General features: G+C 69.4%; 106 protein-coding genes and 4 tRNA genes (2 of these 110 cut by a window edge). 48 read left to right on the top strand and 62 right to left on the bottom strand.

All coding sequences use genetic code 11. The features are described 5' to 3' along the window. The 10 genes from ACEN9J_RS26325 to ACEN9J_RS26280 all read left to right on the top strand — a co-directional run. Nucleotides 1-518, top strand: the 3' portion of a protein-coding gene (locus tag ACEN9J_RS26325) for a polyprenyl synthetase family protein (protein WP_057592098.1). It extends 475 nt beyond the left edge of the window; the window shows 518 of its 993 coding nt (coding positions 476-993); the start codon falls outside the window, past its left edge; its stop codon occupies nt 516-518. 44 nt (nt 519-562) lie between these two features. Then, a tRNA-Pro gene (locus tag ACEN9J_RS26320) sits at nt 563-639 on the top strand. Between the two features lie 121 nt (nt 640-760). Continuing rightward, complete coding sequence (gene pilB / locus ACEN9J_RS26315) at nt 761-2494, top strand: type IV-A pilus assembly ATPase PilB (RefSeq protein WP_057592120.1); 1734 nt, start codon at nt 761-763, stop codon at nt 2492-2494. A gap of 30 nt (nt 2495-2524) precedes the next feature. After that, on the top strand, nt 2525-3760 hold the full coding sequence (locus ACEN9J_RS26310; protein WP_057592099.1) for a type II secretion system F family protein: 1236 nt from the start codon (nt 2525-2527) through the stop codon (nt 3758-3760). Beyond that, nucleotides 3760-4725: a prepilin peptidase gene (locus ACEN9J_RS26305; RefSeq protein WP_296729628.1), complete on the top strand. Its 966-nt coding sequence runs from the start codon at nt 3760-3762 to the stop codon at nt 4723-4725. Before ACEN9J_RS26310 ends, ACEN9J_RS26305 begins: the two co-directional genes overlap by 1 nt. Nucleotides 4726-4741: 16 nt before the next feature. Then, complete coding sequence (gene coaE, locus ACEN9J_RS26300; protein ID WP_172705374.1) at nt 4742-5350, top strand: dephospho-CoA kinase; 609 nt, start codon at nt 4742-4744, stop codon at nt 5348-5350. 74 nt (nt 5351-5424) lie between these two features. Further along, the gene (locus ACEN9J_RS26295) at nt 5425-6915 is read left to right on the top strand and encodes an MBOAT family O-acyltransferase (protein ID WP_057592102.1); all 1491 of its coding nucleotides are present in this window, start codon (nt 5425-5427) and stop codon (nt 6913-6915) included. A 1-nt stretch (nt 6916) separates the two neighbouring features. Continuing rightward, nucleotides 6917-7930: a hypothetical protein gene (locus tag ACEN9J_RS26290; protein WP_057592103.1), complete on the top strand. Its 1014-nt coding sequence runs from the start codon at nt 6917-6919 to the stop codon at nt 7928-7930. Between the two features lie 34 nt (nt 7931-7964). Further along, complete coding sequence (gene zapD, locus ACEN9J_RS26285) at nt 7965-8720, top strand: cell division protein ZapD (protein ID WP_057592104.1); 756 nt, start codon at nt 7965-7967, stop codon at nt 8718-8720. Beyond that, nucleotides 8717-8941 carry a DNA gyrase inhibitor YacG gene (locus tag ACEN9J_RS26280; protein WP_057592105.1) on the top strand — a complete coding sequence of 75 codons (225 nt, stop codon included), beginning with the start codon at nt 8717-8719 and terminating at the stop codon, nt 8939-8941. The genes zapD and ACEN9J_RS26280 overlap by 4 nt, the downstream gene beginning before the upstream one ends. A gap of 28 nt (nt 8942-8969) precedes the next feature. Here ACEN9J_RS26280 and ACEN9J_RS26275 read toward each other — a convergent pair whose 3' ends face one another. The 6 genes from ACEN9J_RS26275 to secA all read right to left on the bottom strand — a co-directional run bounded on the left by ACEN9J_RS26275 (nt 8970) and on the right by secA (nt 18391). After that, nucleotides 8970-10937 (bottom strand): acyltransferase family protein, encoded by a 1968-nt coding sequence (locus tag ACEN9J_RS26275; RefSeq protein ID WP_413762467.1) that lies wholly within the window; start codon nt 10935-10937, stop codon nt 8970-8972. 23 nt (nt 10938-10960) lie between these two features. Further along, complete coding sequence (locus ACEN9J_RS26270; RefSeq protein ID WP_413762466.1) at nt 10961-12925, bottom strand: acyltransferase family protein; 1965 nt, start codon at nt 12923-12925, stop codon at nt 10961-10963. A gap of 86 nt (nt 12926-13011) precedes the next feature. Further along, nucleotides 13012-13470 carry an NUDIX domain-containing protein gene (locus ACEN9J_RS26265; protein WP_261214030.1) on the bottom strand — a complete coding sequence of 153 codons (459 nt, stop codon included), beginning with the start codon at nt 13468-13470 and terminating at the stop codon, nt 13012-13014. Then, nucleotides 13467-14342 (bottom strand): ATP-binding protein, encoded by an 876-nt coding sequence (locus tag ACEN9J_RS26260; protein ID WP_413762465.1) that lies wholly within the window; start codon nt 14340-14342, stop codon nt 13467-13469. The genes ACEN9J_RS26265 and ACEN9J_RS26260 overlap by 4 nt, the downstream gene beginning before the upstream one ends. 7 nt (nt 14343-14349) lie before the next feature. Continuing rightward, nucleotides 14350-15579 (bottom strand): bifunctional glutamate N-acetyltransferase/amino-acid acetyltransferase ArgJ, encoded by a 1230-nt coding sequence (gene argJ / locus ACEN9J_RS26255; protein ID WP_413762464.1) that lies wholly within the window; start codon nt 15577-15579, stop codon nt 14350-14352. Between the two features lie 25 nt (nt 15580-15604). Then, nucleotides 15605-18391 (bottom strand): preprotein translocase subunit SecA, encoded by a 2787-nt coding sequence (gene secA / locus ACEN9J_RS26250; RefSeq protein WP_261214034.1) that lies wholly within the window; start codon nt 18389-18391, stop codon nt 15605-15607. Between the two features lie 221 nt (nt 18392-18612). On the opposite strand from secA, the gene ACEN9J_RS26245 reads away from it, so the two are divergent. The 3 genes from ACEN9J_RS26245 (at nt 18613) to ACEN9J_RS26235 (ending at nt 21143) form a co-directional block, all read left to right on the top strand. Then, nucleotides 18613-18921: a hypothetical protein gene (locus tag ACEN9J_RS26245; RefSeq protein WP_057592112.1), complete on the top strand. Its 309-nt coding sequence runs from the start codon at nt 18613-18615 to the stop codon at nt 18919-18921. A gap of 66 nt (nt 18922-18987) precedes the next feature. Then, nucleotides 18988-19977: an ornithine cyclodeaminase family protein gene (locus tag ACEN9J_RS26240; protein WP_413762463.1), complete on the top strand. Its 990-nt coding sequence runs from the start codon at nt 18988-18990 to the stop codon at nt 19975-19977. Between the two features lie 23 nt (nt 19978-20000). After that, nucleotides 20001-21143 carry a DSD1 family PLP-dependent enzyme gene (locus ACEN9J_RS26235; RefSeq protein WP_413762462.1) on the top strand — a complete coding sequence of 381 codons (1143 nt, stop codon included), beginning with the start codon at nt 20001-20003 and terminating at the stop codon, nt 21141-21143. 36 nt (nt 21144-21179) lie between these two features. Here ACEN9J_RS26235 and ACEN9J_RS26230 read toward each other — a convergent pair whose 3' ends face one another. Beyond that, nucleotides 21180-22322 (bottom strand): threonine synthase, encoded by a 1143-nt coding sequence (locus tag ACEN9J_RS26230; RefSeq protein ID WP_413762461.1) that lies wholly within the window; start codon nt 22320-22322, stop codon nt 21180-21182. 32 nt (nt 22323-22354) lie between these two features. Beyond that, nucleotides 22355-23263: an amino acid ABC transporter substrate-binding protein gene (locus tag ACEN9J_RS26225; protein WP_057591409.1), complete on the bottom strand. Its 909-nt coding sequence runs from the start codon at nt 23261-23263 to the stop codon at nt 22355-22357. Between the two features lie 165 nt (nt 23264-23428). On the opposite strand from ACEN9J_RS26225, the gene ACEN9J_RS26220 reads away from it, so the two are divergent. Further along, the gene (locus ACEN9J_RS26220; protein ID WP_057591408.1) at nt 23429-24055 is read left to right on the top strand and encodes a transcriptional regulator; all 627 of its coding nucleotides are present in this window, start codon (nt 23429-23431) and stop codon (nt 24053-24055) included. 13 nt (nt 24056-24068) lie between these two features. Here the strand turns inward: ACEN9J_RS26220 and ACEN9J_RS26215 are convergent, their stop codons facing one another. Next, the gene (locus ACEN9J_RS26215; RefSeq protein ID WP_413762460.1) at nt 24069-25046 is read right to left on the bottom strand and encodes a Bug family tripartite tricarboxylate transporter substrate binding protein; all 978 of its coding nucleotides are present in this window, start codon (nt 25044-25046) and stop codon (nt 24069-24071) included. 43 nt (nt 25047-25089) lie between these two features. Then, nucleotides 25090-26295 (bottom strand): pyridoxal-phosphate dependent enzyme, encoded by a 1206-nt coding sequence (locus ACEN9J_RS26210; protein WP_413762459.1) that lies wholly within the window; start codon nt 26293-26295, stop codon nt 25090-25092. A gap of 74 nt (nt 26296-26369) precedes the next feature. On the opposite strand from ACEN9J_RS26210, the gene ACEN9J_RS26205 reads away from it, so the two are divergent. Then, nucleotides 26370-27290: a LysR substrate-binding domain-containing protein gene (locus tag ACEN9J_RS26205; protein WP_057591406.1), complete on the top strand. Its 921-nt coding sequence runs from the start codon at nt 26370-26372 to the stop codon at nt 27288-27290. Between the two features lie 4 nt (nt 27291-27294). Here ACEN9J_RS26205 and ACEN9J_RS26200 read toward each other — a convergent pair whose 3' ends face one another. Further along, nucleotides 27295-28161 (bottom strand): alpha/beta fold hydrolase, encoded by an 867-nt coding sequence (locus ACEN9J_RS26200; RefSeq protein ID WP_413762458.1) that lies wholly within the window; start codon nt 28159-28161, stop codon nt 27295-27297. A 143-nt stretch (nt 28162-28304) separates the two neighbouring features. Between ACEN9J_RS26200 and ACEN9J_RS26195 the strand changes: the two genes are divergently transcribed. Continuing rightward, on the top strand, nt 28305-28937 hold the full coding sequence (locus ACEN9J_RS26195; protein ID WP_296729758.1) for a CGNR zinc finger domain-containing protein: 633 nt from the start codon (nt 28305-28307) through the stop codon (nt 28935-28937). Here ACEN9J_RS26195 and ACEN9J_RS26190 read toward each other — a convergent pair. The 3 genes from ACEN9J_RS26190 to ACEN9J_RS26180 all read right to left on the bottom strand — a co-directional run bounded on the left by ACEN9J_RS26190 (nt 28924) and on the right by ACEN9J_RS26180 (nt 34350). Next, nucleotides 28924-29625, bottom strand: coding sequence for a hypothetical protein (locus ACEN9J_RS26190; protein WP_261214050.1), 702 nt, complete (start codon nt 29623-29625; stop codon nt 28924-28926). The two genes, ACEN9J_RS26195 and ACEN9J_RS26190, sit on opposite strands and share 14 nt — an antisense overlap. 83 nt (nt 29626-29708) lie before the next feature. After that, nucleotides 29709-30734: a response regulator gene (locus ACEN9J_RS26185; RefSeq protein WP_413762457.1), complete on the bottom strand. Its 1026-nt coding sequence runs from the start codon at nt 30732-30734 to the stop codon at nt 29709-29711. 7 nt (nt 30735-30741) lie between these two features. Further along, nucleotides 30742-34350, bottom strand: coding sequence for an ATP-binding protein (locus tag ACEN9J_RS26180; RefSeq protein ID WP_413762456.1), 3609 nt, complete (start codon nt 34348-34350; stop codon nt 30742-30744). A gap of 126 nt (nt 34351-34476) precedes the next feature. Here ACEN9J_RS26180 and ACEN9J_RS26175 point away from each other — a divergent pair, with 126 nt between their 5' ends. From ACEN9J_RS26175 to ureG, 8 genes are all read left to right on the top strand, one after another. Continuing rightward, nucleotides 34477-34779, top strand: a complete 303-nt coding sequence (locus ACEN9J_RS26175; protein WP_057591402.1) for an urease subunit gamma — start codon at nt 34477-34479, stop codon at nt 34777-34779. 37 nt (nt 34780-34816) lie between these two features. Further along, on the top strand, nt 34817-35422 hold the full coding sequence (locus ACEN9J_RS26170) for a HupE/UreJ family protein (RefSeq protein WP_057591401.1): 606 nt from the start codon (nt 34817-34819) through the stop codon (nt 35420-35422). A gap of 16 nt (nt 35423-35438) precedes the next feature. After that, nucleotides 35439-35744: an urease subunit beta gene (locus tag ACEN9J_RS26165; RefSeq protein ID WP_057591400.1), complete on the top strand. Its 306-nt coding sequence runs from the start codon at nt 35439-35441 to the stop codon at nt 35742-35744. Between the two features lie 12 nt (nt 35745-35756). After that, nucleotides 35757-36440 carry a LysE family transporter gene (locus ACEN9J_RS26160; RefSeq protein WP_413762455.1) on the top strand — a complete coding sequence of 228 codons (684 nt, stop codon included), beginning with the start codon at nt 35757-35759 and terminating at the stop codon, nt 36438-36440. Further along, on the top strand, nt 36428-38146 hold the full coding sequence (gene ureC / locus ACEN9J_RS26155; protein ID WP_413762454.1) for an urease subunit alpha: 1719 nt from the start codon (nt 36428-36430) through the stop codon (nt 38144-38146). The genes ACEN9J_RS26160 and ureC overlap by 13 nt, the downstream gene beginning before the upstream one ends. 101 nt (nt 38147-38247) lie before the next feature. After that, nucleotides 38248-38850, top strand: coding sequence for an urease accessory protein UreE (gene ureE / locus ACEN9J_RS26150; RefSeq protein ID WP_413762453.1), 603 nt, complete (start codon nt 38248-38250; stop codon nt 38848-38850). A 332-nt stretch (nt 38851-39182) separates the two neighbouring features. Further along, nucleotides 39183-39863 (top strand): urease accessory protein UreF, encoded by a 681-nt coding sequence (locus ACEN9J_RS26145; protein WP_413762452.1) that lies wholly within the window; start codon nt 39183-39185, stop codon nt 39861-39863. A gap of 23 nt (nt 39864-39886) precedes the next feature. Then, nucleotides 39887-40537, top strand: a complete 651-nt coding sequence (gene ureG, locus ACEN9J_RS26140) for an urease accessory protein UreG (RefSeq protein ID WP_057591369.1) — start codon at nt 39887-39889, stop codon at nt 40535-40537. An 18-nt stretch (nt 40538-40555) separates the two neighbouring features. Here ureG and ACEN9J_RS26135 read toward each other — a convergent pair whose 3' ends face one another. Next, nucleotides 40556-41077 carry a hypothetical protein gene (locus ACEN9J_RS26135; protein ID WP_413762451.1) on the bottom strand — a complete coding sequence of 174 codons (522 nt, stop codon included), beginning with the start codon at nt 41075-41077 and terminating at the stop codon, nt 40556-40558. 115 nt (nt 41078-41192) lie between these two features. On the opposite strand from ACEN9J_RS26135, the gene ACEN9J_RS26130 reads away from it, so the two are divergent. After that, nucleotides 41193-41990: a 2-keto-4-pentenoate hydratase gene (locus ACEN9J_RS26130; RefSeq protein WP_413762450.1), complete on the top strand. Its 798-nt coding sequence runs from the start codon at nt 41193-41195 to the stop codon at nt 41988-41990. A gap of 9 nt (nt 41991-41999) precedes the next feature. On the opposite strand, the gene alkB is transcribed toward ACEN9J_RS26130, so the two are convergent. The 13 genes from alkB to ACEN9J_RS26065 all read right to left on the bottom strand — a co-directional run bounded on the left by alkB (nt 42000) and on the right by ACEN9J_RS26065 (nt 54882). Then, the gene (gene alkB, locus ACEN9J_RS26125) at nt 42000-42653 is read right to left on the bottom strand and encodes a DNA oxidative demethylase AlkB (RefSeq protein WP_413762449.1); all 654 of its coding nucleotides are present in this window, start codon (nt 42651-42653) and stop codon (nt 42000-42002) included. An 83-nt stretch (nt 42654-42736) separates the two neighbouring features. Beyond that, nucleotides 42737-43717, bottom strand: coding sequence for an NAD(P)H-dependent flavin oxidoreductase (locus ACEN9J_RS26120; protein WP_261214069.1), 981 nt, complete (start codon nt 43715-43717; stop codon nt 42737-42739). Nucleotides 43718-43763: 46 nt separating this feature from the next. Continuing rightward, nucleotides 43764-44504, bottom strand: coding sequence for an SDR family oxidoreductase (locus ACEN9J_RS26115; RefSeq protein ID WP_261214070.1), 741 nt, complete (start codon nt 44502-44504; stop codon nt 43764-43766). A gap of 118 nt (nt 44505-44622) precedes the next feature. After that, nucleotides 44623-45183, bottom strand: a complete 561-nt coding sequence (locus tag ACEN9J_RS26110; protein WP_057591375.1) for a TetR/AcrR family transcriptional regulator — start codon at nt 45181-45183, stop codon at nt 44623-44625. 145 nt (nt 45184-45328) lie between these two features. Beyond that, nucleotides 45329-46141: a shikimate dehydrogenase family protein gene (locus ACEN9J_RS26105; protein ID WP_413762448.1), complete on the bottom strand. Its 813-nt coding sequence runs from the start codon at nt 46139-46141 to the stop codon at nt 45329-45331. A gap of 8 nt (nt 46142-46149) precedes the next feature. After that, nucleotides 46150-48399 (bottom strand): N,N-dimethylformamidase beta subunit family domain-containing protein, encoded by a 2250-nt coding sequence (locus tag ACEN9J_RS26100; protein ID WP_413762447.1) that lies wholly within the window; start codon nt 48397-48399, stop codon nt 46150-46152. A 22-nt stretch (nt 48400-48421) separates the two neighbouring features. After that, entirely contained in the window at nt 48422-48760 is a 339-nt protein-coding gene (locus tag ACEN9J_RS26095; RefSeq protein ID WP_057591377.1) for a hypothetical protein, read from the bottom strand. Beyond that, nucleotides 48757-49506: a GntR family transcriptional regulator gene (locus ACEN9J_RS26090; RefSeq protein ID WP_057591378.1), complete on the bottom strand. Its 750-nt coding sequence runs from the start codon at nt 49504-49506 to the stop codon at nt 48757-48759. The genes ACEN9J_RS26095 and ACEN9J_RS26090 overlap by 4 nt, the downstream gene beginning before the upstream one ends. Nucleotides 49507-49603: 97 nt before the next feature. Beyond that, a complete protein-coding gene (locus ACEN9J_RS26085; protein WP_209541788.1) occupies nt 49604-50674 on the bottom strand; it encodes an extracellular solute-binding protein in 1071 nt (356 codons plus the stop codon). A gap of 43 nt (nt 50675-50717) precedes the next feature. Further along, nucleotides 50718-51548, bottom strand: a complete 831-nt coding sequence (locus tag ACEN9J_RS26080; RefSeq protein ID WP_203202689.1) for an ABC transporter permease — start codon at nt 51546-51548, stop codon at nt 50718-50720. Then, on the bottom strand, nt 51545-52450 hold the full coding sequence (locus tag ACEN9J_RS26075) for an ABC transporter permease (RefSeq protein WP_413762446.1): 906 nt from the start codon (nt 52448-52450) through the stop codon (nt 51545-51547). The genes ACEN9J_RS26080 and ACEN9J_RS26075 overlap by 4 nt, the downstream gene beginning before the upstream one ends. Then, nucleotides 52447-53589 carry an ABC transporter ATP-binding protein gene (locus ACEN9J_RS26070; RefSeq protein ID WP_057591381.1) on the bottom strand — a complete coding sequence of 381 codons (1143 nt, stop codon included), beginning with the start codon at nt 53587-53589 and terminating at the stop codon, nt 52447-52449. The genes ACEN9J_RS26075 and ACEN9J_RS26070 overlap by 4 nt, the downstream gene beginning before the upstream one ends. Nucleotides 53590-53628: 39 nt before the next feature. Further along, complete coding sequence (locus ACEN9J_RS26065; RefSeq protein WP_413762445.1) at nt 53629-54882, bottom strand: aminotransferase class III-fold pyridoxal phosphate-dependent enzyme; 1254 nt, start codon at nt 54880-54882, stop codon at nt 53629-53631. A gap of 111 nt (nt 54883-54993) precedes the next feature. Between ACEN9J_RS26065 and otnK the strand changes: the two genes are divergently transcribed. Both otnK and ACEN9J_RS26055 read left to right on the top strand, forming a co-directional pair. Further along, a complete protein-coding gene (gene otnK, locus ACEN9J_RS26060; RefSeq protein ID WP_413762444.1) occupies nt 54994-56274 on the top strand; it encodes a 3-oxo-tetronate kinase in 1281 nt (426 codons plus the stop codon). Nucleotides 56275-56329: 55 nt separating this feature from the next. Continuing rightward, nucleotides 56330-57010, top strand: a complete 681-nt coding sequence (locus tag ACEN9J_RS26055; protein ID WP_413762443.1) for a class II aldolase/adducin family protein — start codon at nt 56330-56332, stop codon at nt 57008-57010. 1 nt (nt 57011) lies between these two features. Here the strand turns inward: ACEN9J_RS26055 and ACEN9J_RS26050 are convergent, their stop codons facing one another. Together ACEN9J_RS26050 and ACEN9J_RS26045 are read right to left on the bottom strand one after the other, a co-directional pair. Then, the gene (locus ACEN9J_RS26050) at nt 57012-58559 is read right to left on the bottom strand and encodes a hypothetical protein (protein WP_413762442.1); all 1548 of its coding nucleotides are present in this window, start codon (nt 58557-58559) and stop codon (nt 57012-57014) included. After that, entirely contained in the window at nt 58556-59140 is a 585-nt protein-coding gene (locus ACEN9J_RS26045) for an SCO family protein (protein WP_082321935.1), read from the bottom strand. The genes ACEN9J_RS26050 and ACEN9J_RS26045 overlap by 4 nt, the downstream gene beginning before the upstream one ends. 108 nt (nt 59141-59248) lie before the next feature. Here ACEN9J_RS26045 and ACEN9J_RS26040 point away from each other — a divergent pair, with 108 nt between their 5' ends. From ACEN9J_RS26040 to ACEN9J_RS26025, 4 genes are all read left to right on the top strand, one after another. Next, on the top strand, nt 59249-59929 hold the full coding sequence (locus ACEN9J_RS26040; RefSeq protein WP_413762441.1) for a TetR/AcrR family transcriptional regulator: 681 nt from the start codon (nt 59249-59251) through the stop codon (nt 59927-59929). A 79-nt stretch (nt 59930-60008) separates the two neighbouring features. After that, nucleotides 60009-62180, top strand: a complete 2172-nt coding sequence (locus ACEN9J_RS26035; protein WP_413762440.1) for a PAS domain S-box protein — start codon at nt 60009-60011, stop codon at nt 62178-62180. Beyond that, nucleotides 62177-62791, top strand: a complete 615-nt coding sequence (locus ACEN9J_RS26030; protein WP_057591387.1) for a response regulator transcription factor — start codon at nt 62177-62179, stop codon at nt 62789-62791. Before ACEN9J_RS26035 ends, ACEN9J_RS26030 begins: the two co-directional genes overlap by 4 nt. A 167-nt stretch (nt 62792-62958) precedes the next feature. Next, the gene (locus ACEN9J_RS26025) at nt 62959-64296 is read left to right on the top strand and encodes an MFS family transporter (RefSeq protein WP_057591388.1); all 1338 of its coding nucleotides are present in this window, start codon (nt 62959-62961) and stop codon (nt 64294-64296) included. Between the two features lie 72 nt (nt 64297-64368). Here the strand turns inward: ACEN9J_RS26025 and ACEN9J_RS26020 are convergent, their stop codons facing one another. Continuing rightward, complete coding sequence (locus ACEN9J_RS26020; RefSeq protein ID WP_413762439.1) at nt 64369-65001, bottom strand: TetR family transcriptional regulator; 633 nt, start codon at nt 64999-65001, stop codon at nt 64369-64371. Nucleotides 65002-65084: 83 nt separating this feature from the next. On the opposite strand from ACEN9J_RS26020, the gene ACEN9J_RS26015 reads away from it, so the two are divergent. From ACEN9J_RS26015 to ACEN9J_RS26005, 3 genes are all read left to right on the top strand, one after another. Continuing rightward, on the top strand, nt 65085-65750 hold the full coding sequence (locus ACEN9J_RS26015) for an O-methyltransferase (RefSeq protein WP_057591416.1): 666 nt from the start codon (nt 65085-65087) through the stop codon (nt 65748-65750). Nucleotides 65751-65883: 133 nt separating this feature from the next. Further along, the gene (locus ACEN9J_RS26010) at nt 65884-67080 is read left to right on the top strand and encodes an MFS transporter (protein WP_413762438.1); all 1197 of its coding nucleotides are present in this window, start codon (nt 65884-65886) and stop codon (nt 67078-67080) included. 130 nt (nt 67081-67210) lie between these two features. Further along, nucleotides 67211-67612 carry an HU family DNA-binding protein gene (locus ACEN9J_RS26005; RefSeq protein ID WP_093341107.1) on the top strand — a complete coding sequence of 134 codons (402 nt, stop codon included), beginning with the start codon at nt 67211-67213 and terminating at the stop codon, nt 67610-67612. Nucleotides 67613-67690: 78 nt separating this feature from the next. On the opposite strand, the gene ACEN9J_RS26000 is transcribed toward ACEN9J_RS26005, so the two are convergent. The 5 genes from ACEN9J_RS26000 to ACEN9J_RS25980 all read right to left on the bottom strand — a co-directional run bounded on the left by ACEN9J_RS26000 (nt 67691) and on the right by ACEN9J_RS25980 (nt 73823). Beyond that, nucleotides 67691-68623 (bottom strand): LysR family transcriptional regulator, encoded by a 933-nt coding sequence (locus ACEN9J_RS26000; protein ID WP_057591417.1) that lies wholly within the window; start codon nt 68621-68623, stop codon nt 67691-67693. Nucleotides 68624-68683: 60 nt separating this feature from the next. Further along, nucleotides 68684-69655 carry a Bug family tripartite tricarboxylate transporter substrate binding protein gene (locus ACEN9J_RS25995; protein ID WP_413762437.1) on the bottom strand — a complete coding sequence of 324 codons (972 nt, stop codon included), beginning with the start codon at nt 69653-69655 and terminating at the stop codon, nt 68684-68686. A gap of 86 nt (nt 69656-69741) precedes the next feature. Beyond that, nucleotides 69742-71223: an FAD-dependent oxidoreductase gene (locus tag ACEN9J_RS25990; protein WP_057591393.1), complete on the bottom strand. Its 1482-nt coding sequence runs from the start codon at nt 71221-71223 to the stop codon at nt 69742-69744. Nucleotides 71224-71264: 41 nt separating this feature from the next. Beyond that, nucleotides 71265-72743, bottom strand: coding sequence for an aldehyde dehydrogenase (locus ACEN9J_RS25985; protein WP_057591394.1), 1479 nt, complete (start codon nt 72741-72743; stop codon nt 71265-71267). Nucleotides 72744-72875: 132 nt separating this feature from the next. Further along, nucleotides 72876-73823: a LysR family transcriptional regulator gene (locus tag ACEN9J_RS25980; protein ID WP_261216966.1), complete on the bottom strand. Its 948-nt coding sequence runs from the start codon at nt 73821-73823 to the stop codon at nt 72876-72878. A gap of 132 nt (nt 73824-73955) precedes the next feature. Here ACEN9J_RS25980 and ACEN9J_RS25975 point away from each other — a divergent pair, with 132 nt between their 5' ends. The 6 genes from ACEN9J_RS25975 (at nt 73956) to ACEN9J_RS25950 (ending at nt 82193) form a co-directional block, all read left to right on the top strand. Further along, complete coding sequence (locus ACEN9J_RS25975; RefSeq protein ID WP_413762436.1) at nt 73956-74792, top strand: amidohydrolase family protein; 837 nt, start codon at nt 73956-73958, stop codon at nt 74790-74792. Nucleotides 74793-74814: 22 nt separating this feature from the next. Continuing rightward, nucleotides 74815-75807, top strand: coding sequence for a tripartite tricarboxylate transporter substrate binding protein (locus ACEN9J_RS25970; protein WP_057591396.1), 993 nt, complete (start codon nt 74815-74817; stop codon nt 75805-75807). Nucleotides 75808-75826: 19 nt separating this feature from the next. Continuing rightward, nucleotides 75827-78898: an FAD-binding and (Fe-S)-binding domain-containing protein gene (locus tag ACEN9J_RS25965; RefSeq protein WP_413762435.1), complete on the top strand. Its 3072-nt coding sequence runs from the start codon at nt 75827-75829 to the stop codon at nt 78896-78898. 53 nt (nt 78899-78951) lie between these two features. After that, complete coding sequence (locus ACEN9J_RS25960) at nt 78952-79836, top strand: LysR family transcriptional regulator (protein ID WP_413762434.1); 885 nt, start codon at nt 78952-78954, stop codon at nt 79834-79836. Nucleotides 79837-79912: 76 nt separating this feature from the next. Next, nucleotides 79913-81073 (top strand): agmatine deiminase family protein, encoded by a 1161-nt coding sequence (locus tag ACEN9J_RS25955; RefSeq protein WP_314733667.1) that lies wholly within the window; start codon nt 79913-79915, stop codon nt 81071-81073. Between the two features lie 28 nt (nt 81074-81101). Continuing rightward, nucleotides 81102-82193 carry an agmatine deiminase family protein gene (locus tag ACEN9J_RS25950; protein WP_413762433.1) on the top strand — a complete coding sequence of 364 codons (1092 nt, stop codon included), beginning with the start codon at nt 81102-81104 and terminating at the stop codon, nt 82191-82193. A gap of 6 nt (nt 82194-82199) precedes the next feature. On the opposite strand, the gene paoC is transcribed toward ACEN9J_RS25950, so the two are convergent. The 9 genes from paoC to ACEN9J_RS25905 all read right to left on the bottom strand — a co-directional run bounded on the left by paoC (nt 82200) and on the right by ACEN9J_RS25905 (nt 91199). Then, nucleotides 82200-84410 (bottom strand): aldehyde oxidoreductase molybdenum-binding subunit PaoC, encoded by a 2211-nt coding sequence (gene paoC, locus ACEN9J_RS25945; protein WP_413762432.1) that lies wholly within the window; start codon nt 84408-84410, stop codon nt 82200-82202. A 5-nt stretch (nt 84411-84415) separates the two neighbouring features. After that, a complete protein-coding gene (locus ACEN9J_RS25940; RefSeq protein WP_413762431.1) occupies nt 84416-85366 on the bottom strand; it encodes an FAD binding domain-containing protein in 951 nt (316 codons plus the stop codon). Then, nucleotides 85363-86007: an aldehyde dehydrogenase iron-sulfur subunit PaoA gene (gene paoA / locus ACEN9J_RS25935; RefSeq protein ID WP_413762430.1), complete on the bottom strand. Its 645-nt coding sequence runs from the start codon at nt 86005-86007 to the stop codon at nt 85363-85365. The genes ACEN9J_RS25940 and paoA overlap by 4 nt, the downstream gene beginning before the upstream one ends. Before the next feature lie 385 nt (nt 86008-86392). Next, nucleotides 86393-86480, bottom strand: a tRNA-Ser gene (locus ACEN9J_RS25930). Between the two features lie 35 nt (nt 86481-86515). Further along, complete coding sequence (gene hemW / locus ACEN9J_RS25925) at nt 86516-87790, bottom strand: radical SAM family heme chaperone HemW (protein ID WP_413762429.1); 1275 nt, start codon at nt 87788-87790, stop codon at nt 86516-86518. Beyond that, the gene (gene rdgB, locus ACEN9J_RS25920) at nt 87781-88380 is read right to left on the bottom strand and encodes an RdgB/HAM1 family non-canonical purine NTP pyrophosphatase (protein WP_057595164.1); all 600 of its coding nucleotides are present in this window, start codon (nt 88378-88380) and stop codon (nt 87781-87783) included. Before rdgB ends, hemW begins: the two co-directional genes overlap by 10 nt. A 52-nt stretch (nt 88381-88432) precedes the next feature. Next, nucleotides 88433-89164: a ribonuclease PH gene (gene rph / locus ACEN9J_RS25915; protein WP_413762428.1), complete on the bottom strand. Its 732-nt coding sequence runs from the start codon at nt 89162-89164 to the stop codon at nt 88433-88435. A 66-nt stretch (nt 89165-89230) separates the two neighbouring features. Next, nucleotides 89231-90142, bottom strand: coding sequence for a PP2C family protein-serine/threonine phosphatase (locus ACEN9J_RS25910; RefSeq protein WP_057595161.1), 912 nt, complete (start codon nt 90140-90142; stop codon nt 89231-89233). Nucleotides 90143-90191: 49 nt separating this feature from the next. Further along, a complete protein-coding gene (locus tag ACEN9J_RS25905; RefSeq protein ID WP_057595160.1) occupies nt 90192-91199 on the bottom strand; it encodes a serine/threonine protein kinase in 1008 nt (335 codons plus the stop codon). Between the two features lie 91 nt (nt 91200-91290). Here ACEN9J_RS25905 and ACEN9J_RS25900 point away from each other — a divergent pair, with 91 nt between their 5' ends. From ACEN9J_RS25900 to ACEN9J_RS25885, 4 genes are all read left to right on the top strand, one after another. Then, a complete protein-coding gene (locus ACEN9J_RS25900) occupies nt 91291-92214 on the top strand; it encodes a YicC/YloC family endoribonuclease (protein ID WP_261216980.1) in 924 nt (307 codons plus the stop codon). 20 nt (nt 92215-92234) lie between these two features. Next, nucleotides 92235-92855, top strand: coding sequence for a guanylate kinase (gene gmk, locus ACEN9J_RS25895; protein ID WP_057595158.1), 621 nt, complete (start codon nt 92235-92237; stop codon nt 92853-92855). Nucleotides 92856-92885: 30 nt separating this feature from the next. Next, nucleotides 92886-93089 carry a DNA-directed RNA polymerase subunit omega gene (rpoZ, locus tag ACEN9J_RS25890; protein WP_057595157.1) on the top strand — a complete coding sequence of 68 codons (204 nt, stop codon included), beginning with the start codon at nt 92886-92888 and terminating at the stop codon, nt 93087-93089. Between the two features lie 95 nt (nt 93090-93184). After that, nucleotides 93185-95440 carry a RelA/SpoT family protein gene (locus ACEN9J_RS25885; protein WP_057595156.1) on the top strand — a complete coding sequence of 752 codons (2256 nt, stop codon included), beginning with the start codon at nt 93185-93187 and terminating at the stop codon, nt 95438-95440. Between the two features lie 22 nt (nt 95441-95462). On the opposite strand, the gene greB is transcribed toward ACEN9J_RS25885, so the two are convergent. The 15 genes from greB to ACEN9J_RS25810 all read right to left on the bottom strand — a co-directional run bounded on the left by greB (nt 95463) and on the right by ACEN9J_RS25810 (nt 104789). Next, complete coding sequence (gene greB / locus ACEN9J_RS25880) at nt 95463-96032, bottom strand: transcription elongation factor GreB (RefSeq protein WP_413762427.1); 570 nt, start codon at nt 96030-96032, stop codon at nt 95463-95465. 108 nt (nt 96033-96140) lie between these two features. Beyond that, nucleotides 96141-96217: transfer RNA gene (locus tag ACEN9J_RS25875), tRNA-Arg, on the bottom strand. Between the two features lie 70 nt (nt 96218-96287). Continuing rightward, a tRNA-Ile gene (locus tag ACEN9J_RS25870) sits at nt 96288-96364 on the bottom strand. Between the two features lie 39 nt (nt 96365-96403). Next, on the bottom strand, nt 96404-97411 hold the full coding sequence (gene hrcA / locus ACEN9J_RS25865; RefSeq protein ID WP_057595154.1) for a heat-inducible transcriptional repressor HrcA: 1008 nt from the start codon (nt 97409-97411) through the stop codon (nt 96404-96406). A gap of 23 nt (nt 97412-97434) precedes the next feature. Next, complete coding sequence (locus ACEN9J_RS25860; RefSeq protein ID WP_413762426.1) at nt 97435-98013, bottom strand: recombinase family protein; 579 nt, start codon at nt 98011-98013, stop codon at nt 97435-97437. Nucleotides 98014-98565: 552 nt separating this feature from the next. Continuing rightward, nucleotides 98566-99879 (bottom strand): zonular occludens toxin domain-containing protein, encoded by a 1314-nt coding sequence (locus ACEN9J_RS25855; protein WP_413762425.1) that lies wholly within the window; start codon nt 99877-99879, stop codon nt 98566-98568. Then, nucleotides 99876-100211: a DUF2523 family protein gene (locus ACEN9J_RS25850; RefSeq protein WP_413762424.1), complete on the bottom strand. Its 336-nt coding sequence runs from the start codon at nt 100209-100211 to the stop codon at nt 99876-99878. Before ACEN9J_RS25850 ends, ACEN9J_RS25855 begins: the two co-directional genes overlap by 4 nt. Before the next feature lies 1 nt (nt 100212). Further along, the gene (locus ACEN9J_RS25845; RefSeq protein WP_413762423.1) at nt 100213-101598 is read right to left on the bottom strand and encodes a hypothetical protein; all 1386 of its coding nucleotides are present in this window, start codon (nt 101596-101598) and stop codon (nt 100213-100215) included. Between the two features lie 101 nt (nt 101599-101699). After that, complete coding sequence (locus ACEN9J_RS25840) at nt 101700-101945, bottom strand: hypothetical protein (RefSeq protein ID WP_413762422.1); 246 nt, start codon at nt 101943-101945, stop codon at nt 101700-101702. Nucleotides 101946-102025: 80 nt separating this feature from the next. Next, nucleotides 102026-102238 (bottom strand): hypothetical protein, encoded by a 213-nt coding sequence (locus tag ACEN9J_RS25835; RefSeq protein WP_413762421.1) that lies wholly within the window; start codon nt 102236-102238, stop codon nt 102026-102028. Between the two features lie 416 nt (nt 102239-102654). After that, nucleotides 102655-103434, bottom strand: coding sequence for a hypothetical protein (locus ACEN9J_RS25830; RefSeq protein ID WP_413762420.1), 780 nt, complete (start codon nt 103432-103434; stop codon nt 102655-102657). Nucleotides 103435-103773: 339 nt separating this feature from the next. Beyond that, nucleotides 103774-103920 (bottom strand): hypothetical protein, encoded by a 147-nt coding sequence (locus ACEN9J_RS25825; RefSeq protein ID WP_413762419.1) that lies wholly within the window; start codon nt 103918-103920, stop codon nt 103774-103776. A gap of 118 nt (nt 103921-104038) precedes the next feature. Further along, the gene (locus tag ACEN9J_RS25820) at nt 104039-104269 is read right to left on the bottom strand and encodes a hypothetical protein (protein WP_413762418.1); all 231 of its coding nucleotides are present in this window, start codon (nt 104267-104269) and stop codon (nt 104039-104041) included. After that, nucleotides 104266-104466: a hypothetical protein gene (locus ACEN9J_RS25815; RefSeq protein ID WP_413762417.1), complete on the bottom strand. Its 201-nt coding sequence runs from the start codon at nt 104464-104466 to the stop codon at nt 104266-104268. Before ACEN9J_RS25815 ends, ACEN9J_RS25820 begins: the two co-directional genes overlap by 4 nt. 11 nt (nt 104467-104477) lie before the next feature. Further along, entirely contained in the window at nt 104478-104789 is a 312-nt protein-coding gene (locus ACEN9J_RS25810; RefSeq protein WP_413762416.1) for a single-stranded DNA-binding protein, read from the bottom strand. A gap of 133 nt (nt 104790-104922) precedes the next feature. Here ACEN9J_RS25810 and ACEN9J_RS25805 point away from each other — a divergent pair, with 133 nt between their 5' ends. The 4 genes from ACEN9J_RS25805 to rapZ are packed head-to-tail and all read left to right on the top strand — an operon-like array spanning nt 104923 to nt 108698. After that, entirely contained in the window at nt 104923-105186 is a 264-nt protein-coding gene (locus ACEN9J_RS25805; protein ID WP_413762415.1) for a hypothetical protein, read from the top strand. A gap of 9 nt (nt 105187-105195) precedes the next feature. Further along, entirely contained in the window at nt 105196-106104 is a 909-nt protein-coding gene (locus ACEN9J_RS25800; protein ID WP_057595153.1) for an NAD kinase, read from the top strand. 1 nt (nt 106105) lies between these two features. Then, nucleotides 106106-107791: a DNA repair protein RecN gene (gene recN / locus ACEN9J_RS25795; protein ID WP_413762414.1), complete on the top strand. Its 1686-nt coding sequence runs from the start codon at nt 106106-106108 to the stop codon at nt 107789-107791. A gap of 31 nt (nt 107792-107822) precedes the next feature. After that, a complete protein-coding gene (gene rapZ, locus ACEN9J_RS25790; RefSeq protein ID WP_057595151.1) occupies nt 107823-108698 on the top strand; it encodes an RNase adapter RapZ in 876 nt (291 codons plus the stop codon). A 22-nt stretch (nt 108699-108720) separates the two neighbouring features. On the opposite strand, the gene mutY is transcribed toward rapZ, so the two are convergent. Together mutY and ACEN9J_RS25780 are read right to left on the bottom strand one after the other, a co-directional pair. Continuing rightward, entirely contained in the window at nt 108721-109761 is a 1041-nt protein-coding gene (mutY, locus tag ACEN9J_RS25785) for an A/G-specific adenine glycosylase (RefSeq protein ID WP_413764618.1), read from the bottom strand. A 70-nt stretch (nt 109762-109831) separates the two neighbouring features. Then, on the bottom strand, nt 109832-110128 hold the 3' portion of the coding sequence (locus ACEN9J_RS25780; RefSeq protein ID WP_413762413.1) for a dynamin family protein. The gene runs 1671 nt beyond the window's last position; 297 of the gene's 1968 nt are visible here — the last part of the coding sequence; its start codon lies off the right edge, out of view — the gene reads right to left on this strand; it ends in the stop codon at nt 109832-109834.

Here is a 110128-nt window from a genome sequence, read left to right as displayed (position 1 = left end):
TGAACATGCACGACGCCTCGCTCGACGAGTCGGCCTACCTGCGCGTCATCCGCTCCAAGACCGCCAAGCTGTTCGAGGCCAGCACGCGCCTGGCCGCCGTGCTGGCGGGCGTGACGCCCGAGGTCGAGGAAGCCTGCGCCACCTACGGGCAGGCGCTGGGCACGGCCTTCCAGGTGATCGACGACGTGCTCGACTACGCGGGCGATGCCAGCGAGACCGGCAAGAATCTCGGCGACGACCTGCGCGAAGGCAAGACCACGCTGCCGCTGATCTTCGCGATGCAGCGCGGCAGCGCGGCGCAGAGCGCGCTGGTGCGTGCCGCCATCGAGGCGGGCGACACCGCCCAGCTGGGCAAGATCGTCGAGATCGTGCGCGAAACGGGCGCCCTCGATGCGTCGCGCGCGGCGGCTGCGGCGGAGGCTCAGCGTGCTATTTCTGCACTCGACGGCTTTGCGGCCAATTCGCACGCTTCAGGTTTGCTACAATTAGCGGCTCAGCTGCTTGAGCGGCGTGCCTGACACCTCTTACGAGTTGGCCAAGGACGACTGACTTTTCGCACCATCGGGGTGTAGCTTAGCCTGGTAGAGCGCTACGTTCGGGACGTAGAGGCCGGAGGTTCGAATCCTCTCACCCCGACCAGTCTTTTCGAGACTGGCATAAACCTTCAGAATGCCATTTTCTGTTGCTGTACGGCGATTTACAGCACCGGAGTGTTCAGCGATGATCGTGAAGCAATTTCTCACATCTCTTGCATTCGCTGATGGCTGCAGCCGAACTTCCCGTTAAAGAAAACCCGCAAGTCGCCTTGCCAGGGCTTGCACGCGCGCTGGTTTCGGCCGGCAAGCTGCCCGCGAAGACCGCGGAAGATCTCTATCAGAAGTCGCTGAGCAGCCGCTCCAGTTTCATCGCCGAGCTCACGGGCACCGGCGCCGTCTCGGCCGCCGACCTCGCCCACACGCTCTCGAATGCGTTCGGCGCCCCGCTGCTCGACCTCGACGCCATCGACCACCAGCGCCTGCCGAAGGACCTGCTCGATCCCAAGCTCTGCCAGGCCTACCGCATCGTCGTCCTCAGCAAGCGCAACAACCGCCTGATCGTCGCCACGGCCGACCCGTCCGACCAGCAGGCGGCCGAGAAGATCAAGTTCGCCTCCCAGATGGGCGTGGACTGGGTCATCGCCGAGTACGACAAGCTCTCGCGCATGGTCGAGGCCGCCGCCGCGAGCGCGGCCGAAACCATCAACAGCATCGTCGGTACCGAGTTCGAGTTCGACGACGTCACGGCCGACACCGCCGGCGACGCCAACGAACAGGCTATCGCCGAGGTCGAGGACGCGCCGGTCGTGCGCTTCCTGCACAAGATGCTGCTCGACGCGGTCAGCATGCGCGCCTCGGACATCCACTTCGAGCCCTACGAACACCACTACCGCGTGCGCTTCCGGGTCGACGGCGAACTGCGCGAGGTCGCGAGCCCGCCCACCGTGATCAAGGACAAGCTGGCGTCGCGCATCAAGGTCATCTCGCGGCTCGACATCTCCGAGAAGCGCGTGCCCCAGGACGGGCGCATGAAGCTCAAGATCGGCCCCGACCGCGTGATCGACTTCCGCGTGAGCACGCTGCCCACGCTGTTCGGCGAGAAGATCGTGGTCCGGATTCTCGACCCCAGCAGCGCGCGCATGGGCATCGATGCGCTGGGCTACGACGCCGACGAGAAGGAACGCCTGCTGCACGCGATCAGCCGGCCCTATGGCATGGTGCTCGTGACCGGGCCGACCGGCTCGGGCAAGACGGTGTCGCTCTACACCTGCCTGAACCTGCTGAACCAGCCGGGCGTGAACATCGCGACCGCCGAAGACCCGTCGGAAATCAACCTGCCGGGCGTCAACCAGGTCAACGTGAACGAGAAGGCCGGCCTGACCTTCGCGGCCGCGCTGCGGGCCTTCCTGCGGCAGGACCCGGACATCATCATGGTCGGCGAAATCCGCGACCTCGAAACCGCCGACATCTCGATCAAGGCCGCGCAGACCGGCCACCTGGTGCTGTCGACGCTGCACACCAACGACGCGCCCACCACCCTCACGCGGATGCGCAACATGGGCATCGCGCCCTTCAACATCGCATCGAGCGTGATCCTGATAACCGCCCAGCGGCTCGCGCGGCGACTGTGCATGACCTGCCGCACGCCCGCGGACATCCCGCGCGAGGCGCTGATCGAGGCCGGTTTCCAGGAGCACGAGGTCGACGGCAGCTGGAAGCCCTACCGGCCCGTGGGCTGCGCGGCCTGCACCGGCGGCTACAAGGGCCGGGTCGGCATCTACCAGGTGATGCCGATCTCCGAGGCGATCCAGGAGATCATCCTGCGCGACGGCAGCGCGCTCGACATCGCGCAGCAGTCGGAAGCCGAAGGCGTGCGCTCGCTGCGCAAGTCGGGCTTGCGCAAGGTGATGCAGGGCCTGACCTCGCTCGAGGAAGTGGTGGCGGTCACCAACCTATAACGAACACATCGGAAGCGGAGATCGAACCGAATGGCCACAGCAGCATCGACGACAAACCGGCAACGGCGCGACGTCAAGGAATTCGTCTTCGAGTGGGAAGGCAAGGATCGCAACGGCAAGCTGGTACGCGGCGAACTGCGTGCCGGCGGCGAAAACCAGGTGCAGGCCGCGCTGCGGCGCCAGGGCGTGCTCGCGACCAAGATCAAGAAGCGCCGCACGCGCTCGGGCAAGACGATCAAGCCCAAGGACATCGCGATCTTCACGCGCCAGCTCGCCACCATGATGAAGGCCGGCGTCCCGCTGCTGCAGTCCTTCGACATCGTGGGCCGCGGCAACGCCAATCCCAGCGTCGCCAAGCTGCTCAACGACATCCGCAGCGACGTCGAGACCGGTACCTCGCTGTCGTCGGCGTTCCGCAAGTTCCCGAAGTACTTCGACAACCTCTATTGCAACCTGGTCGAGGCCGGCGAAGCAGCCGGTATCCTCGAGGAACTGCTCGACCGCCTCGCCACCTACATGGAGAAGACCGAGGCGATCAAGTCGAAGATCAAGTCGGCGCTGATGTATCCGACCTCGGTGGTCGTGGTGGCCTTCGTGGTGGTGGCGATCATCATGATCTTCGTGATCCCGGCCTTCAAGCAGGTGTTCAGCTCCTTCGGCGCCGACCTGCCCGCGCCCACGCTCTTCGTGATGGCCGTCAGCGAGTTCTTCGTGGCCTACTGGTGGCTGATCTTCGGCGTGATCGGCGGCGGCCTCTACTTCTTCTTCCAGGCCTGGAAGCGCAACGAGCGCGTGCAGCGGGTCATGGACCGCCTGCTGCTGCGGGTGCCGATCTTCGGCGCGCTGATCGAGAAGTCCTGCGTCGCGCGCTGGACGCGCACCCTGGCCACCATGTTCGCCGCGGGCGTGCCGCTGGTCGAAGCCCTCGACTCCGTCGGCGGCGCCTCGGGCAACACCGTGTACGGTGACGCCACGGCCAAGATCCAGCAGGAGGTGTCGACCGGCACCAGCCTCACGAATGCGATGACCAACGTCAACCTGTTCCCCTCGATGGTGATCCAGATGACCGCCATCGGCGAGGAATCGGGCTCCATCGACCACATGCTCGGCAAGGCCGCGGACTTCTACGAGTCCGAGGTCGACGACATGGTCGCCGGCCTGTCGAGCCTGATGGAGCCGATCATCATCGTCTTCCTCGGCGTGATCATCGGCGGCATCGTGGTCTCGATGTACTTGCCCATCTTCAAGCTCGGCCAGGTCGTCTGATGCCGGTGTCGCAGGGATTCGACGCCGCGCTGGCCGGCGTCCTCGGTCTGCTGATCGGCAGCTTTCTCAACGTGGTGATCTACCGTACGCCGGTGATGATGTACCGCGACTGGCTCAACGACGCGGTCGCGAACCTCATGAGCTCGAAGGACATGCCCTCGCTCTGGTCGCTGGTCTTCGGCCCGAAGGCGCAGCCGCCGGCCGGCCTCGAGGCCGCGGCCGACAAGGCCGCGATCGAGCTCGAGAAGCTGCCGCGTTTCGACCTCACGCGCCCCGGCTCGCGCTGCGGCGGCTGCGGCCACGAGATCCGCTGGTACGAGAACATCCCGGTGCTCAGCTACCTCGCGCTGCGCGGCCGCTGCGGTGCCTGCAAGACGCGGATCAGCCCGCGCTATCCGCTGGTCGAGCTGGCCACCGCCGCGCTGTTCGCGCTGTGCGGCCATCGCTTCGGCCTCACGCCGACGGGCGCGCTGTGGGCGGCCTTCGCGGCGCTGCTGGTCTGCCAGTTCCTGATCGACTTCGACACCCAGTTCCTGCCCGACTCGATCAACTACCTGCTGCTGTGGCTCGGCCTGATCGGCGCGGCCGCGGGCTGGACCGGCACCTCGCTGCAGCTCTCGGTCTGGGGCGCGGTGTTCGGCTATCTGAGCCTCTGGCTGGTCTACCATGGCTACCGACTCGTCACGGGCAAGGAAGGCATGGGCTACGGCGACTTCAAGCTGCTGGCGGCGCTGGGCGCATGGCTCGGCGCCGACTACCTGATCGCGATCATCCTGGTGTCGTCGCTCGTGGGCGCCGTGCTGGGCCTGGGCATGCGCATCGCGGGCAAGCTGGCCCACAAGGACATCCCGATCGCCTTCGGCCCCTTCCTCGCGGGCGCGGGCCTGGTCTGCCTCGTGATCGGCCCCGGCGCCGTCAAGCAATGGGCGCCCTTCGCCTTTCCGCTCGGCCCCTGGCTGCACTGAAAGCCTCGCCCCTCCCATGATCCGGCGCATCGGCCTCACCGGCGGCATCGGCAGCGGCAAGAGCACCGTCGCGGGCCTGCTGGTGGCCGAGGGCGCGGTGCTGGTCGATACCGACGCCATCGCACGCCGCATCGCCGAGCCCGGCGGCATCGCGATGCCGGCCCTCGAGGCCCGCTTCGGCACCGCGGTGCTGCGGCCCGACGGCGGCCTCGACCGCGCCCGCATGCGCGAGATCGTGTTCCAGGATCCCGAGGCCAAGCGCGCGCTCGAAGGCATCCTCCATCCCCTGATCGGCACCGAGACCCGGCGCGAGGCCGCGGCCGCCGGCCCCGATGCCACCATCGTCTTCGACGTCCCGCTGCTGGTCGAATCGGGGCGCTGGCGCGCACTGGTCGAGCGCGTGCTGGTGGTCGATGCCACCGAGGAAACCCAGCTGCGGCGCGTCGTCGCGCGCTCGGGCTGGACACCCGAGGCGGTACGCTCGGTGATCGCGCAGCAGGCCCCGCGGGCGCTGCGCCGGGCCGCGGCCGACGCGGTCGTCTACAACGAAAGCCTGTCGCTGGAGGAACTCGCCGTGCAGGTGCGGGGTCTCTGGAAACGGTGGACGTCGGCCGGCACGCGATAATCCCCGGTTAGCCGCAGCGGCGGCTGCACCACGATTACGACAAAAAGGCGCTCGCTGCAGCGCCTCCTTTCGAGATGCTGTTCAACTCGTACCCCTTCATCTTTGTCTACTTCCCACTGGTGCTGCTCGGGTTCTTCCTGATCGGCAAACGCAACATCCGGGCCGCGGCCGGATTTCTTGCGCTGGCCTCGCTGTTCTTCTACGGCTGGTGGAGCGTGCAGGCGCTGCCGCTGCTGCTGGCCTCGATCTGCGTCAACTACTGGTTCGGCCTGCGCCTGACGCCGGCCCCGGGGCGCGACGACCGCCGGCGCAAGACCTTGCTGATCACGGCGCTCACGGTCAACCTGGTGGTGCTCGCGGTCTTCAAGTACGCCAACTTCTTCGTCTCGAACGTCAACGACGGCCTGAGCGCCGCGGGCCTCGCGCCGATCCCGCTGCTGCACATCGTGCTGCCGATCGGCATCTCGTTCTATACCTTCACGCAGATCGCCTTCCTGGTCGACTGCTGGCAGGGCAAGGTGCACGAGCGCAGCTTCATCCACTACGTGCTGTTCGTCACCTACTTCCCGCATCTGATCGCGGGCCCGGTGCTGCACCACGCGCAGATGATGCCGCAGTTCGCCAACCCGGCGACCTACCGCGCCGACCCCAACAAGATCGCGCTCGGCCTGGCCATCTTCACCTTCGGCCTGGCCAAGAAGCTCTTGATCGCCGACCCGATGGGCCAGTACGCCGACCTGGTCTTCAATGGCGTGCACAACGGCATCGAGCCCACGCTCTACACCGCTTGGTTCGGCGTGCTCGCCTACACGCTGCAGATCTACTTCGACTTCTCGGGCTACTCCGACATGGCGGTCGGCCTGTCGCTGTGCCTGGGCGTGCAGCTGCCGCTGAACTTCAACTCGCCCTACAAGTCGACCAACATCATCGAGTTCTGGCGCCGCTGGCACATCTCGCTGTCGACCTTCCTGCGCGACTACCTCTACATCCCGCTGGGCGGCAACCGCAAGGGCCCGAAGCGCCGCCACGTGAACCTGTTCCTCACGATGGTGCTCGGCGGCCTGTGGCACGGCGCGGCCTGGACCTTCGTGATCTGGGGCGCGCTGCACGGCATCTTCCTGATGATCAACCACGTCTGGACCACCACCTTCCGCAAGGGCCCGTCGGGCATCGCCGGCCGCGTCTTCGGCTGGTTCCTGACTTTCCTGTGCGTGATGATCGCCTGGGTGATGTTCCGCGCCGAGAGCCTGCACGCCGCCATGGACATCTACCGCGGCATGCTGGGCCTGCACGGCGCGCCCGGCACCGCATTCCGCGAATTCCTCGCGGTGCCCTATCGCAAGCCCGAGTTCTTCCAGACCATGCTGGTGGCGATGGTCATCTGCCTCGCACTGCCGCCCACCATCACGCTGCAGCGCTGGGTTCCGCAGGCCGCGGCGTTGGCCGGCCGTCCCGCGCTCAGCAAGCTGTTCACGGCCGCGATGGCGGTCTTCACCGTGACGCTGCTCGGCATCTGCATCTCGAAGCTCGGCACCTACAGCCCCTTCCTCTATTTCCAGTTCTGACATGACGCCCGCAAAACTGTGGCTGCGGATCTTCGTGGCCGGATTCCTCGTCATCTCGTCGCTGCTGGTGCTCACGCTCGCGACGCCCATTCCCTACGGCGACCTGAGCCGCATCGGCCTGATGTCCGACCGCGAGTTCGGCTGGACCCAGGAGCCGCCCAAGGTCGCGCCCGAATACCTGCATGCCGTGCCGCTCGACCAGGCCGACATCGTCGTGATCGGCGACAGCTTCTCGATGACGCACCGCTGGCAGTCGGTGCTGGTCAAGGCCGGCTACAAGGTCACCACGGCTTTCTGGGGGCAGTTCGACGAGCGCCTGTGCGGCGACTTCGACGCCTGGCTCGCGCGCGCCGGCTTCAAGGGCAAGCTCGTGATCGTCGAGAGCGTGGAGCGCATCCTGCAGGAGCGCATGCGCTACACGCGCAGCTGCGAGACGATGAAGCGGCCCTTCGCCGCGCGCACCGAGCCCTTCGCGGTACCGCTCGAGCACGTGCCCGGCTTCGCGCTCAACTGGGGCGCCAAGCTGACCTCGGGCCTGGACACGCTCAAGTACACGCGCGCCGCCAAGGCGACCACGGCCGACACCGTCTCCACCGACCGCACCAAGGCGCGCACGGTGGTCAATGGTTGCGACATGTTCAGCCATCGCCTGTGCAACAAGGCCCTGTTCTTCGGCGAGGACGACGAGAACGGCGAGCTGCCGGCCGCGGACGTGGCCGCGATGCAGGCCTTCACGAAGTCGCAGACCGCGTTCCCGATGCTCTGGATGGTGATCCCCAACAAGACCACCACCTACATCGATCCCTCGCACTCGAAGGCCTTCGTCGAGGCCTTCAAGACCTCGGGCCTGGGCCCCGACCTGTTCGCCTTCGCGCAGGAAAAGAAGACCCAGATCCGCGACTTCTACTTCCCGAACGACACCCATCTGTCGATGCACGGCCAGCTCGCGCTTGGCGAGCTGATGCTCGGCGAGGTGCGCAAGATCGTGCCTCAGCCCCCGTCACGCACGCCATGAGGCTATCATCGCCTCGTCAGGAGACCGAGCCCGCGTGATCCTCTACGAGTACCCCTTCAACGAGCGCATCCGAACCTATCTGCGACTGGAGCACCTGTTTCGCCGCCTCGGCGAGCTGGTGCCTGCCGAGTCGCCCCTGTCCCACCACTTCGCGCTCGTCACCATCTTCGAGATCATGGACGTGGCCGCGCGTGCGGACCTCAAGGCCGACGTCATGCGCGACCTCGAGAAGCACAAGTCCGCCTTCAACGCCTACCGCGGCAATCCGAACATCTCGGAAGCCGCGCTCGACCAGGTGGTGGCGCAGCTCGAGCGCAACTTCAACACGCTCAACGGCATCGCGGGCAAGGCCGGCCAGTCGCTGACCGAGAACGAGTGGCTCATGAGCATCCGCAGCCGCGCGAGCATTCCGGGCGGCACCTGCGAATTCGACCTGCCCGCCTACTACGCCTGGCAGCACCGCAGCACCCAGAGCCGGCGCGCCGACCTCGAGCGCTGGTCGGGCACGCTGGCACCGCTGGCCGAATCGATCTACCTGCTGCTCAAGCTCTTGCGCGATGCCGACGTGCCCTACAAGGTCATCGCCACCAACGGGCAGTTCCAGCAGAACCTGCCGCAGGGCCGCAGCTTCCAGCTGCTGCGCCTGCGCATCGACCCCAAGCTCGGCCTGATCCCCGAGATCAGCGGCAACCGGCTCATGGTCTCGGTGCGGCTCATGCGCCACGAGAGCGACGACCGCCTCCACCAGAGCAGCGACGACACCCCGTTCGAACTCACCCTGTGCGCATGACCGGCGAAGAGCGCATCGAGGCCCGCAAGGGCGAACGCATCGTCCGCTGCCCGACCTGCGGCGGCGACAGCGTCTATTCGGAACGCAACCCCTACCGCCCCTTCTGCAGCGCGCGCTGCAAGGGCATCGACCTCGGTGCCTGGGCCAGCGAGGAGTTCAGGATGCCGGCCGAGGCCCCGCCCGACGACGAGCCCTTCGGCGATCCGAAGGCGCAGCAGTAGCACGCTCCACGGAAATCCGTGGGTTGCGCTACCTGCCGCCCGCGGGCGGCGCTTCCCCGAGAAAGATCCTGTCGACGTAGTCCGCGTGCGCTCGCGTGTACACGGGCCGCAGATGTTCGCCGTCCTTGTAGACCGGCTTGCCGTCGGCCGTCACGCGCAGGCATTGGCCGTCCTTGCACAGCGAGGCCATCGGTTCGACCACCTGCGCACCGCTGTCCAGCGCGATCTGCCGCAGCCGCGCATTGAGCTCGGCCTGCGCCGCGGGCACCGGGGCCGTCGGCGAATCGAGCACCACCGTCATCGTGCCGAGCCGGCTGCCCGCGATCATGCGCTGCGGCTGGAAGTCCATGCCGCTCGGGTTGTCGAGCAGCAGGTAGACCTTCTTGCCCTGCTTCACGAGTTCGGCCATGGTGTGGCCCAGCATCGAGAGCGCCGGCGCGATACCGGGCCCGCCGTTGTTCACCGGGTAGACCGCGCGGCCCTCGCGGTACTCGTAGGCCAGCGGGAAATCGCCGCTGAAGTAGCAGTTCCAGCAGCCGCCGAACACCACGGTGTCGATCTGCGGCGCGCGCGCGAGCTCCAGCATGCCGTCGCGCTGTTCGCCGCAGGCCGGGTTGCCCTCGGCGAACATGCCGGGAATCGGCGCGCAGGCGCCCCAGGTGTAGAAGTAGGCGGTCGCCATGCGCTCGGGCGCCAGGCGTTCGAGCGCCTTGGCGCGCGGCCCGTACTGCTGCATGTGGCTGTCGCCGATCAAGAGCACCTTGCGCTCGCCGCGGCCGACCCGGTAGACCAGGTGCGGGCCCACCTTCTCGGGCGTGAAGCCGTCGTAGTAGCCGTCGTCCACGGTCGCGTCGGTCACCTTCTGCAGCATCTCGCCGCCGTTGCGCGCCGGCAGGCCGGCCACCACCATCGCGCCGGCCAGCACGATCGCGCAGCCGATGCCGACCAGCCCGCGCAAGAGCGGCGCGCCCGCGCGGGTGCGCGTGAAGCGCTCGAGAAAGCGGTAGGTCAGCCAGGCCAGCAGCACCGCCGCGACCACCGCGCCGGTGCGCACGCCCGCCGAGGGCTCCCAGCCGCCATTGAGGATGCGCGGGTACACCAGCAGCGGCCAATGCCACAGGTACAGCGGATAGCTGATCAGCCCGATGCCCACCATCAGCGGATTCGACAGCAGGTACCGATTGAGCACCCCCTGTGGCCCCGCCGCGATGCAGCTCGCCGCGCCCAGCACCGGCAGCAGCGCCCACCAGCCCGGAAACGCCTTGTCCGCGCGGATCGTCGTCAGCGCCAGCACGATCAGCCCCACCCCCAGCACCGACTGCACATGGCTGCGCCACGCGGGCTTCGTCACCCCGGCATCCCTCAACCGTATGCACGCCAGGATCCCGCCCGCCATCAGCTCCCAGAAGCGCGACAGCGGCGAATAGAACGCCGCCGTGCGAAACGGATGGATCGTCAGCACGTTGATCAGGAACGACACCACCGCCAGCGCCCACAGCACGCGCAGCATCGGCCAGCGCCGACGCCACGCCAGCGCCAGGAGCGGCGGCCAGAAGATGTAGAACTGCTCCTCGATCCCCAGCGACCACAGGTGCAGCAGCGGCTTGGTCTCCGCCGCCGTGTCGAAGTACCCCGCCTCGCCCCAGAACACGAAGTTCGCGATGAAGGCCGCCCCGCCCGCGGCCTGCTTGCCCAGCTCCACGAACTCGCGGTTCAGCAGCACGTACCAGCCGAAGGCCAGGGTCGCCGCCAGCACCAGCATCAGCGCCGGGAAGATGCGCCGCACGCGCCGTGCGTAGAAGTCGCGGTAGCTGAAGTCGCCCGCGGCCTGGCTTTGGAGAATGATGGTCGTGATCAGGAAGCCCGAGATCACGAAGAAGATGTCCACCCCCACGAAGCCACCGGGCAGCGCCTTCGGGAAGGCGTGGTACGCCACCACCGAGGCCACGGCCACGGCGCGCAGGCCATCGATGTCGGGGCGGTACTTGGGATGCATCGCTGCGCCTTTCGGCAGTCCTTTCAATTGCCCGCGCGCGGCGGCGCGGGTGCGAGAAACGCCGTGTCGACGTAGCTCGCGTGGTCACGGATGTAGGCCGGACGCAGATGGTTGTTGTCGAGATAGGCCGGTCCGCCGTCGGGCATGGTGCGCAGGCACCGGCCCTCGCGGCACAGGCGACCGGCCGCGTCGATCGGCTCGGCACCGCTCGCCGCCGCGATCGCCAGCAGCCGCTCGTTCAGCCGGGCCTGCCCGGATGGCTGTACCGCCGTGCCGGCCATCGCCAGCACGCTCAGCGTGCCCAGGCGGCTGCCCGAGATCATGCGGCCCGGCTCGAAATCGCTGCCCATCGGGTTGTCCAGCAGCAGGTAGACCTTCTTGTGGCGCGCGAGTTCGCCCAGCAGCTTCTGCAACGATGCCAGCGCCGGCTCGATGCCGGGCCCGCCGTCGTTGATCGGCAGCGCCGAAGTGCCGTCCTCGAACACGTAAGGCATGTAGAAGTTGCCGGTGAAGTAGCAGTTCCAGCAGGCACCGACCACCACGGCGTCGATCTTCGGATCGAAGGCCGCCTCGAGCATCTGCGCGCGCCGCGGCGCGCAGCCCGGATTGATCGGCACCATCATGCCCGGCACCGGCGCGCAGGCCGGGTATTCGAAGAAGTAGGTGGTGGACATGGTCTCGGGCGAACGCTGCGCCAGTGCGCGCGCGCGCGGCGCGTACTGCGAGATGTGGCTGTCGCCGATCACGAGCACCTTGCGCGCGCCCTCGCCCGCGCGGCGCACGAAGTTGCCGTCGAGCGTCTCGGAGGCGAGCCCCGCGTAGTACTCGCCGTCCGAGGAGGCATTGCTCAGCGTCTGCAGCATCGGGTCGTCGTGCCGCGGCGCGGGCAGGCCCAGTTGCACCGCGACCGCCACGGCGATCACCGCGATGGCGCTGCCGCCCAGCACGCGCAGCGTAGCGGGCTCCGTGCGCACCCGGACCGCGCGTTCCACCGTGCGGTAGGTGAGCCAGGCCAGCGCCACGCTGGCCGCGACCATCGCGGCGCTCAGGGCCGCCGACGGCGCCGCGCCCTGCACGATGCGCGCATAGGACAACAGCGGCCAATGCCACAGGTACAGCGGATAGCTGATCAGCCCGATGCCCACCATCAGCGGATTCGACAGCAGGTACCGATTGAGCACCCCCTGCGGCCCCGCCGCGATGCAGCTCGCCGCGCCCAGCACCGGCAGCAGCGCCCACCAGCCCGGAAACGCCTTGTCCGCGCGGATCGTCGTCAGCGCCAGCACGATCAGCCCCACCCCCAGCACCGACTGCACATGGCTGCGCCACGCGGGCTTCGTCACCCCGGCATCCCTCAACCGCATGCACGCCAGGATCCCGCCCGCCATCAGCTCCCAGAAGCGCGACAGCGGCGAATAGAACGCCGCCGTGCGAAACGGATGGATCGTCAGCACGTTGATCAGGAACGACACCACCGCCAGCGCCCACAGCACGCGCAGCATCGGCCAGCGCCGACGCCACGCCAGCGCCAGGAGCGGCGGCCAGAAGATGTAGAACTGCTCCTCGATCCCCAGCGACCACAGGTGCAGCAGCGGCTTGGTCTCCGCCGCCGTGTCGAAGTACCCCGCCTCGCCCCAGAACACGAAGTTCGCGATGAAGGCCGCCCCGCCCGCGGCCTGCTTGCCCAGCTCCACGAACTCGCGGTTCAGCAGCACGTACCAGCCGAAGGCCAGGGTCGCCGCCAGCACCAGCATCAGCGCCGGGAAGATGCGCCGCACGCGCCGTGCGTAGAAGTCGCGGTAGCTGAAGTCGCCCGCGGCCTGGCTTTGGAGAATGATGGTCGTGATCAGGAAGCCCGAGATCACGAAGAAGATGTCCACCCCCACGAAGCCACCGGGCAGCGCCTTCGGGAAGGCGTGGTACGCCACCACCGAGGCCACGGCCACGGCGCGCAGGCCATCGATGTCGGGGCGGTACTTGGGATGCATCCGTCTCTTGTTCGTTCTTCGCTCAGGCCCGCGGCGCGCGCCGCCGGGGTCCTGGGGGCGGCGCAGGCATCGCCACGCCGCGGCACTCAGGCCAGGGTCGATACGGCCTGGGCCGCCGACGCGGGCAGGCCGCGCTCCTGCACCAGCCATTCGAGCACCGGCAGCGCGCCGGGCAGCACCGGCGCCACGTCCAGCGGCAGGTGCTGCCAGGCCATCTGCTGGCCTTCGCGCATCTCGAAGTCGCCGTGCCAGGCCGTGACCTTGCACCAGTGCAGGCGCACCAGCGCATGCGGGTAGTCGTGCTCGGTCACCTTCCAGACCGTGGCGCCGTCGATGGTGATGCCGAGCTCTTCCTGCAGCTCGCGCCGCAACGCCTCCTCGACCGTCTCGCCGGCCTCGATCTTGCCGCCCGGAAACTCCCAGTAGCCCGCATAGGGCTTGCCGGGCGGACGGGTCGACAGCAGCAGCGCATCGTCGGCCGTGCGGATCAGCACGCCGACCGCGACCTCGGTGTGCTTGCGCGGCTGACCCGGCTCCGTGCTCATGCGCCGGCCCGTCCCGCGTAATCGCGCGCGAACTGGTAGGCCACGCGACCACTGCGCGAACCGCGCTCGAGCGCCCAGACCAGCGCCTCGGGCCGCGCGGCCTCGATCGCGGCGGCATCGACACCGAACGAGGACAGCCACTGGGCCACGATGGTGAGGTACTCGTTCTGGCTGAACGGGTAGAAGCTGACCCAGAGGCCGAAGCGCTCCGACAGCGAGATCTTCTCCTCGATCACCTCGCCCGGATGGACCTCGCCATCTTCGGTGTGGGTGTAGCTGAGGTTGTCCTTCATGTACTCGGGCAGCAGATGGCGCCGGTTGCTGGTCGCGTAGATCAGCACATTGGGCGTGGCCGCGGCGACCGAGCCGTCGAGGATCGACTTGAGCGCCTTGTAGCCCGGCTCGCCCTCGTCGAAGCTCAGGTCGTCGCTGAAGACGATGAACTTCTCGGGCCGCTGCGACACCACCTCGACGATGTCGGGCAGGTCGGTGAGCTCGGCCTTGTCGACCTCGATCAGGCGCAGGCCATGCGGCGCGTAGGCCTGCAGGCAGGCGCGGATCAGCGAGGACTTGCCGGTGCCGCGCGCGCCGGTCAGCAGCACGTTGTTGGCCGGCTTGCCCTCGACGAACTGGCGCGTGTTGCGCTCGATCTTGTCCTTCTGGACGTCGATTTCCTTGAGCGAGTCGAGCGCCATCGCGGCCACGTGCCTGACCGGCTCGAGCACGCCGTGGCCCGAGCTGCGGCGGCGGTAGCGCCAAGCAATGGAAGCGTTCCAGTCGGCCGGCTCGGCCAGCGGCTGGGGCAGGATCGATTCGATGCGGGTGATGAGCTGCTCGGCGCGCTCGATCAGTCTCTGGAACTGCTCGTTCATCGAAAAATCAGGACCTGTAGTCGGCGTTGATCGACACGTAGTCGTGGCTGAAGTCGCAGGTCCAGACGGTTTCGCTGGCATTGCCGCGGCCGAGGTTCACGCGCACCGTGATCTCGCTTTGCTTCATCACGCGCTGGCCGTCCTCCTCGCGGTAGGCCGGGTTGCGGCCGCCCTTGACCGCCACGTGCACGTCGTCGAGGAACAGGTCGATGCCGGTCTGGTCGAGGTCGGCGATGCCCGCGTAGCCCACGGCCGCGAGGATGCGGCCCAGGTTCGGGTCGCTGGCATAGAAGGCGGTCTTGACCAGCGGCGAATGCGCGATCGCATAGGCCACCTGGCGGCATTCGGCGGCATCGCGGCCGCCGTCGATCTGCACCGCGATGAACTTGGTCGCGCCCTCGCCGTCGCGCACGATGGCCTGCGCGAGCAGGCGCGCCACGTCCTGCATCGCGGCCACGAGCGCCTGACCCTCGGCCGAATCGAGCGAGGTGATGGTCGCGTGCGCGGCCTTCTGCGTGGCGATGACCACGAAGGAATCGTTGGTCGAGGTGTCGCCGTCGATGGTCACGCGGTTGAACGAAGCGTCGGCCAGCTGCTTGGCCAGCGGCTGGATCAGCGCCGGGTCGATCTTCGCGTCGGTGGCCATGAAGCCCAGCATGGTCGCCATGTTCGGGCGGATCATGCCGGCGCCCTTGCTGATGCCGGTGACGCTGACCGTGGCGCCGCCGATCCGCACCTGGCGGCTGAAGGCCTTGGGCACGGTGTCGGTGGTCATGATGCCTTCGGCGGCACGGGCCCAGTGGTTATCGGCGGCATCGGCCAGCGCGGCGGGCAGGCCGGCCTCGATGCGGTCGATCGGCAGCGGCTCCATGATCACGCCGGTCGAGAACGGCAGGATCTGCTCGGGCGCCAGGTCGAGCTGGCGCGCCAGCGCGATGCAGGTGGCGCGGGTGCGCGCCAGGCCGTCCTCGCCGGTGCCGGCGTTGGCATTGCCGGTGTTGATCAGCATCGCGCGGATGCCGTGGCCGGCCGCGAGGTGGTCGCGGCAGACCTGCACCGGCGCGGCGCAGAAGCGGTTCTGCGTGAACACGCCGCCGACCGCGGCGCCTTCGTCGATCAGCACGACCGTCAGGTCCTTGCGGTTGGCCTTGCGCACGCCCGCTTCGGCCACGCCGATGCGGACGCCGGGGACCGCGAACAGGGCGGCGGGATCGGGAGCGGACAGGTTCACGGGCATGGCGGTATCTCTTCGGAGTTGCGGGTCAGCTGAGTTTGCCGTGGCAATGTTTATATTTCTTGCCACTGCCGCAGGGGCACGGGTCGTTGCGGCCGACGCGCGCGAAGGCGGCCGCCTCGGCGCTCAGCGTGCCCAGGCCCGCGGCCGCGATGCGGCGCTGGCTTTCCTCGTCGACGCGCACCTCGACCTCGCCGGTCTCGGTGGGCGCCGAATAGGTGATGTTCGAGACGTTCTCGCCGCGGTTCTCCATCGCCTCGGCCGCCTGATCGAGCTGCTCGCTCGACTGCACGCGCACCGTCATGAGCTGGCGCGTGACCTCGTTCTTGACCGAGTCGAGCAACTGGCCGAACAGCTCGAAGGCCTCGCGCTTGTATTCCTGCTTGGGCTGCTTCTGCGCATAGCCGCGCAGGTGGATGCCCTGGCGCAGGTAGTCGAGCGAGGCCAGGTGCTCGCGCCAGTGGGTGTCGATGCTCTGCAGCAGCACCATGCGCTCGAACTGCGTGAAGTTCTCGGCGCCGATCAGCGCGACCTTGGCGTCGAAGGTCTCGTTGGCGGCCTGCACCACCTTCTCGACGATGTCCTCGTCGGAGATGGCCTCGGAGCCCTCGACGATCTTCGCGAGCGGCATGTCGATGCCCCACTCGTTGAACAGGGCCTGCTCGAGCGCCGGGATGTCCCACTGCTCTTCCACCGACTCGGCCGGCACGTACTGGCGCACCAGGTCGGTGAAGCAGCCTTCGCGCAGCGCCGCGATCTGCGCGCCGAGGTCGCCGGCGTCGAGGATGTCGTTGCGCTGCTGGTAGATCACCTTGCGCTGGTCGTTCGACACATCGTCGTACTCGAGCAGCTGCTTGCGGATGTCGAAGTTGCGCGCCTCGACCTTGCGCTGCGCGCTCTCGATGCTGCGCGTGACGATGCCGGCCTCGATGGCTTCGCCGTCGGGCATCTTCAGGCGGTCCATGATCGCCTTCACGCGGTCGCCCGCGAAGATGCGCATCAGCGGATCGTCCAGGCTCAGGTAGAAGCGCGAGGAGCCCGGGTCGCCCTGGCGGCCCGAACGGCCGCGCAGCTGGTTGTCGATGCGGCGCGACTCGTGGCGCTCGGTGGCGATGATGCGCAGGCCGCCGAGCGACTTCACGAACTCGTGGTCGTTGTTCCACTCGGCGCGGATGTGCTCGATGTCGGCCTTCTTCGCGGCCTCGTCGCGGCCTTCGTCGGCCTCGACCGCCTCGATCATCTTCTCGATGTTGCCGCCCAGCACGATGTCGGTACCGCGGCCGGCCATGTTGGTCGCGATCGTGATCATCTTGGTGCGGCCGGCCTGCGCCACGATGTCGGCCTCGCGCGCATGCTGCTTGGCGTTGAGCACCTGGTGCGGCAGGCCCGCCTGCGTGAGCAGGCCGTCGATGATCTCGGAGTTCTCGATCGAGGAGGTGCCCACCAGCACCGGCTGGCCGCGCTCGTAGCACTCGCGGATGTCCTGGATCGCCGCCTCGTACTTCTCGCGCGTGGTCTTGTAGACGCGGTCGAGCTGGTCGTCGCGCTTGCTCACGCGGTTCGGCGGGATGATCATGGTTTCCAGGCCGTAGATCTCCTGGAATTCGTAGGCCTCGGTGTCGGCCGTGCCGGTCATGCCGGCGAGCTTGCCGTACAGGCGGAAGTAGTTCTGGAAGGTGATCGAGGCCAGGGTCTGGTTCTCGGCCTGGATCTCCACGCCTTCCTTGGCTTCCACGGCCTGGTGCAGGCCGTCGCTCCAGCGGCGCCCGGTCATCAGGCGGCCGGTGAACTCGTCGACGATCACCACCTCGCCCTGCTGCACCACGTAGTGCTGGTCGCGGTGGTAGAGGTGACGGGCGCGCAGCGCCGCGTTCAGGTGGTGCATCAGCGTGATGTTGGCCGGGTCGTAGAGCGAGGCGCCCTCGGGCAGCAGCTTGAATTCGCCGAGGATGCGCTCGGCGTTCTCGTGGCCGTCCTCGGTCAGGAACACCTGGTGCGTCTTCTCGTCGACCGTGAAGTCGCCGGGCACCGTGACGCCCTCGCCGGTGCGCGGGTCGGCTTCGCCTTCCTGCTTCTTGAGCAGCGGCACCACCTTGTTGATCGCGAGGTACAGGTCGGTGTGGTCCTCGGCCTGGCCGCTGATGATCAGCGGCGTGCGGGCCTCGTCGATCAGGATCGAGTCCACCTCGTCGACGATCGCGTAGTTCAGCTTGCGCTGAACCCGGTCGCCGGGCTCGTAGACCATGTTGTCGCGCAGGTAGTCGAAGCCGTACTCGTTGTTGGTGCCGTAGGTGATGTCGCTGCCGTAGGCGGCCTGCTTCTCCTCGCGCGGCATCTGCGGCAGGTTGATGCCGACCGTGAGGCCGAGGAAGTTGTAGAGGCGGCCCATCCAGGTCGCGTCGCGGTTGGCCAGGTAGTCGTTGACCGTCACCACGTGCACGCCCTGGCCCGACAGCGCGTTCAGGTACACCGGCAGCGTGGCGGTCAGCGTCTTGCCTTCGCCGGTGCGCATTTCGGAGATCTTGCCGTTGTGCAGCGCCATGCCGCCGAGCAGCTGGACGTCGAAGTGGCGCATCTTCATCACGCGCTTGGAGCCCTCGCGCACGGTGGCGAAGGCTTCGGGCAGCAGGTCGTCGAGGCTCTCGCCCTTGGCGATGCGGTCCTTGAACTCCTGGGTCTTGGCGCGCAGCGCGTCGTCGCTCAGTTTTTCGAATTCGGGTTCGAGCGCGTTGATGCGCGCCACCGTCTTGCGGTACTGCTTGAGCAGCCGATCGTTGCGACTGCCGAAGATCTGGGTCAGGAAGTTGGTGGCCATGGGTGGAGGTGGGCGGGCACCTGACACGACAGGCACTGCGACCGGATTCCCTAAGATATGGTGAGAGCAGTTGGGCGCACCGCCTTCAAAAGCAAGCCTTCGAAGCCGGAAGCCCGTGCCGGTTATCGGGTAGTCGGGTTATCGGGTTTGAACGATTTTCCCGGCGGGACCGCCGGCAAACCAGGCATTTTAGCTGTCTTGTTTCACCCACAGAATTACGAATGAATCGCCGTTCCACGCCCCCGTTCACGCTGCAGCAGGCGGCCGAGGATTCGCCCACGCTGGCGAGCCTGATCGCCCGTGCGCGCGACGCCGGCGACCGGCTGCGCGCGGTCGAGGAATTGATCCCGCCGCTGATGCGCCCCGCCATCCAGGCCGGTCCGGCCGAGGGCGACGAATGGTGCCTGCTGGTCAAGGGCAGCGCCGCGGCCGCCAAGCTGCGCCAGCTGGCACCGATGCTCGTGACCCGGCTGCGCAACCGCGGCTGGGAGATCCGCAGCATCCGCATCAAGGTACAGACCGGACGCTGAAGCCCGCGGCGGCCGGCCGCCTTCCTTGCATTTTACTTTTCGTCTGGAATTGGATAATATTTCCAGATGAATGAAGCTCCATCGTCGCCCGCCGACGCCTCGCTGCTGCTGCTCGACCGGCACCAGGTCGACGCCCTGCTCGCTCCCGAGGACGTGCTCGAGGCCGTGCGCGAGGCCTTCGCGCTGCACAGCGCGCGCGAGGGCCGGGTGTTTCCGGTGGTGCGCGAGCCGCTGGCCACCGGCGGCGTGTTCGGCATCAAGTCGGGCGACGTGCCCGCGCAGGGGCTGCTGGGCTTCAAGGCCGCGGGCTTCTGGCCGGCCAACCGCGCGCGCGGCGGCGAGCCCCACCAGGCCACGATCCTGCTGATCGACCCGCTGACCGGCCGGCCGCAGTGCCTGATCGACGGCAACGCGGTCACCACGCTGCGCACCGGCGCGGCCGGTGCGCTGGGCCTGCGCACGCTCGCGCGGCCCGGCAGCACGCGCGCCTGCGTCTTCGGCACCGGCGTGCAGGCGCGGGTGCAGCTCGAGTTCGCGCTGCGCACCCTGCCCGCGCTGGCCGAGGTGCGCTACGTGAGCGCCCGCGGCGGGCGCGACGCCAACTTCGAGGCCGCCTTCGCCGCGCGCTGCGCGATAGCGCCGGCAGCCGACCGCCACGAGGCCGTGGCCCACAGCGACCTCGTGATCACCGCCACGCCCGGCGCCGGCGCGCTGTTCGACCTGGAGGCCGTGCAACCCGGCACCCATCTGAACTGCGTGGGCGCCGACACGCGCGGCAAGCGCGAGCTGCCCGACGGCCTGCTGCCGCGCGTGCGCCTCGTCGTCGACGACCGCGTGCAGGCACGGCAGATCGGCGAAACCCAGTGGGCGCCCGACACCGCCAGCATCGAGCTCGGCGACCTGCTCTCGGGCCGCGCGGCCTTCGAGCGCGCCGCCGACGACATCACCGTGTTCGACATGACCGGCCTCGCGCTGCAGGACCTGACCGTGGCGCGCATGCTGCAGCGGCGCGCGGCCGCGACCGGCACCGGCACGCGCATCGCCTGGCCCTGGTAATTCCCTCCTCGTCCCTCCCCGCCATGACCACCACCCCCTCCCTCGCCGAGCTCGACACCCCCGCCGCCCTGATCGACCTGCCGCGCATGCAGCGCAACATCGCGCGCATGCAGGAGCGCATGGACGCGCTGGGCGTGCGCTTCCGCCCGCACGTGAAGACCAGCAAGTGCACGCCGGTCGCACGGGCGCAGCTCGCGGCGGGCGCGCAGGGCATCACCGTCTCCACGCTCAAGGAGGCGGCACAGTTCCATGCCGACGGCATCGACGACATCCTCTACGCGGTGGGCATGGCCGCGGCCAAGCTGCCGCAGGCGCTCGCGCTGCGGCGCGCGGGCTGCCGGCTGAAGATCATCACGGACAGCCTCGCCTCGGCCCGCGCCATCGCCGATTTCGGCCGCGCGCAGGGCGAGGCCTTCGAGGTGCTGATCGAGATCGACACCGACGGCCACCGCTCGGGCATCAAGCCCGGCGAGGCCGCGCTGCTCGAGGTCGGGCGCGTGCTGCACGACGGCGGCATGCGGCTCGCGGGCGTGCTCACGCATGCGGGCTCGAGCTACGAGCTCGACACGCCCGAGGCACTCGCGGCCATGGCCGAGCAGGAGCGCGCGGGCTGCGTGCAGGCTGCCGAGCGGCTGCGCGCGGCCGGCCTGCCCTGCGCGGTGGTCAGCGTGGGCTCCACGCCCACCGCGCTGTCGGCCGCGCGGCTCGACGGCGTGACCGAGGTGCGCGCCGGCGTCTACGTGTTCTTCGACCTCGTGATGCACAACATCGGCGTCTGCGCGCCCGAGGACATCGCGCTGAGCGTGCTGGCCACCGTCATCGGCCACCAGGCCGAGAAGGGCTGGGCCATCCTCGACGCGGGCTGGATGGCGATGAGCCGCGACCGCGGCACCGCGAAGCAGAAGCACGACTTCGGCTACGGCCAGGCCTGCGACCTCGAGGGCCGCGTGATCGAAGGCTATGTGCTGAGCGGCGCGAACCAGGAGCACGGCATCCTGTCGCTGGCGGACGGCACGGCCGCGGACATCGTCGAACGCTTCCCGATCGGCACGCGGCTGCGCATCCTGCCCAACCATGCCTGCGCGACCGGTGCCCAGTTCCCCGAATACCAGGCACTCGCGCAGGACGGCAGCCTGCGCGCCTGGCCGCGCCTGCACGGCTGGTAAAGCGAGCGCCCCGCTGCGCGCGGGGCGCCCGGTCGATCAGCCGGCCGCCCCCGCAAACAGCTCGGTCATGAACTGCGTCGACTTGAGACCGGTGCCGGTCAGCAGCACCACCGTCTTCTCGCCCGCGCGGATCTCGCCGCGCTGCTCCAGCAGTTCGATGGCGGCAGCGGCCGACGAAGAGGTCGGCTCGGCATAGAGCCCCGTCGCCGCCAGCCGCCGCACGGCCGCCGCGATCTGTTCCTCGGTCAGCGCCACCGTGCCGCCGCGCGTCTCGCGCAGCGCCTGCAGGATCTCGCGCAGCCGCACCGGCCGCTTGATCGCCGTGCCCTCGGCGATGGTCGGCGCCACCGCGCGCTCGACCAGCGTCTCGACACCGGCCGTGAAGCTCGCATCGATCGGCGAGCAGTTCAGCGGCTGCGCGACGAAGATGCGCGGCAGCCGGCGGATCTGCCCGGCCGCCAGCAGCTCCTGGAAGCCGATGTGGCAGCCCAGCACGTTGCTGCCCGCGCCGGCCGGAATGATCACGTTGTCGGGCGCCTCGAAGCCCAGGTCCTCCCAGAGCTCGTAGGCCAGCGTCTTCGTGCCCTGCAGGAAGAACGGGTGCCAGTTGTGGCTGGCGTAGAAGATCTCGTTGGACTGGCGCACCGCCTCCTCCTCCGAGGCCTCGCGCGGGCCGGGCACGAGCTGCACCTCGGCGCCGAAGGCGCGGATCTGCGCCACCTTGGGCGCGGGCGTGTAGGCGGGCGCGAGCACCTTCACGCGCAGGCCCGCCGCGGCACCGGAGGCGGCGATCGCGGCGCCGCCGTTGCCCGAGCTGTCCTCGAGCACCGCGTCGACGCCGATCTGGCGCAGGAAGGACATCATCACGGCCGCGCCGCGGTCCTTGAAGCTGCAGGTCGGGTTGAACCACTCGAGCTTGAAGAAGGGCTCGAGCCCGCCCCAGCGCTTCTGCACGAGCGGCGTGCAGCCCTCGCCCAGGCTCGCGGGCTGCTCGATCGCCACCGGCAGTGCCGCGCGGTAGCGCCACAGCGAGCGCACGCGCGTGTCGATGTCGTCGCGCGAGATGCCGGGCAGCGGCGTAATCATCATCGGATGGCCGTCGTCGGAGCGCCAGCGGCGCTCGAGCAGGCCGTGGGTGCGGCCGGTGCGGGGGTCGATGTAGTGCGGGGTGTTCGGCATGGATCGGGTCCTTCGTTGCTTGATGAATGGATTCAGCGGGCCTGGTAGGCCTCGGAAGGGTTGTCGTTCGGCGCCGCGATCGCCTGGCGCAGCGCGGCGCTCATCGGCAGGTTCAGCGCCGCGTTGCGCGGCGGGATCGGCTGCACGAACCACTTGTCGTAGAGCTTCGCGAGCTCGCCGTCGGCCATCAGCCGGCGCAGCTGGGCATCGACCGCGGCCTTGAAGGCCGGGTCGTCGCGCCGCAGCATGATCGCGATCGGCTCCACCGCGAAGGTCTCGCCCGCGATGCGGAAGTCGCCCGGCGTGCGCGCGCTCGCGATGTTGCCCGCGAGGATGTTGTCGTCATCGATCCAGGCGTCGGCGCGGCCGGTCTGCAGCATGAGGAAGCTGTCGCCCGTGTCCTTGCCGTAGACCTCCTGGAACTCGACGCCGGCCGCCTTCTTGTGCAGCCGCGCGGTCTTCACCGCGCTCGAGCCCGAGGTCACGACCACCGTCCTGCCCTGCAGCTGCGCGATCGACGCGATGCCCGACTTCGCGGCCACCGCGAGCCGCACCTCGGTGACGTAGGTGGTGAGCGCGAACGCCACCTCCTTCTGGCGCGCCGCGTTGTTGGTGGTGGTGCCGCACTCGAGGTCGACCGTGCCGTTGCGCACCAGCGGAATGCGGTTCGACGAGGTCACGGGCTGGTAGTCGATGGCCAGCGCGGGCAGCCGCTGCGCCTCGCGCAGGCCGGCGATCACGCGTTCGCAGAGCTCGACGTGGTAGCCGGTGTAGCGGCCCGCGCCGAGCGCATAGGACAGCGGCGCGCCCGAGTCGCGCACGCCCATCGCGATGCGGCCGCTGTCGGCGAGCTTGCGCAGGGTGTCGGCCGAGGCCGGGCCGGCACCGGCGGCCAGCAGCGAGAGGACGAGGACAGGGAACGCCAGACGGATCTTCTTCATGGGTTTCTCCGAGCAGAGAAAGAAAGAGGGAAGTCGGCGCGCCGCCCGCGAAGGCGGCCGCCGGAGGGCACCGCGGTTCCAGACAATATATCCATTAATGTACTTTTTGTACAGTTTTGGCGCGCGGTTTGGATGCTTCGTCCAGACCTGGATACATTCACCCGCATGAAGAAGAAGTCCGACAAGCACCTGCTCGAGATGCTCGACCACATCGCCGAGGGCCTGGGCCAGACCTTCGCGCCCTTCTGCGAGGTGGTGGTGCACGACCTGCGCAATCCCGACAACGCGATCCATGCGATCGAGAACGGCCTGAGCGGCCGGCAGGTCGGCCAGTCGGTCACCGAGCTCGGGCTCGCGCGCATCCGAGATCCCGAATTCCCGGCCGTGATCGCGAACTACGCCAATGCCTTTCCCGACGGCCGCAAGGTCAAGAGCACCTCGATCGGCATCAAGGACGAGCACGGCGAGTACGTGGCCGCGCTGTGCCTGAACGTGGACCTGACCCTGTTCCAGAGCTTCCAGAGCGCGATGTCTCAGTTCACGCGCATCGACGACAGCGAGGTGCGCGAGCACCTCGAGCCGGGCAGCGGCCAGTCCGAGCGCATCCATGCGCGCATCGACGCCTTCGCGGCCGCGCGCGCGACCACGCCGCGCTCGCTCAAGCCGGCCGACCGCAAGCAGCTGGTGCAGGAACTGAAGAAGGAAGGCTTTCTCGAGATCCGCCGCGGCGCCGAGATCGCGGCCGCGCACATGGGCGTGTCGCGCGCCACCGTCTACAGCGACGCCCGCTAGGAGTTCGCGCGGCTTACTGCGGCTGCAGCCCGATCTCGCGCGCCACGCGCTGCCAGCGCTCGGCCTCGGCGCGCATGAAGGCACGCAGCTCGCCGGTGGTCGAGCCGCGCAGCTGTACGCCGAGCGCCGACATGCGCTCCTTCACCGAGGCATGGGCCAGCGCCGCGACGGCTTCGGCGCGCAGCTTCTCGACCACCTCGAGCGGCGTGGTGGCGGGCGCGACCAGCGCCCACCACTGGTCGATCTCCATGCCCGCGAGGCCGCTCTCGGCCAGCGCGGGCACGCCCTGCAGGCCCGGGATGTCCACGCGCTTCGCGCTCGCCACCAGCAGCGGCCGGATGCGGCGCGCGCCCACCAGGCTCGAGCCGCTGGCCAGGGTCGCGAAATGGCCGGCCACCGTGCCCGCGGCCACGTCGGTGAGCGCGGGCGCCGAGCCGCGGTACGGGACCATGTTGAAACGGATCCTCGAGCGCTGCGCCAGCAGCTCGCCCGCGAGATGGCTCACGGTGCCCGCGCCGCTGTGCGCGATCGCGGGCGGCGCGGCGCTCGCGGCGGCCGTCTTCATGAAACTGCGGAAGTCCTTGCTGCCCTCGTCCATGCCCGCGAACAGCACCAGCGGCGAGGTGCCGATCATGGTCACCGGCGTGAAGTCGCGCAGCAGGTCGTAGGGCAGCTTCGCCGTCACCGCCGGCGCGATGGCATGCGGCAGCTCGACGATGACCAGCGTGTAGCCGTCGGGCGGCGCCTTGGCGGCGGCATCGGTACCGATCTGGCCGGCCGCGCCCGGCCGGTTGTCGACGATCACCGACTGGCCCAGCGTCTGGCTCATGCGTTGCGCCATGGCGCGCGCGATGGCATCGGTGCTGCCGCCCGCGGCCCAGGGCACGACCAGCTTCACGGGCCGGTCGGGAAAGGCGCCCGCCCGGGCGTTGCCGGTGGCGCCCAGCAGGGCGCCTGCCGATGAAACGGCAAGGAAGGTACGTCGGCGCATCGCGTGCTCCGTGAACGAGGGACGAAGGAAGAAAGAACCGGTCTCAGACCGACGGATCGGGCCAGCTCGGATCGCAGGCGGCGCTCGCGGTCAGCATCAGCACCACGTGCGCATCGGCCGCCACCAGGCCGTTGTCGCGCAACTGCCGCAGCGCGCCCAGGCCCGCGGCCGCGCAGAGTTCGGCGCTCACGCCGGCGGCCGTCAGCAGCCGGCGCGCGCCACGCGCCTCGTCGTCGCTGACCACCACCGCGCCGCCCGCGGTGGCGGTGGCGGCCTGCCATTGCAGGTAGGTGACGGTGGCGCCCGCGGTCGAGAACTGCGCCGTGTGGCCCGGATAGCTGCCGTTGACGGCGCCGCCCGCGAGCACGCGCGACAGCCGCGGGAACGGCTCCACCAGCCACAGCCGCGGCAGCCGCGCGATGCGCCCGGCCGCCAGCAGGTCGCGAAAGCCCGCGTAGATGCCCCAGGCCAGGTCGCCGCGCGCGGTCGGCACCACGATGTGGTCGGGCAGGCCACCCTCGGCCAGGCATTCGGCCGCGATCGGCTTGTAGCCCTCGATCGCCAGTGGCGCGCTGCCCAGCGCGGGCAACCGGTAGTTGGTGAGCGCGAAGTAGCCCGGATGCTGCGCGCGCTCGCGCACGAAGGCCCAGCGGCCCGCGTTGTCGGAGAAGGCATAGCGCCGCGCGCCGAGCGCGTCGAGCTGGCGCGCGTAGGCCGCCGGCAGGCCCTCGTAGCCCGCGACCTCGCAGGACAGGCCCGCGGCCCAGGCATAGTGGGCCGCCGAGACCGCGGCATTGCCCGAGGAGGCCAGCACCAGCGTGTGGGCACCGGCTTCCAGCGCCTGCGCCACGCCGACGGCGGTCATGCGGTCCTTGTGCGAGCCGGTCGGGTTGACCGATTCGTCCTTGAGCGCCAGCCGCGCCACGCCGAGGCGCTGCGCCAGTTCGGGCAGTTCGCGCAGCGGCGTGCTGCCTTCGCCGAGCGTGAAGCCCGGCAGGTAGGGCATCGGGAGGCCGGCGTCGGTGCCCGGCAGATAGCTGGCCCGCAGGCCGATGTGCATGCCCATGCTGCGGCAGGCCGGGCAGCCTTCGTTGAGCGAGGTCACCGGATAGAGCGTCTCGCAGCGCAGGCACTGGAGGCCGCGCAGTTGCGGGTTGCGCAACGGCCGCGCGGCATCGGCCGCGAGGGCCTCGTCCGCGGCGTCGGAGGAAAGGTCGGCGGGCAAGGTGTCGAGCGCGTGGAGTGTCATGGCGGGCCGAATCTTATGCGTTCGGAAATAAAATCAGAATGCCCAAAATACTCAACCGATAACGGAACTTATCGATGCGATTTGCGGAGATCGAGACTTTCCGGGCGCTGATGCGCAGCAGTTCCACGCGCAAGGCCGCGGCGCTGCTGCATGTGACGCAACCGGCGATCAGCCAGTCGCTCAAGCGGCTCGAGACGCAGGCGGGCATGCAGCTGTTCCAGCGCACCGGCGGGCGGCTGGTGCCCACGCCCGAGGCGCGCGCGCTGTGGGTGGAGGTGGAGCGCGTGTTCATCGGCATGGACGCGATCGAGCACCGGGTGCGCAGCCTGCGCGACTTCGGCACCAACCAGCTCGAGCTCAGCTGCTACCCGGCCTTCGGGCTGGGCTTCATGCCGCGCGCGCTCGAGCGCTTCAAGGCACACCGCGGCGCGAGCGCCTGGCCGCAGGTGTCGCTGCAGGTGCTGAGTTCCAAGGACGTGCGCGACCGGGTCTCGATGGGCATCTCCGACTTCGGCCTGATGGCCGACGAGCTCTCGCTCGAGGGCCTCGAGCATTCGACCTTCGCGCATTTCCCGGGCGTGGTCGTGATGCCGCAGGGCCATGCGCTCGCGCGCTTCAGGAGCATCGAGCCCGAGCAGCTGGTGGAGGCGCCCTTCCTCGCGCTCAACCCCGAGGACCCCTCGCACCGCCGGCTCGAGGCCGCGCTGGCGCAGAAGAGCCTGGCGCTGCGCATGGTGGTGCAGACGCCCTACGCCGCCAGCGTCTGCGAGATGGCGCTGCGCGGGCTCGGCGTGGGCCTGGTCAATCCGATCACCGCGCTCGACTACGCCGAGCGCGGCCTGGTCGCGCGCAAGCTGTCGGTCGACATCTTCTTCGCATGCATCCTCGCGCTGCCCGCCGGCAAGGTGCTGTCGTCGACCGCGCGCGACTTCCTCTCGGTGATGCGCCAGCAACTGGCCGACGACGAGAAGCGGATGCAACGCTACCTGCGCTGAGCCTTCAGCCCTCGGCCGGCAACCGGCCCAGCAGTTCGCCGATCGCCGCGCCGATCTCCGCCGCATGCGTCTCGAGCGCGAAGTGGCCGGTGTCGAGGAAGCGCACCTGCGCGTTCGGGTTGTCGGTCTTGAAGGCCTCGGCGCCCGGCGGCAGGAAGAAAGGATCGTTGCGGCCCCAGATCGCGAGGAAGGGCGGGCGGTGGATGCGGAAGTAGTCGTGGAACTTCGGATACAGCGCCACGTTGCTCGCGTAGTCGAGGAACAGGTCGAGCTGGATCTCGATGTTGTCGGGCCGCTGCATCAGCGCCCAGTCGAGTTCCCAGGCCTCGGGCGCCACCTGCAGCGGATCGGGCGTGCCGTGCACGTACTGCCAGCGCGTGGCCTCGTGCGTCAGTTGGGCCGCGCGCACGGCCTCGCGGTTGGCCGCGTTCGGCTCGCGCCAATAGGTGCGCAGCACGCTCCAGCCCTCGCTCAGGCCCTGCTCGTAGGCATTGCCGTTCTGCGACACGATCGCGCTCACCCGCTCGGGCCGCGACAGCGCGAGCCGGAAGCCCACGGGCGCGCCGTAGTCGAACACGTAGAGCGCGTAGCGATGCAGCCCGAGCGCGTCGGTGAAGCCTTCGATCACCTTGGCGAGGTTGTCGAAGCTGTACGCGAAGGCCGGCCGCGCGGGCGACTCGGTGAAGCCGAAGCCCGGCAGGTCGGGCGCGACGATGTGGAAGCGGTCCGCCAGCAGCGGGATCAGGTTGCGGAACATGTGCGACGAGCTCGGGAAGCCGTGCAGCAGCAGCAAGGTGGGTCGCGAGCGATCGCCGGCCTCGCGATAGAAGACCTTGTGCGCGCCGACGGCGACGGTGTGGAAACGAACCATGGGAAGACTCCTGCAAGCCGATGGCGGCGCCCGGGGACTCCCGGGCTTGAATAACCTGCTAACGACATTTTTAAAGGTTATTCACGGTCGAGTAACCTGTCAATCTATTTTTTGACGGTTATCATCGCGCCAGGAGTTTCGCCATGACCACCACCGCCGCCCCCATGCCCGCGCCCTTCGTCGGCGACCATCTCGCGCTCGATTTCGTCAACAGCACCGCCACGCCCGACGGCGTGCGCGTCGAATGGCTGGCCGATGGCGCGGCGCTGCTGCAATGGCTGCTGGCGGCGAAGCTGATCGCGCCGGCCGATGCCGAGCGGCTGCGGGCCGCCAGGGGCGGCGCGGCCGCGCTCGATGCGGTGGCGCAACGCGCGCGCGAGCTGCGCGACGGTTTCCGGCACTTCGCCGAACGCCACGCGGGCCGGCCGCTCGACACGGAGGCGGCGGCCGAGCTCGGGGCCCTGAACCGCCTGCTCGCGCAGGACAGCAGCCATGTGGAGGTCGCGGCCGACCCCGAGGGCGGCGGCCTGCGGCTGCGCCGCGTCGAGCCCTTCTCGACGCCCGATCAGCTGCTGCAGCCGATCGCGCGCGCCATGGCCGCTCTGCTGTGCGACGAGCGTTTCGAATGGGTGCGCGCCTGCGAAGGCCACGCCTGCACGCTGATGTTCCTGGACCGCACCAAGACCCACTCGCGCCGCTGGTGCAGCATGGCCTCGTGCGGCAACCGCGCGAAGGCGGCCGCGCACCGGGCGCGGCGCAACCTCACTTCCAGCTGAACTCGTGGTTCAGGCCGATCACGACCCCGCGCACGCCCTGCGGCCCGGTCCGTGAGGCGCTGAGGTCGAGGCTGATCAGCGGCGTGAGGTTGACCCGCGCGCCCACGCGCGAGGTCCACAGCCGCGAGACCCGGCTGCGCTCGGCGATCAGCGACAGCGTGTCGTTGAGCGCCCACTCGCAGGCGAGGCCACCGCGCGCCGTGCGCTGGCCGGTGCCGGGCGCCCAGTCGGCGCCGAGGTTGGCGTGGATCTGCAGCTCCGGCGTAGGGCGCCAGCTGACCGGCACCACGAGCTGCCCGCCCGTGCGGCCGCCGGTGCGGAAATCCGACACCGTGCCGGCCGAGATCGCGGCGCTCCAGGTGGCATCGGGCGCCGGGCCGAAGAAATTCCACTTGATCTGCGGCCCGCCGGTGACCGTGCGCACGCCCAGCGTCGACAGCCGGTCGAGGTTGAAGCCCAGCTCCACGGGACCGATGCGGCAGGCCGGGCCCAGGTGGAAGCCGATGACCGGCTCGGGGCCGGTGCGGCCCCACCAGGTCTCGTACTGGCACTGGCCCGGATCGAGGGTGGCGGCATCGTCGATGTCGAAATGGCCGGCCGCGTGCGCGCCCGCGCCGGCCCACAGGCCGCAGGCGGCCAGCAGCCATCCGATGCGCATCCCTCTGGTGGCGTGTTCCTTGTTCTTCATCGCGAGCGTTCCGGTGAACCGGCGCGCGATTCTAGGCAGGCGGAAAGTCGGCGGCGTGACGCCGCCGCCCGAACGCTGGAACGCTAGATCTCGAACTGCGGCTGCAGCTCGCGGATGCGCTTGATCGCCACGCCGGCCGCGGCCGTGCGCGTCTCCACGCCGAGCTTCACGTAGACGCGCTCGAGGTGCTTCTTGGCCGTGGCCGGGCTGCTGCCGAGGATCTCGCCGATGTCCTTGTTGGTCTTGCCCTTGACCACCCAGTAGAGCACCTCGGCCTCGCGCGCCGTGAGCTTGAGGCTCAGGCTCATGGCCTCGATCACGGCGGTGTCGGACACCTCGCGCATGATGATCATCCACTCGTCGCCGTCGTCGTCGTGCCCGGTCTGCTGGTGCAGCCGCAGCGTGAGGCTGCTGGCGCCCTGCGCGATCGACAGCGCCGGCGGCTCCACGCCGCGCTGGCGCGCCGCCGGCGCATGGCTGCGCAGCCAGTCGAGCACGGCGGCCGGGGTCTCGGGCGCGCGCGTCTCGCAGTAGCGCTGCAGCAGGTCGCGCGCCAGCGCCGTCTGCCAGATCAGCCGGCCCTCGGGCAGCCGCACCGTGATGCTGGCGTAGCCGAAGGCGTCGAGAGCGTTGCGCGCCTGGCCGGCCTGGCGCGCCACCTGGCGCGCGCGCCGGGCGCCCTGCAGGTGCACGTTCATGCGCGCCAGCACCTCCTTGGGCTTGATCGGCTTGGTCACGTAGTCCACGCCGCCGGCCTCGAGCGCGGCCACCAGGTGCTCGGTCTCGGTCAGGCCGGTCATGAAGACGATCGGGATGTGCGACGTCATTCCGTCGGCCTTGAGCCGGCGCGCGACCTCGAAGCCGTCGATGCCCGGCATCATCGCATCGAGCAGCACGATGTCGGGCCGCGCCTGCGCGGCGCGCTGCAAGGCCTGCTCGCCGTTGGTGGCGATCAGCACCGTGTAGCCCGACTCGTCGAGCGCGTCGTGCAGTACCGCGAGGTTGTCGGGCACGTCGTCCACGATCAGCACGAGGTCGCTGTTGGCGCTCTTGTCGCGCAGCGACTGCGCGAGCGGCACGGGTTCGACAGAGGGGACCGGTGTATTCATCTGTTTGTCATCCCGCATGGGCCGCCTCGGCCAGCGCGCGGCCCATGGCCTCGAACTGGAACTGCCGCGCCAGCACGCGCTGCGCCTCGGTCCAGGCGGCGCACTCGGGCTGCTCGCGGTCGATGGCGTCGAGCTGGTTCATGATGCCGCGGAAGTAGCCGAGGCTCACGGCCTCGTCGAGCGCGCGCAGCCGCTCGCGCGAGGGCGGGCGCAGCACCGGCTGCGCGGGTGCCGGCGCGCTCGCCGCGGCCGCTTCGGTCCAGTGCAGGCCGAGCCGGCGCTCGAGCCAGTCGAGCAGCTCGGTGTGGCGCACCGGCTTCACGAAGAAGTCCTCGGGCGCGATCTCCACGTCGTTGTCGAGCCCCTTGTCGAAGGCGTTGGCCGAGACGATCGCCACCGCCGCGTCGGCCAGTCCGAGCCGGCGCGCTCGGCGAATGGTCTCCCAGCCGTCGATGCCGGGCATCGCGAGGTCGACGAACATGGCGTCGGGCCGGTAACCGGCGGCGATCAGGTCGAGCGCATCGTGGCCGCTGGCCGCGCTGCGCAGCTCGAAGCCCAGCGGCGCCAGCACATGGCCCAGCAGCTCGCGATCGGCCTCCTCGTTGTCGACCACCAGCAGCCGGCGGCGCGCACCCTCGTAGCCGCGCCGCGCGCGCTGCACCGGCTGCGGCCGGCCGGCACCGGCCACCGCCTCATGCACGCGCGGCAGGAACAGCCGCACGCAGAACAGCGAGCCCACGCCCGGCGTGCTGCTGACCTTCATCTCGCCGCCCATCAGGTCGGTCAGCATCTTGGCGATGGTGAGGCCCAGCCCCGCGCCCGGCGCGGCCGCGGCGCCGGCCGAATCGCCGCGCGCGAAGGGCTCGAAGATGCGCTCGATCTCGGCCGCCGTCATGCCCGGGCCGGTGTCCTCGATCTCCACCGCGGCGAACTCACGTGCGTAGGCCAGCCGCAGCGTGACCTGGCCCGCGGCCGTGAACTTGATCGCGTTTCCCAGCAGGTTGATGAGGATCTGGCAGACCCGCTTCTCGTCGGCGCGCACCACCTCGGGCAGCGTGCCCGCGGCCTCGAAGCGGAAGGCCAGGCCCTTCTCGGCCGCCTGCAGCTCGAACATGTCGGCCAGCTCGCGCAGGGTGTCGGCGAAGCGCATCGGCCGCGCATGCAGCGTGAGCTTGCCGGCCTCGATGTGGGCGATCGCCAGGGTGCCCTCGATCAGCGACAGCAGGTGCTCGCCGCCGCGCTTGATGACCGCCACCGCCTGCTGGCGGTGCGGCGGCACGGAGTGGTCTTCGCCCATCAGCTGCGCATAGCCGAGGATGCTGTTGAGCGGCGTGCGCAGCTCGTGGCTGATGGCGCTGATGTAGCGGCTCTTGGCCTGGTTGGCCTGGTCGGCGGCGCGCCGGGCCTGCTCGGCCGCGAGCTTGGCCTGCTCGGCCACCTCGCGCGCCTCCTCGGCGGTGCGCGTGGCCGACTGCAGCGCGCGGTCGGTCTCGCGGTGCAGCTCGATCTCGCGCACCAGCAGGTGGGTCTGGCGGTTCGATTCCTCCTGCGCCACCTTGCGGCTCTGGTGCGCCAGCACCAGCCACCAGGCCACGATGCCCGCGATCACCAGCAGCGCCATGTAGGCCTTGAGGAAGCCCGAGCGCAGCGAGGCCTGCTGCGCGGCCGCAAGCGCCTGCGCCACCTCGCTCTGCGCGGCCAGCTCGAGCGCGCGCTCGCCGAGCGCGCGCAGCTCCTGCTGGTAGAGCACGCCGAACACCACCGCCAGCAGCGGCACGATGATCAGCATCAGCAGCAGGAAGTGGCCCAGGCCGGTGTCGAGGTAGCGCCAGCTGCGCCGCGGCAGCAGCCAGCGCAGCACCGCCGACCACTGCGCCGACAGGCTCGCATGCGGCTTGCAGAGGTCGCCGCAGCGCGCGTCGAGCGTGCAGCACAGCGAGCAGATCGCGCCCTGGTAGGCCGGGCAGTGGGCCATGTCGGGGCCTTCGTACTCGCGCTCGCAGATCACGCAGCGCTGCACCGCGAGGCGGCGGTAGGCGCCTTCGGATTCCACCCGCGCCCACTGCACCGGCCGGCCGGCCGCCACCGCGGCGCCCTCGACCGAGCCGCGCGCCAGGTAGTAGCGCCCGCCCGTGGCCCAGGCCAGCAGCGGCGAGGCGACGAGCGCCGTGCCGAGCGCGATCAGCGCCGAGAAGGCCTGCGCCAGCGGCCCGAACACACCCAGGTGCGCGGTGATCGACAGCAGCGAGGCCAGCGCCATCGCGCCCACGCCCACCGGATTGATGTCCCACAGGTGGGCGCGCTTGAACTCGATGCCCGGCGGCGAGAGGCCCAGCGGCTTGTTGATGACCAGGTCGGCCACCACGGCCATCATCCAGGCGATGGCGATGTTGGCGAACAGCCCGAGCACGTCGCCCAGCGCCTCGAACACGTTCATCTCCATCAGCATGAAGGCGATCAGCGCGTTGAACACCACCCACACCACGCGCCCCGGATGGCTGTGGGCCACGCGCGAGAAGAAGTTGCTCCAGGCCAGCGAGCCCGCGTAGGCGTTGGTGACGTTGATCTTGAGCTGCGAGATCACCACGAACAGCGCGGTGGCCGCCACCGCCCAGCCGTAGTTGGGGAACACGTACTCGTAGGCCGCGAGGTACATCTGGTTCGGGTCGACCGCGCGCTCCACCGGCACCATGTGCGTGATCGCGAGGTAGGCCAGCGCGGCGCCGCCCAGCATCTTGACCACGCCCAGCACCACCCAGCCCGGCCCGCCGGCCAGCACGCCGGCCCACCAGCGGCCACGGCTGGCCGCGGTGCGCGCGGGCATGAAGCGCAGGTAGTCGGCCTGCTCGCCCATCTGCGTGATGAGCGCGATGCCCACCGTGAGGGCGGCACCGAACAGGTGCAAGTTGAATCCTTGCGCACCACCCTTGGCGCCGTTGTAGTGCGTGATGCCCGCGAACGCACCAGGATCGCGCACCAGCACATAGGCGAAGGGCACGACCAGCATCAGCAGCCACAGCGGCTGCGTCCACAGCTGCAGCCGGCTGATCGCCGACACCCCGTGCGTGACCAGCGGGATCACCACCAGCGCACAGACCAGGTAGCCCCAGACCGGCGGGATGCCCAGCGCCAGCTCGAGCGCGTAGGCCATCACGGCCGCCTCGAGCGCGAAGAAGATGAAGGTGAAGCTCGCGTAGATCAGCGAGGTCAGCGTGGAGCCGATGTAGCCGAAGCCGGCGCCGCGCGTGAGCAGGTCCATGTCGACGCCGTAGCGCGCCGCGTACACGCTGATCGGCAGGCCCGCGAGGAAGATGATCAGCCCCGTGGCCAGGATGGCCCAGAAGGCGTTGGCGAAGCCGTACTGCACCAGCAGCGTGGCGCCCACCGCCTCCAGGATCAGGAACGAGGCCGCGCCGAAGGCCGTGTTGGCGACCCGCCATTCGGACCATTTGCGAAAGCGCTGCGGCGTGTAGCGCAGCGCGTAGTCCTCGAGGGTTTCGCTCGCGACCCAGCTGTTGTAGTCGCGCCGCACCTTGACGATGCGCTGCGGCGCGTCGTCGGACTCGGTGGGGGGGACGGCGGAGGGCGGGCCAGGGTTCACACCGTTTCGGTGCATCTTTCGTGCCACCCGGCGCCCCGCGGACCCGGTGCCATACGGCATTCGGCGAACAGGGCACGACTGTTGCAACAGCCCTGCTCTGCCCATAATGGCCGCCTCCTCCCGCCACCCGATGCCGTCTCCATGGAACTGACTCCGCGCGAAAAAGACAAGCTGCTGATCTTCACCGCGGCGCTGCTCGCCGAACGCCGCAAGGCCCGCGGCCTCAAGCTCAACTACCCCGAAGCCATCGCCCTGATCTCGGCCGCTGTCATGGAAGGCGCGCGCGACGGCAAGAGCGTGGCCGAGCTCATGAGCGAGGGCCGCAGCGTGCTGACGCGCGCCGACGTGATGGACGGCATCGCCGAGATGATTCCCGACATCCAGGTCGAAGCCACCTTCCCCGACGGCACCAAGCTCGTGACGGTGCACCAGCCCATCGTCTGAACGACCGCACACCCAGAACAACCAAGGACAAGCCCTCATGCGCCCATCGATCTCCTCCAGGACCCTCGCCCTGCTCGCCGCCGCCCTGCTGCCCCTGGCGGCCAGCGCCCACACCGGCGTCGACGGCGGCCTGCACCACGGCCTCGTGGCCGGCTTCATGCATCCACTGACCGGCGCCGACCACCTCGCGGCGATGGTCGCGGTGGGCGTCTGGAGCGCGCTGTCGGCGCGCCGCGCCTGGCCCGACCTGCTGTGGGCACCGCTGGCCTTCGCCGGCATGCTGCTGGCGGGCGCGCTGGTCGGCCTGGCCGGCCTGCAGCTGCCGGCCGTCGAACCGATGATCGCGGCCTCGCTGCTGGTGCTGGGCCTGCTGGTGGCCGCGCGCGTGCACCTGCCGGCCGGCGTGGCGATGGCGGTGGTCGGCCTGTTCGCCGTCTTCCACGGCGTGGCGCACGGCCACGAGCTCGCGGGCGAGCACGACGCCGCCCTCACGCTCGCCGGCATGGTCGGCGCGACCGTGCTGCTGCATGCCGCCGGCATCGCGCTGGGCTGGGCGCTGCGCCATGCCAGCGCCTGGCTGCCGCGCATCGCGGGCGCCGCGGTGGTCGGCCTCGGCGCCACGCTGCTGGCGCAGGCGATCTGAGGCGAGGCCCCGGTCCATGATCCCCGGCGAAATCCTCACCGACGACGGCGACCACCCGCTCAACCCGGGCCGCCGCACCCTCACGCTGGTGGTGCAGAACACGGCCGACCGGCCGATACAGGTCGGCTCCCACTACCACTTCGCCGAAACCAACGGCGCCCTCGGCTTCGACCGCGAGGCCGCGCGCGGCATGCGCCTGAACATCGCCTCGGGCGCCGCGGTGCGCTTCGAGCCGGGGCAGCAGCGCACGGTCGAGCTGGTCGATTTCTCGGGCGACCGCATCGTCTACGGCTTCCGCGGACTGGTTCAGGGCAAGCTCTGAGCGGGCGCCGGCATGCTGTCACTCGCGCTCTCCGCCTTTCTGCTGGGCCTGGTGTTCAACGCCGCGCCGGGGGCCGTGTTCGCGGAAACCGTGCGCCAGGGACTGCAGGGCGGTTTCCGTCCGGCCTTCGCCGTCCAGGTGGGCTCGCTGGTCGGCGACGCGCTGTGGGCCGTGCTGGGCCTGGCCGGCGCGGGCGCGCTGATGCAGATCGATGCCCTGCGCTGGCCGCTGGGCATCGCCGGCGTGCTCTATCTCGCCTGGCTCGCGGCCGACAGCTGGCGCGCCGCGAAGCGCGATGCCGGCATCGAGCGCGCGCTGGCCATGCCCGCGAGGCGGGCGCTGCGCTCGGGCGTGATTCTCTCCGCCACCAATCCCCAGAACCTGGCCTACTGGGCCGCGCTCGGCAGCGCCATGGCCGGCCTCGGCATGGACCGACCGACCACCGCCCACTACGCCGTCTTCTTCACCGGCTTCATGGCGGCCTCCGTGCTCTGGTGCTTCCTCTGCGCGGGCCTCGTCGCCAGGCTCTTCGCCCGCTCGGCATCGCGCTGGGCCGGCGTGACGCACCGCCTGTGCGCCCTCGCGTTCATGGCGCTGGCGGTCGCCTCGATGCGCGACCTGCTGAATTTCACCGGCCCCGCCGAGAACCGGCCCGCGGCCTCTCCCGCAAGACAAGGAACGACATGGCAACCATAGGCAGGCGCGCCTACGCAGAAATCTTCGGCCCCACGGTGGGCGACCGCGTGCGGCTGGCCGACACCGAGCTGCTGATCGAGGTCGAGGCCGACTACACGCTGCGCGCCGGCGGCTACGGCGAGGAGGTCAAGTTCGGCGGCGGCAAGACGATCCGCGACGGCATGGCGCAGTCGCAGCGCACGCGCGCGCAGGGTGCCGTCGACACGGTGCTCACCAACGCGCTGATCCTCGACCACTGGGGCATCGTCAAGGCCGACATCGGCCTGAAGGACGGCCGCATCGCCGCCATCGGCAAGGCCGGCAATCCCGACGTGCAACCGGGTGTCGATATCGTGATCGGCCCGGGCACCGAGATCATCAGCTGCGAGGGCAACATCGTCACCGCCGGCGGCATCGACAGCCACATCCACTTCATCTGCCCGCAGCAGATCGAGGAGGCGCTGGCCTCGGGCGTGACCACCATGCTGGGCGGCGGCACCGGCCCCGCCACCGGCACCTTCGCGACCACCTCCACGCCCGGGCCCTGGCACATCGAGCGCATGCTGCAGGCGGCCGACGCGTTCCCGATGAACCTCGGCTTCCTCGGCAAGGGCAACGCCAGCCTGCCCGGCGCGCTGCACGAGCAGATCGAGGCCGGCGTGATCGGCCTCAAGCTGCACGAGGACTGGGGCACGACGCCCTCGGCGATCGGCAACTGCCTCGACGTGGCCGATGCCACCGACACGCAGGTGGCGATCCACAGCGACACGCTCAACGAGTCGGGCTTCGTCGAGAACACGATCGCGGCCGTGGGCGGCCGCGCGATCTGCGCCTTCCACACCGAGGGCGCGGGCGGCGGCCATGCGCCCGACATCCTGCGCGTGGTGGGCGAGGCGAACTTCCTGCCCTCGTCGACCAACCCCACCATGCCCTACACCGTGAACACGCTCGACGAGCACGTCGACATGCTCATGGTGTGCCACCACCTCGACGCCGGCATCGCCGAAGACCTGGCCTTCGCCGAGTCGCGCATCCGCAAGGAAACCATCGCCGCCGAGGACGTGCTGCACGACCTCGGCGCGATCAGCATGTTCAGCTCCGACAGCCAGGCCATGGGCCGCGTGGGCGAGGTGGTGCTGCGCTGCTGGCAGACCGCGCACAAGATGAAGCTGCAGCGCGGCACGCTGCCCGAGGACAGCGCGCGCAACGACAACTTCCGCGCGAAGCGCTACGTGGCCAAGTACACGATCAACCCCGCGATCGCGCACGGCATCGCGCACGAGGTGGGCTCGATCGAGGTCGGCAAGTGGGCCGACATCGTGGTGTGGAAGCCGGCCTTCTTCGGCGTGAAGCCCTTCACCATCATCAAGGGCGGCAGCATCGCGATGGCCGCGATGGGCGACCCCAACGCCTCGATCCCGACGCCGCAGCCGGTGCACTACCGCCCGATGTTCGGCGCCTATGGCGGCTCGCTCGCGAAGGGCTCGCTGACCTTCGTCTCGCAGGCCGGCCTGGCCGCGGGCATCAAGGAGCGCTACGGGCTGGCGAAGAACCTGGCGGCGGTGAAGAACATCCGCGACGTACGCAAGAAGGACCTGATCCACAACGGCTACGCGCCGAAGATGGAGATCGATGCGCAGACCTACGCGGTGCGCGCGGACGGGCAGTTGCTGACCTGCGAACCGGCGAAGCTGCTGCCGATGGCGCAGCGCTACTTCCTGTTCTGAGACGGAGCCAGAAAGTCCGGCGCGGCACGCCGGCTTGACAGGCTGCGTATCCTTGAAAGCATCGTTCCTGTCTTCAGACGCGCCATGCGTCCCACCGCACCATGCTCACCGCCAACAAACTCATGCCCCAGGGCCGCGGCCTCGCGCCCGTGCTGCTCAAGCGCGCCGCCACCATCGAACTCGACTGGGACGTGCGCCAGAAAAGCCGTTTCGACGCCACCGATTCGCAAGGCCGGCAGATCGGCGTGTTCCTGCCGCGCGGCACGGCCGTGCGCGGCGGCGACGTGCTGGTGGCGGAAGACGGTTCGCTGGTGCGCGTGATCGCGGCGCCTCAGCCGGTGCTGCGCATCACGCACTGCACGGCCCACGGCACGCCCTTCGACCTGACGCGCGCGGCCTACCACCTGGGCAACCGGCATGTGCCGATCGAGCTCAAGCCCGACCACCTGAAGATCGAACCCGACCATGTGCTGGCCGACATGCTGCGGTCGATGCACCTGATCGTGGTGGCGGTCGAGGAGGCCTTCGAACCCGAGGGCGGGGCCTATGGGTCGCATGAGCATTCGCATGGGGGCGGGCACAACCATGACCATGGCCATGATCACTCGCATGGTCATGCGCACTCTTCGGGGCCGAAGCCGCTGGTGTTGGCGCCGGAGTTGCTCGATGCGCATGATCATGGTCATCATGGGCACTCTCACTGAGATGGGGGCTGGGTTCTCCGTTCGAGGCCGTTTGTTTTGGTGGGGGCGGGCGCACGCCGACGGGGTACTCCCCTCCGCGAATGTCCCCCGCCCTTCGGGCTCCTCCTTTATTTCGCTGCGGGGAGTACCCCATCGACGTGCGCCAGACGCGCCGTGCTTGATCGGCCGGCACCACCGCTGCGCTTCTCGTGCACAGGGCAGTGGGTGCTTCCCGCAGCGAAATAAAGGAGGAGCCGAAGGCGGGGGACATTCGCGGAGGGAAGTACCCGCTGTCCTGTGCACGCGCCCCGGACCAGAACAACCGATGCGCCACCCTTCGGACGAGAGCCGACATGGCTGACACACCACAGCCCCAAAGCCTCCTCCAGCTCATCTGGCTCGCCTCCCCCGCACTCCCGGTCGGCGGCTTCTCGTACTCCGAAGGCGTCGAGGCCGCCGTCGAATGGGCCGGCGTCGACTCCGAGGCCAGTGCCGCCGAATGGCTGTCCGACCAGTTGCACCTGAGCTTCGCGCGCGGCGACCTCGCCTTGGTCGCGCAAGCCATCGCAGCCTGGCGCGCCGATGACGCGCAGCGCATCCGCACGCTCAACGACTGGGTGCTGCAGACGCGCGAATCGGCCGAGTTCTTCCTGCAGACCGAACAGATGGGCCGCTCCTTCGTCGAATGGCTCAGGCTGCACCATGCCGACACGGCCGAGGTCTTCGCCGGCCTGCCCGCGAGCTATCCCGTGGCCTTCGCGTTCGCGGCCCACCGCTCGGGTGCTTCGGTGCACGACGGCTGCCTGGCCTTTGCCTTCGGCTGGGCCGAGAACATGGTCGCGGCCGCGGTCAAGGCCGTGCCGCTGGGGCAGAGCGCGGGACAGCGCATTCTCGGGCGGCTCGCGCAGGAGATTCCCGCGGCCGTGAACCATGCGATGCAGCTGTCCGACGACGATCGGCAGGCCTTCGCGCCGCTGCTGGCCGTGCTGTCGGCGCGGCACGAAACCCAGTATTCGCGGCTCTTCCGCAGCTAGATTTTTTTCTTCACACACCCACCATGACCTCCGCCCTGCACCACATCCCCCACCGCACCAAGAAGCTGCCGCCGCTGCGCGTGGGCATCGGCGGCCCCGTCGGCTCGGGCAAGACCACGCTGCTGGAGATGCTCTGCAAGTCGATGCGCGACAGCTACGACCTGGTCGCGATCACCAACGACATCTACACCAAGGAAGACCAGCGCCTGCTGACCGTGGCCGGCGCGCTGCCGGCCGAACGCATCATGGGCGTGGAGACCGGCGGCTGCCCGCACACCGCGATCCGCGAGGATGCCTCGATCAACCTCGAGGCCATCGACCGCATGCTCGAGGACTTTCCCGATGCCGACGTGGTGTTCGTCGAATCGGGCGGCGACAACCTTGCGGCCACCTTCAGCCCCGAGCTATCGGACCTCACGATCTACGTCATCGACGTGGCCGCGGGCGAGAAGATCCCGCGCAAGGGCGGCCCCGGCATCACCAAGAGCGACCTGTTCGTCATCAACAAGACCGACCTCGCGCCCTACGTGGGCGCCAACCTCGACGTGATGGAGCAGGACACGCAGCGCATGCGCCGCCAGAAGCCCTACGTGATGACCAACCTCAAGACCCTGACCGGCGTGGCCGAGGTGGTGCGCTTCATCGAGGAACGCGGGATGCTCAAGACGGCCTGAGGCCGCCAACTCACGGCTTCACAGCTCGCTGCCGTCGCGCAGCTGGCGCTGCTTGTAGACCAGGCGAACGCTGGCGCGGCGCGGGTCGCCGACACGCTGCACGTAGACATCCATCTCGCCGCTGCTCCAGGCCGCATAGGCGCTGCCCGGATCGTTGGCCGCGAGTTCGGCACCGAAAGTACCGCGGCCCCACTGCAGCAGTTCGGCGAACGCCGCGCCGCCGCCATCGGGCAGGCCCTGCGCCGAGGCCGCGTACTCCACGCGCCGCAGCTGCGAATCGGCGAAGAAGAAGGTCGGCTCGAACACCAGCCCCGCCAGCGCCTGGGGCGCGCCGTGCCAGCTGCCCAGCAGGCCGCCCGCGAGCCGCTGCGGCCGCGCCACGCGCTCGGCCGAGGGCAGCGCGGCACGCAGCTCGTCGGCCGACATGCCGAGCCGCACGCCGGGCGGCAGCGCTTGCGCCTGCGCGGCGAGGCTCGCGAGACAGAGGGCACCGGCGCCGAGCAGGCGCGCCACGGGTGAAGAGAAGGAAGGAATGAACATCGGGGGACGGCGAAACGGGCGACAGCGGCCTGTGACCCGCAGTATCGCCCCGAGTTCACGACGGCACCGTGTAACTGCCGATACACGGCCCGCCATCCCTTTGTAGACTGGCCCGATGACTCCCCAGGACGTGCTCGACCACTACGACCGCGCCACGCTGTGGCCCGCCGATCGCCCCGACCGCACTGCCGCCGGCCTGCCCGCCGCCTATGCCGACGCGCTCGCGCTGCGCGCCCTGCGGCTCGCACGCGGCGAACGGCCCGTGGGCTACAAGGTCGGCTTCACCAACCGCACCATCTGGCAACGCTATGGCGTGTTCGCGCCGATCTGGGGCCCGGTGTGGAACACCACGCTGACGCTGTGCGACGGCCGGGGCAGCGTCGACCTCACGGGCACGGTGCAGCCGCGCATCGAGCCCGAGGTCGTGTTCGGCATCGCCGCCACGCCGCCGCAAGGCGCCACGCTCGAGCAGCTGTTCGCCTGCGTCGAGTGGATCGCGCCGGGCTTCGAGATCGTGCAGTCGCACTGCGAAGGCTGGAAGTTCGGCGCCGCCGACACCGTGGCCGATGGCGCGCTGCATGCGCGCCTGCTGGTCGGGCGGCAACGGCCGCCGCGCGAGTTCGCGAGCGACGGCGCGGCGCTCGATGCGCTGCTCGCGCGCACGCGCCTGCGCCTGTCGCGCGACGGCACGCCGATCGAGGAAGGCACGGGCGCCAACGTGCTCGACGGCCCGCTGCATGCGCTCTTGCACTTCCTGCACGAGCTGCAGGCCTGCCCCGGCGCGCCCGCGCTGCAGCCGGGCGAGGTGGTCACCACCGGCACCTGGACCGACGCCTGGCCGATCGCGCCCGGCCAGGTCTGGCGCAGCGAATTCGACGCGCCCTTCGACGGCCTCGAAGTCTCGCTGCGCTGAGCACGCAGCTCAGCCGGCCTTGCGGAAGGTCAGGTTGATGCGCACGCTGCCCAGCAGCGGATGCGGCTTGTCCTTGAGCGGCAGCACGCCATGGAAGCGCAGCCGGTCGGGGCCGCCCCACACCACCACGTCGCCATGCGCGAGCGGCACCCGCTCGACCGCGTCGCCGCGCGCGAGCCCGCCGAACTGGAACACCGCCGGCATGCCCAGCGACACCGAGACGATCGGCGCACCATGGTCGCGTTCGTCGCGGTCCTGGTGCAGCGACAGCCGGGTGCCGGGCTCGTAGCGGTTGACGAGGCAGGCATCGGGCGCGAAACCCGGGAAGCCCGCCGTCTCGGCCGCCTCGCGCGCGAGCCGCGCGAACGCGGCGGGCATCGCGGGCCAGGGCTTGTGCGACAACGGATCGATCGCGTCGTAGCGGTAGCCGCTGCGGTCGCTGACCCAGCCCAGCGGCCCGCAGTTCGTCATCGCCACCGACATGGTGTAGCCGCCGGGCGTCACCAGGTGCCGGAACGGCGACACGCCCTCGAGGCCCGGCAGCGCCGCCAGCAGCTCGCTCGCGAAAGGCAGCGCGAAGCCGCGCAGCACGCAGGCGCCCGGGCCCAGCGGCTCGGGTGCGCGAAACGGTTCGTCGGTGGCGGGGAAGAGGTCGAGGGTCATGGCGGATGCGGCCCTCGAAAATACCGCAAGCCGGCGCACCGGGTCCGGCCGGTTCCGGACATCCGGTGCCGCGGCCGTGGTTCTCAGGCCGTCTCGAGCATGCCCGCGAGCCGCGCCGCGATCAGCCCATGGGCCTCGGCCATGATGCGGTCGACCAGTTCCCGCACGGTCGGCACGTCGTGGATCAGGCCCGCCACCATGCCGCAGCTGAAGGCGCCCGCGTCCACGTCGCCCTCGATCATCACGCGCGGGTAGATGCCCGCCACCTGGTCGTGGATGTCCGAGATCTGCAGCTCGGCGCCCTTCGCGCGCTCGATCGCCAGCAGTTCCTCCACGCCCTTGTTGTTGAGCACGCGCTCGGTGTTGCGCAGGCCGCGCATCACCAGCCGCGTGTCGAGCTCGCTGGCCGCGACGATCGCGCGCTTCACGTTCTCGTGCACCGGCGCCTCCTGCGTGGCGATGAAGCGCGTGCCCATGTTCATGCCCTCGGCGCCGAGCGCGAGCGCGGCCACGAGGCTGCGGCCGTCGGCCATGCCGCCCGAGGCGACGAAGGGAATGCGCAGCTCGTCGGCCGCGCGCGGCAGCAGGATCATGTTGGGCACGTCGTCCTCGCCCGGATGGCCGCCGCACTCGAAGCCGTCGACGCTGACCGCGTCGCAGCCGATGCGCTCGGCCTTCAGTGCATGGCGCACCGAGGTGCACTTGTGGATCACCTTCACGCCGGCCGCCTTGAGCGCCGGCATGTGTTCCTCGGGGCTGCGGCCCGCGGTCTCGACGATGCGCACGCCGCCCTCGATGAGCGCGGCGATGTACTCGGGATAGGGCGGCTTGGAGAAGGTCGGCAGGAAGGTGAGGTTCACGCCGATCGGCTGGTCGGTCATCTCGCGGCAGCGCGCGATCTCACGCGCCAGCAGCTCGGGCGTCTTCTGCGTGAGCCCGGTGATGATGCCGAGGCCGCCGGCATTCGACACCGCGGCCGCGAGTTCCGCGAAGCCCACGTAGTGCATGCCGCCCTGGATGATCGGATGGCGGATGCCGAAGAGTTCGGTGATGCGAGTTTTCATGGTCGATGAGGGTGGAGGAAGAGGACGGGAAACGGGGCGCGGTCGCTCACCAGCGTTCCATGTACGGGCGCAGGTCGAGCTCGAAGGTCCAGGCGTCGCGCGGCTGCGCGTGCAGGTGCCAGTAGTTCTCGGCGATGTGCTCGGGGTTCAGGATGCCGTCCTCCGACTTCAGCGCGTAGCGCTCGGGGAAGCTGGTGCGGATGAACTCGGTGTCGATCGCGCCGTCGACCACCACGTGCGCCACGTGGATGTTGCGCGGCCCCAGCTCGCGCGCCATGCTTTGGGCCAGCGCGCGCAGCGCATGCTTGGCGCCCGCGAAGGCCGCGAAGTTGGCGGCACCGCGCAGGGCCGCGGTGGCGCCCGTGAAGATGATCGTGCCGCGGCCGCGCTCCACCATGCGCCTGGCCGCTTCACGGCCGTTGAGGAAACCGCCGAAGCAGGCCATCTCCCAGATCTTGAAGTACTTGCGCGCGGTCTCCTCGAGGATGCTCGAGGGCACGTTGGCGCCGATGTTGAACACCAGCACCTCGACCGGCCCGACCTCGCGCTCGACCTGCTCGAACAGCGCGATCACCTCCTCCTCCTTGCGCGCATCGGAGCCGAAGGCCACGGCCTTGCCGCCGGCCGCCTCGATGCTCTCGACCAGCGGCTGCAGCTTCTGCGCGTCGCGCCGCGTCACGCAGGCGGTGTAGCCGCCGGCCGCGAAGCGCCTCGCGATCGCCCCGCCGGTGGAATCGCCGGCGCCGATGATCAGCGCCACACCGGCGCCCGCATTGCCCTGGCTCATGTCGTCTCCTTGATTGAACGCTCGTGGACCAAAGCACGGTAAAGGAGAGGCATCGGGCTGTCAATCGAGCGCGCGACAGCATTCCGGCGGTGCATGCGGCGCATGCGGCCGGCGCGGTTCAGTCCAGGTGGTTGCGCTCGATGTCGCGGCGGGTCGAGTTCAGGATGTCCTGGCGCGTGCGGTCGTTCTCGACCACGCGCGCCATCAGCAGCGCGCCCACGCACTGCGCCATCACGGCCCAGGCCGCGTCGTCGTCGCCCGCCAGGCGCTGGCTCCAGGCCTTGTGCAGCTTCTTCAGGCCGCGCTCGACCGCCGCGCGCACGGCCGGGTCGGAGCGCGCGATCTCGGCACCCAGCGCGGGCAGCGCGCAGCCGGTCTCGGGGTGCAGGGCATGCGCGCTGCTGAGGTAGCCCTTGAGGCAGCGCGCCACGTGGTCGGGCGGCGAGTCGGGCGTGCCCGCGAGCATCTCGGCGCTGTTTTCCATCTCGCGCTCGATCAGCGCCGCGAACAGCTCGCCCTTGGAACCGAAGTGGCTGTAGAAGGCGCCGCCCGTGAGGCCGATGGCCGACATCAGCGCATCGACGCCGGTGCTGCTGAAGCCCCCCTTCTTGGCGATCGCTCGGCTGCTCTCGAGCAGCTTCTCGCGGGTCTCTTCCTTGTGGTTGGGGGCGTAGCGCATGGCGGTTCCTCGGCGCGGGATTCCGGTGGACAGGACGAAGGGAAAAATAACATACGATCGTTCAGCCATCCTGACACCGGGTGGCCGATCGCTGCTCGTTTTCCCTTGTCCCTTGCAAGGCCCGCGCCCGCCGCGGGAGGCTTTCTCAGGCCGCCGGCGCACCGATCCCGAGCAATTCCTTCACCAGCACGTACTGCGCATCGAGCATCGAGGTGCCCAGCGAGACGCGGCAGCCGCATGCCTGCGCCGCGGCCAAGAGCGGCGTGATCGCGGGCGTCATGATGATCTCGGCCACGTCGGTGCCGGCCGCCAGCTGCGCCACGTCGAGCGGCAGTGCATCGCCCTCGTGCATGCCCATCGAGGTGGTGTTGACCACGAGGTCGAAGCCGCTCGGATCGTTCGTGCCCGCGCGCGCGACGCAGCCCGGATACGCGGCGGCCACGTCGGCCGCCAGCGCCTCGGCCCGTGCGTTCGTGCGGTTGTGGATCACCAGTTCGCGCGCACCCGCCTCGGCGATGCCGAAGGCGACCGCGCGCCCTGCCCCACCCGCGCCGAGCTGCAGCACGCGGCGCCCCTGTAGCGTGATCCCCTGCCCCGCGAGCCCGTCGACGAAGCCGCGGCCATCGAGGTTGTCGCCCGTGAGCCGGCCCTCGGCATCGCGCCGCACGAAGTTGACCGCGCCGATGCGCGCCGCGCGCGGCGTGGTCGCGTCGAGCAGCGGCAGCACCGCGATCTTGTGCGGGATGGTCACGCCGAAGCCGAGCACGTTGCGCATGCGGCGCAGCGCGTCGACCACGGTCGCGAGGTCGGCGGGGCCCACGTGCAGCGGCGACACCGCGATGTCGAGGCCCTCGGCCGCGAAGCGGTCGTTGAGCCGCAGCGAGCCCACCACGTGGGCCACGGGATCGGCCAGCATCAGCATGATGCCGGTGCGGCCGGTGATGCGCATCTCGGTCATGGCGACGCTCAGGCGGGCAGCTCGAACGGGGCCGGATCGAGGAAGCGCCGCAGCACGTTGCCGGTGATGCGGCTCACGTTGTTGTCGTAGCCGTTGTGGCTCAGCGAGAGCACATAGGAGATCGAGCCGGTGGAGAACACCGCGCCGCCCTTCGCGGTCTCGAAGAACACCATGTCGGCGCGCACCAGCGCGTTCTGCTCGCCGTCGAGGCCGTGCACCGTGGTGCGGTACTCCTCGGGCGTGGGCAGCGCGCCCGGGCCCAGGCCGTGCGAGGTCGCGAGCATCACGGCATGCGGCGGCGAACCGAGGCCGACGTCGAAGCGGTCGATCTCGATGCCGACCGCGCCGCCGATGCGCACGCCGTAGTCGCCGATGCGCTCGCCCTGCGCGATGCCCTCGACCGCGAAGGCCACGCGCGCGTCGGCCGCGTCGGGCGTCAGCAGGTAGTAGCCCGCGTGGTCGTAGACCATGGCCGAGAAGCCCACGCCGATCAGCTTCTGCGGCGCGAAGCCGCTGTGGCGCCACAGCGCGCCGGGCTCGCCGGTACCGGCCAGGTGCACCTCGCCGGGCTGCGATTCCCAGGTCCGCGTGCCGGCCATGCCGCGCCGCACCTCGACCGCGGCCGGCGCCTTCGGATGGAAGGCGCAGCGCCAGTAGAAGCCGTTGGCGCCGAGCGCGAGGTGGCGCCCGCCCGCGTTCTGGAAGGCCATGATGCCGTTCATCATCGCCTCGCTGTAGTACTCGGGATGCGACAGCGTCGCCAGCACGCGGTAGCCCGCGAGCGCGCCCGCGCCCTGGCGGTCGAGCTCGACGTCGGTCACCACGTCGTAGTCGATGCCCTTCTCCTCGAGCCAGTCGAGGAAGTGGCTGTCGATCGCGAGGTTGCCGGGCTGCGAGCGCGGCCGCATGTTGAGCACCGGGCGCAGCCACGAGCTGTAGGCGCGGCCGCTGCCGTCGATGTGGTGGTCGTAGGTCGACTGGCCGACCTCGGGATGTTCCTGCAGGTAGATGTCGTCGCCGGTCAGCATCAGCAGGCGCTCGGTCAGCACCTCGAAGTGCACCGCGTGCAGCCGCAGCGCGCTGTTGGCATAGGCCATGTAGGTCATGCTCGCGGCCAGCACCGCGAGCGGTGCGCGCTTCGCATCGGCCGCGGGCGTCACGAAGAAGGTGATGAAGGTCTCGGCCGCGCTGCCGTCCACGGGCCGCAGGCGCAGCGCGTGGAAGCCCGACTTCCAGTCGGCCGGCACGTCGAGCTCGAGCGTCGCGGGCCAGCCGCAGTCGTAGATGTCGTCGCTGTGGAAATGAATCGCGCCGTACTCGCGCGGCGCCAGCCGCCAGTCGTGCACGTCGCCGGTCCAGTGCACGCCGGTCATGCCGCGGCAGGGCAGCTGGTGCAGCCGGCCGTCGAGGCGGTTGGGCGAGCGGTCGAGCACCTCGAGCGTGTCGATGCCATGCGAGAAGTCCCAGCAGGCGATCAGCGCGGCATCGGCCAGGCCCGGACGCGCGAGGTCGTCGCAGCGGCGCAGCGCGTTGATGCCCAAGAGGCCTTCGGCGATGCGCGGTGCCTCGATCTTGCCGTCGTAGTGCGCGCCGCAGCGGCCGCCGGTGGCCGACAGCGCATGCGCGGCCACGGTCAGCGGGCCTTGCGAATCGAGGCGCCATCCGCCGGGCCTGGTCGCGCGGGCCTCGCGGCGCTGCTCGGGCAGCGCGCCATCGGCCAGCCGGCATTGCGACAGCACCATCTCGCCGGTCGCCGCATCGAGCGCGCCCTGCACCCAATACCAGCGGCGCTGCTCGAGCGGCGCATCGGTCTTCAGCTCGATCGCGCCATCGGCACCGCCCACGCGCAGGCTCAGGCCCTCGCGCGACAGCTGTAGCGCCCAGCCGCGGCCGCTGTCCTCGCACCAGCGCGCGAGCACGGTCTGCGGCGTGGCCAGCAGCCGGGTCGGCCAGACGTAGCAGCCGAACGAGAACGCACCCTCGGGCGCGAGGCGCGCATCGGCGGGCACCGACATGAAGGAGCCGCAGGGCGCCTCGTGGAACGCGACCGCGTGCACGCCGTCGATCGGCGATGCGAGCTCGCGGTACTTGATGCCGGGGCCGGTGGCGTCGGCGTCGGCGCAGCGCACGCGCACGAACTTCACGTCGGCCTGCTGCTTCGCTTCGCTGCTGAGGTGGAATCGGATGCGTTCGCCGGCGCGCACGCTGAGGGTGTCGGGGTAGCCGACGAAGGCATTGGTGTCGATGGGGGCGCTCATGGTCGTCTCGCGGTGTTCTTCTTCAATCCAGCTTCAGCTCGGTGCCGGTCAGCGCCTTCCAGCGCAGGCCGAACACATGCCACTCGGCGTCGTCGAGCGACTCGAACACCACGTCGTGGAACACCTTGACCTTCTGGCCGCGCTCGTCGGGCATCTGCGCCAGCGCCCAGCGGCGGCCCGGCTCGACCATCACCAGCAGATAGCGGCCGGGGAAGGCGCCCCAGCGCATGCGATGCAGGAGCTTCTTCAGTTCCTCGCTGTGCGGGCCGCGGATGCAGCCGCGGAATTCGCGCGCGAGGTCGGTGCGCTGGGGGTCGAGTACGTAGCGCGCCGCGTTCGGGTCGCTGGTGTGGTCCATCATGGGGTGGGAGGCTTTCTGCCGGTCGGAGGCGGCTGGTTGCGCAGCGCGAGCAGTTCTTCGGCGCGCGCGGGATTGGCATCGATCTCCCCGAGCACGCGCACGAAGTCGCGTCCGCCCTCGATCAGGTCCTGCTCGATGGCGTGGCGCACCATCGCGGTGTCGCGCTGCTGCAGCCCGCGCAGCACGTTCACGTGCTGGTGCTCGGTGTCGTAGGTCGGGTGGCCGTGGGGATAGAGGAAGTTCATCATCGGCCCCACCTGCACCCAGATGCGGTCCAGCAGCTCGGTGAGCTGCGGCATGCCCGAATGGCGATAGATGCCGAAGTGGAAGTCGAAGTTGTGCTGCAGCGCGGCGCGGTAGTCCTTGGTCTTCTCCGCGCGCACCAGCAGCCGGTGGCTCTCGGTGAGCTGCTTGATGGTGGCGTTGTCGAGCAGGGGCACGGCACGCTCGGCCGCCAGCGGCTCGAGCGCGAGGCGGATGTCGCGCAGCTCGAGGTACTCGGCCAGCGTGAGCTGGCGCACGCGGATGAAGTAGCCCTCCTTCATCTCGAGCGCGCGGTCGCGCACGAGCTGGATCAGGGCTTCGCGCACCGGCGTCTCGCTGGTGCCCATGGTCTTGGCCAGCTCGCGGATCTTCAGGCGCTGGCCCGGCTGGAAGGTGGCCGACATCAGCTGCTCGCGCAGGTGCTCGTAGATCTGGCTCGCCAGATTGGTGCGTTCGACCACGTTGATGACCGGGGTTGCCATGGGCTTCTCTCTCCTTGATTGCGTGTGTGCCGGGAATCGCGCGGCGGCGTATTGTGGCCCTGCCGTGGCCCCGCGAGCGGCACTCACGCGATCGGGATCAGCGTCCCAGCCAGGCGATCCAGCGGTCGCGCAGCATCTGGCGGTTGTTGCCGATCCACTCGTAGTCGGCCACGATCAGCTTGTCGAAGTTCTCGGCCGAGGTGGCGAGCATGGCGCGGCGCTCGGGCGGGAACAGGCTCGCGGTCTTGCCGTTGCCGGTGTCGTAGTTGACGGCATTGACGAAGTTCACGTGCTGCTCGGGTGCCGAGGCATAGAAGAAGTCGAGGTAGGCCATGGCCGCCTTCGGATGCGGCGCGCCCTTGGGAATCGACATGTAGCCGACGTCGCGCACGGCGCCGTCCCACGACACGGCGATCGGCACCTTGGCGTTCATCAGCGAGATCAGGCGGCCCGAGTAGCCCATGCTCATGACCACTTCCTTGTTGCGCATGATCTGCTGCAGCTGGTCGCCGCTCTTCCACCAGACGGCGACGTTGGGGCGCAGCTTGTCGAGCTTCTTGTAGGCACGGTCGAGGTCGAGCGGGAACAGCTTGTCGGGCGCGACGCCGTCGGCCAGCAGCGCCGCCACCGGCACCCACCATTCGCGGTCGCCGGTGTCGGGCAGGCCGCGCGGGCCGGGGAACTTGGCCGTGTCCCAGAAGTCGGCCCAGGTCTTGGGCACGTTGGCGCCCTTGAAGGCCTCGGTGCTGTAGCCGATCTGCATGCCGCCCACGGTCCGCATCACGCCGTAGGTGGTGCAGGCGCCCTTCACGCCGTTGGCGGTGACGTTGGGCAGCTTCCCGCAGTCGATGGCCTGCAGCAGTTCCTTCTTCTGCACCAGGTCGGGCGGGGTGGCGGTCACGATGTCGAACTCCATGCCGCCGCTGCGCGACATGGCCTGCACCTTGGCCCACTGGTCGGGCACCTCGATGGCGGCGGGCACCACTTCCACACCCTTGGCCTTGGAGAACGGGGTGTAGAAGTACTGCACCAGCGTCTTCTCCATCAGGCCGCCGGTGGTGGCGATCACCAGTTCCTTCTCGAGCCCCTGCGCCGAGGCGCCGGTGAACGCCGCGCAGGCGAGCAGCGCGAGGGCGGCACCCTTGCTTCGAGCCAGACATTTCATCATCGCGAACTCCTTGTGAGTGAGGACCAGGAAAAAAGAGGGGCGCTCATTCGGCGCGGCGGCGGCGCTCGAGCACGCGCAGCAGCGCCACGGCGATCAGCACCGCGATCGACAGCAGCGTGAGCAGGGTGGCAATGGCCGGGATCACGGGCGTGAGGTTCTGCTCGATGTCCTCGAACATGCGCCGCGGCAGCGTGCGCTGGCGCACGCTCGAGACGAAGAACGAGACCACGGGCTCGTCGAAGGAAATGATGAAGGCGAACAGCGCGCCGCTCAGCAGGCCCGGCACGATCAGCGGCAGGGTCACGTGGAAGAAGGCGCGCGCACGGCTCGCGCCGCAGCTCATGGCGGCCGACTCGAGGTCGGGGTCGACGCGCGACAGCGCGGCCGAGACGGTGAACACCACGAAGGGCAGCGCCAGCACCGTGTGCGCCGCCACGAAGCCGGCCAGCGAACCGACCACGCCCAGGCGCTGGTAGAACAGATAGCAGGCCACCGCCACCGCGATGTGCGGCGCGATCACCGGGCCGATCACCATCAGCTGCGTGGCCGAGCGAAAGCGCTCGGTGCCGCGCACGATGGCATACGACACCATGGTGCCGATGACCACCGAGCACACCATGGTGAGCGCGGCCACCTGCAGGCTCAGCAGCGCCGCCTTCTGCCACTGCGGATCGCCGAAGAACTCCTGGTACCAGTGCAGGGTGAAGCCGCTGGGCGGGAACTCGAGGAAGTCGGCCGGGCTGAACGACATCGGCACGATGATCAGCGTGGGCACCATGATGAACAGCACCACCAGCCAGACGTAGGCGCGCAGCGAGAAAGCACCCAGGTCGAAGGGCGCGCGGTGGCGCACGGTGTTCTCGTTCTTGCTCATGCGCCGCCTCCGATCAGCCGGTTGAAGCTCACGGCCTTGTTGAAGACCATGGTCAGCGTGGCCACCACCACCATCAGCACGCCGATCAGCGCGGCCGCGAAGGGCCAGTCGAGCATCTCGCGCACCTGCTGCGAGACCAGCGTGGCGATCATCAGCTCCTGCGGGCTGCCGACCAGCGCCGGCGTGACGAAGAAGCCCAGCGCCGAGAGGAACACCATCAGGCAGCCGCTCCACACGCCCGCGCGGCTCATCGGCAGCAGCACCTCGAAGAAGGCGCGCCGTCGGTTGGCGCCGAGCATGGCGGCCGCGCGCATGTAGTCGTCGGGGATGTTCTTGAGCGCCGAGTAGATCGGCAGGATCAGGAAAGGCAGCAGCACGTGCGCCATCGCGAGCACCACCGCGCCCTCGGTGTAGAGCAGCTTCACGGGCTCGCCCGTGAGGCCCAGCCACTGCAGCGCGTTGTTGACGATGCCGTCGCGGCGCAGCAGCACGATCCAGGCCGCCGTGCGCACCAGCACGCTGGACCACAGCGGCAGCAGCACGCAGGCCGTGAGCAGCGCGGCCACCGCGCCCTTCACGCGCGTCATCATGTAGGCGATGGGAAAGCCCAGCACCAGCGCGAGCACGGTGGTCAGCAGGCTGATCCAGCCGGTGCGCAGCATCACGCGCACGTAGACCGGGTTGTCGAACACGCGCGCGTAGTTCGCGAGCGTGGGATGCGGCTCGAGCACGCTGAGCGACAGCAGGCTCAGCAGCGGATAGAGGAACACCAGCAGCAGCAGCGCGAAGAAGGGCGCGAGCAGCACGGCCGAGGCCGCCACGCTGAGCTGCCGGCCGCCGAGCCACAGGCGCGAGAACGCCGAGGGCGAGGCCGCGATGGCGGGCACGGTCGCCGTGCTCATGCCGCGGCCACCTCTTCGCCATAGATGCGCAGCGCATCGGCCGGCCACAGCAGGCCGACGCGGTCGCCGGCCGCGAGCGCGACGCGGCTCGGGTCGGGCAGCCGCGCGCGCAGCTCGGTGCCGTCGGACAGCTGCGCGATGCACAGCACGGTGGAGCCGCTGTAGATCACGCCGCTCACGGTGGCGCGCAGCGCGGCCGGATCCTCGGGGCTGCCGATCACGATCTGCTCGGGACGCAGCGCGGCCACCGCGCGGCCGCCGGCTGCCACACGGCCCACCAGCGCATCGGTGCGCACCTCGCGCGGGCTCGCGCCGCCGGGCAGCTGCACCAGCGCGCCCTGGGTGCGCAGCGGGCCGATCTCGGCCGGCATGAAGTTGGTCTCGCCGATGAAGCCCGCGACGAAGCGCGTGCGCGGCCGCTCGTACAGCGCCTTGGGCGCGTCGAGCTGCTGGATGCGGCCCTGGTTGAGGATCGCCACGCGGTCGGCCATGGTCAGCGCCTCGCCCTGGTCGTGCGTGACGAAGACCACCGTGATGCCGAGCTGCGACTGCAGCCGCTTGATCTCGAGCTGCATCTCCTCGCGCAGGTTCTTGTCGAGCGCGCTCAGCGGCTCGTCCATCAGCAGCACCTTCGGCTTGTAGACGATGGCGCGCGCCAGCGCCACGCGCTGCTGCTGGCCGCCCGAGAGCTGCGCCGGCATGCGCTTGCCGTAGCCTTCGAGCCGCACCGTGGCCAGCGCCTGCTCGGCCAGGCGATGCCGCTCGGCGCGCGCCACGCCGCGCATCTTGAGGCCGAAGGCCACGTTGTCGAGTACCGAGAGGTGCGGGAACAGCGTGTACTTCTGGAACACCATGCCGAGGTTGCGCTGGCTCGCGGGCAGGTAGGTGACGTCGCGGCCGTCGATGGCGATGCTGCCGGCGTCGGGCAGTTCGAAGCCCGCGATGCTCATGAGGATCGAGGTCTTGCCCGAGCCGCTGGGCCCGAGCAGCGCGAGGAATTCGCCGGGCTGCACGCTCAGCGAGACATCGTCGACCGCGCGCACCGCGCCGAAGCGCTTGGCGAGGCCGCGGATCTCGATGCCGGCACCGCCGACGCGTTCGGAGCCCGCAACGGGCGGTTGGGTTGCCGTGGATGCCATGCTGCGGATTCCTCTTGGTGCGTGCGGGAGATAGGGACGTCAGCGCCGGCCGAAGCGCGCTGCGACGGCGGCGAAGGCCGCGTCGGTGGCCTGCAGGGCCAGGTCGATGTCTTGCACGGTGTGTGCCAGCGACAGGAACATGTTGTGCTTCGGATGCAGGTAGACGCCGCGGCGCAGCGCCTCGACCGTGAACACCGCCCCCTTGTCGAAGCCCGGGTCTTCGTCGAACAGGATCAGCGGCAGCGCCGCCGGCCCCGTCTGGCGCACCGGCACGCCATGGCTCGCGGACTGCGCGGCGATGCCGTCGCGGAAACGCTGGCCCATGGCCTGCACATGGCCCACCACGTCCTGCGCGTCGGCCACTTCGATCGTCGCCAGGCCCGCGGCCATCGCCACGCCTCCCGACCAGAACGAGCCCGTGGTGTAGATGCGCGTGGCCGCCTCGCGCAGCGCATCGACACCGGTCACGGCCGCGAGTGCATAGCCATTGGCGATCGACTTGCTCCAGGCGCTGAGATCGGGCCGCACGCCCACGGTCTCCCAGCTGCCGCCTGCATGCACGCGGAAGCCCGCGCGCACCTCGTCGAGGATCAGCGCGGCACCGGCCTGGTCGCACAGCGCGCGGGCACGGCGCGCGAACTCGGGCGTGGGCAGCTCCTGGTCGATGCCCAGGTCGTGCTTGAAGGCGGCGCAGACGATGGCCGCCAGATCGGAACCCGCCTGGGCCGCGGCAGCCTCGAGGCTCGCGATGTCGTTGTAGGTGTAGTGGATGAGGTGCGCGCGGTCCTCGGGCGTGATGCCCTGCGGGATCGGCGTGCACCAGGGGTCTGCGCCGTGATAGGCCTTGGTCGCGACCAGCACCTTGCGCTTGCCGGTGGCCGCGCGCGCCACCATGAGGCAGACGGTGGTGGCGTCGGTGCCGTTCTTCTGGAACAGCACCCAGTCGGCATGGGCGCTGCGCGCGACGAAGCGCTCCGCCAGTTCGACGAAGCGCGCCGTGGGGCCGTCGAGGCAGTCGCCCAGGGCCTGCTGCCTGCGCGCGGCCTCATCGACCACCGGATGGTGATGGCCCAGCAGGTTCGGGCCCCAGCTGCACATGAAGTCGATGTACTCGTTGCCGTCGACGTCCCAGACGCGGCAGCCCTGGCCGCGCTCGAAGAACTGCGGATAGCCCGCAGGCAGGCCCGCGGCATTCAGGTGCCCCGTCATGCCGCCGGGCACGACCTTGGCGGCGCGCTGCCGGAGCTGGAGATCGTGCTGGTTCGGCCTGTTCTGCGAGGCGGCGGACGACATTCGGGAACCCTTCATTGCGTTAGTTTTGAGGCATGATATATCATATTTACTGTAGCGCAATAGCTCACAAACCCGGCATCCGCCCTCGCACGAGAACGATCGGAGACACCCATGGCATTACTGTTCGGCGCCCTCGCCGATGACCTGACCGGCGGCATGGAACTGGCCGCGATGCTGGTGGCGCACGGCGTGCGCTGCGGCTTCGTGACGCGGCCCGAAGCCCTGGCCGAACTCGGCGACGAACTCGACGCGGTGGTGATCGCGCGCAAGACGCGCGTGGTGCCGGCGGCCGACGCGGTCGCGGCCTTCGAGGCCGGCGCGCGTGCGCTGCTGGAGCGCGGCGCGCGCCAGCTCTTCTTCAAGTACTGCGCCACCTTCGACTCCACCGACGACGGCAACATCGGCCCCTGCGCCGACCTGCTGCGCGCGCTCACGGGCGCGAAGCTCACCGCCTTCTGCCCCTCGTTCCCGGAGGCCGGCCGCCGCGTGTTCCAGGGCCACCTGTTCGCCGACCAGATGCTGATCTCGGAGTCGCCCAAGCGCTTCGACCCGCTGACGCCGATGCTCGACCCCAACCTCGTGCGCACGCTGCAGCGCCAGACCGCGACCAAGGTCGGCCTGATCCCGCAGCAGGTGGTGCATGCGGGCCTCGAGGCGATGCGCGCGCACGTGGCCGCGCTCGAGGCCGAGGGCACCGGCTTCGCGATCGCCGACGCGGCCGAGCCCGAGGACCTGCGCGCCCTTGCCGGCCTGACCTGGGACTGGCCGCTGATGACCGGCAACTCCTCGATCGGCGCCTACTACCCCGCGCTGTGGCGCGAGCATGGCTGGCTGGCAGCGGGCGACCGCGCGCCGCGCCTGCCGGCGGTCGAGGGCCCGGGCGTGGTGCTGGCCGGCAGCTGCGCCGACCGCTCGATCGAACAGCTGCGTGCCTTCGAGCGCGAACGGCCGGTGCACTGGATCGACGTCGAACGCGCGATCGACGGCGTCGACGTCATCGGCGAGGCATTGGACTGGGCGCTCGCGGCGCTGCCGCAGGGCCCGGTCGCGATCGCGACCTCGGCGCACGCGCCGGTGATCGAGCGCGTGCAGGCACGCATCGGCCGGCACGAGGCGGCGGCGCTGGCCGAGGACATCCTCGGCCGGCTCGCGGTGCGGCTGCGCGACGCGGGCGTCAAGCGCTTCGTGATCTCGGGCGGCGAGACCTCGGGCTCGGTGCTCGCGCACCTCGCCATCGACCGGCTGCAGGTCGGCCCCTATGCCGGCCCCGGCATCGCGCGCGCGGTGACCCTCGGCGCCGCGCCGCTCGCGCTGTGCCTCAAGTCGGGCAAGCTGGGTCCGGTCGACATGCTGCTGCCCATGCTGCAGAGCATGCGCGACGCGGCCCGCTGAAGAACCGAACGTCCCACCTTCGCTTCACCGCGCCGACGCGCGAAAGGAACCGCCCATGACCACGTCCCCGTCTCCCCTCCCCCTGTCCGAAGACGCCCTGCGCCAGGCCCTGGCCGCCGGCTATCGCCGGCTCGCGCAGTTCGGCCTCAACAGCGGCAGCGCGGGCAACATCAGCTGCCGCTTCGACGGCGGCGCGCTGATCAGCCCCACGGGTGCCGACGCCGACACCATCGACCCGCAGGCACTGGTGTCGATCACGCTCGACGGCGAGACCCGCGGCGCGGGCATCCCCTCGAGCGAATGGGCGATGCACACCGCCATCTACCGCCGCTACCCGCAGGCCGAGGCCGTGGTCCACACGCATTCGGATGCCTGCGTGGCGCTGTCGGCGCATCGGCGGCCGATCCCGGCCTTCCACTACATGCTCGCGGGCTTCGGCGGCGACGACATTCCCTGCGCGCAGTACGCCACCTTCGGCACCGATGCGCTCGCGCAATCGGCGGTCGACGCGCTCGAGAACCGCAATGCCTGCCTGCTCGCGAACCACGGGATGATCTGTTACGCGGCCACGGTCGAGAAGGCGGTGGCGAACGCCGCCAAGCTCGAGACCCTGGCGCGCCAGTACTGGATGAGCGCGCAGCTCGGCGCGCCCGTGATCCTCGACGCGCGGGAGATGGAGACGGTGCGCCAGCGCTACCGCGGCTACGGCAAGTCGCGGCTGCCCACGCGCGGCTGAGTCAGTCGGCGCCGAACGCCAGCACGAAGGCCGCGGCCGCGCCCTCGGGGCAGCGCAGCGCGAAGCCCTCGGGCGTCGCGCGCAGCGCCAGGGCCGCGCCGCCTTCGATGCGGTCCGCCTCGCCGCGCGCGACCTCGGCGCCATCGCACCACAGGGTCCAGGCACCGCGCGATGCCAGCCGCCCGATCTCGACCTCGACGCCGCCGCGCGCGCCCTCGCAGCGGCGCAGCGCGAAGCGCAGCACGCGCGCTTCGGTGTCGAACACCGCCTGCAGCACGTCGACCGCGTCGTCCACGCGCACCAGCGCGGGCTGGCGATGGTGGTCCTCGGGCCAGGGCTGGTTGTAGAGGCGCCAGAGCCCGTCGGGCACGTTGAGGCTCGCATAGCCCAGCAGCACGTTGCCGGTCATCGGCTCGACCAGCGTGCGATGGCCCTGCGCGTCCTCGGGCTGGTCGTTGCGCGGGAAGTGGAAGCCGCCATCGCGCCAGGTCGGCGCCATGTGGCGATCGGCATGGCGCATGAAGCCCGCGAGCGTCTCGGCGTCGCCCATCTCCGAGGCCCAGGCCGCGGCGAAGCCGAAGTCGGAGTCGTCGTTGACCACCTGCTGGCCCATCACCGGCGGCCGCTCGGCCGAGCGCACCGAGCAGGCGCCGTCCTCGCCGCGCAGCAGCCAGCCCGCGAGCTGCGCCGGATAGTGCGCATGCACGAAGTCGCGGTTCCACATGTTCATGAGCATGCCGCACCAGGCATCGACCCAGGGCGAGGGGCCTGCGTTGTCGCGCAGCGCCTGCGTGTCCTGCGCCATCATCGTGAGGTAGTGGCCGTTGGCGCCGAGCCGGCCGAAGCGTTCCCAGGCCTGCTGGTAGGCCGTCGTGACCTCGGCCGCCATCGCGCCGCCATGCACCAGGTCGTGCATGCGAAAGCCCAGGATCGCGGGCTGGTTGCAGATCTGGAACACGCAGTTGGGCTCGCAGGCCACGCCGAGGTAGCCGCTCTCGACCATCTGCCAGTAGACGTGCTGGTTGAGGCTGCGCTGGTCGTATTCGAAGCGGCGCTCCTTGCCGCCCCAGAAGAAGGACCAGTAGCTGAAGGTCAGCGCGCCGGGCTGCGCATAGCGGTCGTCGTCGAACAGGTAGTGGTGCAGCAGCGCCATCGACTGCACGTAGGCGCTGTACATGATGTTGTCGCGCCCGACCGGGTTCCAGTCCTCCTCGTAGTCGTGCGAGCGGTGCATGTTGAACACGCTGCCCCCGCGGCTCACGCGCGCCCAGTACATCCAGACTTCGGGCAGCAGCATCTTGGCGATCAGCCGCTCGAACACCGGCCGGAAGGCGCCGGGCGCCGCGGGCAGCCGGTGGCGGTGCGCGAGCGCGATCGCATAGGCCATGTAGGCGAGCTGGAAGCGGTAGCCGCCAAAGTCGTCCTGGCCGGTGCCGCGGCCCTGCATGCCCGACCAGTCGTTGACCGGCCGGCGCGAGAGGTTGGCGAAATGGCGCAGGTGGCCGGCCTGCCGGTCGCTCAGCGGCATCGAGGCTTCGGGGCTGTTCATGGCGTGTCTCCCTGCATCAGTTCCTTCATGCGTGCCGCCACCGCTGGCGCATCGAGCGATTCGGCGAAGTGCGCGAGGTAGCGGCCGCCCGGCGCCATGAAGTAGGCCAGCGCGGTGTGCGGCACCACGTAGCCGCCGGGCGCCGCCGCGTCGGGCACGCGGCGCGCGAACACGCGAAAGCTCTTCTTCGCGGCCTCGACCTGCGCCTCGCTGCCCGTGAGGCCGACGAAGCCGCCCGGATGGCGCGCCACGCAGGCGCGCAGCACCTCGGGCGTGTCGCGCGCGGGATCGACGCTCACGTAGAGCGGCTGCACGCGCGCGGCCAGCGGACCCAGCGCCCGCAGCGCCGCGCCGAGCTTGGCGAGCTCGCGCGGGCAGACCACGGCGCAGTGCGAGAAGCCGAAGAACACCAGCAGGTGGCGATCGCCATAGCTGCGCTGGTCGACCGGCGTGCCGAAGTGGTCGACCAGCGAGAAGGCGCCATCGATCGGCGCGGGCATCGGAGCCGGCGCGGCGGCAGCGGCGCCGCCGCAACAGCAGGGCGCGGGCGCTGCATCGGCGAAGGTGGAGAGGAAGGACATGGGCGCATTCTTATTTGAACGCGTTCATTTATAGCCCGGGTTTTCCCGCAGCGCCACCTATACTTCGGCCGTCCATCGCCCCCACTCCCCTCGCCGGCCCCACGCTCCATGCCCTTGCGCGACCCGAAGCACGACCTGCGCCGCCGCGCGCGCAGCCAGGAAGACAAGGCGCGGGTGCGCGAGGACTTCATCGCCGCGGGCCGGCGGCTGCTCGCGGCCGAGGGCGCGGCCGGCGTGTCGCTGCGGCGCGTGGCGGCCGAGGCCGGCTATGCGCCGGGCAGCATCTACCAGTACTTCCACGACCAGCAGGACCTGTTCTTCCACATCCGCGGCCGCGACATGGACAGCGCCACCGAGCACCTGCGCCAGGCCATCGCGCGCACGCGCGATCCCGCGCGGCGCGTGCACAAGCTGTTCATGGCCACCGCCGACCACTGGCTCGCGCACATGGAGGAGTTCCTCGAGATCTTCCCCGCGCCCAGCCTGCGCGAGCCGCCGCCGCTGGACAGCGAGGGCCGGCCCTTCGGCCGCTCGCGCGCGGTGGTCGACAGCCTGCAGCTCTACTACGACACGGTCGATGCCTTCTTCGCCACGCTGCCGCGCCCGCCGCTGTCCTCGCGGCTCGCGGCCGACACGCTGCTGGCGTCGGTGTTCGGCACCATCGCCTTTCCGTGCATGACGCGCACCATGGCCTGGTCGGATACGCGCGCGATGGTGTCGCAGCTGGTCGAGGCGATGCTCGCGCAGTGGGCGGCGAAGGGCGCGGCGGCCGCGACACGCGCGCGCTGAGCGGCAAGCGGCGCCGGCGCGAAGGCCGCGGGGCGATCGGTGCAGAATCGCCTGCGCCGCGCCGGCCGTTCCCGCTTCCATGCCGCCCTCCCCGCCCTCTTCCGCCCCCCAGCCGCCGCCGCGCCGCCGCCGGCGCGCGCTGCTGCTCGGCGCCGGCCTGCTCGCGCTCGCGGCGCTGCTGATCGGCGCCGCCGGCCAATGGGCCGCCGCGCGCGAGGCCAGCTTCCAGGCCGACTCGATCCGCCGCGCGATGGAAGTGCACGTGCTGGGCCTGCGCGACTCGGCCGGCAAGTACAGCTACCTGCCGTTCACCGCGGCGCTGCATCCCGAGGTGCTGGCCGCGCTCGCGCACCCCGGCGACGCGGCCGTGAAGCAGCGCGCCAACCTCTACATCGAGGAGGTGAACCGGCAGGCCGGCTCCGACGCGCTCTACCTGATCGACCCGCAGGGCCTCACGCTCGCGGCCAGCAACTGGGCCACGCCGCAGAGCTTCGTCGGCGAGTCCTATGCCAACCGGCCCTACTTCATCGATGCGCGCGCGGGCCGCAGCGGCCTGTTCTACGGCGTGGGCCAGACCACCGGCGAACCGGGCCTGTTCATCTCGGCGCCGGTGCGCTCGGACGCGGGCGCGGTGATCGGCGTGGTGACGGTCAAGGTCAGCCTGCGCGCGCTGCAGGAGGCCTGGACCTTCGTGCGCGACCCGATCCTCTTGACCGACGCGCGCGGCATCGTGTTCCTGAGCTCGGTGCCCGCGTGGATGTATCAGGCCACGCGCCCGCTCGACGCGGTACAGCTCGAGCGGCTGCGGCGCGACCAGCAGTACGGCGCGCGCGCCAGCTTCCCCGCGCTGCCCTGGAAGACCCAGCGCGGCGACGGCGAGCCCGGCTACCTGGTGCGTACCGCGCTCGGCGGCAAGCCGCGCAGCTTCCTCGCGATCGACGAGCCGCTGCCCGATCTGGGCTGGACCCTCACGGTGATGGTCGACCATGCCGAGGTCACGCGCGCGCGCGAGCGCACCTGGATGCTGGGCCTGCTGGGCGCCGGCGTGCTGCTGCTCGGCGGCCTCTACTGGCGGCTGCGCGAGCGCCGCTTCGCCGAGCAGCGCGATGCGCGGCGCGAGCTCGAGCTGCGCGTGCGCGAGCGCACCCACGAGCTCGACGAGGCCCACGCCTTCCGCAAGGCGATGGAGGATTCGCTGCTGGTCGGCATGCGCGCGCGCGACCTCGAGGGCCGCATCACCTACGTCAACCCGGCCTTCTGCGAAATGACCGGCTACGGCGCCGACGAGCTGCTCGGCAAGCTGCCGCCCTACCCCTACTGGCATCCCGACGACGTGCCGCGCCACTGGCACCACTACGACGCCATGATGAGCGGCCAGCCCGCGCTGTCGGGCTTCGAATCGCGGCTGCGCCATCGCGACGGCCGCGAGGTCATCACCATGGTCTACACCGCGCCGCTGATCGATGCCGACGGCGGCCACGCGGGCTGGATGAGCTCGGTGGTCGACATCACCGAGCAGAAGCGTGCCGAGCTGCGCCAGCGCCAGAACGACGAGCAGCTGCAGCATGCGCAGCGGCTCGCGAGCCTGGGCGAGATGGCCTCCACGCTGGCGCACGAGCTCAACCAGCCGCTGATGGCGCTGAGCAGCTTCGCGGGCGCGGCCAAGGCCTTCGCCGAGCAGGGCAACCAGGCGCTGCTGGCCAGCAGCCTCGACGAAACCATGGCGCAGGCGCGCCGCAGCGCCGAGATCGTGCGGCGCATCCGCGGCTTCGTGCGCCAGCGCACCGCGGGCACGGAAGACTGCGCGGTGGCGGCGCTCGCGGCCAATGCGCTGGCGCTGCTGCAGGGCGAGATGCGCCAGCGCCAGTCGCGCGCCGAGGTGCGCATCCCGGCCACGCTGCCGCCGGTGCGCGGCGACCGTGTGCTGCTCGAGCAGGTGCTGCTGAACCTGCTGTCCAACAGCCTGCAGGCGATGCAGGCCACGCCGGTCGAACGGCGCGTGGTCGAGCTCGAGGCCGAGGTGGTCGAGGGCCGCATGGAGATCCGCGTGCTCGACCGCGGCACGGGCATCGACGACGCGCTCGCCGAGCAGGTGTTCGCGCCCTTCTTCACCACCAAGCCCGGCGGCCTCGGGCTCGGCCTCAACATCTGCCGCACCATCGTCGAGGCGCACCGCGGCCGGCTGGTGTTCGACCACCGTCCGGGCGGTGGCACGGTATTCACCCTCGTGCTGGAGATCCCCTCCCCATGAACGCATCCGCCAACAACCTCTGCGTGGTCGACGACGACGAGGCCGTGCGCCGCTCGCTCGGCCTGCTGCTGCTCTCGCGCGGCTACGCGGTGCAGACCTTCGCCTCGGGCGAGGACTTCCTGGCCGGCGCCGACCTGCAGCGCGCGGGCTGCGCCATCCTCGACCTGCGCATGGACGGCATGAGCGGGCTGCAGGTGTTCGACGCGCTGCGCGCGCAGGACAGCCCGCTGGTGGTGCTGTTCCTCTCGGGCCATGGCGACATCCCGATGGCGGTGGAGGCGGTGCAGAACGGCGCCTTCGGCTGGCTCGAGAAGCCCTGCAACGACGAGCAGCTGCTCGACAGCATCGCGCGCGCCCTGCAGCGCGCCGGCGAGATCGCCGCGAAGCGCCAGGCGCGGCAGGCCGCGCAGGCGCTGTGGGACAAGCTCACGCCGCGCGAGATGCAGGTGGCGCGGCTGGTGGCCGAGGGCAAGCCGAACAAGCAGATCGCGCTCGAGCTCGCGCCGCTCGAGCAGCGCACGGTGGAGACCCACCGGGCCCACGTGTTCGCCAAGCTGGGCCTCGCGAACAGCCACCAGCTCGACCGCTTCCTGCGCGAACACGGGCTGTAGCCGGGGCCGCGCCGCCCCGGAAACGCCACCTAGGGTTAACCCTTGCGTACCGATACGTAGCCGCGCGGCGGTGGGCTACGGACGAGGGGGCGCGCGCGCCGCGACAGACTTCCCGGGCACCGATTCAGGCCGCCTCCAGCGGCCGCGACCCGAGACAAGGACACGCCATGAACACCCTCGCCCGCACCGGCGGCGCCCCCGCCGGCGCCTCGCCGGCCGACACCACGCCCTACACCTTCGAGGAGAAGCGCAAGCGCATCTTCGCCATCTTCGCCGCCTCCTCGGGCAACCTGGTGGAGTGGTTCGACTTCTACGTCTACGCCTTCTGCGCGATCTACTTCGCGCCGGCCTTCTTCCCCAAGTCCGACCCCACGGTGCAGCTGCTCAACACCGCCGGCGTGTTCGCGGCCGGCTTCCTGATGCGCCCGATCGGCGGCTGGCTGTTCGGCCGCATCGCCGACCGCAAGGGCCGCAAGACCTCGATGGTGACCTCGGTCGTGATGATGTGCGTGGGCTCGCTGGTGATCGCCTGCCTGCCGACCTATGCGCAGATCGGCGCCGCCGCGCCCGCGCTGCTGCTGCTCGCGCGGCTGCTGCAGGGCCTGTCGGTCGGCGGCGAGTACGGCACCACCGCCACCTACATGAGCGAAGTGGCGATGCGCGGCCAGCGCGGCTTCTTCTCCTCGTTCCAGTACGTCACGCTGATCGGCGGCCAGCTGCTCGCGGTGGTGGTCGTGGTGGTGCTGCAGCAGGTGCTCGACGAGGCCGAGCTCAAGGCCTGGGGCTGGCGCATTCCCTTCGTGCTGGGCGCCGTGGCGGCCATCGTGGCGCTGCTGCTGCGCCGCACGCTGACCGAGACCGCCAGCACCAAGACCCGCGCCGCCAAGGGCGCCGGCACCATGGGCGAGCTGTTCCGCCACCACAAGCGCGCCTTCTTCGTGGTGCTGGGCTACACGGCCGGCGGCTCGCTGATCTTCTACACCTTCACCACCTACATGCAGAAGTACCTGGTGAACTCGGCCGGCATGTCGATCAAGACCGCCAGCAACGTGATGACCGCCTGCCTGTTCATCTACATGTGCATGCAGCCGTTGTTCGGCGCGCTGTCGGACCGCATCGGCCGGCGCAGCAACATGCTGCTGTTCGGCGCGCTCGGCATGCTGATGACGGTGCCGGTGCTCAGCAGCCTGCAGAACGTCGCCAGCCCGCTGATGGCCGGCGTGCTGATCACCGTCGCGCTGGCGGTGGTGAGCTTCTACACCTCGATCAGCGGCATCGTGAAGGCCGAGATGTTCCCGCCCGAGGTGCGCGCGCTCGGCGTGGGCCTGTCGTACGCGGTGGGCAACGCCATCTTCGGCGGCAGCGCCGAGTACGTGGCGCTGGGCCTGAAGTCGATCGGCCACGAGTCCTACTTCTACTGGTACGTGACGGCGATGATGGGCGTGGCCTTCCTGGTCAGCCTGCTGCTGCCGCGCCAGGCCACCTACCTGCATCACGACAAGTAAGACAAGGCGCTCGCGCGTCGAGAAGAGTCCCGCCGCGGGGTCCGCGCCGGGACTCTTTTTCTTGAGGCCCGATTACTCCGCGCCGAGGCTGCGCAGGTAGGCGCACAGCATGTCGGCCAGCGCCTCGGAGTAGGCCTTGATCTGCGCCTCGGTGCGCGGCGTTTCCGAGAACTGCTTGCCGACCGCGCCGAAGGTGGTGGTGACCAGGTCGCCCGCCAGCGCGCGCTTCGCCTTCGACAAGCCGGGCAGCGCCTCGCGCAGGAAGGCCTGCATCGCGCGCTCGCCCGCGGCGCGCGCGGTCTGAGCCTCGGGTGCGTCGCGGTAGAACGGCGCCGCGTCGTGCAGGGCGGTGCGCATGCCGGCCTCCTCGCACTCCGAGCGCACGAAGGCATGGACCAGCCGGCGCAGACGATCGAGCGGCGGCGTCTGCACGTCCTCGAGGATGCCGCACAAGAGCTCGGTGGTCTGGCGCCATTCGTCGCTCTGCAGCCGGAACAGGATCGAGGCCTTGTTCGGAAAGTACTGGTAGACCGAACCCACGCTCACGCCCGCGCGCTCGGCCACGCGCGTGGTGGTGAAGCGGTGCACGCCCTCCCTGGCCAGAACCTGAAGGGCGGCCTCGAGGATCGCCGCGACGAGGTCGCTCGAACGGGCCTGCTGGGGCTGTCTTCTCGAGGAGAGCGGGGCACTGCGGCGGGTGGGCATGGCGTGGCTTTCGGAATGCGAATGGAAAATATGAAGCTTTCTTCATATTATCGACGCACACCGTCCGACTCTTGAAGAACACCATGAACACACTGACCACCGCACCGCTCGCGCCCCTGCTGGAGCGCCTGTTCGCCGAGGCCGATGCCTCCTCGCCGCGCACCAGCGCCGCCGTTGCCGGCCTGTCGAGCGACGAGCTCGCGCGCCTGATGCAAAGCCGCACCGAGTACCTCGATTTCTACGCCCGCCTGAAGGACTTCCCGCTCGCCGTCTCGCGCGAGACCGGCACGCTGCTCTACATGCTCGCGCGCGGCAACGGCGCGCGCAGCATCGTCGAGTTCGGCACCTCGTTCGGCATCTCCACCCTGCACCTCGCCGCGGCCCTGCGCGACAACGGCGGCGGCCGGCTGCTGAGCACCGAGTTCGAAGCCTCGAAGGTGGCGCGCGCCCGCGAGAACCTCGCGGCCGGCGGCCTCGCCGACCTGGTCGAGGTCCGCGAAGGCGACGCGCTGCGCACGCTGGCCAGCGACCTGCCCGAGCGCATCGACCTGCTGCTGCTCGACGGCGCCAAGGCGCTCTATCCCGAGGTGCTGGCACTGGTCGAGGCGCGCCTGCGTCCCGGCGCGCTCGTGATCGCCGACAACGCCGACCACAGCCCCGAGTACCTCGCGCGCGTGCGCTCGAGCGCGGCCGGCTACCTGTCGGTGCCTTTCGCCTCCGACGTCGAGCTCTCGATGCGGCTGGGCTGAGCCTTCCTTTTTTCCCGCCAGTCCCGCTGGCCGTAAGCGTCTGACGTCAAGCAACGCACCCCTGCGATCCTCGCGGCCGGGGTGCGTTTTCCTTTTCGCACCGGCCGTCCGAGGAACCACCTGGACCTCCCCAATGACCTCCACTTCCGCCTCGGCGATTCCCGCGCCGTCCCGCTCCGCGCAGAGCCGCCTGCTGCTGCTCGCCGCGGTGCTCTTCATCTCCTACCTCTGCGTCGGCCTCTCGCTGCCCGTGGTGCCGGTCCACGTGACGACGCGGCTGGGCCTCGGCAACTTCTGGGCCGGCCTCGCGGTCGGCATCGCCTTCCTCGCCACCGTGCTCACGCGCGCGACCGCCGGCAGCCTGTCGGACCGCCAGGGTCCCAAGCGCGCCGTGGTGCGCGGGCTGGCCTTCTATGTCGCGGGCGCACTCGTCGCATGGCTCGCGGGCCTGTGGATTCCCACGCCGTGGATCGGCTTCGGCCTGCTGGTCGCGGGCCGCCTGCTGCTGGGCCTCGGCGAGAGCCTGGTGGCCGTCGGCGTGATCGGCTGGGGCATCGGCCTCGTCGGCCCCGCGCGCTCGGGCCAGGTGCTCGCGCTCGTCGGTGCCGCGATCTACGGCGCGCTCGCGGTCGGTGGTCCGGTCGGCCTCGCGCTGCTCGAACGCTTCGGCTTCGCCGGGGCGATGGCCGCGAGCGCGCTGCTGCCCTGCATCGGGCTGCTGGCCGTGTGGCGGCTCGAGGGCGTGGCGGTGCAGCCGGGCGCGGGCCGGCCCTCGCTGCGCAGCGTGCTCGGCATCATCTGGCCGCATGGGCTGATCGTGTGCCTGCAGGGCATCGGCTTCGCGGCCATCGGCGCCTTCTTCGTGCTGCACTTCCGCGGCCAGCACTGGTCGCATGCGGGCCTCGGTCTCACGGCCTTCGGCAGCGGCTTCGTGCTGGTGCGCCTGTTGTTCGGCCACCTGCCCGACCGCATCGGCGGGCTGCCGGTGGCGATCGTGTCGCTGGCGGTCGAGGCCTTCGGCCAGGCGCTGATCTGGCAGGCGCCGAGCCCCGTCGCCGCGCTCGCGGGTGCCTTCCTCACCGGCCTGGGCTGCTCGATGATCTTTCCGGCCATGGGCCGAGAAGTGGTGCGGCTGGTGGCACCGCAACTGCGCGGCACCGCGCTCGGCGGCTTCTCGGCCTTCCAGGACCTGGCCTACGGGCTCACCGGCCCCGTGGCCGGGCTGCTCGCGGACCGGGCGGGCTATGGCGGCGTGTTCCTCATCGGCGCGGGCGCGGCGCTCTCGGGCCTCGCGATCGCACTGCGGCTGCGCAGCGTCGCGCGTGCATGAGAAAGCCCCACTCTCCCTTCGCACCGCAGGCCCTCTCTCGCGTTCGAATACACTCCACGCCGCTTGCAGCCTGCATCCGAGGCTGCGCCGTCATAGGCAACATGACGAATCAAACCTATCAGGAACTCAGTTGAACCGCATCGAACTCGTTGAGAAAATCGCCACCACCCACAACGTCAGCAAGGCAGAAGCCGCGCGCATCGTGGAAACGGTCACCAGCTCCATCGTCGCCGCCGTGAAGAAGGGCGACCCCGTCCAGATCGTCGGCTTCGGCACCTTCAAGCAAGTTGCTCGCGCAGCCCGCACCGGTTTCAACCCGAGCGTCGGCACCAAGATCAAGATCGCCGCCCAGAAGGTGCCGAAGTTCGTGCCGGGCGCCGCCTTCAAGGCCGCCGTGGACCCGAAGGCCGCCAAGCGCAAGGCCGATGCCAAGCCCGCCGCCAAGTCGGCTGCGAAGCCCGCTGCCAAGCCGGTCGCGAAGAAGGCTGCCGCCGCTCCCGCCAAGAAGGCCGTGGCCGCGAAGAAGAAGTGATGCACCGCGGCCTCTCGCAGGCCGCATGCACGCGATGAAGACGGCCCCGCGGGGCCGTTTTCTTTTGGGGCGGCCGAATCAGGCGCGCTTCCTCGGCCGCCGCACCGCCTGCGCGCCCGTGCTGAACTCGGCCGCCGCTTCCACCACCCACTCGCTGAACAGCTGCACCGCCTGCGAATCGCGCTTGTGCTCGGGGTAGACGAGGCAGTAGCGCTTCTCGTGCTTGAGGCTGATGTCGAAGGGCATGGCCAGCGTGCCGCGCGCCACGTCCTCCTGCACGTAGAAGCGCGGCACCAGCCCCACGCCCAGGCCCGCGCGCGCGGCATCGATCACCATCGCATAGAGCTCGAAGCGCATCGCCGGCGGCGGCACCGGCTGCGTCGAGCCCGCGGCCTCGAACCAGCGCTGCCAGGCCTCGGGCCGCACGCGCTTGTGCAGCAGCGGCAGCGCGATCAGGCCGGCGGGCTTCTTCAGCTTCGACAGGTCGAAGTGGGCCGGGCTCAGCACCGGCACCACCTCCTCCTCGAACAGGTGCACCTTCTCGACCGCATCCCACACCGGGTCGTCGAAGTGCAGCGCGGCATCGAGATTGGTGCCGCGGAACGCGAAGGGCTCGGCACGCTCCGACAGGTTGACGGTGATGCCCGGGTTCCTGCGCAGGAAGTCGTGCAGCCGCGGCAGCAGCCAGCGGCTCGCGAAGGTCGGGATCACGGCGAGCTCGAGCACGCCGCCCGCGCCCTTGTGCTGCATCAGCGACTTGGTGTGCAGCTCGATCTCGTCGAGGTTGCCGCGGATGTTGCGCGCATAGAGCCGGCCCGCGTCGGTCAGCACCACCTGCTTCTTGCCGCGGCTGAACAGCTTCACGCCGAGGAAGCCCTCGAGCACGGCGATCTGCCGGCTCACCGCGCTCTCGGTCAGGTACATCTCGGCCGCGGCGCGCGCGAAGCTCTCGTGGCGCGCGGCCGACTCGAACAGCGACAAGGCGACGGTGCTGGGGATTTTTCGCTTCATGACGGATCGCGGCCCTTGGATCGAGGCCCCATTCTTGACCAGGACGAGCCGTGGCGGCACCTATTCCTCCACCTGGATGCGCGCCGCGCGCACCACCGCGCCCCAGCGCGCGTTCTCGCTCTTCACGAAAGCGCCGAAGTCGCGCGGCGCGATGTTCGAGGGCGTGTAGCCGATGTCGGTCATGCGCGCGCGTGCCGCCGGATCGCGCACCACCTTCTCGACCTGCGCCTGCAGCGCCTCGACCACGGCGGCGGGCGTGCCGGGCGGCGCGAGGATGCCGAACCAGGTGTCGGCATCGACCGCGTAGCCGAGCTCCTTGAGCGTCGGCACGTCGGGCAGGCCCGCGAAGCGCTCGGGCGAGCCGAGCGCGAACAGCTTGAGCTTGCTGCGGCTCGCGACCGCCAGCGGCGTGGGCACGAAGCCGTACTCGACGTCGCCGGCCATCACGGCCGACATCACGGGCGCGGCGCCCGCATAGGGCACGGGCAGCGCCTTCGTTCCCTCGGCGCGCGAGCGCAGCAGCTCCATGCCCATCTGCGCCATGCTGCCCGGGCCCCAATGCGCATAGGTCACTTCCTTGGCACGCGCGCGGGCCACGAAGTCGGCCACGTCCTTGGTCTCGCTCGCGGGCCGCGCGGCCATCACGAAACCCATCTTCGCGACCAGCGCCACCGGCTGGAAGCCGTCGGGGTCGTAGCGCACGGCCTTCTTGTAGATGTGCGGCGAGACCGAGATGAAGTCGGCCGCCGCGAACAGCAGCGTGGTGCCGTTGGCCGGCGCCGCATAGACGTAGTTGGCGCCGAGGATGCCGTTGACCCCGGGCCGGTTCTCGACGATCAGCGGCTGGCCCAGCGTGCTGCCGATCTGCGTGGCGACCAGCCGCGCGAGCACGTCGGTGCCGCCGCCGGGCGCATAGGGCACGACCAGGCGGATCGGCCCGGGCGGTGCCCAGTCGGCGCGGGCCGCGAAGCCGCCGAGGGCCGCGCAGGCGATGGCCAGGGCCGCGAGGCGGCGCGTCGTGATGAAGGGCATGTCTGTCTCCTTGGTTGTATGGACGTGCCGCGCCGCACCGCGCGGGCGGTGATGGCTGGGCAGCTGGAAAGAAAGCGGGGGCCGCGTCAGCGCGGTATCGCGTGGCGCGCGGCATGCGCGCCCGCGATGCGTCCGAACACGGCGCCGCGCAGCACCGAGGTCGCGCCCGTGTAGACCTGGTGGTAGAGGCCCGCGGCCTCGCCGGCCGCATAGAGGCCGGGGATGGTGCGGCCGTCGTTGTCGACCACCTGCGCATCGCGGTTGGTCTTCACGCCGCCGAAGGTGAAGCAGATGCCCGACATCACCGGGTAGGCGCAGAACGGACCGCGCGCCAGCGGCAACGCCCAGTTCGACTTGGGCGGCGCGATACCCGCGGTGGCCACGCCGTCCACCGCGAGCGGCGAGAAGCGCGCGTCGGCATCGCCCGCGCAGGCCGCGTTGAAGGCCGCCACCGTGGCCAGCAGGCCGGCCGGATCGATGCCGCAGGCGCGCGCGAGCGCGTCCAGCGACCCGGCCTCGATCGGTGGCTGGTCGGTGCGGATGCCCTTCTTCCAGTTCGGCACCTCGTGGATGCGCTGGTCGTAGACCATGAAGGCGATGCCGTCGGGCTGGTCCTTGATGGCGCGCGCGATCGGGTCGTAGTGCACGTCGACCGGCCCCGGCGCCTCGTCGACGAAGCGCCGGCCCTCCTTGTTGACCAGCAGGCCGTACGAGAAGCTCATCACCAGCGGCTCGACCTGGGCCGAGCGCGGGTCCATCGGCTCGGCATGGTAGGAGCCGAAGTCGCCGGCCGGCGCGCCGCCGGCATCGAGCGCCATGCGGATGCCCTCGCCGCGGTTGTAGTAGCCGCCGCGCGCCACCGGCCGCAGGTAGCGCGCCTGCGGGCCGATGTAGCGCGTGAGCATCTCGGGGTTGCCCTCGAAGCCGCCCGTGCCCAGCACCACGCCGCGCGCCACGATGCGCCGCACGCTGCCGTCGGGCCCGACGGTGTCGACCGCCAGCTCGCCGCGCGCGTCGGCGCGCCGCAGCTGCTGCGCGGTGCTGCGGTAGCGGATCGCCACGCCCAGGCGCAGCGCTTCGTCGCGCAGCGCCTCGATCAGCGCGAGGCCGCCGCCCACCGGCATCAGCCGCGGCGCGGCCGCGGTCACGAAGTAGGTCGGCAGCGCCGCGAAGCGCACGCCGAAGCCCTGGAGCCACCGCACCGTGGCGCCGGCCTCGCCGGCCAGCGTGGCGACCAGCTCGGGGTCGGGCATGCCGTGCGCCTTGACGTGCGGCGGCCAGTCCTCGTAGGGCGCGGCCGCGTGCTGCACGATCTCGGGGTCGATGTGGTGGCCGGCATTGGCCACCAGCAGTTGCTCGAAATCGTCGCTGACCTCGGTCTCGCTCTTCATGCGGAAGTAGGACTCGGTCCAGCGCGTGTTGCCGCCGAACTCCTCGGGTGTGGCGCGTTCCAGCACCGTCACGGTCGCTCCCGCGGCGGCCGCGGCCACCGCCGCGCTCAGGCCCGAGATGCCGCAGCCGACGACCAGCACGTCGCAGCGGTCGATGGGCAGGGATGCTTCGTTCATGTCTCCACTTTCTTCTCGTGTCGTTGCGTCGCGCGCGGCTGTCAGTACTTGCGGATGAACGGGTCCGGCATGTCGAGCTCGGTCGAGATCCACACGCTCTTGGTCTCGAGGAATTCCTTCACCGCCTCCACGCCGCCCTCGCGGCCCTGGCCGCTGTCCTTGAAGCCGCCGAAGGGCGTGGTGAAGCTGGTCGAGCGGTAGTTGTTGATCCACACCGTGCCGGCCTTGAGCCGCTCCGACATGTGCATCGCGCGGTGCAGGCTGCGCGTCCACACGCCGGCCGCGAGGCCGAAGCGGATGTCGTTGCCGATGCGCACCGCGTCGGCCTCGTCCTTGAACTTGAGCACCGACAGCACCGGCCCGAACACTTCCTCCTGCGCGATGCGCATGCCGTTGTCCACGCCCGTGAAGATGGTCGGCTCGACGAACTGGCCCGCGCCGTAGCCCGGGCCGCTGCGCACCTTGCCGCCGAACGCGCAGTGCGCGCCCTCGGCCTTGGCGATGTCGATGTAGCTCACCACCTTGTCGAACTGCGGCCGCGTGGCCACCGGCCCCACCTGCACGTCGGGCAGCGAAGGGTCACCGAGCTTGGCCTTGGAGGCGATCGCGACCAGCCGCTCGACGAACTCGTCGTGGATGCTCTCCTGCAGCAGCAGCCGCGAGCCCGCCATGCAGGTCTGGCCGCCGGCCGAGAAGATGCCGGTGATCACGCCGTTGGCGGCGCGCGCGAGGTCGGCGTCGTCGAACACGATGTTGGGCGACTTGCCGCCGAGCTCGAGCGTCACGCGCTTGAAGTGCTTCGCCGCCGCCACGCTCACGCGGCGCCCGCCCTCGTCGCCGCCGGTGAAGGCGATGCAGGCCACACCCGGATGCTCGACCAGCGGCTCGCCCACCTCCTTGCCGAAGCCCGTGACCACGTTGAACACGCCGGGCGGAAAGCCCGCCTCGGCGAACAGCCGCGCGAGCTCGAGCAGCGACACCGAGGTGTGCTCCGAGGGCTTGGCGACGATGGCGTTGCCGGCCGCGAGCGCCGGCGCCACCTTCCAGGCCGTCAGCAGCAGCGAGGAGTTCCACGGCGTGATGGTGCCGACCACGCCGATCGGCTCGAGGCGCGTGTAGTTGAAGACCTTGGGCTTGTCGATCGGGATCACCGCGCCCTGGATCTTGTCGGCCAGGCCGCCGTAGTAATAGAAGTACTTCGCCATGTACGACACCTGGCCGCGCACCTCGCTGCGCAGCTTGCCGTTGTCGCGCGCCTCGGCCTCGGTGAGGGTGTCGAGGTTGGCCTCGATCAGCGCGCCCAGGCGATGCAGCAGCATGCCGCGCTGCGTGGCCGACATCTGGCCCCACGGGCCCTGCATCGCGGCCTCGGCCGCCTTCACCGCGCGGTCGACGTCCTCGGCATTGCCCTGCGGAATGCGGGCCCAGGGCTCGCCCGAGAACGGGTCGAGCGAATCGAACCACTGGGCCGAGGCGCTCGCCTGCCATTCGTTGCCGATGAAGAGTCTGTACTGCTGCATTGCTTGCGTGCTCCGTGTGTGGGCCGGGTGAACTGGATGAATGGCGTTCAGTTTCCGGCGCGGCACGCGGGGGCACAAGCGATGAGTCCTGGGCCTCTCGTGAGCTTTCGTCATCGATGGCCGCGGCGGCGTTCAGCGCAGCACGCGCGACTTGTCGCAGGCCTCCTCGAAGATCCGGTGGATCAGTTCGCGGAACCAGCGGTGGCCCGCGTCGTGCTCGTTGCGCGGATGCCAGACCGCGTCGATCGACAGGCCCAGCTCGGGCAGCGGCATCGGCACCGCCACGCAGTCCGAACCCGAAAGCACGCTGTCCATCCAGTGCGCGGGCATGGCGGCGATCAGGTCGGTGGATTCGATCACGGGCACCATGCCGAGCCAGGTCGGCACCTGGATCATCACGCGGCGCGCGAGCCCGCGCTCGGCCAGGATCTCGTCGAGGATGCTGCTGCCCACGCCCGAGACCTTGAGATGGCCCAGCGAGAGGTACCTGTCGAGCGTCATCGGTTCGGAGGCAGCGGGATGGCCCTTGCGCATCAGCACCATCCACTGGTCGTCGAGGATGCGCCGCGAGGCCGACAGCACCGAGCGCCCGCGCGACACCGAGAGCCGGATCTCCACGCCCTCGTACTCCACGCGGTCCGAGGGCTGGTACATGTCGAAGGACTGCACCGACAGGCTGACGCCGGGTGCCACCGAGCTCAGGTGGATGCACAGCCGCGGCAGCAGCAGCACGCCGACGTAGTCCGACAGTCGCAGGTGGAAGGTGCGGCGCGCGGTCGCGGGATCGAAGCCGCCGCGCACCTCGATCGCGCTCTCGATCTCGCTGAAGGCCTTGCGGAAGCTCGTGGCCAGCCGCACGGCCTCGGGCGTGGGCGCCATGCCCTGCGGCGTGCGCGTCAGGAGCGGGTCCTTGAACTGCGTGCGCAGGCGGCGCAGCGCATGGCTCACGGCCGAGGCGGTCAGGCCCAGCCGGGTGGCGGCCTTGACCACGCTGCGCTCCTCGAACAGGGCTTCGAAGATGACCAGCAGGTTGAGGTCGATGCTGCGCAGGTTCAGGGGCGGGCCGCCGGCGGCGTTCATGGGATGAATCCGGTTCACGATGAAGATGACAAAGATGATCTTGCCGCATGCGGGGGCGTCTTAGAACAATAAGCCCGCATCCCCAGCTTCCTCTCCATGACCTCGCTTTCCCCGCATGACCGCCACCCGCCCGTGAGCGATGACCGCCCCGAGATATTCCCCGAAGGCTCCTGCGACACCCACTTCCACGTCTTCGGCGACGCGCGCGAATTTCCGCTGATCGACGAGCGTTCGTACACGCCGGCTCCGGCCTCCATGGCCGACTACCGGGCCGCCTTCGGCCCGGTGGGCGTCGAGCGCTGCGTGCTGGTGCAGCCCAGCGTCTACGGCCGCGACCATTCGCTGCTCAAGCGCACGCTGCGCGAAGCGGCGCCCGGCAGCATGCGCGGCGTGGCCGTGATCTTCGAGGACACGAGCGAGCGCGAGATCGAGGAACTGCACGCGCTGGGCGTGCGCGGCGCGCGCTGCAACGCGCTGTTCTCGGGCGGCGTGTCGGCCGCCAGCCTGCGCGCCATTGCCAGCCGCATCGCGGCCTTCGGCTGGCACCTGCAGTTGCTGGTCGACGTGGAACGCGATCCCTTTCTGGTGCCGCGCGTTGCCGCCACCGGGTTGCAGGTGGTGGTCGACCACTTCGGCCATCCGGCCCCGGGCTGGACGCCGCAGGGCCGCGGGCTCGCGAACCTGCGCGCGCTGCTCGCGGAAGGGCGCGCCTGGGTCAAGTTCTCGGGCGCCTACCGGCTCAGTGCATCGGCCTGCGCCACCGATCCCGCCGTGATCCCGCTGGCCCATGCGCTGGTGCGCGCCAACCCCGAACGCATCCTCTGGGGATCGGACTGGCCGCATCCCGGCATCGACGCACGCGCTACCGCCAGCAGCGAACTGGCCGGAGCGCTGCGCGCCTGGTTGCCCGACGGCGATCTGCGACAGGTGCTGGTGCGCAACCCCACGCAGCTTTACTGGAACCATTGATTCATCACAGGGAGACGTTCGAATGACCGACAACAAGTTCAACCGCAGGACCTTCATCCAGGGCGGCGTCGCGCTCGCCGCATCGGCGGCGGCCTGGCCCGGCAGGGCGCAGGGCCGCGCCTTTCCGACCAAGCCCCTCACGCTGATCGTGCCCTTCGCACCGGGCGGCAACGTGGACATCACGGCCCGCACCCTGGGCGTGCCGCTAACGCGCCATGCGGGGCAGTCGGTGATCGTCGACAACCGCGCCGGTGGCGGCGGTGCCGTGGGCACCGGCTGGGCCGCGCGCGCCGAGAACGACGGCCATTCGCTGCTGGTGGCCACGCCGGGCCAGCTCGGCACCCTGCCCGAGATGATCAAGGTGCCCTACCGCGCCGACAGCTTCGTGCCGGTGGCCGTGCTGAGCCGCACGCCCGTGGTGGTGGTGGTGCGCGCCAACGATGCGCGCTTCAAGACCGCGGGCGACTTCCTGCGGGCGATGCAGGCCGGGAGCGAGAACGTGACCATCGGCCATGCGGGCCCGGGCTCGCCGAACCACCTGGCGCTGCTGCAGCTCGAGGATGCCGCGAAGGCACGCGTCAATGCCGTGCCCTACAAGGGTTCGGGACCGGCCGTGGTCGACCTGCTCGGCGGCCAGATCGACGCCGTGATCGACCAGATCACGAGCTCGGCACCGCACATCAAGAGCGGCGGCCTGCGCGCGCTGCTGGTGCTCGGCCCGCAGGTCGGCGGCATGCTGGCCAGCGTACCGAATCTGGCGCAGCAGGGCATTGCGAACTTCGACGCCACCACCTTCGTCGGCGTGTTCGCGCCCAGGGGCATCGCGCCGCAGACCGTCGCTAGCCTGCAGGGCTGGATCGCGAAGTCGGTGGCCGAGCCCGAGTTCTCGAAGCCGATCCGCGAACTGGGCAGCGAGCCCTTCGCCGAGAGCGCGGCCTACCTGCAGCGGCTGGTGCAGGAGGACGCGGTGCTGGCGGCGCGGCTGGTCAAGCAAGGCCGCCTCAAGGCGGACTGATCGGCACGCACGGCCAGCCATGATCGCCCACGTTCCACCCCCGGTCACGCTGGCGCAGCACTATCGGCAGTTTCTCGCGGCGCTGGCCGCCGCAGGCTTCGAGGGCGAGATCAGCCAGCGTCATGCCGACCGCACGGTGCTCGCGACCGACAACTCGATCTACCAGCGGCTGCCGCAGGCCGTGGTGTTTCCGAAGCATGCCGACGACGTGGTGCGGCTCGCGAGACTGATGGACCGCGACGAGCATCGGCGCGTGGTGCTCGCGCCGCGCGGCGGCGGCACCGGCACCAACGGGCAGTCGCTGACCGACGGCATCGCGGTCGACCTGTCGCGGCACCTGAACGGCATCGTCTGGATCGATCCGGTGCGGCGCGTGGCGCGCGTGCAGGCCGGCGTGGTCAAGGACCAGCTCAACGCGGCGCTCGCGCCGCACGGCCTGTTCTTCGCGCCCGAGCTGTCGACCTCGAACCGCGCCACCATCGGCGGCATGGTCAGCACCGACGCGAGCGGCCAGGGCAGCTGCAGCTACGGCAAGACGCGCGACCACGTGCTCGCGCTCGAGGTCGTGCTGCCGGGCGGCGAGCGCTTCACGAGCCGTCCCGCCGGACCCGACGAACTCCAGGCCCAGCTGGCACGCCCGGGCCGCGTAGGCGATGCCTGGCGCTGCGCGCACCGGATCGCCGAGCGCGATGCCGCGCTGATCGAGCAACGCTTTCCCAGGCTCAACCGCTGCCTCACCGGCTACGACCTCGCGCACCTGCGCGAGCGCGACGGGCGCTTCAACCTCAACAGCGTGCTCTGCGGCTCCGAAGGCTCGCTGGGCTTCATCGTCGAGGCCGAGCTCAACCTGCTGCCGATTCCGCGCCACACGATGCTGGTCAACGTGCGCTATGCGAGCTTCATGGATGCGCTGCGCGACGCCCAGGCGCTGATGGCGCATGCGCCGCTGTCGATCGAGACCGTGGACTCGCGCGTGCTGATGCTCGCGATGGAGGACATCGTGTGGCAGGGCGTGGCCGAGTACTTCCCCTCGAGCGGAGACAGCGCGCCCACGCGCGGCATCAACATGGTCGAGTTCAGCGGCGATTCGCAGGAGGCGCTCGAGACCCGCGTCGCGGCCTTCGTCGCGCACCTCGCGCGCGATGCCGGCGCGGCGCGCCTGGGCCACACCATCGCGGCCGGCCATGCCGCCGTGACCCGGGTCTATGCGATGCGCAAGCGCGCGGTGGGCCTGCTGGGCAATGTGCAGGGCGAGGCGCGGCCGCAGCCCTTCGTGGAAGACACCGCCGTGCCGCCCGAGCGGCTCGCCGACTACATCGCCGAGTTCCGCGCGCTGCTCGACGGCCACGGCCTCTCGTACGGCATGTTCGGTCATGTGGACGCCGGCGTGCTGCATGTGCGGCCCGCGCTCGACCTCAAGGACCCGGCCCAGGCCGCGCTGATCCGCCCGCTCTCCGACGCGGTCGCGCGGCTCACGCAAAAGTACGGCGGCCTGCTCTGGGGCGAGCATGGCAAGGGCGTGCGCTCCGAATACGCGCCGGCCTTCTTCGGCCCGCTGTATGCGTCGCTGCGGGAACTCAAGGCCGCCTTCGATCCGCACAACCAGCTCAACCCCGGCAAGATCGCGACGCCCGCGGGCGTCGATGCGGCGCTGCTGCGCATCGACGAGGTGCCGATGCGCGCCGACGCCGACCGCCGCATCGACGAACGCGTGTGGCAGAGCTACGCCGGCGGCCTGCATTGCAACGGCAACGGCGCCTGCTACGACTTCGACCCCGACGACGCCATGTGCCCCTCGTGGAAGGCCACGCGCGAGCGCCGCCATTCGCCCAAGGGGCGCGCCTCGCTGCTGCGCGAATGGCTGCGGCTGCAGGGCGAGGCCGGCGTCGACGTGCTGCAGGCCGCGGCGCGGCAGCCCTCGTTCCTGGCCGGGCTGCCCGAGCGCTGGCGCAACGGCCGGCGGAGCGCGAAGGCCGCCGACGATTTCTCGCACGAGGTCTACGAGGCGATGGCCGGCTGCCTGGCCTGCAAGTCCTGCGCGGGGCAATGCCCGGTGAAGGTCGACGTGCCGGAGTTCCGTGCGCGCTTTCTCGAGCTCTACCACGCGCGCTACCTGCGCCCGCTCAAGGACTACTTCATCGGCTCGCTCGAATACAGCATGCCCGGCCTCGCGCGCATGCCGGCGCTCTACAACGGCCTGATGGCCCTGCCTGCGGTGCGCGGCCTGCTCGCGCGGCATGCCGGCATGGTCGATGCGCCGCTCTTGAGCCGCTTCGATTTCGGCGCCACCCTGCGGCGCTGGAACGTGCGCCACGCCACGCCCTCGGCGCTGGCGCGGCTGAGTGCCGACGAGCGCGCGCGTTCGGTGGTGCTGGTGCAGGACGCCTTCACGCGCTACTTCGAGACGCCCGTGTTCGCGGCCTTCATCGCGCTGGCCGCGCGACTGGGCTGCACCGTGTGGCTCGCGCCCTTCCGGCCCAACGGCAAGCCGCTGCAGGTGCAGGGCTTCCTGCGCGCCTTCGACCGCGCGGCGCGCCGCAACGCCGACATGCTCGATGCGCTGGCGCAATGCGGCGTGCCGCTGGTCGGCCTCGATCCCGCGATGACGCTGGTCTACCGCCAGGAGTACGCCAAGCTGCCGCGGATGGCGCGCCTGCCTTCGGTGCTGCTGCCGCAGGAATGGCTGCTCGATGCGCTGCCCGCCGAAGCGCCGCCGCGCGCCGCGCCGGGCGACTTCCGTCTGCTCGCGCATTGCACCGAGAAGACCAACGCGCCCGCGGCCGCCGCGCTGTGGCCCCGGGTGTTCGCGCGCGCCGGCCTGCGGCTCGAGGCGCAGGCCAGCGGCTGCTGCGGCATGTCGGGCACCTACGGCCACGAGCAGCGCAACCTGCAGACCTCGCAGCGAATCTTCTCGCAGTCGTGGGCGCCGCTGCTGGCGGCCGAGCCCGCGCCGGCGGAATTTCTCGCCACGGGTTATTCGTGCCGCAGCCAGGTCGAGCGGCTGCGGGCGCGGCGCCTGCGCCACCCGGTGGAGGTGCTGGCGCAGCTGTATGGCGGTGGTCACGAAGAGGACGCCGACGCCGCGCACTGAACCCCGTCGATGAAAGGCGCTATCTTGTGTGCCGATCCATCGACCGGGTTCCCATGTCCAACGCCAGACTGCCCTCCTTCAAATTCCTGATCGGCTTCGAAGCGGCCGCGCGCCTGGGCAACTACTCGCGCGGGGCCGAGGAGCTGCACGTCTCGCAATCGGCCATCAGCCACCAGATCGCGCAGCTCGAGCAGCAGGTCGGCCAGCCGCTGTTCCGGCGCAAGGGACGCGGCGTGGAGCTGACCGTGGCCGGCGGCCTGCTGCTCGACAGCGTGGGCAAGTCGCTCGAGCAGATCCGCCACGGCCTGCACCGCATCGAGACCTACATGGACGACCGCCTCGTCACGCTGGTCTGCCCCGCGCCCGTCGCGCACGGCTGGCTGCAGCCGCGCATCGACCGGCTGCTGCAGGCGCATCCCGACCTGTGCCCGATCGTCTCGGTCGACGAGAGCGCCCGCTTCATCGACGAGCTCGACGTGGACATCGCGATCACACGCGAGCCGCTGCAGCAGCCGGGCGTGTTCGAGGTGCCGCTGCTGAGCGACGAGCTGGTGGCGGTCGGCCTGCCCGACGCCGACACGGATGCCGCGCCCGGCCTGCTGTGCCTCGAGGCCGACCTCACGAGCGACCGCATCGGCCCCTTCATCCGCGAGCACTTCGGCCAGTTGCGCAAGGCTGCGATCTACGACGACCCGCGCCTGCTGCTCGACGCCGCACTGCGCGGCCGCGGCCTCGCGCTGGTGTCGCGGCTCTCGGCCGACGATGCGCTGCGCAGCGGCCGCTTGCGCCACCTGGCGGCCTCGCCGAGCCTGCCGCTCGGCACCCTCTGGATCTCCCGCACGGAAGGCCCGTCGCGCCTGCCGCTGGTGCGCGAGGTGTTCGACAGCCTGTGGGGCTTCGCGCGTGAAGACGGTCATTTCATGAGCCAGATCGATTGATATGGCCAGAAAAGATCAATTGTGCGGATGAGTGAGCGTCTACAGAATCCGGGACTCCGTAGAAACCCTGATTCTTATGACGACTCGACGAACGCTCCTGGGCCTCGGTGGCCTGGGCCTCTTCCATGGACTGCTGAGCGCCTGCGGTGGTGGCGGCGGCAGCGCCGGCGGCCCCTCGCTCCCCTTTCCGCCGCCGGCGCCCGCTCCCGCGCCCGCGCCTTCCCCTGCACCCGCCAGCGTCTGGCGCATGCCCGACGAGGGCGGTGCCCATCGCGCCGTCTGGATGGCTTTCGCCGCGCGCGAATCGATCTGGAGCGCCGAACTGCGCCAGCCGGTGCAGCGCGCGCTGGCGCGCATCGCCAATGCGATCAGCGTCTACGAGCCGGTGAAGATGCTCGTGAACGCCGAGGATGCGGCCACGGCACGCCAGCTCTGCGGCTCCAACGTGCAGTTGATCGAACACCCGATCGATGACCTCTGGGCGCGCGACACCGGTTGCGTGTTCGTGCGCAACGCCCGCGGCGAGCGGGCCGCCGTGAACTTCAACTTCAACGGCTGGGGCCGCAAGCAGCCGCATGCGCGCGACGCCACGGTGGCGGCGCGCATGGCCGAACTCGCGGGCGTGCCGCTGCTGCGCAGCCGCCTGGTGCTCGAAGGCGGCGGCATCGAGGTCGACGGGGAAGGCACGGCCATCGTCACCGAGAGCTGCGTGCTCAACGAGAACCGCAACCCGGGCGTGACCAAGGCCGCGGCCGAGAAAGAGCTTCAGCGCCTGCTGGGACTCACGAAGATCATCTGGCTGCCCGGCATCGCGGGCCGCGACATCACCGACGGCCATACCGACTTCTATGCACGCTTCCTCAAGCCGGGCGTGGTGGTGGCGGCACTGGACAACGACCCCGAGTCCTTCGACCATGCCGTGACCCGGCGCCACCTGGAACTGCTGCGCACGGCGACCGATGCGCGCGGACGCGCCCTGCGCATCGTCACGCTGGCCACGCCGGGCCGGGTGCGCCCCACCTACGCACGCAAGGAGTTCGCGGCCGGCTACGTGAATTTCCTGCTGACCGACAAGGCCGTGTTCCTGCCCGAGTTCGGCGATGCGGTGGCCGACGCAGCGGCCCGCGCGGCGCTGTCCGCGGAACTGCCGAGCCACCAGGTCGTGCAGCTCGACATCGATGCCATCGCCGCGGGCGGCGGCGGCATCCACTGCACCACGCAGCAGGAGCCGGCGTGACCCCGAACGCTTTCGCCAGGAGACCGACATGCATTTCTCGATGACCCGCCGCCGCCTGACCAGCGCCCTCGGCCTCGCGCCGCTGGGCTGCATCGCCGCCTCGCCCGCCGCCACGCCCGACAGCTGGCTGATGCCCGACGAAGCCGCGCCGCACCGCGCCACCTGGATGTCCTTCGGCCCGAGCGAGGCGATCTGGGGCCGGCGCCTGCTGACGCCGGTGCGCCAGCACCTGGCCCGCATCGCGCGCACCATCGCCGAGTTCGAACCCGTGCACCTGCTGGTGCGCGAACGCGAGCACGACCTGGCCGCGCGCCTGTGCGGCAACCGCGTGCAGCTCGAGGTGCAGCCGGTGGACGACCTCTGGATGCGCGACACCGGGCCGGTGTTCGTGCGCAATGCGGCGGGCGAATGGGGCGGCGTCGACTTCAACTTCAACGGCTGGGGCGGCAAGCAGGCACATGCCGACGATGCCGAGGTGGCGGGCTATGTGAGCGGTGCAGCCAAGGCACGGCCGCTGGCCACGGAGCTGGTGCTCGAGGGCGGCGGCATCGAGGTCGACGGCGCGGGCACGGCGCTGATCACCGAGAGCTGCGTGCTCAACGCCAACCGCAATCCCGGCTGGCGCAAGGAGGACTGCGAGGCCGAACTGCGGCGCCTGCTGGGCCTGCGCAAGATCATCTGGCTGCCCGGCATCGCGGGCCGCGACATCACCGATGGCCACACCGACTTCTATGCGCGCTTCGCGGCACCGGGCATCGTGGTGGCGGGCCTGGAGAACGACCCCGATTCCTACGATCACGCCGTGACCCGGCGCCACCTCGAGATCCTGCGGCAGGCCACCGACGCGCGCGGCCAGCGCCTGCGCGTGGAAGTGCTCGCGGGGCCGGATTCGGTGCGCGACGCCTACGACAGCGACGAGTTCGCGGCCGGCTACATCAACTTCTACGTCTGCAACGGCGCCGTCATCGCGCCGCAGTTCGGCGATGCGCGCGCCGACGGCAACGCCCGCGCACTGCTGCGCGAGCTGTTCCCGAAGCGCGAGGTGGTGCAGCTCGACATCGATGCGATCGCCGCGGGCGGCGGCGGCATCCACTGCACCACGCAGCAGCAGCCGCGTTGAGGCCGCTCACGCCACCGGCGGCAGTCGATCGAGCAGCTTGTCGAGCGTGATCGGATAGCTGCGCACGCGGATGCCGGTCGCGTTGTAGACCGCGTTGGCGACCGCGGCCGCGACGCCACACATGCCGAGCTCGCCCACGCCCTTGGCCTTCATCGGCGAGGAGATCGGGTCGGTCTCGTCGAGGAAGACCACGTCCTGGTGCGGGATGTCGGCATGCACCGGCACCTCGTAGCCCGCGAGGTCGTGGTTGACGAAGAAGCCATGCCGCTTGTCGACCGCCAGTTCCTCCATCAGCGCGCCGCCCACGCCCATGGTCATCGCGCCGATCACCTGGCTGCGCGCGGCCTTGGGGTTGAGGATGCGGCCTGCTGCGCAGACCGCGAGCATGCGCCGCACGCGGATCTCGCCGGTGACGGCATCGACGCCGACCTCGACGAAGTGCGCGCCGAAGGTCGACTGCTGGTACTTCTTGTCGAGGTCGCCGTACTCGATGCCGTCCTCGGCCGAAAGGCCTTCGGTGCCCGCGGCCTCGGCCAGCGGCACCGCGCGCTCGCCGGCGCGCACCATGCCGTCGGCAAAGCTCGCATCGGCGACCGCGAAGCCCAGCTTGCCCGCCACCGCCTCGCGCAGCTTCATGCAGGCCGCGAACACGCCCGAGGTCGAGTTGTTCGCGCCCCACTGCCCGCCCGAGCCGGCCGAGGCCGGATAGGCCGAATCGCCGAGCCGCACCTGCACCTTGTCGAGCGGCAGCCCCATGGTCTCGGCGGCGGTCTGCGCAATGATGGTGTACGAGCCGGTGCCGATGTCGGTCATGTCGGTTTCCACCGTGACCACGCCGCGGTTGTCGAGCCGCACGAGCGCGGCCGACTTCGTGAGCAGGTTGTTGCGGAAGGCCGCGGCCACGCCCATGCCCACGAGCCAGCGGCCGTCGCGCTGTTGCCCCGGCGCCGCGTTGCGCCGGTTCCAGCCGAAGCGCTCGGCGCCGGTGCGCAGGCATTCGATGAGGCTGCGCTGCGAGTACGGGCGCTCGGGCTTCTCGGGATCGACCTGGGTGTCGTTGAGCACGCGGAACGCGATCGGATCGATTCCGAGCTTCTCGGCCATCTCGTCCATCGCGACCTCGAGCGCCATCAGGCCCGGCGCCTCGCCGGGCGCGCGCATCGCGTTGCCCTCGGGCAGGTCGAGCACCGCGAGCCGCGTGGCCGTGAGCCGGTTCGCGCCGGCATACAGCAGCCGGGTCTGGTTGACCGCCGTCTCGGGCTGCCCGCCCTCGAGGTCGCCCGACCAGCCCTCGTGCGCGATGGCCGTGATGCGGCCGTCGCGCGCGGCGCCGATGCGGATGCGCTGCACGGTCGCGGGCCGGTGCGTGGTGTTGTTGATCATCAGCGGCCGCGTCAGCGCCACCTTCACGGGTCGGCGCGCGGCGCGCGCGCCCAGCGCGGCGAGCAGCGCATCGGCGCGCACGAACAGCTTGCCGCCGAAGCCGCCGCCGATGAAGGGCGAGACCAGGCGCACGTTCTCCTTCGGGATGCCCAGTGTCTTGGCGACGTCGCCGACGCCCCAGGCGATCATCTGGTTGGCGGTCCAGATCGTGAGCCGGTCGCCCTGCCACTGCGCGATGGAGGCATGCGGTTCCATCATCGCGTGCGACTCGTCGGGCGTGCTGTAGGTCGCGTCGAGCTGCACCGGCGCCGCGGCGAAGGCGCCCGCGAAATCGCCGACCCTGGTGTCCGGCTCGCCCGAGAAGGCACTGGCCTTGGGCGGCTTCGCCGACGCCATCTCGGCCGCGAGGTCGAAGCGGCCGGCCGCGCGCGTGTACTCGATGCGCACCAGCTGCGCCGCGGCGCGCGCCTGCTCGAAGCTCTGAGCCACGACCACCGCCACCGCCTGGTGGTAGTGGTCGATCTCGGGGCCGGCCAGCAGCTTGGCGGTGTTGAAGTCGCCCTTGGCGAGCTTGCCGGCATTGCGCGCGGTGACGATCGCCAGCACGCCGGGCGCGGCCTGCGCGGCGCGCAGGTCCATCGAGGCGATGCGACCCTTGGCGATGCCGGCGCCGATCACGTAGCCGTAGGCCGCGCCCGGCACTTCGGCATGGCGCTCGTAGGCATAGCGCGCGCTGCCGGTGGTCTTGACCGGGCCGTCGATGCGGTCGGTGGGCCGGCCGATGACCTTGAGCTGGTCGATCGCGTTGGTGGTCGCGGGGGTGTCGAATTTCATGATGTTCAGCTCCTCGCCTGCACCAGGGCCGCCGCGAGCGCGCGTTCGGCCAATGGCAACTTGAATGCGTTCTCGTGGGTCGGCTGCGCATCGGCCATGAGGCGTGCGCTCACCGCGCGCGCGCCCTGCGGCATCGCGGCCTCTGCGGCCTCGATGCGCCACGGCTTGTGCGCCACGCCGCCGAGCGCCACGCGCCCGGTGCCATCGCGCTGCACGATGGCCGCCACCGACACCAGTGCGAAGGCATAGGAGGCGCGGTCGCGCACCTTGCGGTAGATCTGCGTGCCGCCCACGGGCCGCGGCAGCGTGACGCCGGTGATCAGCTCGTCGCGCTCGAGCGCGGTCTCGATGTGCGGCGTGTCGCCGGGCAGCCGGTGGAAGTCGGCGATCGGGATCACGCGCGTGCGCCCGTCGGGCTTCACGGTCTCGACGGCCGCGTCGAGCACGCGCATCGCCACCGCCATGTCGCTCGGATGGGTCGCGATGCAGGCCTGGCTGGCGCCGATCACCGCGAGTTGCCGCGTCACGCCGCCGATGGCGCTGCAGCCGCTGCCGGGACGGCGCTTGTTGCAGGGCTGGTCGGTGTCGTAGAAGTAGGGGCAGCGCGTGCGCTGCAGCAGGTTGCCGGCCGTGGTCGCCTTGTTGCGCAGCTGGCCCGAGGCGCCGGCCAGCAGTGCGCGCGACAGCACGCCGTAGTCGCGGCGCACGCGCTCGTCGGCCGCCAGGTCGGTGTTGCGCACCAGCGCGCCGATGCGCAGGCCGCCGTCGGTGGTCGCCTCGATGCGGTCGAGCTTCAATGTGTTCACGTCGACCAGGTGCACCGGCGCCTCGATCTGCAGCTTCATCAGGTCGAGCAGGTTGGTGCCGCCCGCGATGAACTTGGCGCCGGGATGGCCGGCCACGGCCGCCGCGGCCTGCGCGGGCGTCTGCGCGCGTTCGTAGGTGAAGGGCTTCATGCGCGGCTCCCGGCCACCTCGGTGATGGCATCGACGATGTTCGAGTAGGCGCCGCATCGACAGATGTTGCCGCTCATGCGCTCGCGCAGTTCGTCGGCCGACAACAGCGGCCGCGCCGTGAGATCGGCGCTCACGTGGCTGGGCACGCCGCGGCGCACCTCGTCGATGACGCCGACCGCCGAACAGATCTGGCCCGGCGTGCAGTAGCCGCACTGGTAGCCGTCGTGCTTGACGAAGGCCGCCTGCAGCGGATGCATGGCCTGCGGCGTGCCCAGTCCCTCGATGGTCGTGACCTGCGCGCCCTCGTGCATGACCGCGAGCGTGAGGCAGGAATTGATGCGGCGTCCGTCGAGCAGCACGGTGCAGGCGCCGCACTGGCCGTGGTCGCAGCCCTTCTTGGTGCCGGTCAGGTGCAGGTGTTCGCGCAGTGCGTCGAGCAGGGTCGTGCGCGTGTCGAGTTCGAGCGCATGCGATTGGCCGTTGACCTGCAACGAGAGTCTGGTGGAGGGCATGTTCGTGGGCGGTGGTGATGCTGCGGCCGGCGCGGCCGCGGCGGGAAGGTGGGACGAGACTGCCGCGGCGGTGGCGGCGGTCGCGATGAGCGCGTCGCGCCGGGTGATCAAGGTCGTGGGGCTTTCCATGGGGGACTCCTGTCGTTCGAGGGTCGGGTGCGCGTGGGAACACTCTGATAGCGCGAGCCACCGAGGTTCGCAGTAGGAGAAGGGATGTTGTTGGGTCCCGGGGGTGGCTTGTCGCGCGAGGACGCCGGCGAGGCGAAGCACCATTTTTGGGAACGGCTCGTGGGATCGATTGCGCGTTTCGCGCGTTTTCTTGCCTGATTCGACGAGCTTGCGCGGGTGCGCGGCGATGCGAACGTTCGTGTGTAAGAAGGCGGGCTTACAAGTGGCTGTGGCTACGCCCGACGCCGCGAGCCAGCGCCTCGGTCGCGCCTACCAGCGTCCCAACGAAAAAAGTCCCGTCGCATGGGCTGCGCGGGACTTTCAAAAAAGCGGACCTGGATGATCCTGGCGGAGAGTGTGAGATTCGAACTCACGGACGGTCGCCCGTCGGCAGTTTTCAAGACTGCTGGTTTAAACCACTCACCCAACTCTCCGGAGCCGGCGATTCTATGCCGAGCCCGCCCCGTGCTCAGTCCTCGGGCAGGAACAGGGTCTGCAGGTCGCTGAGGAAATCGAGCCCGCGTTCGGTGGGCCACACGCGGCTCAGGTCGCGTTCGACGAGGCCCTTGCGCTCGGCCTCCTCCAGAGCGCGCTGGATCGCGGTGAAGGCCAGGCCGGTGCGCTCGCCGAACTGCATCAGCGTGAAGCCGGCCTTCAGGCGCATGGCGTTCAGCATGAACTCGAACGGCAGGTCGGCCAGCGCGACCTCGTCGCTCTGCGCGACGGCGGTGCCGGCACGGGCGTTGTCCATGTACAGGCGCGGTTCGCGAAAGCGCACCTGGCGCACGATGCGGTGGGCGAAGCTGAGCTTGCTGTGGGCACCGGCGCCGATGCCGAGGTAATCGCCGAACTGCCAGTAGTTGAGGTTGTGCGCGCAGGTATGGCCGGGCCGCGCATAGGCCGAGACCTCGTAGCGCGACATGCCGATGGCGCCGGTGCGCTCGGTGATGCGGTCGAGCATGGCGTAGGCGATGTCGTCCTCGGGCAGCTGCGGCGGGAACTTGGCGAACCAGGTGTTCGGCTCGATGGTGAGGTGGTAGACCGACAGATGCGGCGGCGCGAGCGCGAGCGCCTGCGTGAGGTCGGCGTCGAGCTGCTCGATCGACTGGCCCGGCAGCGCGTACATGAGGTCGAGGTTGAAGGTGTCGAACGAAGCGGCTGCCTCCTCGGCGGCGGCGATCGCCTGGGCGCGGTCGTGCACGCGGCCCAGCGCCTTCAGGTGCTCGTCGTTGAAGCTCTGCACGCCCAGCGACAGCCGGGTGACGCCGGCCGCGCGGTAGGCGCGGAAGCGGTCGCGCTCGAAGGTGCCGGGGTTGGCCTCGAGCGTGATCTCGCAGTCGGGCGCGAGCTTGAGGCGCGCGCGCACGTCGCCCAGCAGGCGGTCGATGGCCTGGGGCGAGAAGAGGCTCGGGGTGCCGCCGCCGATGAAGATGGCCTGCACGCCACGGCCCCAGATCAGCGGCAGCGCGGCATCGAGGTCGGCAATGAGCGCGTCGATGTACGCGGATTCGGGCATGCCTTCGGCCTCGGCGGTGCTCGTGGCGCGCCACTCGTGGGAATTGAAGTCGCAGTACGGGCACTTGCGCAGGCACCACGGCAGGTGGATGTACAGCGTGAGCGGCGGCAGCGCCGTCAGCTGCAGCGGGCCGGGGCGCATCCAGTGCAGCACGTCGTTGGCATGCGGCGCGCCGGCCGGCGCCGCGGGCTGGATGGGAACGACGGACGAGGGAGCGCTCACAGCCATCGCTCGCGCATCAGCGCCAGCATGGCGCGCGCGGCCTGGCCGCGGTGGCTGTGGGCGTTCTTCACCTCGGGCGTGAGCTGGGCGAAGGTCTTGCCGAAGGCGGGCAGGTACATCACGGGATCGAAGCCGAAGCCGTTGTCGCCGACCGGCGCCGGCGCGATCTCGCCGGCCACGCGGCCCACCGCGATCAGCGGCTCGGGGTCGTCGTGGCGGCGCAGCGCGACCAGGGTGCTGACGAGCGCGGCGCGGCGATTGGCCTGTCCGGCCAGTTGCTCGAGCAGCGCCTTCACGTTGTTGGCATCGCCCTTGGGATAGCCGAACTGGGTGGCGTAGTAGGCGGTGTCGACGCCCGGCAGGCCGCCGAAGGCATCGACGCACAGGCCGGCGTCGTCGGCGATGGCGGGCAGGCCGGTGGAGGCGCTGGCGTGGCGCGCCTTGGTCAGCGCGTTCTCGACGAAGGTGCGGAACGGCTCCTCGGCCTCGCTCACGCCGAGCTCCGACTGCCGCACGAGCGTGACGTCGAGTTCGGCGAAGAGCTGCTGCAGTTCGGCCAGTTTGCCGGCGTTGTTGGAAGCCAGGACGAGTTTCATACGTGGAAAGGAATAACGACGGCGGCCTTCTGCGGGCCGCGGTTCATGGCTGCTAGTTCGACTGCAGGGCCTGCTGCTGCAGGACGACGAGTTCGCCGATGCCCTTCTCGGCCAGGCCCAGCAGCAGGTTCATCTCCTCGCGCGTGAAGGCAACGCCCTCGGCCGTGCCCTGCACTTCGACGAAGTGGCCGGCGCCGGTCATGACGACGTTCATGTCGGTGTCGCAGGCGGAGTCCTCGGTGTACTCGAGGTCGAGCAGCGGCGTGCCGCCGACGATGCCCACCGAGATGGCGGCCACATGGCCCTTGATCGGCGAAGCGGCCAGCGTGCCGGCGGCGATCAGCTTGCTGACGGCATCCTGCGCGGCGACGAAGGCGCCGGTGATGGCGGCGGTGCGGGTGCCGCCATCGGCCTGCAGCACGTCGCAGTCGAGGTGGATGGTGCGTTCGCCGAGCGCGGCGAGGTCGAACACGGCGCGCATCGAGCGGCCGATGAGGCGCTGGATCTCCTGCGTGCGGCCGGTCTGCTTGCCCTTGGCGGCCTCGCGGCTGCTGCGGGTGTGGGTGGCGCGCGGCAGCATGCCGTATTCGGCCGTGACCCAGCCTTCGCCGCTGCCCTTCTTGTGCGGCGGCACCTTCTCCTCGACCGAGGCGGTGCACAGCACGCGGGTCTGGCCGAACTCGATCAGCACCGAGCCCTCGGCGTGGATGGTGAAGCCGCGCGTGATGCGCACGGGGCGCAACTGGTCGGCGGCGCGGCCGCCGCTACGGGTGAAAGCTGTCATGGTCTGATGAAGAAAAAGGAAGGGAAAAACACGGGCGCGCCCTCGAACGGGAAGGCGCGGAACGATTCAGGTCTTGCGGGCCGCCGAACGCCGGATGGCTTCGTTGATCTCGGCGATCGAACGCTCGATGGCGTCCTCGTCGAGGTCCTCGATCTCGTCGTCGGCGAGCATGCCGGCCTGGATGGTCGAGGCGAACACGCCGTCGCTGATGCTGTCGGTGGAGATGCCGGGCTCCTCGCCGGGAGCGTCGGGCATTTCCCATTCGAGCGCGATCAGCGTCACGTTGTCGCTGTGCGAGCCGCCCTTGCGCAGCGCCATCTCGGCGAGGTCGGGGGCGGCATCGGACACGGGCTTGCCGGACGACAGGGTATGGACGATGAGCGCGTCGTCGAGCACGCCCCAGACGCCGTCGGAGCACAGCATGATGCGGTCGCCGCGCTGCAGCGCGAGCGGGGCCGACACGTCGAACAGCGGCGTGGTGGGCGAGCCGAGGCAGGTGAGCAGCAGGTTGCGGTTGGCGGGCGAGGACTCGGACACGCCGCGGTGGCGCGGGCGCTCGGCATGCGAATGGTCGAGCGTGCGCACCAGCAGGCGGCCGTCGCGCACGACGTACAGGCGCGAGTCGCCGCAGTGCATCCAGGTGGCCATGCCGGCCTGCAGCACGGCCGCGACCACGGTGGTGCGCGGCGTGTCGAGCATCGCCTTGCTGCTGGCGTAGCGCATGATCTGCTGGTGCGCGGCCATCGCCGATTCGGCGAGGAAGGCCTTGGGGTCCTTCACCATCGGGCGTGCCTCGCGCTGGTAGAGCGCGGCCACGGTCTGCAGCGCGATCTGCGCGGCCACCTCGCCCTCGGGATGGCCGCCCATGCCGTCGGCCAGCACGAACAGGCCCGATTCGCGCGTGTAGCAGTAGCCCATGCGGTCTTCGTTCTTGACGCGGCCGCCCTTGCGGCTGACCTGGAAGACGGAGAACTTCATGGCCGCGTTTCCAGGCGGGCAAAGATCGGGGAGGCGATGCGCTGCGTCGTCATGCCGGGCGGGTCGTCGGTGCCGCCGCGCGGGGCGCGCTCTTCTTGTCGAAGGAGCGGATGTTGTCGATCGACAGGCGCACCTTCTCGCCCACGGTGAGCTTGGTGTAGCGGCGCTCGCCCTCGCGGCTGAGTTCCTTCTGCAGCGCGAACACGGACTGCGGGCGCGAGAGCGGATCGAGCGACATGCACCACTCGACCACCTCGATGAGGTTGTCGGAATAGACACCGCGCAGGCGCGACAGCGAGAGGCTCAGGCGGTCCTTCTCGATGCGGCGCGGCGCGTCGTTGGGCGGATAGCCCTGCATGCAGGCGTAGATGCAGGCGCCGATCGCGTAGATGTCGGTCCAGGGGCCCATCGAGGAATCGCGGCGATACATCTCGGGCGCGGCGAAGCCGGGCGTGTACATCGGGCGGATGAAGATGCCTTCCTTGCTGAGCACTTCGCGCGCGGCGCCGAAGTCGATCAGCACGGCCCGGTCGTCGTCGGTGACGAAGATGTTGGCGGGCTTGATGTCGAGGTGCAGCATCTTGTACTGGTGCACGATGCGCAGGCCGCGCAGGATCTCGTCGAACAGCGAGCGGATCGTCGATTCGCGGAACACCTTCTGCCGCTTGAGGTCGCGCGCGGTGACCACGAAGTCCTGCAGGGTCGCGCCCTCCAGGTAGTTCATGACCATGTAGACGGTCTCGTTCTCGCGGAAGAAGTTGAGCACGCTGACCACCGAGGCATGCGAGATCTGCGCGAGCGAGCGGCCTTCCTCGAAGAAGCTCTTGAGGCCGAGGCGGTACAGCGAGAGCTTCTCGGCCGGCACCTGCGGGGCGAGTTCGCCGGGGCCGCGGGTGGCGAGCGAAGAAGGGAGATACTCCTTGACCGCGACCTGCTGGCCGCTGGGGTCGATGGCCAGGTACACCACCCCGAAACCGCCCGCCGACAACCTGCGAACGATGCGGTAGCCGCCGATGGTCGTATCGGGCGGCAGAGGTGACGGCTTGACCTTTGACATAATCCGGGAGTTTCGCCCGAAGGCGATGGTGCGGCAAGCGAACGCCGTGCCGGTGCCTCGGTGCATGCAAGCAGAACCACAGAGAGGCGCAATGCCAGTTTACAGCATGACCGGCTATGCCAGCGGCCAGAACGGCCCCTCGGGCAGCCACGCCGAAGCCGACGCGCGGCCCTCCGCCGCGGGCCGGCTCGGGGTCGAAATCCGCTCGGTCAACAGCCGCTTCCTCGACCTCACCTTCAAGCTCCCCGAAGAGCTGCGCCAGCACGAGACCGCCCTGCGCGAACTGCTGACCGGCCGCCTCAAGCGCGGCAAGGTCGAGCTGCGCGCTGCCATCGAAAGCAATGCCCAGGGCGGCGTGGCGGAGCCTTCCGTCAAGCTGCTGCAGCGGCTCAACGGCGTGCAGGACGGCATCAAGGCCTGGCTGCCCGGCGCGCGCGAACTCAGCGTGGCCGACGTGCTGCGGCTGGCGGGCAGCGACAGCGCGCCGCGCGGCGACTGGGGCGCCGACCTGCTCGAGGTGGCCGGCAAGGCGCTCGATGCCCTGGTGTCGGCCCGCCAGCGCGAAGGCGCGCGGCTGGCCAAGATGCTCGAGGCCCACCTTGGGCAACTGCGCGAGCTGGTCGCGCAGGCCGGACCGCTGGTGCCGCAGCTGGTCGAACAGCAGCGCACTCGTTTTCTCGAGCGCTGGCAGGAGGCCATGGGCCTGGGCGCCAACGGCGGCGGCACGCTGCCCGAGGCGGCGCAGGACCGCGCGCTGACCGAGGCGACCGCGTTCGCGATCCGCATCGACGTGGCCGAGGAGCTGACGCGGCTGAACTCGCATCTCGACGAGATCGAGCGGCTGCTCAAGAAGGGCGGCGAGATCGGCAAGCGGCTCGACTTCCTGATCCAGGAGCTGCATCGCGAGGCCAACACGCTGGGCTCCAAGTCGGCGGCGCTGGAACTCACGCGCATCGGCGTGGACATGAAGGTGCTGATCGAGCAGATGCGCGAGCAGGTGCAGAACATCGAGTGAGCGAGCGAGTGAAGGAAAGCATGGACTATCCCGGCAACATCTTCGTGGTTGCGGCACCGAGCGGGGCCGGCAAGTCGAGCCTCGTGAAGGCCCTGATGGAGCTCGACTCGGCGGTGCAGCCCTCCGTGTCGCACACGACGCGCTCGCCGCGCGGGCAGGAAAAGCACGGCCGCGAATACTTCTTCGCCTCGACCTCGGAGTTCGACGCCATGGTGGCCTCGGACGCCTTCGTCGAATGGGCCCACGTGCACGGGCAGCGCTACGGCACCTCCAAGAAGGCGATCGAGGAACGCATCGCTCAGGGCGCCGACGTGATCCTCGAGATCGACTTCCAGGGCGCGCTGCAGATCCGCAAGGCCTTCGCGAACGCGGTGATGATCTTCATCCTGCCGCCGAGCTGGGAAGAGCTGCGCTCGCGGCTGGAACGCCGGGGCGAGGACAGCGCCGCGGTCATCGAACTGCGGCTGCAGAACGCCGCCGAAGAGATGGCGCAGGCCGGGAAATTCGATTTCGTTATAATCAACGAGTTATTTGAGCGCGCACTGTTCGATCTCAAGGCGATCGTCCACGCTCAGCGGCTCCGGTATTCCGCACAGCGACGCGCGCGTGCCGACACTTTCGCCGCCCTGAACATCCCCTGATTCCTCGCTCACCGACCGAAAGATTCCATCATGGCCCGCATCACCGTCGAAGACTGCCTGCAGCAGATCCCCAACCGCTTCCAGCTCGTGCTCGCCGCGACCTACCGCGCGCGCATGCTGAGCCAGGGCCATGCCCCGAAGATCGAAAGCAAGAACAAGCCGGCCGTGACCGCGCTGCGCGAGATCGCCGAAGGCAAGATCGGCCTGGAAATGCTCAAGAAGGTTCCCGGCTGATTGCTGACGCAGGCTTGCAACGGAAAAGCACCGCGACGCGGTGCTTTTTTTACGCCTGATCACGTCCACACAGCGGTCACGCTAAAGTGATAGCCATGAGCGCGGTCGCAAAATCTCAGTCCCATGCCCCTGCGGGCACGCCGAAGCCGAGCCCGGCGGCGCTGAATGCGGCCGCCGCCAGCTTCGCGGCCCTGACGGCCAGGCTTGACTACCTGAGCCCCGAAGACACCGAACTGGTCCGCCGCGCCTACCGTTTCGCCGACGAGGCCCACCTGGGCCAGCTGCGCAACAGCGGCGAGCCCTACATCACCCACCCGATCGCCGTGGCGGCGCAGTGCGCCGAGTGGAAGCTCGACGCGCAGGCCCTGATGGCCGCCCTGCTGCACGATGCCATCGAGGACTGCGGCGTCACCAAGCCCGAACTGATCGAGCGCTTCGGCGCGCCGGTCGCCGAGCTGGTCGATGGCCTCACCAAGCTCGACAAGCTGCAGTTCAACACGCGCGAGGAGAACCAGGCCGAGTCCTTCCGCAAGATGCTGCTGGCGATGGCGCGCGACGTGCGCGTGATCCTGGTCAAGCTGGCCGACCGCACGCACAACATGCGCACGCTGGCCGACGCGCCGCGCGAGAAATGGGCCCGGATCTCGCGCGAAACGCTCGACATCTACGCACCTATCGCGCACCGGCTCGGCCTCAATCAGACGTACCGCGAGTTACAGGAACTGTCGTTTCGGCACCTCAAACCGTGGCGCTATGCAACGTTGGCCAAGGCCGTGGCCAAGGCGCGCGGTCGCCGGCGCGACCTGATCCAGAAGGTGCAGCGCGAGGTCGAGACCGCCTTCGCCGCCGCCAACATGACGCTGCGGATCGCGGGGCGCGAGAAGACGCTCTATTCGATCTACCGCAAGATGGAGGAAAAGCACCTGAGCTTCGCCCAGGTCACCGACATCTACGGCTTCCGGCTGATCGTGCCGAACGTGATCGCCTGCTACACCGGCCTGGGCATCCTGCACCAGATGTACAAGCCGCTGCCGGGCAAGTTCAAGGACCACATCGCGATCGCCAAGCTCAACGGCTACCAGTCGCTGCACACCACGCTGGTGGGCCCGGCGGGCGTCAGCGTCGAATTCCAGCTGCGCACCGACGCCATGCACGTGGTGGCCGAGTCGGGCGTGGCGGCGCACTGGCTCTACAAGGCCGCGGACCCGAGCACGGCCAGCAACGACCGCCTGGGCACCAAGTGGCTGCAGTCGCTGCTCGACATCCAGGACGAGACACGCGACGCCGCGGAGTTCTGGGACCACGTCAAGGTCGACCTGTTCCCCGACGCCGTCTACGTCTTCACGCCCAAGAGCCAGATCATGGCGCTGCCGCGCGGCGCGACCGTGGTCGACTTCGCCTACGCGATCCACAGCAACATCGGCGACCACACCTCGGCCGCGCGCATCAACGGCGACCAGGTGCCGCTGCGCACCGAGCTCAAGAACGGCGACGTGGTCGAGGTGATCACCGCGCCGGTCTCCACGCCCAATCCGGCCTGGCTCGGCTTCGTGCGGACCGGCCGTGCGCGCTCGAAGATCCGCCACTACCTCAAGACCCTGGCCCACGCCGAATCCGAAGGCCTGGGCGAGAAGCTGCTGGCGCAGGCCCTGCGCGCCGAAGGCCTGAGCAAGCTGCCCGAGGACGATGCGGAGCACCAGCCGCTGTGGGAAAAGCTGCTGCGCTTCACCGGCAACCGCACGCGCGCCGAACTGCTGACCGACATCGGCCTGGGCAAGCGCATCGCGAGCATCGTGGCCAAGCGGCTGATGGCGCTCATGGCCGAGCTCGGCGAGCGCCCCGACGCGCTGCTGTTGAGCCGCGAGCGCTTCATCTCGCACGAAACCATCTCGCAAGGCGCGGTCACGCTCGACGGCAGCGAGAACTCGTCGGTGCGCTTCGCGCTGTGCTGCCGCCCGATCCCGGGCGACCCGATCGTGGGCTACCTCGGCCACGGCGAGGGCCTGGTGGTGCACACCGAGGCCTGCGGCGTGGGCCAGCGCCTGCGCCACAAGGACAGCGAACGCTTCTTCGCGGTCGAGTGGGCCGACGAACCGACACGCGCCTTCGAAACCGGCGTGATCATCACCGTGCGCAACGACAAGGGCGTGCTGGCGCGCGTGGCCGCCACGCTGGCCGATGCCGAAGCCGACATCACCCACGTCGAGATGGCCGACGAGACGCCGCAGGATTCGACCGATCTGCGCTTCGTGATCGCGGTGCGCGATCGCTCGCACCTCGATGCGGTGCTGCGTTCGGTGCGCCGGACCACCTCGGTGCTGTCCGCCGCGCGCAGCGTTCCCGCGTCCTGATTCCGCGCCTGCGGCGCAGCCTCTATGCGGCGCCCGGCGCCGGATAGACGACCGACAGCAACTCGACCTCGTGCGCGCCGCCCGGCGTCACGAGCTTGACCACGTCGCCCTCCCGCGCCTTCAGCAGCGCCCGCGCGATCGGCGAGATCCAGCTGACCTGCGACTGCGCGCTGTCGGCCTCGTCGATGCCGAGGATCGTCACGCTGCGCTCGTCGCCGCTCTCGTCCGCATAGCGCACCGTGGCACCGAAGAAGACCTGGTCGCTGCCGTGGTGCACGGAGGGGTCGGTCACCTCGGCGATCTCGAGGCGCTTGGTGAGGAAGCGGATGCGGCGGTCGATCTCGCGCAGCCGCTTCTTGCCGTAGAGGTAGTCGCCGTTCTCCGAGCGGTCGCCGTTCTTGGCGGCCCAGTGCACGGCCTCGACCACCTTGGGCCGCTCCTCGTCCATCAGGTGCAGCAACTCGGTCCGCAGCCGCTCGTAGCCCGCCGGCGTGATGTAGTTCTTGCCGCCCGCGGGCAGCGGCGGCATGGCGCCGTCGGCGCCATCGTCGTCCGCGTCGGAATCCGTTTCCTTGGTGAATGCCTTGTTCAAGCGACGCCTTTCGGAGATCGAAAGAAAAGCGTGGCGTCCGCCGTGCACGGACGAGCCCCGCACCAAAAAGAAAAGGGTCAACTCGTTTCCGAGTTGACCCTTGAAGAGTGGTGCGGCTGGCAGGAATTGAACCCACGACCCCTTGGTTCGTAGCCAAGTACTCTATCCAACTGAGCTACAGCCGCACAGCTTGCGATCATAGCACGTATTTTTGGGACCTTTCCGATTCGTCGAAACAAATCTCAAAAATACGGGTGGTAGGCCGTGCTGGGCTTGAACCAGCGACCAACGGATTATGAGTCCGCTGCTCTAACCAACTGAGCTAACGGCCCACGTGGACCCGATTCTATTCGCGCCGAAAAGGCGCCCCGCTACTTGCGGTGGCTCAGCGCGTTGCTGACCAGCCTCGAGGTGATGTCGACGATCTGGATCATGCGCTCGTAGGGCATGCGCGTCGGGCCGATCACGCCCAGCGTGCCCACGACCTGGCCGTCGACCTCGTAGTTGGCGCTGACGATGGACAGCTCCTCGACCGGCACCACCTGGCTCTCGCCGCCGATGAAGATGCGCACGCCCTCGGCCTTGCTCGACACGTCGAGCAGCCGCATCAGCTGCGCCTTCTGCTCGAAGAGCTCGAAGGCGCGCCGCAGCTGCCCCATGTCGCTCGAGAAATCGCTGACCGCGAGCAGGTTGCGCTCGCCCGAGATCACGACGTCGTCCTCCTGCGATTCGCTCAGCACGTCCGAGCTGACCTTCACGGCCGCCTGCATCAGCGCCGCAATCTCGCCGCGCAGCGTGTCGACCTCGGACTGCAGCCGGTCGCGCACCTGCTCGATCGTCAGGCCCGCGTAGTGGGCGTTGATGTAGTTCGCGGCCTCGACCAGCTGCGACTGCGAGTAATCGGCCTCGGGAAAGATCACGCGGTTCTGCACGTCGCCCTCGGGCGAGACGATGATCACCAGCAGCCGGCGGTCCGACAGGCGCAGGAACTCGATCTGCTTGAACACCGACGAACGCCGTGGCGCCATCACCACGCCGACGAACTGCGAGAGGTTCGACAGCAGGTGCGCCGCATTGGCGATCACGCGCTGCGGCTGGTCGGGCGCGAGGCTCGGCGCGGCCAGGTGCTCGCGCTGCGCGGTGAGCATGGTGTCGACGAAAAGCCGGTAGCCGCGCGCCGTGGGCACGCGGCCGGCCGAGGTGTGCGGACTGGCGATCAGCCCGAGCGCCTCGAGGTCCGACATCACGTTGCGGATGGTCGCGGGCGAGAGGTCCAGGCCCGAGGAACGCGAGAGCGTTCGCGAGCCGACCGGCTGGCCGTCGGCGATGTAGCGCTCGACGAGCGTCTTGAGCAGCAACTTGGCGCGGTCGTCCAGCATTGCAAGATTTTAGTGTTGTACGTTCAAAATCTAAGGAACCTGGGACGAAAGGTAACGCGCTCGCGCACCAGTGCGGCTCGTACCCCCGAGTAGGACACATCGAACATCATCGAAATTTCTTTGATGGTGAACCCGGCACGATAGAGCCTCGCACATGCCTGGGAATGCTCACCAACCACGAGCGGCCGGCGACCAAAGACAACGCCTCGTGCCCTAGCTGCCACCCTCCCCGCCTCGCACCTCTCGTGGATCAACGCCCGCTCAAGCTGGGCCACTGCACCGAGTATCTGTAAGACGAACTCGCCCATCGGCGACGATGTATCGATTGGCTCGGTCAGAGAACGAAAGCCAGCGCCTCGCGCCTTGACCTGATCGACCACGTCCCACAGGTGCCGCGAGCTACGCGCCAAACGATCAATTTTCCAGACTACCAACACGTCCCCCGGTTGCAGAGCTTCAACCGCCCGATGCAACTCGGGCCTCGGGCCTACCCCCGACCCTTTCTCATGCACGATCCGCTCAACACCGGCCGCCAACAGCGCGTCCCGCTGCAATCTCGTGTCTTGATCCCCCGTGCTCACCCTCGCATAGCCAACCAACATCCTAGCTACCCCTCTCGAGAGCTATCATTTTGATAGCTTAATGTTTTACTTTAACTTTTCCTCGCGCAACGTGCGCTACGCTCACGCCCGGAGGTGAGCACCATGGGGATTCAGGACCGCGATTGGTACCGGGAGGAATACGACCGCAGGCGACGAGAGGAAGAGGCAGAGAGCCGTGCGCGCTCAAAACCACAGGCTCGACAACGCAAAATTCCGGTAGACCTTCTGGACAATGCCAACCCGCCACAGCTATGGGGCGCAGACTGGCATTGGAGCTTGAAGCTACTTGTCTGGCTCTGCATCGCGGTTCTGCTGCTGATCGCATGGCGGCTAGTCCGATAACCCGGGCCTACAGCGTTCGACGTTCCTCCATGGGGGTCTGCACCCCCATACCCCCAGCCCCGCAAGCGGGTCCCCGCTGCTCAGCAGAACGAGGGCGAGGGGAGGACAAGGCATGTAACTCAAACAGTTCGGCGCGACGGCCTCTGTGCGCGCGGCGTGGCATCCCCGCAGGCGGGGCCCCTCCACGCCACGTGCTCGATGCCGTCGCGCTCACATCGTGGTCAAACGGGGACTCGATTGCTCGGGCTGGTGCGACGGAGGGACGATTCGCCCGTCAGACGAGTAGCCCCCATTCATCACGATGGGCTTATCGGGCGAGCCGGCCTGCCGAACCGGTGCATCGCAAATGACAGCGCGAGCATCGCCACGCCACCGGAGGTATCCAACGCAGTCACCACGCGCGTCCCAGGTATAGCCTGCGGCCACCAGGTCATCGCTCGTGATCTGCGCGAAGACAGCGCCAGACGCGGAGAGCGCGAAGCTATACACCACACGCCCCTTGAGCCGCATCATTCCGGTGAGATGGATAGCCTTGCCAGCGAAGGGCTCCGGATCACCCTTGGGCGCGGCAGGCGCCCCTACAGGCGCTTTTTCGGCGGCAGGCAAGGGGGCAGGTGCCTCACGCACCGGGACAGGCTGCGCGGCCATGCCAGATCCCACAGGATAGGCCGCCTGGGCGACGGAGACGGGCGCGCGGTGCGCGACTTCCTTCCCGGGCTTCTTCTTGTCGCCCATGTTGAGCACTACAGCCGTCACGACGGCCACAGCCGTCAGCGCGTATACAGCCCAGCTCCATCGCTTGAGCTTGACCGACAAAGGCGCCACGTCGGCAGCACCCGACTCCAGCACGGCATTGCCTTGGGTATGGCTCACATAGAGCTGGAAGAACTGAGGCTCGTACTTGCGGATGCTCTCTTGAATGACCGCGCCGCGATAGCCAGCGTGAACCTTTCGGATGTACTCATCAGGACGGCCAAGCACGTCGGCTTTCCGAACCTTGATCACCATCCCCATCAGCTCGGCAATGTCGGGGCACATCTTCCGAAACACCTGCGTCATGAGCATCACGTCGCAGTTGAAATGCCGATGGAGCTTGTACCACTCCATCACGTCCTTCTGCGTGCCGAGCCGCGGCATCGGCACATGGCATTCGTCCACCAGAAACAACGGGCCATGCCCGGTCTCTGGGTGCTTCCAGTCCGACCAGTAACACCAGACGGTACCGAAGGGCCTCGCACCCTCCGAGGGCGGCTCGGTGCGTCCATCCTCGAAAAGCTGGAACGCCTGACCCTTTCCGGTGGCGGGATCGATCCGATCAGCAACCCACGTGCCGCGCACAGGCGCGGGGGCATAGCGCATCTCGATCAAGTCACGATACGCGGGCTCGATAGCTGCGAACGCCTCGATAACGAGCGGCAGATTCGTGATGATTTTCCGGCCACTTTTGAGCGCCGCCAGGGCCTGAAAAACACTCGCCTCATAGCTCTTGCCAGAGCCTGGAATACCCTCAAGACCGTTGATCATGATCCAAGCCTTGTGAACGGAATGAGCTGCAAAATCAGGCGGATACTGATAGCAGCCACGATGATGGAACAACACGTGCCAAGGCCCAGCAGACCAAGGATGTTGAGCATCTCGGCAGGTAGCGAGCCAGCCTGCGATACATAGGGCTGTATGCCCGAGAGGTCTATAGCCTGAACAGCGCTAACCGCGATCTTCATGACCTGTTCGAACGGCCAACAGGCCGCATCGCGAATGAGGTCCCAGAGCGCAACGAAGACCTTGACGAACAGGTCACCAAACCACTTGACCACCGCAGCAATCTTGGCAAGCAGCATCGTGAACGCAGCGGCCATGTCAGCCTCCGAAAATCAATGCACGCGCCATCAACAGCGCGCCGAGGATGCAGATCGCTTTCGCCACGTCCCAAATCCAGCAAGGCGGGGCCACGTCATGCGACCCGAAGGCCGCCCACGACTCAAAATCAAGGCTGATCACCCACACGGGGCAGGTGCCACCGTTGCCGACGTTCGGCATTAGCTGTGACGCTAGCTGGACCAGCGAAGTGTTTTTCAGCTGGTCCTTGTACTGGTTGTAGATGCCCTCCATTCCGCCCGGGTACTTGCGCGTGTAGAGGTCCGGTACCGCAGGAAGCGGTGTGTCAGTCGGCGCATCCTCAGGCGGCGGCTTCGTTGCGTCATCCGGCACGTCCACCTGCTCTGTTGTGGAACTCGTGGTGCTGGTCTGACTAGAGGTCGTCCCGTCAGGGTTGGTCGTCGTGGTTGTGGTCGTCGTCGTGCGTGTGGTATTCCCGGCCGTGACACTGGGGCCCGAATACGAAAGCGGCGTGCTGTCCTGAGACACGCTCGTGATGGTCCTGTTACCGTCCTGAGTGGTAGACGTCGTCTTTGGACCCTTTACCTCAGAAGGGCCTGTGACTTGAGGATTACCAAGAGGCCACGTGATGTTCCCGAACTTTGCCAGCTCGTCAACGATCCCCGGCGGCGGGTTATTGTTGTAGAGCGCATCCTTGACCTGCTGCGGCGTCGCCGGATACCACGTCGGCGACTTTGGCGGAGCGGAATTCTTGTAGATCGGCGAGTAACCGGTGTAGACAGAGTTGTCGTATCTCACAGCCTTGATATCGCATCGGGTAGCGCTGGTCGTCGTCGTGGTTGCAGACTTGTAGCCGGTGCTGTACTTCACGAAATCAATGGCGTAGTCATCGCAAGCCTGCGCCGGGGTATCCCTCTTTGGCGACTGATTCAACACGTAATAGGCATAACAGGGCGCCATCGTGCAGACGTTCGGATCGGGCAACTCGAGGTCACCACTCGGAGTAACGCGCGCGCCAGACAGGCCAAAGTACGCCGTTGCCAGCGGCACACCAGCACCCAAGGCACAACCAAGCAAACCGCCAGTTGCGCAGCCTATAACGCCGCCAACAATCGCATCCTTAGCGACCTCGCCAGACATGCCGACAGGCACGTTTTTTCCATCAACCGGCACGTTGCCGCTACCAGTGACCTTGGTACCACCCGAGGCAGTCGCACTGGAAGTGCCAGCGGGCGATATCACTTTCATCGCACCGGCACCAGTGCCGATGGTCGTAGTGCGACCCTTCACGGCCGCATCCCAAACTGCCTGTCCCGTTGCGCGATCGATACCGCGCCCGGCATGTGCATTCTGTGCGCCGGCCCAGGCAATAGCCGCGCCAACGATAAGAGCGTGTAGCCAGTTCATTGCGCAGACTTGTAGCCAGCAACGAAGCAGAGCGCGCCCATCGCTCCGATCAAGAGGATGATCGCCCAGAACAGAGCGAGGAGCGCGCCTGCCAACATGGCTTAGACGCGGCGGATGACGCGCTTGGCGACGGTGGGAGCCTTTTCCGCGAGCGCGATGCTCACGATAACCAGACCGGCCGCCACGATGCCGGCGACGACGCCAGCGAGGCCGACCGCATCGAGCATTTGCACGATGGGATTGGTCGACTCTTGCGCGAATGCGCTCACAGCGCCGGTGCCCATCGCACCGATCACCAGAGCCTTGGAACCGTACTTGCGGGCGGTGTTGCGGAGGCTTTTCAGCATGACATTTTCCTTTTCAGAAGTTGAAGAACAGGCATCGGAAACCGACACCCGAAGACCCCGCACGCGAGGCCATCGGCTGATCAGAGCTTTCGAATCTGTGCGACTGCGAGACCCACGCCGAAGCCAATGAGCCAGAAGGTAAAGACCGCTGCGAATCCCCAGCCGAAGACATAGAGCAGTGCCTCGGGCGTGATGCCCATCGCGGTGAAATCCACTGTCTCCAAAAACGGCATCGACACCACGCTCTCAGGCGGGCATGGGCTGGCCTCAACGGTGCAGACGAGATAGCGCATCAGACCTCTGGGTACACGTCATCGACCGCTTGAGGCCCATCGCAGTGCGGGCACACGATCCCGTCATTGAACGGGTGCTCCTCCCAGTCCGAGTAAGCCACTTCCGCACCGCAGTGGATGCATACGCCTTCGGGATCGAAGTCGTCCACTTCCCCCACGGTCTACTCCCCCGAACCGCTAGATGCGGTCCAGTCATCAGCGTCAGGCCGCTCCCCACAGTTGGGGCACTGGCCGTGCCATTCCACGAAAACCTCCACAGCCTCCGACGCGACACCGCACGCTGGACAAACTACATCCTCGTCGTCATCCATAACTACCTCCTGAACAGGTTGAACAACAGCCCGACGAGACGCGAGGCCAGTGCGCCCACGACACGACGGAAGAAATAACGGACCATCTGTCAGCGCCTCTCGCACTTAATGAACGGTTTGGCACTGGGGAAGCCAGGAAAAAGGCCCATGGGCCTCAATGGATCGAGGCGTGCGCCGGATTCGCAAAAAGCTAGAAAAACCCCCGCCTGTTGGTGCGAACTCAGCCTGGAGAAGCTCTCCGGTTTCATCATTTCGATAACCGCCGCCCGGCGCAGGTCGGAAGCGGTCGGAGATCGAAGCATTGCCCTGCACATAAGCAGGCCACAGCACCCACCGACGAATAGCGCGGCCAGTAGCATCCATGCCACCCGCGCCGTGAATACGTGCTCCATGAGGGAAGCTCCCAACGTTCTTGCTCTCGACCTTCGAGGCGTATTTCATGAGGTAGGCCACCGGCGCGGTGGACAGATCGCGGCGAGTCATGCCGTGCGGCCACATAGGCGGCTCCCAATGCACGAGGCCGGCTTTGTCGCGGCGCTTCCATGCGATATCCCCCTTCGGCGGGGTCAGGCCACCAGCTAGCCAGACAATCACGTGGTAGTGAATAACGCCACGCTGTTGCAACTCTGCGACCCATGCATAGCGCAACGTCTTCGAGCCGGTCACTGCGTAATGCCACTTGCGCATGGCATCGAGGTATCGGCTGATGTGCTCGGGGCGCCAGTCGCGGTTGGTGCCCGCGTAGGTCAGGGTCTGCATCCAGATTTGCTGGTTGCGGTCGCCCTGGTTGTGAAGCTGCTTCGCAGCAATACCGAGGCCTTTGCGCAGCCGCGTTACACGCGTCTGCTTCGGGTCGATGGTGATGCAGTTGTCTGCCCAGGCCATGGCCGTAGGCAGCCCCCTGCAAGTTGTTGATACTGAGACAAGCCCGGCCGCTTCGCGGCCTTCTCGGACCTCACGCGAGCGCGCACGAGCACGCGCAGCGAAGGCCTCTCCAGCGGGCGACAAGGCGAGCATGCTCATTTGAGGGCCACCCACAGCACATAGAGCAACGCCAGACCGCCACAGACGGCGATGGGCTCGGGGTAAGGGCAGAAAGGAAAGCCCATCACCTGGACCACTCCCGCAACTCGCGGCGCACGTCCAGCACGAGCCACCAGACGATGGCAACGAACTCGATGACGTTCGCCACCAGCCACGGCCATGGGCTAACCTCAACACCGCTCATGCAGCCTCCACGAGGTGACTGGCCTGCGAGCGCAATGCGTCCCACAGGCGCTGTTCATAGGGGGAAAAGGAACGGACCTCGCCGCCGTCGAGGCCTTCGAGCCAGAAGCGCAGGCGAAGGAAGTTGCGGGCGTAGGCGCTCATGGCTTGCACGCAGCAGTGACAGCTATGCGATACGCCCCGGGATCGCCGCAAACATCGTCACAGGATTTGACGGACGCCATAACAGCAGCAAGCACCAAGGCAAGACCAAGGGCCTTGGTCACAGGCCCGCCTCCGCTTCGAGGTCGAGCAGCACAGCCAGGACGAAGGCTGCAGCCTCGGATTGCTCAGCCATCGCAAGCTCACGGCGCGCAGCGCCAGGCATCAGCAGAACCTCGAAGTACTCAACGCGGTCACGATGACGCTTCGCGTCCGAAAGGTGCGACCGGAGCAGGTTCACAGCCTCTGCGCCCTCAGGCTCGAACATGGAGAGTTGCGCCGCCGCGTTCACAGCGACTCTCCAGCAATGGGTAAGCCATTGATGGTGTAGGTCAGATCAATGACCACCTGGCCCTCGTCGGCCGAGGCCACAACGGTCAACCCGTCGTAGCCGTCCGTGCCGTCGGCGACCGCATCACGCAGCAGGCCGAGGATCGCGCCCTCAAGCTGCGCGAGACGTGCGGCCTGCAGCGTCTCTTGCGAGTGCATGGTGCACCCCTTCAGCTAGCCGATTTGGGGGCCGGTGCCGTCGCGCGGACCAGCCTCGGAGCCACCGAGAGCTTTCCCTTGCTATCGACGTAGACGCTGGAGGGGTGCAGGAGGTACTCACCCGGCGCGTAGAACAGCGCGGCGCCGTCCTTGTCCTTGGGGAGCGTGATTTCGACCTTGGTCGGGTGCGGGTCCGGGTTGCCTTCGCGGTCGGAGAGGAAGAACCATGCGTCCTGAAACGACATGTCGTAGGGCTTGCCGGTGGCTTTGGCATTGCCCGTCATGCGGCGGACGCTGGTGCTGGTGACGGAAACTTTGATCATGGTGGCTCCTTGAAACATTACTCAACATGAGTAACCTCGCGAAGCCTACCTTTTCCACACCTTGTATAACAAGCTCACATCTATACTTTCCACACGTTGTGTAACTGTTATACAACATGAGGAATTCACTGCTATGCAAACCACTCTGCACCTGCTAGACGAAGCAACCAAGATTCAAGGGTTGTCGGACTGGGCCGCGAAGCTGGGCCTGTCGAAGCGCGCGCTGTACACGGCTCGTGATCGCGGCCACCTGTCGCCCGCCATCGCTGGTGCACTGGCCGAAGAACTCGGCCAGGACCCGAAAGAGTGGATCGTGGTGGCCGCGCTCGAATCAGAGCGCGATAGCGCGTGCAAAACGCGCATGGTGTCCCGAATGCGCAAGGTTTTGATGTTGTAATTTGTAGCCATGACTTCCCCCTTTCGTCACGTCGCGCTGATCGGCAAATACCAGGCTTCCGGTGCCCGGTGCGGCGAGCGCGACAGCGTGATGGAAGGCATCGCGAGCTTCCTCGAATCTCAAGGCTGCAAGGTCTACGTCGAGCAACCGCGCGGCGACGACGAACCGGCCCAGGCCCTGCCCACCGGCGACCGCTACGAAGCCCTCACGGTCGAGCAGATCGGCCAGCAGTGCGACCTCGGCCTGGTGGTCGGCGGCGACGGCACCATGCTCGGCATCGGCCGGCAGCTCGCGGCTTTCGGCATTCCGCTGATCGGCATCAACCGGGGCCGGCTCGGCTTCATCACCGACATCCCGCTCGACAACTACCAGGCCACGCTGATCCCGATGCTGGCCGGCGAATACGAGGAAGACCACCGCAGCCTGATGCACGCGCAGGTGATGCGCGATGGCGCCGTGGTGTTCGACGCGCTCGCGATGAACGACGTGGTGGTCAACCGCGGCGCGACCTCGGGCATGGTCGAGCTGCGGGTGTCGGTGGGCAAGCATTTCGTGGCCAACCAGCGTGCCGACGGCCTGATCATCGCGTCGCCCACGGGCTCGACGGCCTATGCGCTGTCGGCCGGCGGGCCGCTGCTGCATCCGGCGGTGCCGGGCTGGGTGCTGGTGCCGATCGCGCCGCACACGCTGTCGAACCGCCCGGTGCTGCTGCCCGATGCCGACGAGATCGTGATCGAGCTCGTGGGCGGGCGCGACGCCAGCGCGAATTTCGACATGCAATCGCTGGCCTCGCTCGCGATCGGCGACCGCGTGGTGGTGCGCCGCTCCGATTTCCGGGTGCGTTTCCTGCATCCGCGCGGCTGGAGCTATTTCGACACGCTGCGCAAGAAACTGCATTGGAACGAAGGAGGTTCCTGAGATGGCGCTCAGACGCATCGCACTGCGCGATTTCGTGATCGTGCGATCCCTGGAGATCGACCTGTCCGACGGCTTCACGGTGCTGACCGGCGAAACCGGCGCGGGCAAATCCATCCTGATCGACGCGCTGCAGCTCGCGCTCGGCAACCGCGCCGATGCGGGCGCGGTGCGCGAAGGCGCCGAGCGGCTCGACGTGAGCGCGGAGTTCGACCACGACCCGGCCTTCGTGGCCTGGCTCGACGAAGGCGGCTTCGAGGCGGGCGATGCCCTGCTGCTGCGCCGCACCGTCGACCTGCAGGGCCGCAGCCGCGGCTGGATCAACGGCAGCCCCGCCACCGCGACGCAGCTGCGCGACATCGGCGACCGGCTGCTCGACATCCATGGCCAGCATGCCTGGCAGAGCCTCACGCGGCCCGACGCTGTGCGCGGCCTGCTCGATGCCTACGCGGGCGTGCGCACCGATGCGCTCGACGCCGCCTGGCACGGCTGGCGCCAGGCGCTGTCCGCGCTCGAGCAGGCGCGCGGCACGCAGGATTCGCTGCAGCGCGAGCGCGAGCGGCTGCAGTGGCAGATCTCGGAGGTCGCGAAGCTCGCGCCCGGCGCCGACGAATGGGAAGAACTGTCGGGCAGCCACACGCGCATCTCGAACGCGCAGGCGCTGATCGACGCCGCCCAGGGCGCCAGCCACGCGCTCGAGGACGAGGACAACGGCGCGCTGGCCGCGCTGTCTCGCGCGGTCACGCTGCTGCAGAACTGCGAACACATCGAGCCCGAATTCCGCGCGCTCGGCGAAGTGCTGTCCTCGAGCATCGCGCAGGCCGCCGATGCCGCGCACTCGCTGCACGGCTACCTGCGCGACGCCGACACCGACCCGCAGCGGCTGGCCGAGCTCGACGAACGCATGAGCCTGTGGATGTCGCTGGCGCGCCGCTACAAGCGCCCGCCGGTCGAACTGCCGGCGCTGCTGGCCGGCTGGCAGGCCGAGCTGCAGGCCCTCGACGCGCAGAGCGACCTCGAAGGCCTGGAACGCGCCGAGCAGGCCGCGCAGCAGGCCTACCTGAAGGAAGCCCGCGCGCTCGGCAAGCTGCGCAAGCAGGCCGCGCCCAGGCTGGCCCAGGCGGTCACGCAGGCGATGCAGGGCCTGGGCATGCAGGGCGGCCGCTTCGAGGTCGATCTGCAGCCGCTGGCCCAGCCGGGCAAGGCCGGTCTCGAGGAGATCGCCTTCCTGGTCGCCGGCCACACCGGCAGCACGCCGCGGCCGATCGGCAAGGTGGCCTCGGGCGGCGAACTCTCGCGCATCGCGCTGGCGATCGCGGTCACCACCAGCCAGCTCGGCACTGCGCAGACGCTGATCTTCGACGAGGTCGATTCGGGCGTCGGCGGCGCGGTCGCCGAGACCGTGGGCCGGCTCATGAAGCAGCTGGGCCGCGACCGCCAGGTGCTCGCGGTCACGCACCTGCCCCAGGTGGCGGCCTGCGCCGACCACCACCTCGTGGTCGCCAAGCGGCAGACCGCGGGAACCGCCGGCAAGGACGGCCCGCGCACCGAGAGCGGCGTGTCGCTGCTCGACGGCGACAACCGCGCGAACGAGATCGCCCGCATGCTGGGCGGCGAGAAGGTCTCGCAGACCTCGCTCGCCCACGCGCGCGAGATGCTGGGCCACAAGACGCCGGCGGCCACCTCATGAAGGCGGCGCGCCAAGACCACGGGGCTGCGCGATGAGCCTCGACCTGGTGCTCATCACCGGCATGTCGGGCTCCGGCAAGTCGGTTGCGCTGCATGCGCTCGAGGACGCGGGCTACTACTGCGTCGACAACCTGCCACCCGAGCTGCTCACGCCCTTCATCGCGCTGCAGCACGCGCAGAACGCGCAGCGCGTGGCGATCGCGATGGACGTGCGCAGCGGCGTCTCGCTGCCGATCGTGCCGCAGCAGCTCGAGGCGCTGCGCAACGACGGCGTGTCGCTGCGCTCGCTGTTCCTCGACGCGACCACCGACGCGCTGCTGCGCCGCTATTCGGAAACCCGGCGCCGCCATCCGCTGTCGAGCCAGGAAGGCCGCACCGACGTGCCCGACCAGCAGCGCGTGCTGGTGCAGGCCATCGAGCTCGAGCGCGAGCTGCTGGCCGACCTGCGCGAAGGCGCCGACGTGATCGACACCAGCCTGATCCGGCCGGCGCAACTGCAGAGCTACGTCAAGTCGCTGATCTCGGCGCCGCAGAGCCGCCTGACGCTGGTGTTCGAGTCCTTCGCGTTCAAGCGCGGCGTGCCGCTCGACGCCGACTTCGTGTTCGACGTGCGCATGCTGCCCAACCCGCACTACGTGCCCACGCTGCGGCCGCTGACAGGCCGCGACGCGCCGGTGGCCGACTGGCTGCGCGAGCACGACGACGTGGCGCGCATGTACGAGGACATCGAGCAGTTCCTCACGCGCTGGCTCGATGCGCTCGCGCGCGACCACCGCAGCTACGTGACGGTGGCGATCGGCTGCACCGGCGGCCAGCACCGCTCGGTGTTCCTGGTCGAGCAGTTGGCGCGCAGCTTCGGCGCGCGCTGGGGCGCGCTCAAGCGGCACCGCGAACTCGACGCGAGCTGAAGAAAAAAACAAGGCCCGGGCCTCAGCCCCCGGTGCTTTCGAGCAGCTTGCGCACCGGCGCGGGCAGTCCCAGGCCCGGCCACTCCGAGGCCTCGACCCAGCGCGCCGCATCGCCGCGCGGTGTTCCGCCATCGATGCGCACCGGATGCAGATGCAGGTCCTTGTGGGTCAGCACATGCACGAAGGGCGCGAGGTCCTCGCAGCGACCGCGTTCGGCCTCGGGCAGCGCGGCCAGCAGTTCGTCGCGCGAATCGAACACCGGCAGGCAATGCAGGCCGGCCCAGATGCCCTTGGCGGGACGTTTCTCGAGCCACACGCGCCCCTTCGCATCGCGCGCCAGCAGCACCCACAGCGACTGCGCCGTGCGCCGCAGCTTGCGCGTCTTGACCGGATAGCGCTCGGGCGAACCTTCGCGCAGCGCCACGCAGCTGTCGTTGACCGGGCACAGCATGCAGCTCGGCTTGCGCGGCAGGCAGACGGTGGCGCCGAGGTCCATCTGGCCCTGCGTGTAGCTCGCGATCGCCTCGCGGTCGTCGGCCGGCGGCAGCAGCCGCGTCGCATGCTCCCAGAGCAGGCGCTCGCTGGCGGAGGAGGACAGGTCCTCGCCGAAGCCCAGCACGCGCGTCAGCACGCGCTTCACGTTGCCGTCGAGGATGGCCACGCGCTCGCCGAAGCAGAAGGCCGCGACGGCCGCGGCGGTGGAACGGCCGATGCCGGGCAGGGTCGCCAGTTCGGCGGCCGTCTCCGGAAAGCGGCCGCCGAAGCGCGCCATCACCTCCTGCGCGCAGCGGTGCATGTTGCGCGCACGGCTGTAGTAGCCGAGGCCGCTCCAGAGCCCGAAGACCTCGTCCTCGGTGCCCTCGGCCAGCGCCCGCACGTCGGGAAAGCGCTCGAGGAAGCGCGCGAAATAGCCCAGCACGGTCGTGACCTGCGTCTGCTGCAGCATCACCTCGGACAGCCACACGCGGTAGGGATCGCGCGTGTTCTGCCACGGCAGCTCGCTGCGGCCATGGCTGCGCTGCCAGGCAACCACGCGCTCGGCGAAGTGCGCCGGGAGTTTCAAGGCGGCGGACGCGGCAGCCTCGGGGCTGCGCTTGCGCGTGCGCGCGGCAACGGTCGCCGGCACGCCGTGCTCAGGCCGCGGCACGCAGCTCGCCGGCCGAGGCCGCCGTGGCGGACGGCTTGCCCTGCTGCGCGATCAGCGCGGTGAATTCGCTCAGGCGCTGCTGCAGCCCGGCCAGCGCGCTCTCCTGCGCCGCCAGTTCGAGCAGCCGCTCGTCGAGGCTGCCGGCCGCGTTCTGGATGCGCTCGATCGCCTCGATGCGCTTGCTGAAGTTGCGGCGGCGCTCCTTGAGCTGCGCATCGATCTGCGCGCTGGCGCCCTTGCTCCAGCGCTCGACCTCGGTCATGGCGGCCTCGTTCACCAAGCG

Origin of the sequence: Variovorax sp. Varisp41 (assembly GCF_047325085.1) — a bacterium.
Taxonomy (GTDB): domain Bacteria; phylum Pseudomonadota; class Gammaproteobacteria; order Burkholderiales; family Burkholderiaceae_C; genus Variovorax.
Note: the sequence above shows the minus strand (reverse complement) of the source record. Positions and strands in the feature narration are given on the sequence as shown.

What these genes read in the sequence shown, in the direction of transcription:
- pilB (WP_057592120.1), top strand. Translation starts at nt 761, where the DNA reads ATGGCTGCAGCCGAACTTCCCGTTAAAGAAAACCCGCAAGTCGCCTTG.
- ACEN9J_RS26310 (WP_057592099.1), top strand. Translation starts at nt 2,525, where the DNA reads ATGGCCACAGCAGCATCGACGACAAACCGGCAACGGCGCGACGTCAAG.
- ACEN9J_RS26305 (WP_296729628.1), top strand. Translation starts at nt 3,760, where the DNA reads ATGCCGGTGTCGCAGGGATTCGACGCCGCGCTGGCCGGCGTCCTCGGT.
- coaE (WP_172705374.1), top strand. Translation starts at nt 4,742, where the DNA reads ATGATCCGGCGCATCGGCCTCACCGGCGGCATCGGCAGCGGCAAGAGC.
- ACEN9J_RS26295 (WP_057592102.1), top strand. Translation starts at nt 5,425, where the DNA reads ATGCTGTTCAACTCGTACCCCTTCATCTTTGTCTACTTCCCACTGGTG.
- ACEN9J_RS26290 (WP_057592103.1), top strand. Translation starts at nt 6,917, where the DNA reads ATGACGCCCGCAAAACTGTGGCTGCGGATCTTCGTGGCCGGATTCCTC.
- ACEN9J_RS26280 (WP_057592105.1), top strand. Translation starts at nt 8,717, where the DNA reads ATGACCGGCGAAGAGCGCATCGAGGCCCGCAAGGGCGAACGCATCGTC.
- ACEN9J_RS26275 (WP_413762467.1), bottom strand. Translation starts at nt 10,937, where the DNA reads ATGCATCCCAAGTACCGCCCCGACATCGATGGCCTGCGCGCCGTGGCC.
- ACEN9J_RS26270 (WP_413762466.1), bottom strand. Translation starts at nt 12,925, where the DNA reads ATGCATCCCAAGTACCGCCCCGACATCGATGGCCTGCGCGCCGTGGCC.
- ACEN9J_RS26265 (WP_261214030.1), bottom strand. Translation starts at nt 13,470, where the DNA reads ATGAGCACGGAGCCGGGTCAGCCGCGCAAGCACACCGAGGTCGCGGTC.
- ACEN9J_RS26260 (WP_413762465.1), bottom strand. Translation starts at nt 14,342, where the DNA reads ATGAACGAGCAGTTCCAGAGACTGATCGAGCGCGCCGAGCAGCTCATC.
- argJ (WP_413762464.1), bottom strand. Translation starts at nt 15,579, where the DNA reads ATGCCCGTGAACCTGTCCGCTCCCGATCCCGCCGCCCTGTTCGCGGTC.
- secA (WP_261214034.1), bottom strand. Translation starts at nt 18,391, where the DNA reads ATGGCCACCAACTTCCTGACCCAGATCTTCGGCAGTCGCAACGATCGG.
- ACEN9J_RS26245 (WP_057592112.1), top strand. Translation starts at nt 18,613, where the DNA reads ATGAATCGCCGTTCCACGCCCCCGTTCACGCTGCAGCAGGCGGCCGAG.
- ACEN9J_RS26240 (WP_413762463.1), top strand. Translation starts at nt 18,988, where the DNA reads ATGAATGAAGCTCCATCGTCGCCCGCCGACGCCTCGCTGCTGCTGCTC.
- ACEN9J_RS26235 (WP_413762462.1), top strand. Translation starts at nt 20,001, where the DNA reads ATGACCACCACCCCCTCCCTCGCCGAGCTCGACACCCCCGCCGCCCTG.
- ACEN9J_RS26230 (WP_413762461.1), bottom strand. Translation starts at nt 22,322, where the DNA reads ATGCCGAACACCCCGCACTACATCGACCCCCGCACCGGCCGCACCCAC.
- ACEN9J_RS26225 (WP_057591409.1), bottom strand. Translation starts at nt 23,263, where the DNA reads ATGAAGAAGATCCGTCTGGCGTTCCCTGTCCTCGTCCTCTCGCTGCTG.
- ACEN9J_RS26220 (WP_057591408.1), top strand. Translation starts at nt 23,429, where the DNA reads ATGAAGAAGAAGTCCGACAAGCACCTGCTCGAGATGCTCGACCACATC.
- ACEN9J_RS26215 (WP_413762460.1), bottom strand. Translation starts at nt 25,046, where the DNA reads ATGCGCCGACGTACCTTCCTTGCCGTTTCATCGGCAGGCGCCCTGCTG.
- ACEN9J_RS26210 (WP_413762459.1), bottom strand. Translation starts at nt 26,295, where the DNA reads ATGACACTCCACGCGCTCGACACCTTGCCCGCCGACCTTTCCTCCGAC.
- ACEN9J_RS26205 (WP_057591406.1), top strand. Translation starts at nt 26,370, where the DNA reads ATGCGATTTGCGGAGATCGAGACTTTCCGGGCGCTGATGCGCAGCAGT.
- ACEN9J_RS26200 (WP_413762458.1), bottom strand. Translation starts at nt 28,161, where the DNA reads ATGGTTCGTTTCCACACCGTCGCCGTCGGCGCGCACAAGGTCTTCTAT.
- ACEN9J_RS26195 (WP_296729758.1), top strand. Translation starts at nt 28,305, where the DNA reads ATGACCACCACCGCCGCCCCCATGCCCGCGCCCTTCGTCGGCGACCAT.
- ACEN9J_RS26190 (WP_261214050.1), bottom strand. Translation starts at nt 29,625, where the DNA reads ATGAAGAACAAGGAACACGCCACCAGAGGGATGCGCATCGGATGGCTG.
- ACEN9J_RS26185 (WP_413762457.1), bottom strand. Translation starts at nt 30,734, where the DNA reads ATGAATACACCGGTCCCCTCTGTCGAACCCGTGCCGCTCGCGCAGTCG.
- ACEN9J_RS26180 (WP_413762456.1), bottom strand. Translation starts at nt 34,350, where the DNA reads ATGCACCGAAACGGTGTGAACCCTGGCCCGCCCTCCGCCGTCCCCCCC.
- ACEN9J_RS26175 (WP_057591402.1), top strand. Translation starts at nt 34,477, where the DNA reads ATGGAACTGACTCCGCGCGAAAAAGACAAGCTGCTGATCTTCACCGCG.
- ACEN9J_RS26170 (WP_057591401.1), top strand. Translation starts at nt 34,817, where the DNA reads ATGCGCCCATCGATCTCCTCCAGGACCCTCGCCCTGCTCGCCGCCGCC.
- ACEN9J_RS26165 (WP_057591400.1), top strand. Translation starts at nt 35,439, where the DNA reads ATGATCCCCGGCGAAATCCTCACCGACGACGGCGACCACCCGCTCAAC.
- ACEN9J_RS26160 (WP_413762455.1), top strand. Translation starts at nt 35,757, where the DNA reads ATGCTGTCACTCGCGCTCTCCGCCTTTCTGCTGGGCCTGGTGTTCAAC.
- ureC (WP_413762454.1), top strand. Translation starts at nt 36,428, where the DNA reads ATGGCAACCATAGGCAGGCGCGCCTACGCAGAAATCTTCGGCCCCACG.
- ureE (WP_413762453.1), top strand. Translation starts at nt 38,248, where the DNA reads ATGCTCACCGCCAACAAACTCATGCCCCAGGGCCGCGGCCTCGCGCCC.
- ACEN9J_RS26145 (WP_413762452.1), top strand. Translation starts at nt 39,183, where the DNA reads ATGGCTGACACACCACAGCCCCAAAGCCTCCTCCAGCTCATCTGGCTC.
- ureG (WP_057591369.1), top strand. Translation starts at nt 39,887, where the DNA reads ATGACCTCCGCCCTGCACCACATCCCCCACCGCACCAAGAAGCTGCCG.
- ACEN9J_RS26135 (WP_413762451.1), bottom strand. Translation starts at nt 41,077, where the DNA reads ATGTTCATTCCTTCCTTCTCTTCACCCGTGGCGCGCCTGCTCGGCGCC.
- ACEN9J_RS26130 (WP_413762450.1), top strand. Translation starts at nt 41,193, where the DNA reads ATGACTCCCCAGGACGTGCTCGACCACTACGACCGCGCCACGCTGTGG.
- alkB (WP_413762449.1), bottom strand. Translation starts at nt 42,653, where the DNA reads ATGACCCTCGACCTCTTCCCCGCCACCGACGAACCGTTTCGCGCACCC.
- ACEN9J_RS26120 (WP_261214069.1), bottom strand. Translation starts at nt 43,717, where the DNA reads ATGAAAACTCGCATCACCGAACTCTTCGGCATCCGCCATCCGATCATC.
- ACEN9J_RS26115 (WP_261214070.1), bottom strand. Translation starts at nt 44,504, where the DNA reads ATGAGCCAGGGCAATGCGGGCGCCGGTGTGGCGCTGATCATCGGCGCC.
- ACEN9J_RS26110 (WP_057591375.1), bottom strand. Translation starts at nt 45,183, where the DNA reads ATGCGCTACGCCCCCAACCACAAGGAAGAGACCCGCGAGAAGCTGCTC.
- ACEN9J_RS26105 (WP_413762448.1), bottom strand. Translation starts at nt 46,141, where the DNA reads ATGACCGAGATGCGCATCACCGGCCGCACCGGCATCATGCTGATGCTG.
- ACEN9J_RS26100 (WP_413762447.1), bottom strand. Translation starts at nt 48,399, where the DNA reads ATGAGCGCCCCCATCGACACCAATGCCTTCGTCGGCTACCCCGACACC.
- ACEN9J_RS26095 (WP_057591377.1), bottom strand. Translation starts at nt 48,760, where the DNA reads ATGATGGACCACACCAGCGACCCGAACGCGGCGCGCTACGTACTCGAC.
- ACEN9J_RS26090 (WP_057591378.1), bottom strand. Translation starts at nt 49,506, where the DNA reads ATGGCAACCCCGGTCATCAACGTGGTCGAACGCACCAATCTGGCGAGC.
- ACEN9J_RS26085 (WP_209541788.1), bottom strand. Translation starts at nt 50,674, where the DNA reads ATGATGAAATGTCTGGCTCGAAGCAAGGGTGCCGCCCTCGCGCTGCTC.
- ACEN9J_RS26080 (WP_203202689.1), bottom strand. Translation starts at nt 51,548, where the DNA reads ATGAGCAAGAACGAGAACACCGTGCGCCACCGCGCGCCCTTCGACCTG.
- ACEN9J_RS26075 (WP_413762446.1), bottom strand. Translation starts at nt 52,450, where the DNA reads ATGAGCACGGCGACCGTGCCCGCCATCGCGGCCTCGCCCTCGGCGTTC.
- ACEN9J_RS26070 (WP_057591381.1), bottom strand. Translation starts at nt 53,589, where the DNA reads ATGGCATCCACGGCAACCCAACCGCCCGTTGCGGGCTCCGAACGCGTC.
- ACEN9J_RS26065 (WP_413762445.1), bottom strand. Translation starts at nt 54,882, where the DNA reads ATGTCGTCCGCCGCCTCGCAGAACAGGCCGAACCAGCACGATCTCCAG.
- otnK (WP_413762444.1), top strand. Translation starts at nt 54,994, where the DNA reads ATGGCATTACTGTTCGGCGCCCTCGCCGATGACCTGACCGGCGGCATG.
- ACEN9J_RS26055 (WP_413762443.1), top strand. Translation starts at nt 56,330, where the DNA reads ATGACCACGTCCCCGTCTCCCCTCCCCCTGTCCGAAGACGCCCTGCGC.
- ACEN9J_RS26050 (WP_413762442.1), bottom strand. Translation starts at nt 58,559, where the DNA reads ATGAACAGCCCCGAAGCCTCGATGCCGCTGAGCGACCGGCAGGCCGGC.
- ACEN9J_RS26045 (WP_082321935.1), bottom strand. Translation starts at nt 59,140, where the DNA reads ATGTCCTTCCTCTCCACCTTCGCCGATGCAGCGCCCGCGCCCTGCTGT.
- ACEN9J_RS26040 (WP_413762441.1), top strand. Translation starts at nt 59,249, where the DNA reads ATGCCCTTGCGCGACCCGAAGCACGACCTGCGCCGCCGCGCGCGCAGC.
- ACEN9J_RS26035 (WP_413762440.1), top strand. Translation starts at nt 60,009, where the DNA reads ATGCCGCCCTCCCCGCCCTCTTCCGCCCCCCAGCCGCCGCCGCGCCGC.
- ACEN9J_RS26030 (WP_057591387.1), top strand. Translation starts at nt 62,177, where the DNA reads ATGAACGCATCCGCCAACAACCTCTGCGTGGTCGACGACGACGAGGCC.
- ACEN9J_RS26025 (WP_057591388.1), top strand. Translation starts at nt 62,959, where the DNA reads ATGAACACCCTCGCCCGCACCGGCGGCGCCCCCGCCGGCGCCTCGCCG.
- ACEN9J_RS26020 (WP_413762439.1), bottom strand. Translation starts at nt 65,001, where the DNA reads ATGCCCACCCGCCGCAGTGCCCCGCTCTCCTCGAGAAGACAGCCCCAG.
- ACEN9J_RS26015 (WP_057591416.1), top strand. Translation starts at nt 65,085, where the DNA reads ATGAACACACTGACCACCGCACCGCTCGCGCCCCTGCTGGAGCGCCTG.
- ACEN9J_RS26010 (WP_413762438.1), top strand. Translation starts at nt 65,884, where the DNA reads ATGACCTCCACTTCCGCCTCGGCGATTCCCGCGCCGTCCCGCTCCGCG.
- ACEN9J_RS26000 (WP_057591417.1), bottom strand. Translation starts at nt 68,623, where the DNA reads ATGAAGCGAAAAATCCCCAGCACCGTCGCCTTGTCGCTGTTCGAGTCG.
- ACEN9J_RS25995 (WP_413762437.1), bottom strand. Translation starts at nt 69,655, where the DNA reads ATGCCCTTCATCACGACGCGCCGCCTCGCGGCCCTGGCCATCGCCTGC.
- ACEN9J_RS25990 (WP_057591393.1), bottom strand. Translation starts at nt 71,223, where the DNA reads ATGAACGAAGCATCCCTGCCCATCGACCGCTGCGACGTGCTGGTCGTC.
- ACEN9J_RS25985 (WP_057591394.1), bottom strand. Translation starts at nt 72,743, where the DNA reads ATGCAGCAGTACAGACTCTTCATCGGCAACGAATGGCAGGCGAGCGCC.
- ACEN9J_RS25980 (WP_261216966.1), bottom strand. Translation starts at nt 73,823, where the DNA reads ATGAACGCCGCCGGCGGCCCGCCCCTGAACCTGCGCAGCATCGACCTC.
- ACEN9J_RS25970 (WP_057591396.1), top strand. Translation starts at nt 74,815, where the DNA reads ATGACCGACAACAAGTTCAACCGCAGGACCTTCATCCAGGGCGGCGTC.
- ACEN9J_RS25965 (WP_413762435.1), top strand. Translation starts at nt 75,827, where the DNA reads ATGATCGCCCACGTTCCACCCCCGGTCACGCTGGCGCAGCACTATCGG.
- ACEN9J_RS25960 (WP_413762434.1), top strand. Translation starts at nt 78,952, where the DNA reads ATGTCCAACGCCAGACTGCCCTCCTTCAAATTCCTGATCGGCTTCGAA.
- ACEN9J_RS25955 (WP_314733667.1), top strand. Translation starts at nt 79,913, where the DNA reads ATGACGACTCGACGAACGCTCCTGGGCCTCGGTGGCCTGGGCCTCTTC.
- ACEN9J_RS25950 (WP_413762433.1), top strand. Translation starts at nt 81,102, where the DNA reads ATGCATTTCTCGATGACCCGCCGCCGCCTGACCAGCGCCCTCGGCCTC.
- paoC (WP_413762432.1), bottom strand. Translation starts at nt 84,410, where the DNA reads ATGAAATTCGACACCCCCGCGACCACCAACGCGATCGACCAGCTCAAG.
- ACEN9J_RS25940 (WP_413762431.1), bottom strand. Translation starts at nt 85,366, where the DNA reads ATGAAGCCCTTCACCTACGAACGCGCGCAGACGCCCGCGCAGGCCGCG.
- paoA (WP_413762430.1), bottom strand. Translation starts at nt 86,007, where the DNA reads ATGGAAAGCCCCACGACCTTGATCACCCGGCGCGACGCGCTCATCGCG.
- hemW (WP_413762429.1), bottom strand. Translation starts at nt 87,790, where the DNA reads ATGGCTGTGAGCGCTCCCTCGTCCGTCGTTCCCATCCAGCCCGCGGCG.
- rdgB (WP_057595164.1), bottom strand. Translation starts at nt 88,380, where the DNA reads ATGAAACTCGTCCTGGCTTCCAACAACGCCGGCAAACTGGCCGAACTG.
- rph (WP_413762428.1), bottom strand. Translation starts at nt 89,164, where the DNA reads ATGACAGCTTTCACCCGTAGCGGCGGCCGCGCCGCCGACCAGTTGCGC.
- ACEN9J_RS25910 (WP_057595161.1), bottom strand. Translation starts at nt 90,142, where the DNA reads ATGAAGTTCTCCGTCTTCCAGGTCAGCCGCAAGGGCGGCCGCGTCAAG.
- ACEN9J_RS25905 (WP_057595160.1), bottom strand. Translation starts at nt 91,199, where the DNA reads ATGTCAAAGGTCAAGCCGTCACCTCTGCCGCCCGATACGACCATCGGC.
- ACEN9J_RS25900 (WP_261216980.1), top strand. Translation starts at nt 91,291, where the DNA reads ATGCCAGTTTACAGCATGACCGGCTATGCCAGCGGCCAGAACGGCCCC.
- gmk (WP_057595158.1), top strand. Translation starts at nt 92,235, where the DNA reads ATGGACTATCCCGGCAACATCTTCGTGGTTGCGGCACCGAGCGGGGCC.
- rpoZ (WP_057595157.1), top strand. Translation starts at nt 92,886, where the DNA reads ATGGCCCGCATCACCGTCGAAGACTGCCTGCAGCAGATCCCCAACCGC.
- ACEN9J_RS25885 (WP_057595156.1), top strand. Translation starts at nt 93,185, where the DNA reads ATGAGCGCGGTCGCAAAATCTCAGTCCCATGCCCCTGCGGGCACGCCG.
- hrcA (WP_057595154.1), bottom strand. Translation starts at nt 97,411, where the DNA reads ATGCTGGACGACCGCGCCAAGTTGCTGCTCAAGACGCTCGTCGAGCGC.
- ACEN9J_RS25860 (WP_413762426.1), bottom strand. Translation starts at nt 98,013, where the DNA reads ATGTTGGTTGGCTATGCGAGGGTGAGCACGGGGGATCAAGACACGAGA.
- ACEN9J_RS25855 (WP_413762425.1), bottom strand. Translation starts at nt 99,879, where the DNA reads ATGATCAACGGTCTTGAGGGTATTCCAGGCTCTGGCAAGAGCTATGAG.
- ACEN9J_RS25850 (WP_413762424.1), bottom strand. Translation starts at nt 100,211, where the DNA reads ATGGCCGCTGCGTTCACGATGCTGCTTGCCAAGATTGCTGCGGTGGTC.
- ACEN9J_RS25845 (WP_413762423.1), bottom strand. Translation starts at nt 101,598, where the DNA reads ATGAACTGGCTACACGCTCTTATCGTTGGCGCGGCTATTGCCTGGGCC.
- ACEN9J_RS25840 (WP_413762422.1), bottom strand. Translation starts at nt 101,945, where the DNA reads ATGCTGAAAAGCCTCCGCAACACCGCCCGCAAGTACGGTTCCAAGGCT.
- ACEN9J_RS25835 (WP_413762421.1), bottom strand. Translation starts at nt 102,238, where the DNA reads ATGCGCTATCTCGTCTGCACCGTTGAGGCCAGCCCATGCCCGCCTGAG.
- ACEN9J_RS25830 (WP_413762420.1), bottom strand. Translation starts at nt 103,434, where the DNA reads ATGGCCTGGGCAGACAACTGCATCACCATCGACCCGAAGCAGACGCGT.
- ACEN9J_RS25825 (WP_413762419.1), bottom strand. Translation starts at nt 103,920, where the DNA reads ATGAGCGCCTACGCCCGCAACTTCCTTCGCCTGCGCTTCTGGCTCGAA.
- ACEN9J_RS25815 (WP_413762417.1), bottom strand. Translation starts at nt 104,466, where the DNA reads ATGCACTCGCAAGAGACGCTGCAGGCCGCACGTCTCGCGCAGCTTGAG.
- ACEN9J_RS25810 (WP_413762416.1), bottom strand. Translation starts at nt 104,789, where the DNA reads ATGATCAAAGTTTCCGTCACCAGCACCAGCGTCCGCCGCATGACGGGC.
- ACEN9J_RS25805 (WP_413762415.1), top strand. Translation starts at nt 104,923, where the DNA reads ATGCAAACCACTCTGCACCTGCTAGACGAAGCAACCAAGATTCAAGGG.
- ACEN9J_RS25800 (WP_057595153.1), top strand. Translation starts at nt 105,196, where the DNA reads ATGACTTCCCCCTTTCGTCACGTCGCGCTGATCGGCAAATACCAGGCT.
- recN (WP_413762414.1), top strand. Translation starts at nt 106,106, where the DNA reads ATGGCGCTCAGACGCATCGCACTGCGCGATTTCGTGATCGTGCGATCC.
- rapZ (WP_057595151.1), top strand. Translation starts at nt 107,823, where the DNA reads ATGAGCCTCGACCTGGTGCTCATCACCGGCATGTCGGGCTCCGGCAAG.